115 protein-coding genes and 1 pseudogene (2 of these 116 only partly in view) are annotated in these 111,514 nt (G+C 69.5%); 43 read left to right on the top strand and 73 right to left on the bottom strand.

Annotated features, from left to right (window positions below; genetic code table 11):
* On the bottom strand, positions 1–604 hold the 5' portion of the coding sequence (locus ACFSXZ_RS12655; RefSeq protein WP_378264635.1) for a quinone oxidoreductase family protein. Its footprint begins 332 nt before the window's first position; 604 of the gene's 936 nt are visible here — the first part of the coding sequence; the start codon lies at positions 602–604; its stop codon lies off the left edge, out of view.
* Positions 605–891: 287 nt separating this feature from the next.
* Between ACFSXZ_RS12655 and ACFSXZ_RS12650 the strand changes: the two genes are divergently transcribed.
* The 3 genes from ACFSXZ_RS12650 to ACFSXZ_RS12640 are packed head-to-tail and all read left to right on the top strand — an operon-like array spanning position 892 to position 7,096.
* Positions 892–3,957 (top strand): GH92 family glycosyl hydrolase, encoded by a 3,066-nt coding sequence (locus tag ACFSXZ_RS12650; RefSeq protein ID WP_378264633.1) that lies wholly within the window; start codon positions 892–894, stop codon positions 3,955–3,957.
* Complete coding sequence (locus ACFSXZ_RS12645) at positions 3,954–6,107, top strand: FUSC family protein (RefSeq protein WP_378264631.1); 2,154 nt, start codon at positions 3,954–3,956, stop codon at positions 6,105–6,107. The genes ACFSXZ_RS12650 and ACFSXZ_RS12645 overlap by 4 nt, the downstream gene beginning before the upstream one ends.
* A complete protein-coding gene (locus ACFSXZ_RS12640) occupies positions 6,107–7,096 on the top strand; it encodes a malate dehydrogenase (protein WP_378264629.1) in 990 nt (329 codons plus the stop codon). Before ACFSXZ_RS12645 ends, ACFSXZ_RS12640 begins: the two co-directional genes overlap by 1 nt.
* Before the next feature lie 70 nt (positions 7,097–7,166).
* Here the strand turns inward: ACFSXZ_RS12640 and ACFSXZ_RS12635 are convergent, their stop codons facing one another.
* From ACFSXZ_RS12635 to ACFSXZ_RS12615, 5 genes are all read right to left on the bottom strand, one after another.
* Complete coding sequence (locus ACFSXZ_RS12635) at positions 7,167–7,547, bottom strand: hypothetical protein (RefSeq protein WP_378264627.1); 381 nt, start codon at positions 7,545–7,547, stop codon at positions 7,167–7,169.
* A 152-nt stretch (positions 7,548–7,699) separates the two neighbouring features.
* Positions 7,700–7,993, bottom strand: a complete 294-nt coding sequence (locus ACFSXZ_RS12630) for a hypothetical protein (protein ID WP_378264625.1) — start codon at positions 7,991–7,993, stop codon at positions 7,700–7,702.
* Between the two features lie 190 nt (positions 7,994–8,183).
* A complete protein-coding gene (locus ACFSXZ_RS12625; protein ID WP_378264623.1) occupies positions 8,184–10,226 on the bottom strand; it encodes a M3 family metallopeptidase in 2,043 nt (680 codons plus the stop codon).
* The gene (locus tag ACFSXZ_RS12620) at positions 10,223–10,951 is read right to left on the bottom strand and encodes a histidine phosphatase family protein (RefSeq protein WP_378264621.1); all 729 of its coding nucleotides are present in this window, start codon (positions 10,949–10,951) and stop codon (positions 10,223–10,225) included. The genes ACFSXZ_RS12625 and ACFSXZ_RS12620 overlap by 4 nt, the downstream gene beginning before the upstream one ends.
* A gap of 73 nt (positions 10,952–11,024) precedes the next feature.
* Positions 11,025–11,861, bottom strand: coding sequence for an undecaprenyl-diphosphate phosphatase (locus tag ACFSXZ_RS12615; protein ID WP_378264619.1), 837 nt, complete (start codon positions 11,859–11,861; stop codon positions 11,025–11,027).
* 137 nt (positions 11,862–11,998) lie between these two features.
* Here ACFSXZ_RS12615 and ACFSXZ_RS12610 point away from each other — a divergent pair, with 137 nt between their 5' ends.
* The 3 genes from ACFSXZ_RS12610 to ACFSXZ_RS12600 all read left to right on the top strand — a co-directional run bounded on the left by ACFSXZ_RS12610 (position 11,999) and on the right by ACFSXZ_RS12600 (position 14,583).
* Complete coding sequence (locus ACFSXZ_RS12610; RefSeq protein ID WP_378264617.1) at positions 11,999–12,955, top strand: aldo/keto reductase; 957 nt, start codon at positions 11,999–12,001, stop codon at positions 12,953–12,955.
* 354 nt (positions 12,956–13,309) lie between these two features.
* The gene (locus ACFSXZ_RS12605; protein WP_449224276.1) at positions 13,310–14,368 is read left to right on the top strand and encodes a YncE family protein; all 1,059 of its coding nucleotides are present in this window, start codon (positions 13,310–13,312) and stop codon (positions 14,366–14,368) included.
* Complete coding sequence (locus tag ACFSXZ_RS12600; protein ID WP_378264614.1) at positions 14,365–14,583, top strand: DUF5703 family protein; 219 nt, start codon at positions 14,365–14,367, stop codon at positions 14,581–14,583. The genes ACFSXZ_RS12605 and ACFSXZ_RS12600 overlap by 4 nt, the downstream gene beginning before the upstream one ends.
* 5 nt (positions 14,584–14,588) lie before the next feature.
* Here ACFSXZ_RS12600 and ACFSXZ_RS12595 read toward each other — a convergent pair whose 3' ends face one another.
* Positions 14,589–15,902, bottom strand: coding sequence for a M20/M25/M40 family metallo-hydrolase (locus ACFSXZ_RS12595; protein ID WP_378264612.1), 1,314 nt, complete (start codon positions 15,900–15,902; stop codon positions 14,589–14,591).
* Between the two features lie 72 nt (positions 15,903–15,974).
* A complete protein-coding gene (locus ACFSXZ_RS12590) occupies positions 15,975–17,021 on the bottom strand; it encodes an NAD-dependent epimerase/dehydratase family protein (RefSeq protein WP_378264610.1) in 1,047 nt (348 codons plus the stop codon).
* Between the two features lie 72 nt (positions 17,022–17,093).
* Here ACFSXZ_RS12590 and ACFSXZ_RS12585 point away from each other — a divergent pair, with 72 nt between their 5' ends.
* Positions 17,094–17,939: an SDR family oxidoreductase gene (locus ACFSXZ_RS12585; RefSeq protein ID WP_378264608.1), complete on the top strand. Its 846-nt coding sequence runs from the start codon at positions 17,094–17,096 to the stop codon at positions 17,937–17,939.
* A gap of 15 nt (positions 17,940–17,954) precedes the next feature.
* Here the strand turns inward: ACFSXZ_RS12585 and ACFSXZ_RS12580 are convergent, their stop codons facing one another.
* Positions 17,955–18,635, bottom strand: a complete 681-nt coding sequence (locus tag ACFSXZ_RS12580) for a hypothetical protein (protein WP_378264606.1) — start codon at positions 18,633–18,635, stop codon at positions 17,955–17,957.
* A 218-nt stretch (positions 18,636–18,853) separates the two neighbouring features.
* Between ACFSXZ_RS12580 and ACFSXZ_RS12575 the strand changes: the two genes are divergently transcribed.
* Both ACFSXZ_RS12575 and ACFSXZ_RS12570 read left to right on the top strand, forming a co-directional pair.
* Positions 18,854–19,987, top strand: a complete 1,134-nt coding sequence (locus ACFSXZ_RS12575) for a GAF domain-containing sensor histidine kinase (protein ID WP_378264604.1) — start codon at positions 18,854–18,856, stop codon at positions 19,985–19,987.
* Positions 19,984–20,622, top strand: coding sequence for a response regulator (locus ACFSXZ_RS12570; RefSeq protein ID WP_378264602.1), 639 nt, complete (start codon positions 19,984–19,986; stop codon positions 20,620–20,622). The genes ACFSXZ_RS12575 and ACFSXZ_RS12570 overlap by 4 nt, the downstream gene beginning before the upstream one ends.
* Here ACFSXZ_RS12570 and ACFSXZ_RS12565 read toward each other — a convergent pair.
* Positions 20,609–21,163 (bottom strand): PadR family transcriptional regulator, encoded by a 555-nt coding sequence (locus tag ACFSXZ_RS12565; RefSeq protein WP_378264600.1) that lies wholly within the window; start codon positions 21,161–21,163, stop codon positions 20,609–20,611. The two genes, ACFSXZ_RS12570 and ACFSXZ_RS12565, sit on opposite strands and share 14 nt — an antisense overlap.
* Before the next feature lie 110 nt (positions 21,164–21,273).
* Here ACFSXZ_RS12565 and ACFSXZ_RS12560 point away from each other — a divergent pair, with 110 nt between their 5' ends.
* Genes ACFSXZ_RS12560 through ACFSXZ_RS12550 form a run of 3 tightly spaced genes read left to right on the top strand, consistent with a single transcriptional unit; the run spans position 21,274 to position 24,076 of the window.
* Positions 21,274–21,549 (top strand): ferredoxin, encoded by a 276-nt coding sequence (locus tag ACFSXZ_RS12560; protein ID WP_378264598.1) that lies wholly within the window; start codon positions 21,274–21,276, stop codon positions 21,547–21,549.
* On the top strand, positions 21,542–22,834 hold the full coding sequence (locus ACFSXZ_RS12555; RefSeq protein WP_378264596.1) for an NAD(P)/FAD-dependent oxidoreductase: 1,293 nt from the start codon (positions 21,542–21,544) through the stop codon (positions 22,832–22,834). The genes ACFSXZ_RS12560 and ACFSXZ_RS12555 overlap by 8 nt, the downstream gene beginning before the upstream one ends.
* A gap of 24 nt (positions 22,835–22,858) precedes the next feature.
* Positions 22,859–24,076, top strand: coding sequence for a cytochrome P450 (locus ACFSXZ_RS12550; RefSeq protein WP_378264594.1), 1,218 nt, complete (start codon positions 22,859–22,861; stop codon positions 24,074–24,076).
* An 11-nt stretch (positions 24,077–24,087) separates the two neighbouring features.
* Here ACFSXZ_RS12550 and ACFSXZ_RS12545 read toward each other — a convergent pair whose 3' ends face one another.
* From ACFSXZ_RS12545 to ACFSXZ_RS12475, 15 genes and pseudogenes are all read right to left on the bottom strand, one after another.
* Positions 24,088–25,020 carry an SDR family NAD(P)-dependent oxidoreductase gene (locus ACFSXZ_RS12545; protein WP_378264592.1) on the bottom strand — a complete coding sequence of 311 codons (933 nt, stop codon included), beginning with the start codon at positions 25,018–25,020 and terminating at the stop codon, positions 24,088–24,090.
* Positions 25,004–26,053, bottom strand: a complete 1,050-nt coding sequence (locus tag ACFSXZ_RS12540; protein WP_378264590.1) for a hypothetical protein — start codon at positions 26,051–26,053, stop codon at positions 25,004–25,006. The genes ACFSXZ_RS12545 and ACFSXZ_RS12540 overlap by 17 nt, the downstream gene beginning before the upstream one ends.
* Entirely contained in the window at positions 26,050–26,568 is a 519-nt protein-coding gene (locus ACFSXZ_RS12535) for a UGSC family (seleno)protein (RefSeq protein WP_449224275.1), read from the bottom strand. The genes ACFSXZ_RS12540 and ACFSXZ_RS12535 overlap by 4 nt, the downstream gene beginning before the upstream one ends.
* Positions 26,569–26,809: 241 nt before the next feature.
* Positions 26,810–27,598: pseudogene (locus tag ACFSXZ_RS41275) on the bottom strand (terpene synthase family protein); the annotation flags it as partial.
* 92 nt (positions 27,599–27,690) lie between these two features.
* The gene (locus tag ACFSXZ_RS12525; RefSeq protein WP_378264584.1) at positions 27,691–28,680 is read right to left on the bottom strand and encodes an ABC transporter ATP-binding protein; all 990 of its coding nucleotides are present in this window, start codon (positions 28,678–28,680) and stop codon (positions 27,691–27,693) included.
* Positions 28,681–28,684: 4 nt separating this feature from the next.
* On the bottom strand, positions 28,685–29,773 hold the full coding sequence (locus ACFSXZ_RS12520) for an ABC transporter ATP-binding protein (protein WP_378264582.1): 1,089 nt from the start codon (positions 29,771–29,773) through the stop codon (positions 28,685–28,687).
* A gap of 37 nt (positions 29,774–29,810) precedes the next feature.
* Positions 29,811–30,677, bottom strand: coding sequence for an ABC transporter permease (locus ACFSXZ_RS12515; protein WP_378264580.1), 867 nt, complete (start codon positions 30,675–30,677; stop codon positions 29,811–29,813).
* A complete protein-coding gene (locus tag ACFSXZ_RS12510; protein ID WP_378264578.1) occupies positions 30,664–31,686 on the bottom strand; it encodes an ABC transporter permease in 1,023 nt (340 codons plus the stop codon). The genes ACFSXZ_RS12515 and ACFSXZ_RS12510 overlap by 14 nt, the downstream gene beginning before the upstream one ends.
* Positions 31,671–33,272, bottom strand: a complete 1,602-nt coding sequence (locus ACFSXZ_RS12505) for an ABC transporter substrate-binding protein (RefSeq protein WP_378264576.1) — start codon at positions 33,270–33,272, stop codon at positions 31,671–31,673. Before ACFSXZ_RS12505 ends, ACFSXZ_RS12510 begins: the two co-directional genes overlap by 16 nt.
* 110 nt (positions 33,273–33,382) lie before the next feature.
* The gene (locus tag ACFSXZ_RS12500; protein WP_378264574.1) at positions 33,383–34,501 is read right to left on the bottom strand and encodes an NDMA-dependent alcohol dehydrogenase; all 1,119 of its coding nucleotides are present in this window, start codon (positions 34,499–34,501) and stop codon (positions 33,383–33,385) included.
* A gap of 69 nt (positions 34,502–34,570) precedes the next feature.
* A complete protein-coding gene (locus ACFSXZ_RS12495) occupies positions 34,571–35,680 on the bottom strand; it encodes an NDMA-dependent alcohol dehydrogenase (protein ID WP_378264572.1) in 1,110 nt (369 codons plus the stop codon).
* Between the two features lie 96 nt (positions 35,681–35,776).
* A complete protein-coding gene (locus ACFSXZ_RS12490; protein ID WP_378264570.1) occupies positions 35,777–36,121 on the bottom strand; it encodes a hypothetical protein in 345 nt (114 codons plus the stop codon).
* Positions 36,118–36,522, bottom strand: coding sequence for a hypothetical protein (locus tag ACFSXZ_RS12485; protein WP_378264568.1), 405 nt, complete (start codon positions 36,520–36,522; stop codon positions 36,118–36,120). The genes ACFSXZ_RS12490 and ACFSXZ_RS12485 overlap by 4 nt, the downstream gene beginning before the upstream one ends.
* Before the next feature lies 1 nt (position 36,523).
* Positions 36,524–37,744, bottom strand: a complete 1,221-nt coding sequence (locus ACFSXZ_RS12480) for an NRAMP family divalent metal transporter (RefSeq protein ID WP_378264566.1) — start codon at positions 37,742–37,744, stop codon at positions 36,524–36,526.
* Between the two features lie 5 nt (positions 37,745–37,749).
* Positions 37,750–40,014, bottom strand: coding sequence for an ATP-binding protein (locus ACFSXZ_RS12475; protein ID WP_378264564.1), 2,265 nt, complete (start codon positions 40,012–40,014; stop codon positions 37,750–37,752).
* Between the two features lie 91 nt (positions 40,015–40,105).
* Between ACFSXZ_RS12475 and ACFSXZ_RS12470 the strand changes: the two genes are divergently transcribed.
* The 4 genes from ACFSXZ_RS12470 (at position 40,106) to ACFSXZ_RS12455 (ending at position 43,826) form a co-directional block, all read left to right on the top strand.
* Positions 40,106–40,762, top strand: a complete 657-nt coding sequence (locus ACFSXZ_RS12470) for a helix-turn-helix transcriptional regulator (RefSeq protein ID WP_378264562.1) — start codon at positions 40,106–40,108, stop codon at positions 40,760–40,762.
* Between the two features lie 153 nt (positions 40,763–40,915).
* A complete protein-coding gene (locus tag ACFSXZ_RS12465; protein ID WP_378264560.1) occupies positions 40,916–42,082 on the top strand; it encodes a beta-1,3-glucanase family protein in 1,167 nt (388 codons plus the stop codon).
* A 16-nt stretch (positions 42,083–42,098) separates the two neighbouring features.
* Positions 42,099–42,827 (top strand): haloacid dehalogenase type II, encoded by a 729-nt coding sequence (locus ACFSXZ_RS12460; protein ID WP_378264558.1) that lies wholly within the window; start codon positions 42,099–42,101, stop codon positions 42,825–42,827.
* A 30-nt stretch (positions 42,828–42,857) separates the two neighbouring features.
* Positions 42,858–43,826 carry a pyridoxal-phosphate dependent enzyme gene (locus ACFSXZ_RS12455; RefSeq protein WP_378264556.1) on the top strand — a complete coding sequence of 323 codons (969 nt, stop codon included), beginning with the start codon at positions 42,858–42,860 and terminating at the stop codon, positions 43,824–43,826.
* 4 nt (positions 43,827–43,830) lie between these two features.
* On the opposite strand, the gene ACFSXZ_RS12450 is transcribed toward ACFSXZ_RS12455, so the two are convergent.
* Positions 43,831–45,123 (bottom strand): glutamine synthetase family protein, encoded by a 1,293-nt coding sequence (locus ACFSXZ_RS12450; RefSeq protein ID WP_378264554.1) that lies wholly within the window; start codon positions 45,121–45,123, stop codon positions 43,831–43,833.
* 623 nt (positions 45,124–45,746) lie between these two features.
* On the opposite strand from ACFSXZ_RS12450, the gene ACFSXZ_RS12445 reads away from it, so the two are divergent.
* Positions 45,747–47,015 (top strand): acyl-CoA dehydrogenase family protein, encoded by a 1,269-nt coding sequence (locus ACFSXZ_RS12445; RefSeq protein WP_378264552.1) that lies wholly within the window; start codon positions 45,747–45,749, stop codon positions 47,013–47,015.
* On the opposite strand, the gene ACFSXZ_RS12440 is transcribed toward ACFSXZ_RS12445, so the two are convergent.
* From ACFSXZ_RS12440 to ACFSXZ_RS12420, 5 genes are read right to left on the bottom strand one after another with little or no spacing between them, the layout of a single operon-like run.
* A complete protein-coding gene (locus ACFSXZ_RS12440) occupies positions 46,963–47,532 on the bottom strand; it encodes a GAF domain-containing protein (RefSeq protein WP_378264550.1) in 570 nt (189 codons plus the stop codon). The two genes, ACFSXZ_RS12445 and ACFSXZ_RS12440, sit on opposite strands and share 53 nt — an antisense overlap.
* A 2-nt stretch (positions 47,533–47,534) precedes the next feature.
* Positions 47,535–48,149 carry a GTP-binding protein gene (locus ACFSXZ_RS12435; RefSeq protein ID WP_378264548.1) on the bottom strand — a complete coding sequence of 205 codons (615 nt, stop codon included), beginning with the start codon at positions 48,147–48,149 and terminating at the stop codon, positions 47,535–47,537.
* Positions 48,130–48,498 carry a DUF742 domain-containing protein gene (locus ACFSXZ_RS12430; RefSeq protein WP_378264546.1) on the bottom strand — a complete coding sequence of 123 codons (369 nt, stop codon included), beginning with the start codon at positions 48,496–48,498 and terminating at the stop codon, positions 48,130–48,132. The genes ACFSXZ_RS12435 and ACFSXZ_RS12430 overlap by 20 nt, the downstream gene beginning before the upstream one ends.
* 1 nt (position 48,499) lies before the next feature.
* Positions 48,500–48,901 (bottom strand): roadblock/LC7 domain-containing protein, encoded by a 402-nt coding sequence (locus tag ACFSXZ_RS12425; protein ID WP_378264544.1) that lies wholly within the window; start codon positions 48,899–48,901, stop codon positions 48,500–48,502.
* Positions 48,886–50,481: a sensor histidine kinase gene (locus ACFSXZ_RS12420; RefSeq protein ID WP_378264542.1), complete on the bottom strand. Its 1,596-nt coding sequence runs from the start codon at positions 50,479–50,481 to the stop codon at positions 48,886–48,888. The genes ACFSXZ_RS12425 and ACFSXZ_RS12420 overlap by 16 nt, the downstream gene beginning before the upstream one ends.
* 627 nt (positions 50,482–51,108) lie before the next feature.
* On the opposite strand from ACFSXZ_RS12420, the gene ACFSXZ_RS12415 reads away from it, so the two are divergent.
* From ACFSXZ_RS12415 to ACFSXZ_RS12375, 9 genes are all read left to right on the top strand, one after another.
* On the top strand, positions 51,109–52,110 hold the full coding sequence (locus ACFSXZ_RS12415; protein ID WP_378264540.1) for an Acg family FMN-binding oxidoreductase: 1,002 nt from the start codon (positions 51,109–51,111) through the stop codon (positions 52,108–52,110).
* On the top strand, positions 52,107–52,358 hold the full coding sequence (locus tag ACFSXZ_RS12410; protein ID WP_378264538.1) for a PLD nuclease N-terminal domain-containing protein: 252 nt from the start codon (positions 52,107–52,109) through the stop codon (positions 52,356–52,358). The genes ACFSXZ_RS12415 and ACFSXZ_RS12410 overlap by 4 nt, the downstream gene beginning before the upstream one ends.
* Before the next feature lie 102 nt (positions 52,359–52,460).
* Complete coding sequence (locus ACFSXZ_RS12405; RefSeq protein WP_378264536.1) at positions 52,461–52,739, top strand: dsRBD fold-containing protein; 279 nt, start codon at positions 52,461–52,463, stop codon at positions 52,737–52,739.
* A gap of 2 nt (positions 52,740–52,741) precedes the next feature.
* Entirely contained in the window at positions 52,742–53,791 is a 1,050-nt protein-coding gene (locus ACFSXZ_RS12400; RefSeq protein WP_378264534.1) for an alcohol dehydrogenase catalytic domain-containing protein, read from the top strand.
* 104 nt (positions 53,792–53,895) lie between these two features.
* Positions 53,896–54,546, top strand: coding sequence for a phosphoribosyltransferase (locus tag ACFSXZ_RS12395; protein WP_378264532.1), 651 nt, complete (start codon positions 53,896–53,898; stop codon positions 54,544–54,546).
* A 4-nt stretch (positions 54,547–54,550) separates the two neighbouring features.
* Positions 54,551–54,802 (top strand): HypC/HybG/HupF family hydrogenase formation chaperone, encoded by a 252-nt coding sequence (locus ACFSXZ_RS12390; RefSeq protein ID WP_378264530.1) that lies wholly within the window; start codon positions 54,551–54,553, stop codon positions 54,800–54,802.
* Complete coding sequence (gene hypD, locus ACFSXZ_RS12385) at positions 54,799–55,908, top strand: hydrogenase formation protein HypD (protein WP_378264529.1); 1,110 nt, start codon at positions 54,799–54,801, stop codon at positions 55,906–55,908. Before ACFSXZ_RS12390 ends, hypD begins: the two co-directional genes overlap by 4 nt.
* Complete coding sequence (gene hypE / locus ACFSXZ_RS12380; RefSeq protein ID WP_378264528.1) at positions 55,905–56,957, top strand: hydrogenase expression/formation protein HypE; 1,053 nt, start codon at positions 55,905–55,907, stop codon at positions 56,955–56,957. The genes hypD and hypE overlap by 4 nt, the downstream gene beginning before the upstream one ends.
* Before the next feature lie 102 nt (positions 56,958–57,059).
* Positions 57,060–57,965, top strand: a complete 906-nt coding sequence (locus tag ACFSXZ_RS12375; protein WP_378264526.1) for a universal stress protein — start codon at positions 57,060–57,062, stop codon at positions 57,963–57,965.
* 6 nt (positions 57,966–57,971) lie between these two features.
* On the opposite strand, the gene ACFSXZ_RS12370 is transcribed toward ACFSXZ_RS12375, so the two are convergent.
* The 5 genes from ACFSXZ_RS12370 to ACFSXZ_RS12350 form a co-directional block, all read right to left on the bottom strand.
* Positions 57,972–58,922 carry a DMT family transporter gene (locus ACFSXZ_RS12370; protein ID WP_378264524.1) on the bottom strand — a complete coding sequence of 317 codons (951 nt, stop codon included), beginning with the start codon at positions 58,920–58,922 and terminating at the stop codon, positions 57,972–57,974.
* Positions 58,919–59,704 carry a 2OG-Fe dioxygenase family protein gene (locus tag ACFSXZ_RS12365; RefSeq protein WP_378264522.1) on the bottom strand — a complete coding sequence of 262 codons (786 nt, stop codon included), beginning with the start codon at positions 59,702–59,704 and terminating at the stop codon, positions 58,919–58,921. Before ACFSXZ_RS12365 ends, ACFSXZ_RS12370 begins: the two co-directional genes overlap by 4 nt.
* 157 nt (positions 59,705–59,861) lie before the next feature.
* Positions 59,862–60,239, bottom strand: coding sequence for a V-type ATP synthase subunit D (locus ACFSXZ_RS12360; protein WP_378264520.1), 378 nt, complete (start codon positions 60,237–60,239; stop codon positions 59,862–59,864).
* A 103-nt stretch (positions 60,240–60,342) separates the two neighbouring features.
* Positions 60,343–60,729 carry a hypothetical protein gene (locus ACFSXZ_RS12355; RefSeq protein WP_378264518.1) on the bottom strand — a complete coding sequence of 129 codons (387 nt, stop codon included), beginning with the start codon at positions 60,727–60,729 and terminating at the stop codon, positions 60,343–60,345.
* A 172-nt stretch (positions 60,730–60,901) separates the two neighbouring features.
* Positions 60,902–62,023 (bottom strand): lysylphosphatidylglycerol synthase transmembrane domain-containing protein, encoded by a 1,122-nt coding sequence (locus tag ACFSXZ_RS12350; protein WP_378264516.1) that lies wholly within the window; start codon positions 62,021–62,023, stop codon positions 60,902–60,904.
* Between the two features lie 200 nt (positions 62,024–62,223).
* On the opposite strand from ACFSXZ_RS12350, the gene ACFSXZ_RS12345 reads away from it, so the two are divergent.
* Positions 62,224–63,030, top strand: a complete 807-nt coding sequence (locus ACFSXZ_RS12345) for a sigma 54 modulation/S30EA ribosomal C-terminal domain-containing protein (protein WP_378264514.1) — start codon at positions 62,224–62,226, stop codon at positions 63,028–63,030.
* A 45-nt stretch (positions 63,031–63,075) separates the two neighbouring features.
* On the opposite strand, the gene ACFSXZ_RS12340 is transcribed toward ACFSXZ_RS12345, so the two are convergent.
* From ACFSXZ_RS12340 to ACFSXZ_RS12305, 8 genes are all read right to left on the bottom strand, one after another.
* Entirely contained in the window at positions 63,076–64,806 is a 1,731-nt protein-coding gene (locus tag ACFSXZ_RS12340; RefSeq protein WP_378264512.1) for an AMP-dependent synthetase/ligase, read from the bottom strand.
* A 137-nt stretch (positions 64,807–64,943) separates the two neighbouring features.
* Entirely contained in the window at positions 64,944–65,210 is a 267-nt protein-coding gene (locus ACFSXZ_RS12335; protein WP_378264510.1) for a DUF1876 domain-containing protein, read from the bottom strand.
* A gap of 379 nt (positions 65,211–65,589) precedes the next feature.
* Positions 65,590–66,207: a PspA-associated protein PspAB gene (pspAB, locus tag ACFSXZ_RS12330; protein ID WP_378264508.1), complete on the bottom strand. Its 618-nt coding sequence runs from the start codon at positions 66,205–66,207 to the stop codon at positions 65,590–65,592.
* Positions 66,204–67,106, bottom strand: coding sequence for a zinc metalloprotease HtpX (gene htpX / locus ACFSXZ_RS12325; RefSeq protein WP_378264506.1), 903 nt, complete (start codon positions 67,104–67,106; stop codon positions 66,204–66,206). The genes pspAB and htpX overlap by 4 nt, the downstream gene beginning before the upstream one ends.
* Positions 67,107–67,132: 26 nt before the next feature.
* On the bottom strand, positions 67,133–67,882 hold the full coding sequence (locus ACFSXZ_RS12320) for a PspA/IM30 family protein (RefSeq protein WP_378264504.1): 750 nt from the start codon (positions 67,880–67,882) through the stop codon (positions 67,133–67,135).
* Between the two features lie 230 nt (positions 67,883–68,112).
* Positions 68,113–68,535, bottom strand: a complete 423-nt coding sequence (locus tag ACFSXZ_RS12315; protein WP_378264502.1) for an STAS domain-containing protein — start codon at positions 68,533–68,535, stop codon at positions 68,113–68,115.
* Between the two features lie 9 nt (positions 68,536–68,544).
* Positions 68,545–71,199 carry a bifunctional acetate--CoA ligase family protein/GNAT family N-acetyltransferase gene (locus ACFSXZ_RS12310; RefSeq protein ID WP_378264500.1) on the bottom strand — a complete coding sequence of 885 codons (2,655 nt, stop codon included), beginning with the start codon at positions 71,197–71,199 and terminating at the stop codon, positions 68,545–68,547.
* A gap of 8 nt (positions 71,200–71,207) precedes the next feature.
* On the bottom strand, positions 71,208–71,621 hold the full coding sequence (locus ACFSXZ_RS12305) for an Hsp20/alpha crystallin family protein (protein ID WP_378264498.1): 414 nt from the start codon (positions 71,619–71,621) through the stop codon (positions 71,208–71,210).
* A 160-nt stretch (positions 71,622–71,781) separates the two neighbouring features.
* On the opposite strand from ACFSXZ_RS12305, the gene gap reads away from it, so the two are divergent.
* From gap to ACFSXZ_RS12290, 3 genes are read left to right on the top strand one after another with little or no spacing between them, the layout of a single operon-like run.
* A complete protein-coding gene (gene gap, locus ACFSXZ_RS12300) occupies positions 71,782–72,789 on the top strand; it encodes a type I glyceraldehyde-3-phosphate dehydrogenase (RefSeq protein WP_378264496.1) in 1,008 nt (335 codons plus the stop codon).
* 16 nt (positions 72,790–72,805) lie between these two features.
* Positions 72,806–73,924 carry a fructose-1,6-bisphosphate aldolase/phosphatase gene (fbp, locus tag ACFSXZ_RS12295; RefSeq protein WP_378264494.1) on the top strand — a complete coding sequence of 373 codons (1,119 nt, stop codon included), beginning with the start codon at positions 72,806–72,808 and terminating at the stop codon, positions 73,922–73,924.
* Positions 73,925–73,948: 24 nt separating this feature from the next.
* Positions 73,949–75,139, top strand: a complete 1,191-nt coding sequence (locus ACFSXZ_RS12290) for a site-2 protease family protein (protein ID WP_378264492.1) — start codon at positions 73,949–73,951, stop codon at positions 75,137–75,139.
* On the opposite strand, the gene ACFSXZ_RS12285 is transcribed toward ACFSXZ_RS12290, so the two are convergent.
* A complete protein-coding gene (locus ACFSXZ_RS12285; RefSeq protein ID WP_378264490.1) occupies positions 75,088–75,369 on the bottom strand; it encodes a hypothetical protein in 282 nt (93 codons plus the stop codon). The two genes, ACFSXZ_RS12290 and ACFSXZ_RS12285, sit on opposite strands and share 52 nt — an antisense overlap.
* Before the next feature lie 338 nt (positions 75,370–75,707).
* Between ACFSXZ_RS12285 and ACFSXZ_RS12280 the strand changes: the two genes are divergently transcribed.
* On the top strand, positions 75,708–76,838 hold the full coding sequence (locus ACFSXZ_RS12280) for a S1 family peptidase (protein ID WP_378264488.1): 1,131 nt from the start codon (positions 75,708–75,710) through the stop codon (positions 76,836–76,838).
* A gap of 178 nt (positions 76,839–77,016) precedes the next feature.
* Here the strand turns inward: ACFSXZ_RS12280 and ACFSXZ_RS12275 are convergent, their stop codons facing one another.
* From ACFSXZ_RS12275 to ACFSXZ_RS12240, 8 genes are all read right to left on the bottom strand, one after another.
* Positions 77,017–78,396 carry an HNH endonuclease signature motif containing protein gene (locus ACFSXZ_RS12275; protein ID WP_378264486.1) on the bottom strand — a complete coding sequence of 460 codons (1,380 nt, stop codon included), beginning with the start codon at positions 78,394–78,396 and terminating at the stop codon, positions 77,017–77,019.
* Between the two features lie 388 nt (positions 78,397–78,784).
* A complete protein-coding gene (locus ACFSXZ_RS12270; RefSeq protein WP_378264799.1) occupies positions 78,785–80,965 on the bottom strand; it encodes a heavy metal translocating P-type ATPase in 2,181 nt (726 codons plus the stop codon).
* A 113-nt stretch (positions 80,966–81,078) separates the two neighbouring features.
* Positions 81,079–81,222 (bottom strand): hypothetical protein, encoded by a 144-nt coding sequence (locus ACFSXZ_RS12265; protein WP_378264484.1) that lies wholly within the window; start codon positions 81,220–81,222, stop codon positions 81,079–81,081.
* Positions 81,222–81,836, bottom strand: a complete 615-nt coding sequence (locus ACFSXZ_RS12260) for a flavodoxin domain-containing protein (protein ID WP_378264482.1) — start codon at positions 81,834–81,836, stop codon at positions 81,222–81,224. Before ACFSXZ_RS12260 ends, ACFSXZ_RS12265 begins: the two co-directional genes overlap by 1 nt.
* Positions 81,833–82,024 carry a hypothetical protein gene (locus ACFSXZ_RS12255; RefSeq protein WP_378264480.1) on the bottom strand — a complete coding sequence of 64 codons (192 nt, stop codon included), beginning with the start codon at positions 82,022–82,024 and terminating at the stop codon, positions 81,833–81,835. The genes ACFSXZ_RS12260 and ACFSXZ_RS12255 overlap by 4 nt, the downstream gene beginning before the upstream one ends.
* Positions 82,021–82,626: an Rv1733c family protein gene (locus ACFSXZ_RS12250; RefSeq protein ID WP_378264478.1), complete on the bottom strand. Its 606-nt coding sequence runs from the start codon at positions 82,624–82,626 to the stop codon at positions 82,021–82,023. Before ACFSXZ_RS12250 ends, ACFSXZ_RS12255 begins: the two co-directional genes overlap by 4 nt.
* 69 nt (positions 82,627–82,695) lie before the next feature.
* A complete protein-coding gene (locus tag ACFSXZ_RS12245; protein WP_378264476.1) occupies positions 82,696–83,169 on the bottom strand; it encodes a universal stress protein in 474 nt (157 codons plus the stop codon).
* Positions 83,166–84,311: an acyltransferase family protein gene (locus tag ACFSXZ_RS12240; protein ID WP_378264474.1), complete on the bottom strand. Its 1,146-nt coding sequence runs from the start codon at positions 84,309–84,311 to the stop codon at positions 83,166–83,168. Before ACFSXZ_RS12240 ends, ACFSXZ_RS12245 begins: the two co-directional genes overlap by 4 nt.
* Positions 84,312–84,380: 69 nt before the next feature.
* On the opposite strand from ACFSXZ_RS12240, the gene ACFSXZ_RS12235 reads away from it, so the two are divergent.
* Positions 84,381–85,133 (top strand): CPBP family glutamic-type intramembrane protease, encoded by a 753-nt coding sequence (locus ACFSXZ_RS12235; protein WP_378264472.1) that lies wholly within the window; start codon positions 84,381–84,383, stop codon positions 85,131–85,133.
* A gap of 44 nt (positions 85,134–85,177) precedes the next feature.
* Here the strand turns inward: ACFSXZ_RS12235 and ACFSXZ_RS12230 are convergent, their stop codons facing one another.
* From ACFSXZ_RS12230 to ACFSXZ_RS12215, 4 genes are read right to left on the bottom strand one after another with little or no spacing between them, the layout of a single operon-like run.
* A complete protein-coding gene (locus ACFSXZ_RS12230) occupies positions 85,178–85,687 on the bottom strand; it encodes a flavodoxin family protein (protein WP_378264470.1) in 510 nt (169 codons plus the stop codon).
* Between the two features lie 24 nt (positions 85,688–85,711).
* Positions 85,712–87,127 carry a DUF4389 domain-containing protein gene (locus ACFSXZ_RS12225; protein WP_378264468.1) on the bottom strand — a complete coding sequence of 472 codons (1,416 nt, stop codon included), beginning with the start codon at positions 87,125–87,127 and terminating at the stop codon, positions 85,712–85,714.
* Positions 87,124–87,708 (bottom strand): CBS domain-containing protein, encoded by a 585-nt coding sequence (locus ACFSXZ_RS12220; RefSeq protein ID WP_378264466.1) that lies wholly within the window; start codon positions 87,706–87,708, stop codon positions 87,124–87,126. Before ACFSXZ_RS12220 ends, ACFSXZ_RS12225 begins: the two co-directional genes overlap by 4 nt.
* 14 nt (positions 87,709–87,722) lie before the next feature.
* Positions 87,723–88,373, bottom strand: a complete 651-nt coding sequence (locus tag ACFSXZ_RS12215; RefSeq protein WP_378264464.1) for a CBS domain-containing protein — start codon at positions 88,371–88,373, stop codon at positions 87,723–87,725.
* 229 nt (positions 88,374–88,602) lie between these two features.
* On the opposite strand from ACFSXZ_RS12215, the gene ftsH reads away from it, so the two are divergent.
* Genes ftsH through ACFSXZ_RS12190 form a run of 5 tightly spaced genes read left to right on the top strand, consistent with a single transcriptional unit; the run spans position 88,603 to position 94,498 of the window.
* Positions 88,603–90,513, top strand: a complete 1,911-nt coding sequence (ftsH, locus tag ACFSXZ_RS12210) for an ATP-dependent zinc metalloprotease FtsH (protein ID WP_378264462.1) — start codon at positions 88,603–88,605, stop codon at positions 90,511–90,513.
* Positions 90,514–90,531: 18 nt separating this feature from the next.
* A complete protein-coding gene (locus tag ACFSXZ_RS12205; RefSeq protein WP_378264460.1) occupies positions 90,532–91,908 on the top strand; it encodes a wax ester/triacylglycerol synthase family O-acyltransferase in 1,377 nt (458 codons plus the stop codon).
* A gap of 28 nt (positions 91,909–91,936) precedes the next feature.
* The gene (locus ACFSXZ_RS12200) at positions 91,937–92,755 is read left to right on the top strand and encodes an alpha/beta fold hydrolase (protein WP_378264458.1); all 819 of its coding nucleotides are present in this window, start codon (positions 91,937–91,939) and stop codon (positions 92,753–92,755) included.
* Between the two features lie 37 nt (positions 92,756–92,792).
* Positions 92,793–93,704, top strand: a complete 912-nt coding sequence (locus tag ACFSXZ_RS12195; RefSeq protein ID WP_378264456.1) for a galactose-1-phosphate uridylyltransferase — start codon at positions 92,793–92,795, stop codon at positions 93,702–93,704.
* 56 nt (positions 93,705–93,760) lie between these two features.
* Positions 93,761–94,498 carry a class I SAM-dependent methyltransferase gene (locus tag ACFSXZ_RS12190; RefSeq protein ID WP_378264454.1) on the top strand — a complete coding sequence of 246 codons (738 nt, stop codon included), beginning with the start codon at positions 93,761–93,763 and terminating at the stop codon, positions 94,496–94,498.
* Positions 94,499–94,523: 25 nt separating this feature from the next.
* Here ACFSXZ_RS12190 and ACFSXZ_RS12185 read toward each other — a convergent pair whose 3' ends face one another.
* Genes ACFSXZ_RS12185 through ACFSXZ_RS12160 form a run of 6 tightly spaced genes read right to left on the bottom strand, consistent with a single transcriptional unit; the run spans position 94,524 to position 99,534 of the window.
* Positions 94,524–94,988, bottom strand: a complete 465-nt coding sequence (locus ACFSXZ_RS12185) for a hydrogenase maturation protease (protein ID WP_378264452.1) — start codon at positions 94,986–94,988, stop codon at positions 94,524–94,526.
* Positions 94,985–96,277 (bottom strand): Ni/Fe hydrogenase subunit alpha, encoded by a 1,293-nt coding sequence (locus tag ACFSXZ_RS12180; protein ID WP_378264450.1) that lies wholly within the window; start codon positions 96,275–96,277, stop codon positions 94,985–94,987. Before ACFSXZ_RS12180 ends, ACFSXZ_RS12185 begins: the two co-directional genes overlap by 4 nt.
* Positions 96,274–97,050, bottom strand: a complete 777-nt coding sequence (locus ACFSXZ_RS12175) for an NADH-quinone oxidoreductase subunit B family protein (RefSeq protein WP_378264448.1) — start codon at positions 97,048–97,050, stop codon at positions 96,274–96,276. Before ACFSXZ_RS12175 ends, ACFSXZ_RS12180 begins: the two co-directional genes overlap by 4 nt.
* Complete coding sequence (locus ACFSXZ_RS12170; RefSeq protein ID WP_378264446.1) at positions 97,050–97,883, bottom strand: FAD/NAD(P)-binding protein; 834 nt, start codon at positions 97,881–97,883, stop codon at positions 97,050–97,052. Before ACFSXZ_RS12170 ends, ACFSXZ_RS12175 begins: the two co-directional genes overlap by 1 nt.
* Positions 97,880–98,947 (bottom strand): 4Fe-4S dicluster domain-containing protein, encoded by a 1,068-nt coding sequence (locus tag ACFSXZ_RS12165; protein WP_378264444.1) that lies wholly within the window; start codon positions 98,945–98,947, stop codon positions 97,880–97,882. The genes ACFSXZ_RS12170 and ACFSXZ_RS12165 overlap by 4 nt, the downstream gene beginning before the upstream one ends.
* Entirely contained in the window at positions 98,944–99,534 is a 591-nt protein-coding gene (locus ACFSXZ_RS12160) for an Rv1733c family protein (RefSeq protein ID WP_378264443.1), read from the bottom strand. The genes ACFSXZ_RS12165 and ACFSXZ_RS12160 overlap by 4 nt, the downstream gene beginning before the upstream one ends.
* 244 nt (positions 99,535–99,778) lie before the next feature.
* On the opposite strand from ACFSXZ_RS12160, the gene ACFSXZ_RS12155 reads away from it, so the two are divergent.
* Both ACFSXZ_RS12155 and ACFSXZ_RS12150 read left to right on the top strand, forming a co-directional pair.
* Complete coding sequence (locus tag ACFSXZ_RS12155) at positions 99,779–100,384, top strand: hypothetical protein (RefSeq protein WP_378264441.1); 606 nt, start codon at positions 99,779–99,781, stop codon at positions 100,382–100,384.
* 90 nt (positions 100,385–100,474) lie between these two features.
* Complete coding sequence (locus ACFSXZ_RS12150; protein WP_378264439.1) at positions 100,475–100,954, top strand: universal stress protein; 480 nt, start codon at positions 100,475–100,477, stop codon at positions 100,952–100,954.
* Positions 100,955–100,984: 30 nt separating this feature from the next.
* Here ACFSXZ_RS12150 and paaE read toward each other — a convergent pair whose 3' ends face one another.
* The 6 genes from paaE to paaZ are packed head-to-tail and all read right to left on the bottom strand — an operon-like array spanning position 100,985 to position 106,754.
* On the bottom strand, positions 100,985–102,070 hold the full coding sequence (paaE, locus tag ACFSXZ_RS12145) for a 1,2-phenylacetyl-CoA epoxidase subunit PaaE (protein WP_378264437.1): 1,086 nt from the start codon (positions 102,068–102,070) through the stop codon (positions 100,985–100,987).
* The gene (gene paaD / locus ACFSXZ_RS12140) at positions 102,071–102,586 is read right to left on the bottom strand and encodes a 1,2-phenylacetyl-CoA epoxidase subunit PaaD (RefSeq protein WP_378264435.1); all 516 of its coding nucleotides are present in this window, start codon (positions 102,584–102,586) and stop codon (positions 102,071–102,073) included. It abuts the gene before it with no gap.
* Positions 102,583–103,473: a 1,2-phenylacetyl-CoA epoxidase subunit PaaC gene (gene paaC / locus ACFSXZ_RS12135; RefSeq protein WP_378264433.1), complete on the bottom strand. Its 891-nt coding sequence runs from the start codon at positions 103,471–103,473 to the stop codon at positions 102,583–102,585. The genes paaD and paaC overlap by 4 nt, the downstream gene beginning before the upstream one ends.
* A 7-nt stretch (positions 103,474–103,480) precedes the next feature.
* A complete protein-coding gene (gene paaB / locus ACFSXZ_RS12130) occupies positions 103,481–103,777 on the bottom strand; it encodes a 1,2-phenylacetyl-CoA epoxidase subunit PaaB (RefSeq protein WP_378264431.1) in 297 nt (98 codons plus the stop codon).
* Positions 103,755–104,714 (bottom strand): 1,2-phenylacetyl-CoA epoxidase subunit PaaA, encoded by a 960-nt coding sequence (paaA, locus tag ACFSXZ_RS12125; protein WP_378264429.1) that lies wholly within the window; start codon positions 104,712–104,714, stop codon positions 103,755–103,757. Before paaA ends, paaB begins: the two co-directional genes overlap by 23 nt.
* Positions 104,715–104,717: 3 nt before the next feature.
* Positions 104,718–106,754 (bottom strand): phenylacetic acid degradation bifunctional protein PaaZ, encoded by a 2,037-nt coding sequence (paaZ, locus tag ACFSXZ_RS12120; protein ID WP_378264427.1) that lies wholly within the window; start codon positions 106,752–106,754, stop codon positions 104,718–104,720.
* A 110-nt stretch (positions 106,755–106,864) separates the two neighbouring features.
* On the opposite strand from paaZ, the gene paaI reads away from it, so the two are divergent.
* The 4 genes from paaI (at position 106,865) to ACFSXZ_RS12100 (ending at position 110,265) form a co-directional block, all read left to right on the top strand.
* Entirely contained in the window at positions 106,865–107,275 is a 411-nt protein-coding gene (gene paaI, locus ACFSXZ_RS12115) for a hydroxyphenylacetyl-CoA thioesterase PaaI (RefSeq protein WP_378264797.1), read from the top strand.
* Between the two features lie 266 nt (positions 107,276–107,541).
* The gene (gene paaK / locus ACFSXZ_RS12110) at positions 107,542–108,888 is read left to right on the top strand and encodes a phenylacetate--CoA ligase PaaK (RefSeq protein WP_378264425.1); all 1,347 of its coding nucleotides are present in this window, start codon (positions 107,542–107,544) and stop codon (positions 108,886–108,888) included.
* Between the two features lie 197 nt (positions 108,889–109,085).
* Positions 109,086–109,694 carry a TetR/AcrR family transcriptional regulator gene (locus ACFSXZ_RS12105; RefSeq protein ID WP_378264423.1) on the top strand — a complete coding sequence of 203 codons (609 nt, stop codon included), beginning with the start codon at positions 109,086–109,088 and terminating at the stop codon, positions 109,692–109,694.
* 145 nt (positions 109,695–109,839) lie between these two features.
* Positions 109,840–110,265: a pyridoxamine 5'-phosphate oxidase family protein gene (locus tag ACFSXZ_RS12100; RefSeq protein ID WP_378264421.1), complete on the top strand. Its 426-nt coding sequence runs from the start codon at positions 109,840–109,842 to the stop codon at positions 110,263–110,265.
* Positions 110,266–110,278: 13 nt separating this feature from the next.
* Here ACFSXZ_RS12100 and ACFSXZ_RS12095 read toward each other — a convergent pair whose 3' ends face one another.
* The 4 genes in view from ACFSXZ_RS12095 to ACFSXZ_RS12080 are tightly spaced (at most 47 nt apart) and all read right to left on the bottom strand, a layout consistent with a single transcriptional unit that may run on beyond the window.
* Entirely contained in the window at positions 110,279–110,557 is a 279-nt protein-coding gene (locus ACFSXZ_RS12095; RefSeq protein WP_378264418.1) for a hypothetical protein, read from the bottom strand.
* Between the two features lie 43 nt (positions 110,558–110,600).
* Positions 110,601–111,230, bottom strand: a complete 630-nt coding sequence (locus tag ACFSXZ_RS12090) for a GPP34 family phosphoprotein (protein ID WP_378264416.1) — start codon at positions 111,228–111,230, stop codon at positions 110,601–110,603.
* Positions 111,214–111,465 carry a hypothetical protein gene (locus ACFSXZ_RS12085; protein WP_378264795.1) on the bottom strand — a complete coding sequence of 84 codons (252 nt, stop codon included), beginning with the start codon at positions 111,463–111,465 and terminating at the stop codon, positions 111,214–111,216. Before ACFSXZ_RS12085 ends, ACFSXZ_RS12090 begins: the two co-directional genes overlap by 17 nt.
* Positions 111,466–111,512: 47 nt before the next feature.
* Positions 111,513–111,514, bottom strand: a 2-nt sliver of a protein-coding gene (locus tag ACFSXZ_RS12080) for an SPFH domain-containing protein (RefSeq protein WP_378264414.1). The gene runs 901 nt beyond the window's last position; a 2-nt sliver of its 903-nt coding sequence is all that appears in the window; the start codon falls outside the window, past its right edge; the stop codon is cut by the window's right edge — 2 of its three bases fall inside, at positions 111,513–111,514.

The raw sequence follows: 111,514 nt of genomic DNA, 5'->3' as shown, positions 1-111,514 counted from the left end.
CCCCGTCCAGGACGATGTCGACCGGATCGCCCCAGGACTCGTCCTCATACCGCACGACTTCGTCGGCGCCGAGGGCACGCACCGCCTCCGCCTTGTCCGCACTGCCGACCGCCGCGACCACGCGGGAGGCACCGCCCGCGCGCGCGAGCTGCACGGCGAGGACACCGACCGCGCTCGCCGCCGCCGTGATCAGGACGGTGTCACCACGGCCCGGGCGCCCGGCCTCGTAGGCGCCGCGCGCCACCAAGCCGCTTCGGACCAGCGCGACGGCGTCGACGGCGGTCGCCGATTCCGGGATGAGCGAGGCCATGTCCTGGTGGACCAGCGTCCGTTCGGCATAGGCATGTGAGAAGCACAGACCGGTCACACGGTCGCCCACGGCGAAACCGGTGACGCCCTCTCCTACGGCGACGACGATCCCGGCGACCTCGCCTCCGAGCGGGACCGGCTCGGTGCCCTCGTACACCTTGCGGACGGCGGGCAGCGTCACGCCGACCACCTCGGTGCCGACGAGCACCTCACCCGGACCTGGTTCGGGGTCGGGCACCTCCTCGACGAAGAGGACCTCCGGGCCGCCATTGACCTCGTAGCGGACACGTCTCATGGACACTCCCCCACAAACGCGACAGACAAGAACCCCTCACCAGGAAGGCGGCTACACCTTCCCGGGAACCGAAAGATCTTAGCGACACATCCATCATCAAGCGAAGCTCAATATCGAGGGTGAGCCCCGTCCCATCGACCGCCGTACCGCGCTGACCGCTCGGCCGGGAACACCGTCCGGCGAACTGGTGTCACCGCAGGTCCACGGGCGATGCAGCGGACAGTCCGGGCGCGATGCGGGCTCGCGGGCCGTGGGCACGGGCCAGGTGCGCGGGTTACCGTTGGGGAGTGCTCGCCGTCCGGTTCTTCTCCTCGTTCGAAGAGGGCGATCCGCGACCGCTGGGTGCCGAGATCGGCCCGGGGCCGGGCCGCTCCCCCACCGCCAAGGCGGGCGTGGGCTTCACCGGTCTGAAGGCGCTTCGCTACGCGGGCGCCGGGCAAAGCCGGACCCTGGTGTTCGAAGTGGACATCCCCGTCACCGAGCACACCGAGTTGTCGTACGTGATCTTTCCGGAGTCGGACGAGGGACCGAGCTACCGCAGCACCCTCGCCGCGCTCGGTGTCGAGTTCGACGACGGGACCAGCACACCGGAATGGACCGGCGGCAAGGCCCTCTACCTCGACCAGTGGAACCCGGTGCGGCGGCCGCTGGGCGCCGCGGCCGGCCGGAGGATCACCGCGATCCTGCTGACCGTGCCGGCGACACCAGGACCGGGCGAGGTCACCGGCTGGATCGACGACGTGCGCATCGCCGAACGGACCCCCGAGCGGCGCGACGCGGTGGACTGGGTGCGTACCACGCGCGGCACCCACTCCAGTGGCGAATTCTCGCGTGGCAACACCTTTCCGGCGACCGCGGTGCCGCACGGGTTCAACTTCTGGACCCCGGTGACCGACACGTCCTCCCTGTCCTGGTTGTACGAATACCATCGCCGCAACGACGAACGGAACCGCCCGGTGCTGGAGGCGTTCGCGCTGAGTCACCAGCCGAGCCCGTGGATGGGAGACCGTCACACCTTCCATCTCATGCCCGGCACGGGCAAGCCGACCAGCACCGTGACCGGCGCGACATTCGGGCACGACAACGAAACGGACCGGCCCTACTACTACGCGGTTCGCTTCGACAACGGGATCTCCGCTGAACTCGCACCGGCCGATCACGCCGCGATCTTCCGTTTCACCTTCCCGGAGCGGCGAGGCTGGGTACGTCTCGGCGACGCCGGTGGCTTGCGGTTCGACCGGGCGAGGGGAGCCTTCTCCGCCTACACGACGGTGCGCAGCCGGCTGTCCAAAGGCGCGCGCCGGATGTTCATCGCCGGCACCTTCGACCGTCCGGCAGCGGGCGGTACCCGGCATCTGGCGTTCGAGCTCGACGACGGCCGCACTGTCGAGCTGCGCATCGCGACCTCGCTGATCAGCCTGGAGCAGGCGCGCCACAACCTCGAAGCGGAAATCCCCGCGGGCACGGCCTTCGAGCGGGTGCGGGACCACGCCCGCGAGCGGTGGCAGGAACTCCTCGGACGGATCGAGATCGAAGGCGCGAGCGACGACCAGCTGACCACCTTCTACTCGAACCTGTACCGGTTGTTCCTGTACCCGAACTCCGGCCACGAGGAAACACCCTCAGCAACGGAAACCGTCCGGCACGCCAGTCCGGTGATCCGGAGCCTCCGTCCGAGCACCCGTACCCGGACCGGCGCGAAGGTGGTTTCGGGGCCCATGTCGGTGAACAACGGGTTCTGGGACACCTACCGCACCACCTGGCCCGCGTACGCGCTGCTGACGCCGGGCCGATGCGGCGAACTGATCGAGGGATTCGTGCGGCAGTACCGGGAAGGCGGCTGGATCGCGCGCTGGTCATCCCCCGGCTACGCCGATCTGATGACCGGCACCAGCTCCGATGTCGCCTTCGCCGACGCCTATCTCAAAGGGGTGCGCGGATTCGATGTCGAGGGGGCGTACGAGGCCGCGCTGCGCAACGCCACGGTCCCGCCACCGAACCGGGCCGTCGGCCGGAAAGGCCTGCACGAGTCGATCTTCCTCGGCTACACGCCGACGAGTACGCCCGAGGGACTCTCATGGGCCCTCGAAGGCTGCGTCAACGATTTCGGACTCGCCAACTTCGCCGAGGCGCTGGGACGCCACGACGAAGCGCGGTATTTCCGCGCGCGCGCCGTGACCTACGCCAACCACTTCGACGTGCGGACCGGCTTCTTCCAGGGCCGGCGGCAGGACGGCGGCTGGCGCTGGGAACCCGGCGAATACGACCCGGAACTGTGGGGCTTCGACTACACCGAAACCAATGGCTGGAACATGGCGCTCTCGGTACCCCACGACGGCGGCGGCCTGGCCGCCCTCCTCGGCGGCCGCGCCGCGCTGGAGTCCAAATTGGACACCTTCTTCGCCACGCCGGAGACCGGGGCCAAACCCGGTTCCTACGGCGGGATCATCCACGAGATGACCGAGGCCCGTGACATGCGGATGGGCCAGTACGCGCATTCCAACCAGCCCTCGCACCACATCCCGTTCATGTATCTGCATGCCGGCGCGCCCGCGAAGGCCCAGGCCGTGGTGCGCGAAGTACTGACGCGTTGCTACACCGGCAGCGAGATCGGCCAGGGCTATCCCGGCGACGAGGACAACGGGGAAATGTCCACCTGGTACGTGTTCGCGGCCCTCGGCCTCTATCCGCTGGCGGTCGGCAGCCCGGTCTACGTGCTCGGCGCACCCTTGTTCGCCCGCACGGTCACCCACCTGGAGAACGGCAGGGACATAGTGATACGAGCCTCCGGCGACGGCCCCTACGTCGCAGGCCTGCGCGTCAACGGACGGCCGCACACCCGGGCCTGGATCTCTCACGACGAGCTGACCTCCGGCGCCGTCCTCGAATTCGACCTCTCGGAAACCCCGTCGGACTGGGGAACCCCGCCCCCTTCCCTGACCGAGGGCGACCGGCCGCCCCGGCCGTTGACCGACCTCACCGGCCACGCCACCTCGGACGACGGCACGGACGTGCGAGCGCTGTTCGACGACACGAGCCGGACCCAGGTGGTCTTCCGCGCCCGCGAACCGTCTGTCGAGTACACAGTGGACGGACCGCCCCGGCCTCTGGAGATCTACACGCTCACCTCCGGCACGCGTGGCGCGCCCGCCGCGTGGGTGCTGGAAGGTTCGGCCGACGGCCGGAACTGGACGGTCCTCGACGAGCGTGAGGACCAGTCCTTCCGCTGGCGGCGTCAGACCCGCCCGTTCGCGCTTGCCGAACCCGCGGCCTACCCGCGTTACCGGCTCCGGATCACGGAGTCGGGTGGCGGCCGCCTTTCCTTGTCGCAGTGGGAGCTTCTGTGCCGGTGACCGCATGGCAGGTGTTCCGCGACCGTGTGGTGGCCACCGACCCCGGGCTGATCCGGTTACGGCTCGCGCTGTGGGGGGTACTCGGCATCGCCACGGCCGCGATCGTGCTGGTTCTGCTGCGCCTGCCGACTCCGGCGATCCTGGTCGCCTCGATCGCGGCGATGCAGGCGACCTTCACGATCAACGACCGGGAAGCCCGCTCGCAGGTCATCAGCATGGTGCTCGCCACGTGCGCGGGCGCCGCCTCGCTCACCGTGGCCGCGTTCGGCTCCGCCGTGCAGCACCTGGACAACGTGCTCTTCGTCGTGCTGATCTTCTTCGTGGTCTACGCCCAGCGGTTCGCGCCGCGGGGCACCGCGATGGGCGCGCTGTCGTTCTTCATGTTCTTCTTCGCGATGTTCCTGCAGGTCCAGCCGTCCCAGTTGCCGCAGTTCCTGTTCGCGCTGGCCGTCGGCGTCGCCTCGAACGCCTTCGTCCGGTTCGCGGTGCTGCCGCGCCGCCCGGCCGCGGAACTCTTGCGGGTGCGGCGGGCGTTCCGCGCGAGGCTCGGTGCCGAAGCCAGGGCGGCCGCCGCCTACCTGGCCGGCGAGGGCAGTGACCGGCGGGGGGCGGCGCTGCGGCGTGCGGATTCGCGGCTTCACCAAGCCGTACTGATGATCGAGGACGCGATCTCGGACGTGCTCGACCCACCCGCCTCCGAGCTGCTGCGGCGGCGCGCGATCGAGGTCGAACTGGCGGCGCAACGACTGTCCATCGTCACCCGGCGTGCCGGGGTCACCGAAATGCCCGACGACGTGCGCAGCGAACTGGTGGCCGCCCTGCTGCGCCTTGACTCGCTGATCGAGATCGACCCGCGCGAGCTTCCGGTGATCAGCGAGACCGGCGAGTTCAGCAAGATGCTGGTGGCCGGGAGCAGACTCGGTGACAACGCGCCCGGCAACGAACTCCGCCGCGCGATCGCCGAACTGGCGCTCGCCGACGTGAACGCCCAGAGGGTCGCCGAGAACGACTACTCGGCCGAGGCGGAACTGCCGGAAGCGCCGAAACCCCAGCCGAAACGGTTCTTCGCCTTCGACAACAAGACTCGCAGCGCGATCCAGGCCACGATCGGTGGCGGGCTCGCGGTGCTGTTCGGCGAACTGGTGTCGTCCCAGCGGTGGTACTGGGCCGTGCTGACGGTGTTCGTGGTGTTTCTCAACACCTCCACCGCGGGTGCCACGTTCGTCAAGGGGTTCCGGCGGGTGACCGGCACACTGGCCGGGATCTTCGGCGGGATGCTGCTGGCGCTGCTCGTGGCCGGACACACGCCCGTCACGGTCGTGCTGCTCTTCCTGTGCGTCTTCGGCCTCGTCTACACGCTGCGGGTCTCGCAGCTGGTGGCGTCGTTCTTCATCACCTGCCAACTGGGGCTGCTCTACAGCCTGCTCGGCACGTTCAGCCTGGAGGTCCTCGTGGTGCGGGTCGCGGAGACCTTCATCGGCGCGGCGGCCGGGCTGGTGGCGGCGGTCGTGGTGCTGCCGGTGCGGACGCGCACCGTGCTGCGCACCGATCTGAAGGGGGTACTGCAAGCGCTGCGGACGTTCCTGACCGGGGCCGAGGATCTGCTCTCCGGCGAAGAGAACATCAGCGTGATCGAACTCTCCCGCGAACTGGACCGCGCGGTGGAGAAGGTGCGCACCACGGTGGAGCCCCTGACGCACCCGATCAGTTTGAGCAGCCGCCGAGACTACGGCACCTACGTCGTGACCACTTTGGACAAGATGTCCTATCGGGTCCGCGATCTGGCGGTCCACGCGGAACCGGCGCTGCTGGCGGGCGACGAGAGGCTGACCGTCCTCATCGACCGGTTGACCGGCAATGTCGACGTGCTGCTGGACGCGATCGAGTCCGGCACGACACGGCGCACCCTCGACCACGACACCGGCAGCGCCCAGACGATCGTCGTCCGGGACGCGGACGGTCCCGACACGCGGTCGGTGCTGAGCGGCCTGGACCGTCTCGACGAGTGGATCGTCGCGCTGGGCCGGGCACTCGGAGTGAAAACCACGGAATCGGTTCAGCCGACCGTGAGGCGACGCACCGTATCGACCGGCCCCGGGACGGATAGCATCACGAGCACAAGCGAAAGAACCGTCCGCAGGAGTACGTGATGACCCAAGCCCCCGTCACCGTCACCGTCACCGGCGCCGCCGGCCAGATCGGCTATGCGCTGCTTTTCCGCATCGCCTCCGGCCAGCTGCTCGGCCCGGACACCCCGGTGAGGCTGCGGCTGCTGGAGATCCCGCAGGCGGTCAAGGCTGCCGAAGGCACCGCGATGGAACTGGAGGACGGGGCGTTCCCGCTGCTCGCGGGCACCGACATCTTCGACGACCCGAAGCGCGCGTTCGAGGGCGCCAACGTCGCCCTGCTGGTGGGCGCGCGACCCCGGACGAAGGGCATGGAGCGCGGTGACCTCCTCGAGGCCAACGGCGGCATCTTCAAGCCGCAGGGTGAGGCGATCAACGCCGGTGCGGCCGACGACGTCAAGGTGCTCGTGGTGGGCAACCCGGCCAACACCAACGCGCTGATCGCCCAGTCGAACGCGCCCGACGTGCCGGCCGAGCGGTTCACCGCGATGACCCGCCTCGACCACAACCGCGCGATCGCTCAGCTGTCCAAGAAGCTCGGCGTGCCGGTCGGCGAGATCCGGAAGATGACCATCTGGGGCAACCACTCGGCCACCCAGTACCCCGACCTGTTCCACGCCGAGGTCGGCGGCCGGAACGCCGCCGAGGCCGTGAACGACGAGAAGTGGCTGGCCGACGAGTTCATCCCGACGGTGGCCAAGCGCGGCGCGGCGATCATCGAGGCGCGCGGCGCGTCCTCGGCCGCCTCGGCGGCCTCCGCCGCGATCGACCACATCCACACCTGGGTCAACGGCACCCCCGAGGGCGACTGGACGTCGATGGCGGTGCCCTCCGACGGCTCCTACGGCGTGCCCGAGGGCCTGATCTCTTCGTTCCCGGTCACCACGAAGAACGGGAAGTACGAAATCGTGCAGGGCCTGGAACTCGACGAGTTCTCCCGCACCCGCATCGACGCCTCCGTAGCCGAACTGGCCGAGGAGCGCGAGGCCGTGGCCAAGCTCGGGCTCATCTGAGTTTCACGAGATCATGGGGGACCGCCGGGCATTCCGGCGGTCCCCGATTCACTCCGTGAAGACTCTCTTGTCAGGACCAGAGTGGGAGCTCGCCGAGGTTCCTGCAGCCTTCGGACAGTTGTGAAAACCAGCCTTCATGGCCCGTGCCGACCCAGAGGTCCGCTTGACCGGCCACGTCAGGGCAGGCGAAACAGGCGTTCCACCGCCCGTGATGGTATCCGTCGTTGCAAGCGTTGGACAGCGCGTCCATGTTCGGATAAACGCCTGCGAAAAAGGGGCCGCCGGCGGGTGCCGCGGTGGCATTCGGCGCACCCACTGCGATCGAAGCGCCGATGGCGGCGATGGCGGCCGCACCGACCGAAAGTCTCCTGAACAAAGCTACGCTCCTCCATGAATGGGCGAAATCGGTGCGGATCAGCAGGGCACCGTCACCATCGGGAAGCGTTTTCACGCTTTCCCTTCTACCAGCCTGTCATCTCCCGTCGCCGGTTTTCGGCGCTCATCGGTAACGTGACGTGCCCCTTTGTCCCGGCGCCGCAGGCCACATCCTCAGGCCCGCCATCGGCGAGCCGGGTAAGTTCCCGGCGCGACCCGCTGATCCGGCTACTGGTACCGAATGACGCGACAACCCGAGGGCAGCGGCGAAGTCATCTGACCGCCGCTCACCGCGACCCAGAGGTCGACCTGACCTGCCACCTCAGGGCAGGTCAAACAGATGTCCCACCGCCCTTGCCGGGCCCCGTCCCGGCAGGCGGAGACCAGCGCGTCCTCGCTCGGATAAACGCCTGCGAAAAACGGGCCACCGACGGGTGCCGCGGCGGCATTCGGCGCACCCACCGCGATCGAGGCACCGATGGCGGCGATGGCGGCCGCACCGACCGAAAGTCTCCTGAACAAAGCTACGCTCCTCCGTGAACTTGTCTCTTTCCGATCCGGTCCGCCGGATCGGAAAGAATTCTAGAGTCCTCGGTGACGAGCGAGACAATCAGTTGTGCCAAAATCCGCCAACATGTGGTCGCGTTGTGCCCGAACCGGGAAGACCGTCGGATATTTCGCCGGCCCCCGTTTGTGAAACGCCTTTTCCACCTCAATCCAGCCCACGGCGGGTGAGCAGGGGCTGGATTTCCGGGTCGCGGCCACGGAAGGCCCGGAACGCGGTCATCGCGTCGACGCTCCCGCCGCGGCCGAGCAGTTCCCGGCGGAAATGGTCGCCGTTCTCCCTGGTCAGACCGCCGTTTTCACGGAACCACTCCACGGTGTCCGCGTCCAGCACCTCACTCCAGATATAGGAGTAATAGCCCGCGGAATATCCGTTGCAGAAAATGTGCGCGAAGTAGGTACTGCGATAGCGTGGCGGCACGCCGTGCACCGCGACTCCGGCCTTCTCCAGCGCGGCCGCCTCGAACCGGGCGACGTCGTCGGCACTGTCCTCGGTGGACAGCGAATGCCAGGCCTGGTCGAGCAGGGCGGCGGCCAGGTATTCGGTGGTGGCGAAGCCCTGCCCGTACCGTGCGGCTTCCTCGAGACGTTTGGCCAGCCGCTCCGGCAGCGGCTCACCGGTCTCGTGATGGCGCGCGTAGTGGGTCAGGACCTCAGGCCACAGCATCCACATCTCGTTGACCTGTGACGGGTATTCGACGAAGTCGCGGGGCACGTTCGTCCCGGAGAAGGTCGGAAATTCGACATCGGAGAGCAGGGCGTGCAGCGCGTGCCCGAACTCGTGGAAGGCGGTGGTCACCTCGTCGAAGGTGAGCAGCGTCGGCTCGCCGCTCGGGGGTTTGGTGATGTTGAGGTTGTTGACCACCACCGGACGCTCGCCGAGCAGCCGCGACTGGTCGACGAAGGTGTTCATCCAGGCGCCACCACGCTTGGATTCGCGCGCGTAGTAGTCGCCGAGGAACAGCCCGAGCGGGGCGCCGTCGGCGTCGAAGACCTCGAACACCCGCACGTCCGGGTGATAAGCGGGCAGGTCGTGGCGCTCGGTGAAGGTGAGTCCGTAGAGCCGGTTCGCCGCGTGGAACACGCCGTCGGCCAGAACCCGCTCCAGTTCGAAATACGGCCGCAGACTCGCCTGGTCGACATCGAACCGGGCCTTGCGGACGCGTTCGGCGTAGAAGGCCCAGTCCCACGGCTCGAGCGTGGCACCCGGAACGTCGCGTTCGAGGTAACCCCGCAACTCCTCCGCGTCGCGCCGGGCGTTGGCCACCGCCGCCGGCGCCAGTCGTTCCAGCAGCCCGACGGCCGCCTGCGCGGTGTGTGCCGTCTGGTCGGCGATCACGTACGTGGCGTGGTTCGGGTAACCCAGCAGTGCCGCGCGCGCGGCACGCAGCATCGCGATCCGGGCGAGTACGGCCTTGTTGTCGTTGTCGTTGCCCCGGTTCCCCCGAGAACAGGACGCGGTGAACAACCGCTCGCGCAGCGCCCGGTTCTCCAGCGACGCCAGCAGCGGCTGCGAGGTCGGCAGGCTCAGGGTCACCAGGTACTTGCCGTGCTTGCCGCGGGCGTTCGCGGCCTCGCCCGCCGCCGCGATCGCGTCCGCGGACAGCCCGGCCAGTTCGGCGGGGTCGTCCACCTCGACCGCGAGCTCGTTGGTGTCCCGCAACAGGTTCTCCTGGAACCGGGTGCTCAAAGTGGACAGTTCTTCGTTGAGCGCGCGAAGCTTGGCCTGATCGTCCTCGGGCAGCCCGGCTCCGGCACGCCGGAAATCGGTGTGCACGCGCCTCAGCAACCACGCGGACTCGGAATCCAGTGGGAGTTCCTCTCGCCGCTCGTAGAGATCCCGCACCCGCGCGAAGAGGTCCGGGTCGAGATGGATCGCGTCGGCGTGGGCGGCCAGGCGCGGCGCGATCTCGGCCTGGATCCGCTGACGTTCGGGATTGGTGTCCGACGCGGCCAGGTTGAAGAACACCGACGACACCCGGTTCAGCAGGCGGCCGGACCGTTCCAGCGCGACGATGGTGTTTTCGAAGGTCGCGGGCTCGGGATTCCTCGCGATCGCGTCGATCTCGGCGGTGTGCTCGGCGAACCCGGCGTCGAAGGCGGCCCCGAAGTGCTCGTCGGAGATGCGGTCGAACGGCGGTAGTCCATAGGGCGCGTCGCTGGGAACCGCGAACGGGTTATCCGGCGTCATCGAACGATCTCCCCTTGTTCCGTGGAACCCTGTCCCGTGGAGCCCCCGACCTGCGCGTCGGAGGTTTCCTCCTTCGTACCGTCTTTGGGCTTTTCCGGCACCACCCCGGCGAAGTCGTCCCCGTGGTCGTTCATCCGCATCACGAACGGCCGGGTCTCGGTGTAGCGGACGACCGACACGGAGGCGGGATCAACCACGATCCGCTGGAACGAGTCCAGGTGCTGGCCCAGCGCGTCGGCCAGGATCGCCTTGAGCACGTCACCGTGACTGCACAGCAGCCACACCGCCTCCTCACCGTGCTCGGCGATGATCCGCGCGCTGTGTTCCCGCACCGCGGCCACGGCCCGCGCCTGCACGGCCGCGAGCCCTTCGCCTCCCGGGAACACCGCCGCCGACGGGTGTGCCTGCACCACCCGCCACAGCGGTTCGCCGGTCAGCGTCTTCAGCTCCCGGCCCGTCCACTCCCCATAGTCCACTTCGGACAAACGGTCTTCGATGGTGCCGGTCAGGCCCCGTTCGGCCAGCAGCGGCGCGACGGTCTGCCGGCATCGCTCCAGCGGTGAGCAGACCACCTCGGCCAACGGCACACCGGCCAGCCGCCGGCACAGCGCTTCGGCCTGTTTCCGTCCGGTGTCGTCGAGCCCGACGCCGGGCGTCCGGCCGGCGAGCACGCCCGAGCCGTTGGCCGTCGAACGGCCGTGCCGGAGAAGAATCACGGTAGCCACGACGGCCACCCTACGTGCCGCGCCGCGTGCGCACCCGGAGCCGGTCCCCCGACCGCCGGCGGCCCGGCCGTTCCTAGAACTGCGGGCCCGAGCCCGGCGCGAGGGTCCCGGCCGCCATCAGCGCGAACAGCGCGATGCCGAGCGCGATCCGATAGACCACGAACGGCAGATAGCTCCGGGTCTTGATGAAGGCCATCAGCCACCTGATCACCGCGTAACCGACCGCGAAGGACACCAGGGTGGCCAGCAGCGTCGGCCCCCACGGCGGGCTGGTGCCCTCGCCGATCTTGCTCAGCTCGTACACCCCCGAGCCGAACACCGCGGGGACGGCGAGCAGGAAGGCGTACTCGGTGGCGTCCGCGCGGGTGTAGCCGAGCAGCAGGCCCGCGCTGACCGTCCCGCCGGACCGGGAAACGCCCGGCACCAGCGCCAGCGCCTGGGCGAATCCGTAGGCCAGCCCGTGTGGCACCGTCAACTCGTCGACGACCCGGCGTTTGGCGCCCACGCGGTCCGCCACACCCAGCACGACACCGAACACGATGAGCACGGTCGCGGTGATGCGCAGGTCCCGGAACGCGTGCGCGATGGCCTCCTGGAACAGCAGCCCCAGCACGACGATCGGCACCGAGCCGATGATGACCAGCCACCCCAGGCGCGCGTCCGGATCGGCGCGGTATTCCCGGCGGTACAACGAAAAGAACCAGGCCCGGATGATCGAGCCGATCTTCTTCCCGAAGTAGAGCACCACCGCGAGTTCGGTGCCGATCTGGATCACCGCGGTGAACGCCGCGCCCGGGTCGGACCAGCCGGCGAGCGCGGCCGTGATCCGGAGATGAGCGCTGGAGGAGATCGGGAGGAACTCGGTGAGGCCCTGCACCAGGCCCAGCACGACGGCTTCGAACCAGTTCATGCTCACCGGGCTTTCGCGAAGATTGTTCCGTTTTGCACGGTGCGCAGGGTAGCGGCGGCGCTGTCGCGACCCGCCGCCCGCCCCGCCCTGCGGGACCGCTCCCACCCGCGGCCGATCACCACGGTTACTCTCTGTCCATGCAGAAGCGACACCTGGGCCGATCGGGACTCCGGGTCTCCCGGATGGCTCTCGGCACGATGACCTGGGGCGACGGGACCGACGCCGACGAGGCGGCCGGCCAGCTCGTCGCGTTCGTCGACGCCGGCGGCACGCTGGTGGACACCGCCGACATCTATTCCGCCGGCGAAGCCGAACGGATCCTGGGCTCGCTGCTGTCCGGCCTCGTGTCGCGCGAGGACGTCGTGATCGCCACCAAGGCGGTGGCGCGCCGGGACGACGGTCCCTTCGGTGGCGGTGCTTCCCGGGGCGCGCTGCTGCACACGTTGGACGGCTCCCTCCGCCGGCTGGGCGTGGACCACGTCGACCTCTGGCAACTGCACGCCTGGGACGACAGCGTCCCGCTCGAGGAGACCCTGGCCACCCTCGACTACGCGGTCACCTCCGGGAAGGTCCGCTACACCGGCGTGTCCAACTACGCCGGATGGCAGCTCGCCACCGCGGCCGCCGGCTCCTCCCTGGTTTCCGTCCAGGCGGAATACTCCCTGGTCGAACGCGGGGTCGAACGCGAGGTGGTCCCGGCGGCCGCGTACCACGGACTCGGGCTGCTGCCGTGGGCGCCGCTCGGGCGTGGCGTGCTCACCGGCAAGTACCGCACCGGGACCCCGGCCGATTCACGCGGCGCGTCCCCCGCCTACGCCGGGTATGTCGAGCACCATCGCACCGACCGCGCGGCCCGGATCGTCGAGGCCGTGGTGACCGCTGCCGACGGGCTCGGCACCTCACCACTGGCCGTCGCGCTGGCCTGGATACGCGACCGGCCCGGTGTGGTCGCCCCGGTGGTGGGCGCCCGGGACCCCGGCCAGCTCAACGCGTCACTGGCGGCCGAAGAGATCACGCTCCCGATCGCCATCAGGTCCGCGCTCGACGATGTCAGCGCCCTCACCTTCGGCTACCCGGAACGGGGGCCGCGGTGACAGGCCCGGCGAGGACACTTCTTGTGTCAACCCGCGCTCGTCAGGGTGACCACAGAGCGCGCCCTCTCTTTCCGCTATCGGGGCGGCAGGGCGCCTATCCACTCGACGTGACGCGTGTCGGTAGGAGCGCCCTGTCGACACGATCGCGGGGGCGCGCAGACTCGCGGAGGAATACCGTGGCTATGCCGGGTGACGCGGGGGTGACAGGGTCCTGTGGGGGGGCACGGCCCCGCACACCCCCCGCTGGGGGCAAGCCCCCAGACCACTGTGTTTCGTGGTGGGCACCGCCCCCCACACCCCCCGCTGGGGGCAAGCCCCCAGACCCCCTACGTGACGTGGCGGGCAATGTGGAGCATGCTGAAGAAGTACCTCGGGGCAGGAGGTCAAGTGCGGAGGTCGGCCGGCAGCGGGATCGCGGTCGCACTCGCCTGCGCCCTGCTCGCGATACCGGTGCTGACGAGCTGCTCGACGGGTAAGAACGCCAACGGCCAAGGCGACGAGTTGCAGGTCGTGTCCAATCCCGTGGCCGCCACCGCGCCCGTCTCGCCCGCCCCCACCGCGAAGCCCGCGGGCACCGTCCTCCCCGCCGGTAGCATCGGCGCAATGGCGAGTGACGGCGCCGCCCGCATTCTCGCTGTCGCGGCCGGCAACGTGGTCTCGCTCTACCGGCTCGACGACTTCGGCTCCGCTCCGGCCGTGGTCACACTCGACGGACCGGTGGAACGGCTCACCACCGGCACCGGAGAACTGCTCGCGACCATCCCTTCCCGGGGCGAGATCGCCCGGATCGCGCTGCCGGGCGGCCAACTCACGACGGTCCCCGTCGCGGGCGCGCCCGCCGACGCCGTCCCCGGCCCCTCGGGGACGCTCGTGGCGGTCCGCGACCGCAAGACGGTCGACGTCGTCGACGACGGCAAGACCGTCAAGACCATCACGGGCGGCCTCTACAGCGCGGACCAGATCGTCCGCGCCGGGAACAGCACCGTGGTGCTGGACCGGCTTCGCACCGCGGTGTTCACCGTCGACGTGCCTGGCGGCACGATCGGCCAGGGCCTGCGCGCCGGTGACGGCGCGACCAACGCGGTGGCCGATTCCTACGGCCGCGCACTGGTCACCGACACGCGCGGTGGCGCGTTGCTCGCCTTCTCCACCAGCCCGCTGCTGCTGCGCCAGCTCTATCCGGTCGCGGGCGGCATCTACGCGATCGCCTACGACCCCGCGCGCAGCCTCGCCTGGGTCACGCTCACCGAGCGCAACGAAGTCGTGGGCTTCGATGTCCGCGGCGGCGAACCGACCGAGAAATACCGCTTCCCCACCATCCGCCAGCCCAATTCGATCGCAGTCGACGAAGCGACCGCCCGGGTGTTCGTCGGCTCCGCAACGGGAGAAGGGATCCAGGTGATCCAGCCATGAAGCACCAGGAGGCGGTGGTCGACGAGGACTGGGAGTACCGCCGGCTGCAGCTGCCGCCCGGCCTGTCCCGGCGCGCCGCCGCCACGCAGCTGTCGATCCACGCCGAGTTCGCCGGCTGGGAGCTGTCCACCGTGCGCCTCTACTCCGACGGGACGCGCCGGGTCTGGCTCCGCCGCAAGCGCCAGCCCGCGGTCGGCACCTATCTCGCTTCGTAGCCGAGTTACGACGACCTGAGGAACCGGTCGAGGACGCGCACGCCGAACCGCAGTGCTTCGACCGGCACCCGCTCGTCGACTCCGTGGAACAGCCCGGAAAAGTCCAGATCGGCCGGGAGTTTCAGCGGCGCGAACCCGAAATTGCGGATGCCCAGCGACTGGAACGCCTTCGCGTCGGTCCCGCCGGAGAGCATGTAGGGCAGGCTCGTGCACCCCGGATCCTCCGCGGCCAGCGCGGCCGTCATCGCGTCGACCAGCGCGCCGTCGAAGGTCGTCTCCACCGGCGGCAGTTCCATCCATTCCTTTTCCACGTCCGGGCCGAGGATCTCGTCGAGTTCGCGGTCGAAGGCCTCGATCCGCCCCGGCAGGATCCGGCAGTCCACCGCGGCTTCGGCCACCGACGGGATGACGTTGGACTTGTAGCCCGCGGTCAGCATGGTCGGGTTCGCGGTGTCCCGCAGCGTCGCGCCGATCATCCGCGAGATCGTGCCCAGCTTGGCGACGGCGCCGTCGAGATCGTCCTCGGGAAAGTCCCACCCGGTGAGTTCGGTGACCCCGGCCAGGAACTCCCGCACCGAATCGGTGAGCACCAACGGGAAACGGTGATTTCCCAGCCGCGTCACCGCCTCCGCCAGTTTGGTGACGGCGTTGTCCCGGTGGATCATCGAGCCGTGCCCCGCGGTGCCCCGCACCCGCAGCTTCATCCACCGGATGCCCTTTTCCGCGGTCTCGATCAGATAGGTCCGCACGCCGTCTTTGAAGGTCACCGAAAAGCCACCGACCTCGCTGATCGCCTCGGTCGCGCCCTCGAACAGTTCGGGCCGGTTGTCCACCAGCCACTGCGCGCCGAACTTCCCGCCCGCTTCTTCGTCGGCCAGGAAAGCGAAGATCAGGTCGCGCGGCGGCACGATGCCGTCGCGCCGGTAGTGCCGCGCGATCGCCAGCGTCATGCCGACCATGTCCTTCATGTCGACCGCACCACGCCCCCACACGTAACCGTCCTGGACCGCGCCGGAGAAGGGATGCACCGACCACTCGGACGGATCGGCGGGCACCACGTCGAGATGACCGTGGACGAGCAGCGCGCCGCGGCCCGGATCGGCACCGGGCAGGCGAGCGATGACGTTGTGCCGGTCGCGGGCGCCGGATTCCACATAGGAGATTTCGTAGCCCGCTTCGGTCAGTTTCTCGGCCACGTACTCCGCCGCGACCCGTTCTCCCACAAGGGTTTCCGGGTCACCGGTGTTGGTGGTGTCGATCCTGATCAGCTCGCTGGTCAACGTGACGGCCTCGTCGGCCGCGGTCTCGATCTGGGTCACCTTCGCATTCCTATCACCCCCGGCGCCGGGTGGCCGGGTGATCTCAGCGACGTGACGATGGAGCGGCGCGCGTCACGGGCGGCTGCCTACGCCCGTTTTCACCTCGTGCAGCCGTCCGGAAGCGCTGTCGGGGGCCAGCGGCGCGGTCGACGTCCCGGCTCCGGCACGCAGGCCGCTCAGGAACTCCCCGATCGCGTCGGTCGCGCTGTGCCGCGGTGTCCAGTCCAGTTCGGTGCGTGCCCGGGTGGTGTCCATGATCGGCAACCGCAGCACCGCGTCGAACAGGCCCGGCGAAGCCGGGACCAGATGGGCGCGCCACGCCGCCGAGAGTGGTCCGCGCAGCGCCCACCGTGGCAGCGAAACGCGCCGCGCGCCGAACATCCCGGCCAGCGTCGAAGCGTCGATCACGGGCTCGGCGGCGATGTTGAACGCGCCCCGTACCTCCCGCAAGGCCGCCCGGCGGTAGGCGTCGGCCAGGTCGGCGGAATGCACGGCCTGGAACCGCAGCCCCGGCACGTCCGGTATCACCGGCAGCAACGACGGGCGCACCAGGGCACCCGGCACGAACGGCCCGGCGAACAGGCGACGCTGCTGTGACGCCGATTCCCGTTTGAACACGAACCCCGGCCGCAACCGCACCACACGCACACCCGGATTGCGGGGCTCGTAGGCGTCCAGATACCGCTCCAGATAAGCCTTTTCCCGCGTGTACGCCGCTCCGGGCCAGCCATCGGTCGGCCAGCTTTCGTCCACCCGGCTCTCCTGCGGCCCCGGCGAGTACGCACCCACGGACGACGCGTACACCAGTGCGGGCACCTTCTCCTCCACGACCGCCTCGAACAGCCTGATGCCGCCCAGCACGTTCTCGCGCCAGGTGACCACCGGATCGTGGGTCGGCTGGAAAAGCCAGGCAAGGTGGATCACCACATCCGCGCCCCGCACCAAGGGCCCGAGGTCGTCGGTGGAGACGTCCGCCCGCACCCAGCGCAGGCCCGGCTTCGTCCACCCGGCCTCCCGGCGCGCGAGCGCCACGATCTCGTCCACTTCCGCGGCGTCGGCCAAGGCGTCGAGCACACTCGTGCCGACGTTGCCGCTGCCACCGGTGACCACAACCTTCATGAGAAGGGGACTACCCGGGCGGGGCGGATCGAACCGTGTTTTCGCCACGGCCGGAGGGGGGACACCTGGGCTATGAGCCAACCTCCACAGAACCAGGAACCACCCGGCACCACCGCCGAGATGAGCCCGCAACCACGGGACGAGATGGCCGACTACACCGGCCGTGACCTCCTGCGCGACCAGCGCGCGCTGATCACCGGCGGGGACTCGGGAATCGGCCGGGCGGTCGCGGTGGGCTTCGCCAAGGAAGGTGCCGACATCGCCATCTCCTATCTGGAGGAGCACGAGGACGCCGAGCACACCGCCGAACTCGTACGGAAGACCGGGCGGCAGTGCGTCCTGCTGCCCGGGGACCTCGGCGACGCGGAGCAGTGCCGTCAGGTCGTCGACCGGACGGTCGAGGCACTGGGCGGGCTCGACCTGCTCGTGAACAACGTGGCCACCCAACAGCAGCTCGACTCTTTCGAGGAGCTGACCGAGGAACAGTGGTTGCGCACCTTCGACGTCAACATCCACAGCTACTTCCGGGTCACCCGGCATGCCCTGCCCCATCTCGGCGAAGGCTCCGCGATCATCAACACCGCGTCGGTGAACGGCTTGCGCGGCAACAAGAAGCTCATCGACTACTCGGCCACCAAGGGCGCGGTCATCGCGTGGACCTACGCGATGGCCCAGACACTCGTGTCGCGCGGTATCCGGGTCAACTGCGTCGCGCCCGGGCCGGTGTGGACGCCGCTCATCCCGGCGACCATGTCCGACGACCACGTGGAATCCTTCGGCGAGCAGGTCCCGCTCGGCCGTGCCGCGCACCCTGACGAACTCGCCCCGTCCTACGTTTTCCTCGCCGCCAACCGGATGTCCTCGTACTACACCGGTGAGGTCATCGCGGCGCTGGGCGGCGAGACCATGCCCGGCTGACCGCTGTCCGGGTTCTCAGGGGAGTAGGGGCTTCCCCCGGCGCTCGAGTTCCTCGCGCGCGGTGCGAGGCACACGCCATTCCAGCCGGGTGCCGACGCTGCGCTCCAGCTTGGCGAGCACCTGCCGGGCGGCGCTGAAGGCGGCGTCCTGCTCGGCGGGCGTCGTCCCGCCCTGGGCCAGTTCCAGCAACTTGATGCCCTGAGCGATGAGGCTCCGTTCGGCGGCGGTGAACCGGGACGCGCGCAGCTTCTCGGCCGCGTCCCGGGCCACCGTCCAGGCCTGTACCGCGGTTTCGGTCGCCGAGACGAACTTCCGCGCGATGTCCTCCGGTGGGAAAGTCTCCGTGTTCAGGGCCATCGCCTCATGGAAGGCGTCGATGAACCGGGCCGTGGACGGGACTTCCGGATCGGCCAGCGCGGGCAGGCGGAGCACCTGCAGCGCGTCCGACTCGTACTCGGCGTACTCGCTCGCGATGCGCGCATAACGCTCGCGCGCTTTCGCCCAGCGGGCGCGCAACAGCTTTTCCAGTGACGGACGGCTCGGGGCCTCGTGCGCGACTTGTTCGCGCTGAGCGGCTGGATGCGGGTGTTCTCGCCAGTGCTTGCGCAGCGCCGTGCGCGAGTACGCCGAGACGGCCAGCCACAACAGCACGATGATCGGCCACAACAGCGGCTGTAGGTCCACATAGGGCGGCATGAGGCGGCTCCCTTACCCGCGCGTGGAGCTTTCTCTTCCATCATGCGCCTGTTTCCCCATAGCGGGTGTCTCAGCCGCTTTTTTGATCTCTCAGCCAAAGGGATATTCCCGTCACCGGCGTGACAGCGGTGGAAAATCACCGAAAATCCCTATCGCGCGGGGAACCCCACCGGCGAGGAAACGGCTATCCTGGGCAACCGGTGGACGCGGGAGGGAGCGTGAACCGAATCGACGACCGGTCCTCGCAACGGGAACGCTGGCTGACCGCATCTCGGCAGGTCACCGCGGCGCTGCTGTCCGGCGGGGACTTCGCCGGCACGCTTCAGATGATCGCGGAACAGGCACGGTCCGTTTCGCGGTCGTCGGTCGGCGCGATAGCCCGGCCCGCCGAGCACGATCCGGAAACGCTTGTCTTCGAGGTGATCGCCTCGCCCGATCCCGAGCACACTCAGCTCATCAACGTCACCGTTCCGGTCGAAAACACCGCGACCGGTCTCGCGTTCGCCTCCAGTGAGCCCGTCGTGGTCCGGCAGTACGGCGCGCACGTCGTCGAACAGCAGGGCGGCGCGGTTCCGGACACGGTGAAGGACCTCGACTCGGCGGTCGCGGTCCCGCTGACCGTCGGCTCCGAAACCCTCGGCGTGGTGCTCATGGCGAGGTTCGAAGACCTGCCCCCGTTCACCGACGACGAGATCGAACTGGTGCGGGACTTCGCCGTGCACGCCGCGCTGACCATGGAATTCGCGCGTGCCCAGGACGATCGTCACCGCGTCGCCGTCCTCGAGGACCGCAACCGGATCGGGCGGGACCTGCACGACCTGGTGGTCCAGCGGCTCTACGCGATCGGCCTCGGCCTGAGCGCGCTCGGCCGCCCGGAACTGACCCCGTTCGTCCGCGACGTCGACGAGACGATCCGCGAAATCCGCACGACCATCCTGTCGTTGCAGGAACCGGCCGGGCCGAACGCGTTGCGCTCCGAACTGCTGCGCCTGGCCCGCGACAGCGCGCGGTCACTCGGCTTCCAGCCACGGGTGGGCTTCGACGGCCCACTGGAGGCGGCGATCACCGGGCCGCTGCGGATGGACGTGATCGCGGCGCTCCGCGAATCGCTGGCGAACGTGGTCCGGCACGCGGGCGCCACCTCGGTTTCGGTGGAAGCCAAAGTGGACCGCGCCGGGCGCAGGTTTACCCTGATCGTCACCGACAACGGCATCGGACCGCCGGACGAGCTGCCCCACTACAGTGGTTTGGCGAATCTGACCGGACGTGCCGCCCGCTGGAATGGCACGTGTTCACTCGAGGACGCACCGGTTCGGGGTGCCCGGCTGACCTGGACCGCGGAGGCACGATGACGATCTCGGTGTTCCTGCTCGACGACCACGAGATCGTCCGGCACGGTGTACGGACTTTTCTCGAGGCCCACGACGACATCCGCGTGACCGGTGAAGCCGGTTCCGCGGCCGAGGCGCTGGAGCGGATCCCCCTGGTCCGCCCGGATGTCGCCGTGCTCGACGTCCGGCTTCCCGACGGCGAGGGCGTCACCGTGTGCCGGGACATCCGCACCGCGGTCGACCCGCCGCCCGCGTGCCTGATGCTCACCTCCTACACCGACGACGAGGCGCTGTGCGGCGCGATTCTGGCCGGCGCCGCCGGATACGTGCTCAAGGAAGTCACGGGCACGAGCCTGGTCGGGGCCGTGCGCGTGGCCGCCGCCGGGGGTTCCCTGCTGGATCCGACGCTGGCGGCTTCGGTGCTGAAGCGTTACCGCAGTCCCGACTACGCCGCGTTGAGCCCGCAGGAACAGCGCGTTCTCGACCTCGTGGCGACCGGCCGCACCAACCGGCAGATAGCCGAAGAAATGCGGCTCGCCGAGAAGACCGTGAAGAACTACGTCTCGTCGATCCTGCACAAGCTCGGGTTCACGCGCCGCACCGAGGCCGCGGTCTTCGCGGCGAAGCTTCGTTACGGGACCGTCAAGAAGCCGTAGGCCCTCTCCGGGACGGTCCGGGCTTCAAGTTCTCCAGCACCCAGCGTGCCCATTCTCGCTCCAGCTTTAGATAGCGCAGGGCGAACTCGGCGGAGAAATACGCGTATCCCGGACGAGTCCCGGGATCGTGGTCGTCGGCGACCTGCCGCTGGGACTGCCGGAGCTGTGCCTCCAGCTCGTCACTTTCGGCGGAGACCCGCTCGGCGAGTCGCCGGGCGTCGGCCACGTCGAGGACGGGCAAGGCCAGCAGGCGCAGCACTTTCTCGTTGCGGGCCGGCGCGGCGGCAGAGGGGTTGAAGGCCCAGTCGCGCAGCTCGGCCCGCCCGGCGTCGGTGATGGTGTAGGTGCGGCTGCCCCGCGCGCCCTTCTCGACGACCTCGACCAAGCCCGCCGCCGTCATGCGGCGAAGCTCCGGATAGATCTGGCTGTGACTGGCGTGCCAGGCGTGGCTGGACAGCATGCCGTCGAAGCGTTTGGCCAGGTCGTAGCCGGTGTCCGGGCGGTCTGCCAGCAGGCTCAGTATCGCGTGGCGTAGAGACATCACCACCTCCTGACCTCACCCTACCTGAAATTCTTTACATATCGAGTTCGACATGTAGGGTACGACATGTAAGGATTTATATGTCAGCCCTAGGAAGGAAGGGGCGCACGATGGTGACGTCCTCACCCGCGAACGTCCGGTCGGCCGTGGCAGCCCCGCGGCTCGTGGTGGACCTGAACCGCTGCCAGAGTTATGGGCAGTGTGTTTTCGCCGCACCCACGGTGTTCCGGTTCCACGGAACCGAATCCCTGGAGTACGACTACGCGCCGGATCCCGGCAGATGGGCCGAGGTCCGGCGGGCCGCCGCGGCCTGCCCGGTGCAGGCGATCAGCCTCGGCGTAGTCCCCGGTAGCGACTCCGCTGTCCCGGAGGTGCCCGGTGAATGACGAGAAAATCGTCGTGGTCGGCGCCTCGCTGGCCGGGTTGCGGGCAGCCGAAGCACTGCGTGAGCAAGGATTCGCCGGCAGCGTCACCCTGGTCGGTGACGAACCGCATCGCCCCTACGACCGGCCTCCGCTGTCGAAGGCCGTGCTGGCCGGCCGGCTGGACGCGAAGAACACCCAACTCCCCCAGATCCGTCCGCTCGACGCCCGGTGGCTGCTCGGCGTGGCCGCGAGCGCCCTGGACCGGCAACGCCGGCAAATCGTGCTCGCGGACGGCCGCCGGATCGGCTACGACAAGCTGCTGATCGCCACCGGCACGCATGCTCGCCCCTGGCCCAACGCCGCCGAGGCGTCGCTGAACGGGGTGCATCTGCTTCGTGGGCTCGACGACGCCGGGAGGCTGCGCGCCGCCCTGGTCGCGGGTCCGCGCCGCGTGCTGGTCATCGGCGGCGGCTTCACCGGATCCGAAGTCGCCTCGGTGTGCCGTGACATGGGGATTGAAGTGACCCTCGTGCAGCGCGGAACCGCGCCACTTGCCACGGCGCTGGGCACCGTCGTCGGCCGGTTCGCGGCCCGGGTCCAGCGCGCCGCCGACGTCGATCTGCGAACGAATACCACCGTGGAAGTCCTGGAAGGAGACGCCGCCGGCCGGCTACGGCGGGCGAGATTGTCGGACGGAACGACGATCGAGACCGACCTGGCCGTGGTCGCTCTTGGCGCGGTCGGCAACGTCGGCTGGTTGAGCGGTTCGGGTCTGTCCGCGGACGAACGAGGCGTCCTGTGCGACGCGAGCTGCCGAGTGCTCGACCTCGACGGCCGCATCGCCGAGAACATCTACGCCGCCGGTGACGTGGCGCGCTGGCCCCACCCGCTCTACGACGGACGGCTCGTCCGCCTGGACCACTGGGACAACGCGATTTCGCAGGCTCGGGTGGCCGCCCACACCATGGTCCACGGGCACCGCGCACCCAAGGCGCATGACGAGTTGCCGTCGTTCTGGTCCAACCAGTTCGGGATGAACCTGAAGTCGGTCGGACTCACCGCACCCGCCGACGAGGTCGCCATCACCCAGGGTTCCCCCGACGCGGACAAGTTCGTCGTGACCTACGGGCACCGGGGACGGCTGGTGGCGGCGGTCGCCGTCAACGCGCCCCGCGTCCTGGACGGCTACGCCGCGCTCATCCGGGCGCGATCGCCGTTCCCACCGGAAATCAACGCCACCGACGGTCCCGCCGAACTCACGCCGGTCCCCGCGCACTCACCCTTCGCGGCCGATGGACGCGACTGAGAGGACTGGAAAGGTAGGACGATCATGACCACCATCGAACGACTGTCTGAGACCGAGCTGTTCGAGAACATCTTCAAGCCGGAGAACAGGTCCGACCCCTACCCGTTCTACCGGCAACTGCGGCGACAGCCCGTCTCGCGGATCGAGGACGGGCGCTGGGTGATCACCCGGCATCGCGACATCGCCCAGCTCCTGCGCGACCCCAGGGTCGGCGTGTCCAAGCCCGATCCGTCGGACCCCCGCCGCCAGACCATCCGCAAGCCCGACGGAAGCCCATTCGAAGGGCCGTTCCTGAACCAGGATCCGCCCGGGCACGACGAGTTGCGGGCCGTCGTCACCGACGAGTTCATCCCCCGCGTGATGACCATACGCGGACACCTGGAGGAACTCGTTTCCGCGCACCTCGCGCCCTTCGTCACGGGGCAGGCCGGTGAACTCGATGTGGTGAACGACCTCGCCTACCCGCTTCCGGTCACGGTCATCTGCGAGTTGCTCGGCGTGCCGCGCGAGGACGAGGCGATCTTCGGCGACTTCGCCCGCAGGCTCACCCGCGGCCTGGATCCGGCGGAGACCCAGACCGACGAAGACCTCCGCGAACTGGCGATCGCGCGCGGGGAGATGACGGCCTACTGTGCCGGGTTGTTCGACTTCCGCCGCGAGAACCCGGACGACGGTCTCCTGTGCGCGTTGATGAACAGGCTCGACTTGTTCGATCTCCACGCCACAGTGCAGTTGCTGCTCATCGCCGGGCACGAGACGACGGTCAACCTCATCACGAACGGCACACTCACCCTGATGCGCAACCCGAGTGCGATGGCCAGGCTGCGGGAAGACCCGGACCTGGCGATCCCGTTGGTCGAGGAGGTGCTGCGTTACGAGCCGCCCGTGCAGATGACCACCCGGCGGGCGCTGGCCGACATCGACCTCGGCGGTGTCACGATTACCCAGGGCAGCCGCATGTTCCTGATGCTCGCGGCGGGGAACCGGGACGAAACCGTCTTCGCGGATCCGGACCGGTTCGTGCCCGATCGCGAGAGCAACCCTCACCTCGCCTACGGCGGCGGTGTGCATTACTGCGTAGGTGCCACCCTCGCCCGCGCCGAGGCACAGATCGCCCTGACCGCGCTCGCACGCCGGATGCGGGCTCCCGCGTTGGTGGCCGACCCACCGCCCTATCGGGAGAACGCGATCCTGCGCGGCCCGGAGCACCTTCCGGTCGCCTTCGAGCGCATGAGCGCCTGAGGCCCGGCGGCTTAGGACATCTCCTCGTCCAGTTCGCCCGTGATGTCCAAGGGAATCAAGGGAACCGGGCCGGCGATGTCTTCGCGGGGAGCCGGGAAGTAGGAGAAGTTCTTGGCGCGGGCACCGCCGTCGACGACCAGGTCGGTGCCGGTGATCAGGCGCGCGTAGTCCGAGCACAGCCAGGCGACGCAGTGGCCGATGTCGGTCGGTGTGCCGGTGGTGCCCATCGGCACCATCGGCGCCCGCGAGCCGTCGAAGCGCGCCGGCCGCCGCCACTCCTCGTTCCCGGTGGGGCCGCCGAGCCCCTGGGAACGGATGCGGTCCAGGACGCTGCCCGCTCCGTTCTCGGCGATGAACGCCGGGTTGTCGGGGGTCGGCGCGGTCGGGGTGAAGGTGTTCACGCGGATGCCGTAGGGCGCGAGGTCCATCGCCGCCGCCCGGACGAAGTTGTTCAGACCACCCTTGTGGAAGGCGTAGGCGATCACGCCGGCCGAGCCCGACCATCCGTTGGACGAGGACACGCACACGATCGAGCCCTTGATGCCGTGCTCGGCCATGTACCGTCCGGCGTACTTGGTGTTGAGGAAGCTGCCCAGCCCGGCGACCCGCACGGCCCGGTCGAAGAACTCCGCGCTCTCGTCGAGCACGCCACGGCCGCCGAGGAGGGCGGCGTTGTTGATCAGGATGTCGATGCGCCCGAAGGTCTCGGCCACGGTCTGAAGATAGGCCTTGACCTGCTCCTCGTCGGTCACGTCACCGGGAATCGCGATGGCCGTGCCGCCGTTGCGTTCAATACGCTCGACCGCCGCCTTGGCCGCGTCCGGGTTGATGTCGTTGCAGGCCACCTTGGCTCCGTAGCGCGCCAGCGCGAGCGCTATGCCGCTGCCGATGTTCGGCCCGGCGCCGGTGACGACGGCGACCTTGCCTTCAAGCGATACCTCCACGAGCACCAACCTTCCGTTCAATCCGATGAGTCGTGCGGGACCAGCCCGCGAAACCGAACGGGCGCACCACCATCGAGATCGCCGCGTTGCGCGCCCCCGCCACGACGATGGGTACCTGCTCCGGCGACGGCAGCATGTGCAGACCGTGCTCGTCGATACCCGGTCCCTCCAGGCCGCCCAGTCCCTTGCCGGCGCGTTCGAGATCGGCATGGCTGCGCACGCAATGCTCGTAGAGCCAGCGCTGCACGTCGGCCTTGCCGAAACCGGCGTCGGCGAACTGCTGGGCGTGCTCCACGCTCAGCACCAGACCCGCCGACGAATGCCGGCCGATGGCCGCACCCGTCCGGGAGATCGTGTCCGCCAGATCCCACAGGACCTCTTCGGCGACGCGCGTGTGCCGGTTGTCGACGAACTCACAGGTGCGCAGCAGCAACGCCGACACCGCGTCGGCTCCCGCTTCGACACCCAGTTCTGCCGACAACGGCTCCCACGGGCTTTCTTCCTCGTTCTCACCGATGCAGATCGACCACCGGCCGGGCACGCCCTGCGTCGCCTGTTCGAGTTCGGCCGGGCGCACCCCGAACACGTTGCGGATGGTCAGGCCGATGGCGCGCGGAATCGTGGCGTTGGCGCGGAAACCCGGGCCGAACACGCCGCCTTTGCTGTTGATCCCCAGTTCGTCGCGGATCGGCCCGTTGACCACGATCAGGGGTGCCGGGCCGCTGGTGCTCTGCCACGCGGCGCGGAACGTGCGATCGGCCACCAGCGCCGCCCAGACGGCGAGGACGACCGGAAAGTACTCGGGACGGCAGCCGGCCATGCCGGCGTTCACCGCGGCGCGCTCGACCGTGCAAGCCCGATTGAGGTGCGGCAGCTCGGCGATCACTTCATCGGCCGCGCGATCGGTGGTCGCGAGGAACTCCTCCACCATCGCCGCGGTCACCGGCACGATCGGGAGGCCGTCGGTCCATCCTTGCTCGTAGGCGTGTTCGATCGCCTGGCGCGCATACGCCAGCATCTCTTCGTCGCTCATCGGGCCACGGTGCCGACGATCTCGGTGATCGCCTGTTCCGCGCGCTCGCGCACGCCGTCGCCGTCGAGCACCGCGACCGGATGCGCGGTGGTCACGTACTGGTAGCCGGGGCTGCCCCGCAACGCGGCCATCGCGTCGGCGGTGGTCCGGAACGCCTCGGTGCACACGACCACGGCCGGGATGCCCTCGGCTTCCAGCAACAGGCCGTCCGCGATGGCCGACGCGCTGCACGAGCCACAGTCACCGACACCGACGACGACCACGTCGCACTGGCGGACCAGATCGGCCAGGATCTCCGTCGGCACCGGGTTGGTGATGTCCCGCTTCTTACGCCGCACCAGGCCGCTCGCGCCGTAGTCGCGCGCGAGCAAGTCGCCGACGCTGTCGAGGAACTCTTCCGCGTTCTTCTTGGAATTCGCCAGCAGGCCCACCGTCCGCCCACGCAGGCTCTCCGGCCGGGGTGCCAGGGGAACCGCCTGTTCGGCCCGGGTGGGGGTGCCGGTCGGGTCGATCATGGCTTCGAACATGGGACTCCTTCGTCACGCCTGCTTCGACGGTAGGAGCGCCGGTACCCGGGTCGCCACATTCCTTCCACGCCACGGAACTCCGGCGATAGCGGTCGGACTCGGCATGCCATCGCAGGCTGCCCGCGATCCATCGGGCGAGAATGGCGATCGACTCCTCGATGCACTCGGTCCCGTACAACGGGGCCACTTCGCGGAGATCGTCGCAGGCGGTGAGGAAATCGCGCGTGGCGGCGGCAATCATTTCCGCCGATCGGGCCAACGCGGTAGGCCAGTCGCAGCCGTGCCCGGCGACCAGCAGCGCGGGCAGGAAACCGGCGTCGCCGTTTTCGAGTTCCTTGCGGATCGAATAGATGTCGTTCGCCCAGGAAATCGCGTTGTTGGCGACCGCGCGTAACTCCCGGTACTGCTGACTGGCGACCAGATCCGGGGGCAGTTCCCGGTCGTCGCACGCCTCGGTCAGGTCGAAGCTCATTTCGACGCCGGAATGAATGCGACGGCGGCGGAAATAGGTTTCCAGGTCCACCTCGCCGCGGTGGCGGCGGGCGAGGACGCTGAAGGCGAGCCAGTCCCGGTAGTGCCCGGTGAATCTCCGCCGCCATTCGATCGAACGTCTCGGCGCGGTTCGCCGCCACAGGTCGTCGAGGGCGGCCAGCAGCGGTGACGGCGAAGAGGACGGACTTATATCCTCCTCGACGGGCATGCGCGCGAGCAGTTCCCGGCAGAAGTCGAGGCCCACGCCCTCTTCGTCCAGCCGGTCGTCGACGAACCAGTCGAAAGCGTTCCACTGCGCGGCCAGCGGGAGGTCGGCCGCGTGCGGAAAGGTATAGGCGGTGAAGACGCCGTAGCGGGCCAGGGAAAACCGCCTGGCCGCCGTCTCGTCGGCGACCAGGCCGAATCCGGTGGCCCACGCCAGGAGCACGCCTTCGACGAGAGCGGCGTCGGGATGTACCTCGACGGTGAGTGGGCACCAGATTTCGGGGAGGGTGAGCCCTTCGGGTACCCGGGATGGGGTCGTCATGGTCGATCACCTATTTCGATTGTGTCGATTTTGGGTGTCAACCACGAAATTTAACGCCGGTTAACGATCACCGGGGTCTTCGCCGGGTCAAGTTATGAGAACGTTTCAGCCTCGCCGGTGACTTTTTCCGGAAAATGACAGGCGACGCTGTGCCCGGGAGCCAGTTCCCGCATAACCGGGGCCTGTTCTGCACACAGCGTTTGCACGTGCGGGCAGCGCGTCCGAAAGCGGCACCCGCTCGGCGGCGAAATGGGTGACGGCGGTTCACCACGAATGGTGATCGGACGCCGTGAGGCGTTCGGGTCGAGTTCCGGAATCGACGCGAGCAGCGCGACAGTATAAGGATGCGACGGCGAGCGGTACAGGGATTCGGCCGGGCCTATTTCGCATAGCTGCCCGAGGTGCATCACCGCGACCCGGTCGCTGACCTGCTTGACCAGCGCGAGATCGTGCGAAATGAACAGGTAGGCCAGGTCCAGTTCGCGGCGCAGCCGCTCGAACAGGTTCAGCACCTGTGCCTGGATCAGCACGTCGAGCGACGACACGGCCTCGTCGCACACGATCAACGCCGGATCCAGCGCGATGGCCCGCGCGATGGCCACGCGCTGGCACTGCCCGCCGGAGAGCTCGTGCGGACGGCGCTTGCCGAAGGTGTCCGGGTTCAGCCCCACCAGGTCCAGCAGTCGCCGTACCCGGTTGCCCCGGTCCCCCACGCCGTAGGCGACCATCGGTTCCTCGACGATGTCGGTGATCCGCCAGCGCGGGTTGAGCGAGCCGAACGGGTCCTGGAACACCATCTGCATGTGCCGCCGGGCCTCGGTCAGGCCCCGCCGCTTGAGGCGCATCAGATCGGTGCCCTGAAAGTGCACCTCCCCCGACTTCGGCCGCGGCGCCTGCAGCACCGAACGGGCCAGAGTGGACTTCCCGGATCCGGTTTCGCCGACCACACCGAGTGTCTCGCCCGGCCGGATGTCGAAGGAGACGCCGGAGACCGCGTGCACCACGCCGCCCTTGACGCCCCCACGGCCGCGTGCGGTGAACTCCTGCACGACGTTACGCACGCTCAACAATGGTTGACTCATGGGTCTACTCCGTGCTCAAGGTGTCTTCGCAGGGGTGCCAGCACGCCCACCAGTGGCCGGTTTCCTGCTCTTCGAAGGGCGGCGCTTCGGTACGGCACTGATCGGTGGCGCGAGGGCAACGCGGCGCGAACGCACACCCCGCGGGTGGGGACGAAAGGTCGGGCGGCTGCCCGGGGGTGACCGGAAGTTCGGCGTGGGGCGGACGTTCCAGCCGCGGGATGGCGCCCAGCAAAGCCTGTGTGTAGGGCATGCGGACGTGGGAGAACAGTGTCCTCGCCGGCGCGTACTCCACCGCCTTGCCCGCGTACATCACGATCACGTCGTGCGCGTAGGTCGCGGCGAGGCCGAGGTCGTGGCTGATCATGATGATCGCGGTGCCCAGGCGTTCCTGGAGTTCCAGCAGCAGGTCCATGATCTGCGCCTGGGTGGTCACGTCCAGCGCGGTGGTCGCCTCGTCGGCGATCAGCAGCTTCGGGTCACAGGCCAGCGCGATGGCGATCATCACGCGTTGGCGCATGCCACCGGAAAGCTGGTGCGGATACTCGTGGAACCGCCGCTCCGCGGCCGGCAACCGGACCAGTTTCAGCAGTTCCACGGCCCGTTCCTGGGCCGCGGCCTTTGTGGTGAGGGGGTCTGGGGGCTTGCCCCCAGTGGGGGTGTGGGGGCCGTGCCCCCGCCGGGCACCAGCGTGTGCGCGCACGGCTTCGGTGATCTGGGTGCCGATGCGCATGGTCGGGTTCAGCGACCGGGCCGGATCCTGGAACACCATCGCGATGTCGGCGCCCCGGTGCCGCCGCATCTGCTTCTCGGACAGCCCGAGCAGTTCGCTGCCCTGGAACCGGGCCGATCCGGAGATCCGCGCGGTCGGCGGCAGCAGGCCCATCAGGGCACGGGAGCTCACGCTCTTGCCCGAACCCGATTCGCCGATGATCGCGAGCATCTGCCCGGCTTCGAGCCGGTAGCTCAACCCGTTCACCGCGTACACGCGGCGCCCGCGCGCGTCGAAGCGCACCCGCAGGTCCTGCACCTCGAGCAGGGGCGCCGGCCCGTCGTTGAATGTCACGACGGGATCGGTGACCTCTTCCACACTCATCGCGGTCCCTCCGGAATTTCGCCGCGGCGTCTGCGTGTCATCGGCCGCTCCAACGGCCGCGCAGGGTCTCGCCCAGCAGATTGAACGCCAGCACGGTCAGGAACAGCGCGACACACGGCCAGACCACCAGCAGTGGCGTGGCCGAAAGGCTCTGCTGTCCCTGGGCGATCATGTTTCCCCAGCTCGGCGCGGGCGCCGGGATGCCGAGCCCGAGGAAGCTCAGCGCGCCCTCGATCACGATCGTGATCCCCATGCCCAGCATCGAAAACGTGATCAGCTGCGGGGCGATGTTGGGCGCGATGTGGCGGAACAACGTCCGCCTCGTGCCGGTTCCGCACAGCATCGCCGCCACCATGAACGGCTGTTCCCGCAGGCGCAGTGTCGCGGCACGGGCGATCCGCGCGAACGCCGGCACCGAGAAGAAGGCGAGCGCGAAGATCGTGTTCAGCTGGCTGGGCCCGAGGCTCTGCGCCACGGCGAGCACCAGCACCAGGGAAGGGAACGCGATGAGCACATCGAGCAGGCGCATGATCAGCGTGTCCGCGATCCCGCCCGCGAACGCGCTCACGGCGCCGAGCGTGCCACCGATCGACAGGCCGATCACGTTCACCGCGACGCCGACGATCAGCGAGTTCCGTCCCCCGTAGAGGATCCGCGCCCACACGTCGTTGCCGTTGGGGTCGGTGCCCAGCAGATGTCCCGGCGAGAACGGCGGAAGGTCCGAACTCAGCACGTCACCGCCGACCGGTGAGGGCACCGAACCGATCAGCGGCCACAGGAAACAGCCGCCGACGGTCAGCACCAGCAACACGATCGGCACGGCCAGTTCGACGTGACGCAACCAGCCGCGGCTGCTCGGGGCCTCCTCGGTCAGCAGCACCGAGGAGGCATCAACCATTGCCATAACGAATCCTTGGGTCGAGCACGGCGTAGAGCAGATCGGTCAACAGGTTGGCCAGCACCGCGATGATCGCGAAGACCATGACGCAGTCCTGGACGACGATGTAGTCGCGGGTGTTGATGGCCTGCAACATCAGCTGTCCGATGCCGGGCAGGGCGAAGATCTGCTCGATGATCACGGTCGCGCCGATCAGCGTGCCGAGGTTCAGCCCGACCACGGTGATCAACCCGAAGGAGGAGTTGCGGAAGGCGTGCCGCAGCAGCACCTGCCACGGGCCGATGCCCTTCGCGCGCGCGGTGACGATGTAGTCCTCGCTCTGCAACTGGTCGACCAGGTCCCCGCGCAGGAACCGGGTGTAGAGGCAGAACAGCGGGAAAGCCATGCCCGCCGCGGGCAGCACCATCGACTGCAGGTTCGCCCCGAGCCCCTTGCTGATCGGGACGAACCCGATCGCCGGGAAGAGGGTCAACTGCACCGCGAACAACAGCACCAGCAGCAGCGCCACCACGTAGTTCGCCACCGACAACCCGGTGATGCTGACCACCATGCTGATGCGGTCCAGCAGCTTGTTCGGCCACCGCGCCGCGAGCAGCGCGACGGGGATGGCGGCGCCGAGCGAGAAGATGAAGGCCAGCGCCACCGCCTCACCGCTGACGCCCAGCCGCGAGATGATCTCCGACACCACCGGCTGGTGGCTCACCAGCGACCGGCCGAGGTCGCCGTGGAGCGCGCCGAAGAGCCAGTTCAGGTACCGGGTCACCGGCGGCTGGTCGAAGCCCATCTCGTGGTTGAGCGCGGCGACCTGGTCGGGCGTGGCCTCCGGGCCGAGCAGCAGCTGGGCGGCGTTACCCGGGATCAGGCTCAGCACCAGGAAGGTCAGGATGCTGACCCCGAGCACGATGGGTATCGCCATGAGCAGCCGCCTGCCGATCAGCCGCAGGCTGGGCGAGCTGGAGAGAATACCGAGCGCGCTCCGCTTCCCGGCCTGGCCGATCGTTACTGTGTCATCCATACCTGATCCCAGAGAATTCCCGAGTTGACCAGCAGCGGCGGGATCTTCGTGGTCAGACCCGGGCCGTGCACGCCGGAAACCGCGAGGTTCGCCGGTGCGAAGGCCAGGATGAAAGGCGCGTAAGCCTTGTCACTGATCAGCTTCCCCGCCTGGTTGTAGAGCCGTTGCCGGGTCGCCGGATCCAGCGCGGCCGCGGCCTGGTTGAGCAGATCGTCCAGCGCCGGGTCCTTCACGCCGCTGAACGGCACGTTGGACGCGAACCGGAACGACACGCCGACCCCGGCGGCCGGATCCCAGGCGCCCGCGGTCTGCAGCATCGCCTGCCACTTGTTCGAGTTGAAATTCCCGATCAGCGCGTTGAGCTGGTCGGAGTGCATGTTGACGGTGATGCCCGCCGCCTGCCACTGACTCTGGAGCGCGGTGTCGACCTGGTCGGCGACGTAGTTCGACAGCGTGCCGAGGTCCACCGTGAGCCCACCGAGCTGCTGCACCAGGTCCTTGGCCTTCTGCAGGTCGTAGGTGCGGTAGCCGTCGATCTTGTCGGTGTGGAACAGCCCGCCCGGCCCGGTGAAGGTCTGCGCGGCGGGGTAGACGTCCTTGAACAGGCCCTTGCGGATCGCGTCGACGTTGGTCGCGTAGTAGATCGCCTCACGCGCCCGCTGGTCGTTGAACGGCGCGGTCTTCGTGTTGAGCTGCACCACGTACGGCGACGTGGGCGGCTGGACGGTGACCGTGAGGTTCTTGTTCGTCTTGGCCTGCTCGAGCAGCGGGACGGTCACCAGGCCCTCGTAGGCCTGGGCCTGGCCGGCCAGCATCGCCTGGTAGGCGGGCTGGTCACCGCCTGCCGACTTGAACACCAGCTTGTCCAGGTAGGGCAGGCCGGGCTTGTGGTAGTTCGGGTTGCGGGTCAGGCGCAGCTCCGAGCTGAGCTGGTCGCTTTCCACCGTGAACGGCCCCGCCCCGACCGGCGTGAGCTTGAACTGGTCCGGGCCCATCTTCTGCAACGCGGTGGGCGAGGCGATCCAGTTTGCGTTGGACACGACCATCGAGTTGATCACCGCGCCGTAGGGGCGGGTGAACTTCAGGATCACGGAATTGCCGTCGGTGGTGATCGGGTCGGTGTCCACCAGCGGCCAGACGGGCTTGCAGGTGCACGTCGAAGTCTGGGCCCGTTTCCAGTTGAACGCGACCGCCTCGGCGTTGAACGGGGTGCCGTCGCTGAACTTGATCCCGTCGCGGATGGTGATCCGCACGGTCTTCCCGCCGTCGGCGAGTTCGTAGCCGCTGGCCAGTTCCGGCTCGACCCGTGCGTTGCTGCCGTCGTCGTTGGCGACCAGCTCGAACAGACCGCTGAAGATCGCGTTCATCTGGGTCAGGTTGGCCCCGCCGGTGGTGTCGGTGGCCGGGTCGAGGCCGCTCGGCCAGGCGCCGGAGAAGCTTCCCGCTTCGAGCACGGTGAGCGTGCCACCGTGCTGCGGAGGGCCCGCGGGGGCGCTTCCGTTCCCGCCGCCGCCACCACCGCCGCACGCGGCGGCCAGGAGTGCCGTCGCCGTCAACGCGATTGCCTGCTGAATCTTTTTCCTCACGTGCTTTCTCCCGCTTCGTTGCGGAGTGATCGTGATTCGGTTGGCCTCAAGGGTCGTCATCGGCCGCCGGGGAGGAGAGAACGCTTTCGCCCGGTGGAAGACAAACTCGCCTACTGCTCGTGGATGATGACCCCCCGGATGTTCTTGCCGTCGAGCATGTCCTGATAGCCCTGGTTGACCTCGTCCAGCGAATAGCGACGGGTGATCAACTCGTCCAGCTTGAGATCCCCGGAGCGGTAGAGACCGAGCAGCCGGGGAACGTCGTAAAGCGGGTTGCAGCCCCCGAACAGCGCGCCCCGGATCTGTCGCTGGTAGCCGATCAGCGACCCAGCGCGCACGTGGACGGCCTTCTCCCCCAGCTTGCCGACCGCGGTGATGGTCACCTTTCCGGTCTTGCCGACGACGGCCACCGCGGCGTCCACGATGTCCTGGGTCAGCACACCCGGGGTGCAGATGGCGTGGTCGGCGAGCTGTCCCCAGGTGGTCTCGACCACGAAGTCGTGCGCGGCCTTCGCGTCGGCGAAGGTATGCGTGGCACCGAAAACCTTGGCCATGTCCCGCTTGAACTCCACGGGATCCACCACGACCACGTTCTTCGCGCCGGCGTATCGCGCCCCCTGCACGGCATTGCTGCCCACGCCACCCGCGCCGTAGATCACCACGGTCTCGCCCGCGCGCACACCGGCCGCGTGCACCGCCGAACCCCAGCCCGTCGGGACACCGCACCCGACCAGCGCGGCGATCTCGAACGGGATGTCGTCCGGAAGGGGAATGCACGCCCATTCCGATACCACGGCGTATTGCGAAAACGTGCCCAGCGTGCAGAATCCGCCGAGATCGGTTTCCCCTTCGTGGAAGCGGAACGTGCCGTCCAGGAACATTCCCGTGCCCGCGTTGAGCCCCGCTTCGCACATGTTCTGGTTGCCGGTGGAGCAGGGACGGCATTTCCCGCACGCGGGGATGTAGGAGCAGACGATCCGGTCTCCCGGCTTCACCCTCCGCACGTCCGGGCCGACCGACTCGACCACCCCTGAGCCTTCGTGGCCGCCGACCACCGGCAGCCGGACCGGCGCGTCACCGCGGGTGATGTGGTCGTCGGAATGGCACAGGCCCGCCGCGTGGAACTTCACGCGGACCTCGTGTGCCTTCGGCTCGTCCAGGGTCAGCTCGGTGATCTCCCACGGCGTGTGAGCGCGACGGGTGATCGCGGCGCGTGTCGTGATCGGCATCTCCTCGGCTCCTTCAGTGCCCGTTCTTCGGCGCTCGTTCTCCGGCGCTCGTTCTTCAGTGCGCGTTCTTCAGTGCTCGTGAACGATCACGCCACGAATGTTCTTGCCGTCGAGCATGTCCTGATAGCCCTGGTTGATCTCGTCCAGCGAATAGCGACGGGTGATCAGCTCGTCGAGCTTGAGATCTCCCGAGCGGTAAAGGCCGAGGAGCCGGGGAACGTCGTAGAGTGGGTTGCACGCCCCGAAAATCGCGCCCTGTGCCCGGCGCTGGTAGCCGATGAACTGCCCGGCCGGGGCGTCCACGTAGCCGTCACCCACCGCGGTGATGGTCACCTTCCCGTTCTTGCCGACGATGTCGAGCGCGTTCGCGATGACCTCGTCGTGCAGCACGCCGACGGTGATCAGCGCGTGGTCGGCCAGCTGTCCCCAGGTGGTCTCGACCACGAACTCCTTCGCCGCCTCCGGGTCGGCGAAGGTATGCGTGGCACCGAAAACCTTGGCCATGTCCCGCTTGAACTCCACCGGATCCACCACGACCACGTTCTTCGCGCCCGCGTATCGCGCCCCCTGCACGGCATTGCTGCCCACACCGCCCGCGCCGTAGACGACCACGGTTTCCCCGGCACGCACTCCCGCCGCGTGCACCGCGGTCCCCCACCCGGTCGGCACGCCGCAGCCGACCAGCGACGCCACGTCGAACGGGATGTCCTCGGGAATCGTGATGCACGACCATTCGGACACCACGCCGTACTGCGAAAAGGTGCCCAGCACGCACAGTCCGCCGAAATCTTCGCCGCCGGAATGGAAGCGGAAGGTGCCGTCCGGGAATTCGCCGGTCGAGGCGTTCTTCCCCTCGTCACACAGGTTCTGATGCCCGGTCGAGCAGTAGCGGCACTGCCCGCAGGCCGGGATGAACGAGCAGACCACGTGATCGCCCACCGCGACCCGGGTCACCCCCTCGCCCACCGCGTCCACGACCCCGGCGCCCTCGTGGCCGCCGACCACCGGGAAACGCATCGGCGCGTCGCCCTTCTGGATGTGATCGTCGGAATGACACAACCCGGCCGCGTGGAATTTGATCCGCACCTCGTTGGCCTTGGGCTCGTCGAGCTCCAGGTCGGCGATCTCCCAGGGGCGCCCGGGTTCCCGGCAGATCGCGGCGCGCGTGGTGATGGTCATAGAAGGCACCATGGCCTGGCGCGGCCGGCGCAGCCATAGCGATTCCGTGACGCGAAACACGGGAACCGCCGACCTGGCCGCTCCGGGTGGTTCCTGCTAGGCGGGCAGCACGTCGATCGAGCGGTGCACGAGCTCCCGCGGTTTTCCGATCTCGATCCGCCGTGGGCCCACGCGGGTCACCTCGGACCACTCGACCACCCGGGCGTGACGGCTCAGCCACCGGAACAGCACGGTCAAGGGCCACGGCCCGGCCATCGCCTCGCGCATGAAGCCGAGCCGGTCACCGACACCGGCCTTGCCGCACTCCAGTGCCATCAGTTCGAACCTCGGCAGCACCCCGTCCCCCTCGTCCGTCCGCCGGAAGACCAGGTCGTGCACGCGCCCGACGGTCCTGCCGTGCGGGTCGACCACCTGGCAGCCGATCAGGTCGACCGCGTTCATCGCCCGCTCCCCGGAATCCTGGAGACGATCCGGTCCCACAACCGGTTTCCCCGGCGCGGGTCCGGCAGTTCGCGGGCGGGCACGCGCAGCCGCACCTCATGCCGGTCGAGCCGCTCGACCAGCTCCATCGGGATCCGCAGGGGCCGGTGACCGGCCGCGGCCCACCACCGGCCGACGGGACGGCCGAGCCTGGGGCCCAGGGCGGCGGGACCGCAGAGCAGAGCACTGACGAACGGCGAACCGCCGTCGCCGGGCATGGTCAGTTCGAGGTCGTCGACCTTGCCCACCTCCTCACCGTCGGCGTCATAGATCTGACGATCCCAGAGCATGTCGTTCGCCGTGACGGTCTCGGCGAAGATCCGGTGCGGGCTCTCGTCCGGGCCGGCCTGGTCACCGGTCATGTCACTGCCCCGCCCGCGTCACGATCATCAACGGGATCGCGGCCACCGACACCATCAGCATCACCACCAGCACGAGCATGGCCAAGCCGTTCTGCCACCTCTTGTTCACGTACTTCCCCAGGTATTCCCGGTCGTTGGCGACCACAAGCAGCGGGAAGTAGGTCAGCGGGATCGCGGCCGCGCCCAGCACCACGGAAAACAGCGTCACCGTCACCGGATCGATCCCGGTCAGCATCGCCACGGTCGCCACCAGCAGGGTCGCCAGGCACACCAGGTGGAATCGCGGTGCCTCCTCCCGTCGTCGCCACTTGCCCCAGGACCAGCCGAAGAACTGCGCCACGCCGTAGCCCGCCGACAACGCCGACTCGGCGGCCGCCGCGAAGATGCACGCGAAGAAGCCGATCAGGCTCAAGATCACGCCGACGGCCCCGAACGCCCGCGCCACCGGCAACGTCACCTGCCCGAGCTGGGTCACCTGCACCGTGCCTGGCCGCAGGAGCGGGATCACCGCGGCCATGATGATCAGGGTGAGCAGGCCGCCCAGGGGGAACCCGACCAGCGTGTTCAGCCTGGCCACCCGCAACTGCCCGACGCCCCATCCTTCCTCGCGCGCTCCGGAGGAGAAGAAGATCACCTGGTAGGGCACGATGCAGGCGCCGATCAGCGAGATCGCGTAGAACAACCAGTCCGGCAGCGTCTGTCCCGCCGGCACCGACGGGGCGACGATCTCGTGCCATACCGACGACCAGTCCATCGGCAGCACGGCGAGCGCGGCGGCGAACACCAGCAGGGCCAGGCCGAGGAGCCCGAAGACGGACTCGAGGAGATGGAACGGCAGCCGCCAGATCGACAGCCAGACAGCCAGTCCCACCACCGGAACCCAGACCAGGTAAGGCACCCCGGTGAACAGCTCCAGCACCAACGCGACGCCTCCGATCTCGGCGGTCGCGGTGAGCACCGCGAGCAGGCTGGTGGCCACCAGGTTCCCCAGCGCGACCCGCACCCCCAGGCGTTCCCTGATCACGTCGAAGACCGTCCGCCTGCCCACCGCCGCCACCCGGCCCGCCATCTCCCCATAGATGATCATGGCCGCGGTACCGAACACCACGGCCCAGGCCAGCGTCATGCCGAACCGTGCCCCGGTGATCCCGCTGGTGACGATGTTGCCGATGTCGACGAAACCGCCGATCGCGGTCATCACCCCGAGGGCGAGCTTGAGCACGCCCTTCACCCTGGCGCCCCAGGGGTTTGGTGATCTTCGGGCGTCCTGGCCAGCTCGGCGAGCGCTCTCTCCCGCTGCCGCACCACTCGCATACCGGACATGCCGGTGAGGATGGCGAGCGCGAAACGCAGGCACTTCCGCGCCTCGGCTGGCGCCCCCGCTTCACGCAACGCGATCCCTTCGGACAGCGCCGACTCGGCTTCGTCGACGTGAAATCCGTTGTCACGGAACAACATCCGCGCTTCCCGGTAGGTCTTCGCCGCCTGCCGCCACTGCCCCAGGCCGGCCAGCGCGTGCCCGCTCCCGAGCAGGGCCTCGCAGACGGGGTACGCCTGCAGGTCCGTCTTCGCCTCGTGACGGTAGTCGCCGACGGCGGCGAGCACTTCCCGGTGCACGGAAAGCGCCTCTTCGTAACGGCCCAGCGTGGTCAGGATCGAGCCCATCACGTTGCGGATCATGCACTGCCCCTCCCACAGACCGATCCGGGGCGCGATCTCCATCGCCCGTCCGGCATGCCGGAGCGCCTCTTCCGGACGGCCGAGCCGCAACAACGTCCGGGCCAGATGACTGCGGGTGCGTCCCTCCTCCACCTCTTCCGGGATCTCCAGCGCGATCTTCAGGGCCTCGCGATGCACGACGAGCCCTTCCTCGTTGTCCCCCAGCGAAAAGCTCAGCGCGGTTCCGGTGAAGTTGAGCAGCCTCACCTGTTCCTCCGGACTGCCCAACCGGCGCGCGGCTTCGACACCCAGGGTGAACATCTCCACCCACGGACGACCCTGGCTCCGTCCCCACGAATAGGGAAACAGGGCCTCGGCGAGAGCCATCACTTCGCGATCCCAGCCGAGCCTGGCCGCCTCGCGGTGCGCGGCCAGCCAGCTCGAGACCTCGCGGTCCAGCCATTCGACCGCCTCCCGCCGGGACGAGAACCGGCCGCCCTCGCGCAGGCCGTCCCGAGAGACCATGCCCGCCTCCGTCGCGGTGCCGATCAGGTACTCCAGCACGGCGGTGGAAAGCGCTTTCCGATCGCCCGGCTTGTCCTCCGCTTCCCAGCGTTCCCGCGCGAAGAGCCGGATGAGATCGTGGAACCGGAAGCGGCCCGGCGTCGAAGAGGACTGGACCAGGCTGGCGTCGATCAGTTCATCGAGGTAGGCATGGACGTCCGGCTCGGTGATGGAGGTGGCCACCGCCGCCGAGGAGATCCCGAAATCGCTGCCGGGCAGCGCCGCCAGCCGCCGGAACACCAGCCGCGCGGCCGGTGACAGGCGCCGGTAGGACATCTCGAACGCCAGCCGTACCTGCAGGTCGCCTGCCGACAACGAGCTGAGCCGGGTCCGCTCGTTCTGGAGCTGGGTGACCAGGTAGGCGATCGACCAGTGCGGCCGCGTGGCCAGCCGGTTGCCGGCTATCCGGACCGCCAGGGGCAGGCTGCCGCACAACCGGATCAGCTCCGCCGCCGCGTCGGGTTCGGCGCGGACCCGGTCCTGGCCGACGATCGAAGCCAGCAGGTCCGCCGCGTCGGGAACGTGCAGCGGGTCCAGCCACACCCAGCGGGCCGACTCCAGCCCGGCCAGCGCCTGACGGCAGGTGATCAGGATCAGGCTGCCCGGACCGGCCGCCAGCAGCGGGCGCACCTGCGCCTCGTCCGCGGCGTTGTCCAGCAACACCAGCACCCTGCGGCCGGCCACCACGGACCGGAGCAGCGCGCTTTGCTCGGCTTCCGGCGACGGGATCCGCTGCGGGGCCACCCCGAGCGCGCGCAGCAACTGATCGAGTGCCTCGCGTGAGGTGACCGGCCGTTCGTCCATACCCCGCAGGTCGACAGCGAAGCAGCCGTCCGGGAATTCGTCCCGCAACCGGTGCGCGGCCCACACCGCGAGGGCGGTCTTGCCCACTCCCGGATAGCCGATGATGGCGATCACGCCGGCGCCGGAGGCGATCTCCGAGCGCAGCCGTGCCAGGTCGTCCTCGCGTCCGAGCAGGTCCGGCACTGCCGGAGGCAGTTCCGAGGGCCGGGGAAGGTCCGGGGTCCGCGCGCGGCGTCTGCCTTCCCTGGCCACGGCCAGGAACAGCTCCCGGTCGTCACCGTCCAGGCCCAGCGCGTCCGCCAGCGCCTGCGCCGAGCGCCGCTGGGCCGCGTGCGAATGTCCGCGTTCCAGGTCACGCAACGCGCGGACGCTCATGCCCGACGCCTCGGCCAGGTCCACCTGCGTCAAACCCGCCGCGCGGCGATGGCCGAGCAGGAGTTTTCCGAACGTCAATGACTCATCCACCGTGGTCCATTCAACCGGCAGGATCGCCCCGGCGGAAAACTGCCTGTCCTTCCGCCTCGTTTTTCCTGCCGGAATCCGGTTTTCTGGCAGCATGCCGCAGAAGATCGACTTCCTGGACAGGCCCATGCGCACCCCACAGCCCCGTCCGGTCGTCCGCGTCGCGGTCCGTGCCGCCGATCCCCTGCTGCGCGCCGGGCTGATCGTCGAGTTGCGCGACAAGCCGGGTATCGAACTGGTCCCCGCGGAGGCGACCGAGAGCGACCACGCCGACGTGGTGGTCGCCATCGCCGGAGCGGACCTGACCGACCTGCCTCCGTCGCGGATACGGCTTGTGCTGATCGCCGACCACGCCCAGCCCGCCGACCTGTGGGCCGCCGTGGAGCGCGGGCTCGTGGTGCTGGTGCCGCGCGCGGAAGCGACCACGCCGCGTCTGCTCCGCGCGATCACCGATGCCCACAACGGCCGTGGCGACCTGCCCGCCGAGCAACTCGGCATGCTGCTGCGCAGCCTGTCGCGCCTGCACGAGGACACCCTGGCGCCGCGCGACCTCACCCTGACCGGCCTGTCCAAGCGCGAGACCGACGTGCTCCGCCTGCTCGCCGACGGGATGGACACCGGGGAGATCGCCACCGCGCTCGCCTATTCCGAACGCACGGTCAAGAACATCCTGCACGCCCTGCTCGCCCGGCTCGGTCTGCGCAACCGGACACACGCCGTCGCCCATGCCCTTCGTCATGGCCTGATCTGAGATTTCCGGCTCCTGGACGGCGCGGCGGCGAAGCCGCCCGGGCAGTGCCGTATAGGACGTTATACATCGATCGTCTGAAATCGGCGTTTTGGTCTAGACCATGCGCCGATATCGTCGTTAACTGGAAGGCTCCCCAACGACGAGGAGTTTCCCGTGTTATCTCGACGTTCTTTCCTGGTCCTGTCCGCGGCATCGGTTACGGTGGCCGGCCTCTCGCGCTTCCCCGCGGCCTCCGCCGCCCCGTCGGCCTTCACCCTGCGCCTGACGGACAACTCCGGCTCCGGTGGGTCATTCGCCTACGTCACCGGCACTTCCGCGGACAACCGCCTCGTCCTCCTGCGATCCGACGGGTCGCCGTACTACCCCTCGTCGCCGTCCTCACCGCAGACGCCACTGCCGGTGGACTGCGCCATCCCCCTGCCGAACCAGATCACGGTGCCCCGGATGTCGGCGGCACGGCTCTACGTCGTCACCGGGGGCGCCCGCCTGGACTTCTACCTCAACCCCGGCCCCGCGCTGGTCCACCCCAGCTTCCTGAACACCTCGGACACCAACTACGGCAAGGACTTCAGCTTCGCGGAGTTCACCTTCAACGACGCCGGCCTGTACGCGAACATCAGTTACGTGGACCTCGTGGGCCCGCCGATCGGGCTGGACCTGACCGCCGCGTCGGTCCCGGAACAGTCGGTGGCGGGGCTGCCCGCCGGTTCGGTCGACGGGATCGCCGCCGACCTGGCCGCCGTGGGTGGTCCGTGGGGCGGGCTCGTCCAGAAACGTTCCGACGGGCGGAACCTGCGGGTGATCGCCGCGCACCACAAGGCCGGCGACTTCGCCGGTTACCTCGACGGTTACATCGACGCCGTGTGGCAGCGTTACAGCGGGACCACGCTCACCGTCGACTCACAGAACCCCGGGCTCGGCTCCTTCACCGGCCGGGTTTCGGGGGGCGTGCTGACCTTCGACAACGGCGAAAGCTTCGGCAAGCCCGTCACCGCCGACGTGCTGAGCTGCGACACCGGCCCGTTCGCCATCCCCCAGGGCTCGAGCGCCGCGAGGATCGCCATCGTTCCCCGGCTGGCCGCCGCGTTCAACCGGACCACCTTGCTCGACAACCCCGTCCAGCCGACCGCCGAAGACCCCGCGAAGTTCTACCGGAACTCCGTCACCAACCACTACGCCCGTGTCGTGCACGCGCGGCTTCCCGGCAACCGCGGCTACGCTTTTCCTTACGACGACGTCACCCCTGGCCCGGATTTCAGCGGAGCGGTCTACGCTCAAGATCCGCAAGTGCTCACGGTGACCGTGTCGGCCACCCGCTGAAACCAGGGAGGCGCCCATGCCCGAGGTCGATCCGGCGTCGATACGGGCGGTGGCCTGTGACGTCTTCGGCACCACGGTCGACTGGTACAGCGGGGTCGCGCGGCAGGCGGGTGAGATCTTCCGCGAGCTGGGCGTCGGCATCGACGGCGGGCAGTTCGCCACCGAGTGGCGTGGCCGGTACCTCCCGTCGATGGCCCGCGTGCGTGACGGCGAACGGGACTGGGCCTACCTCGACACGCTGCACCGTGAGTCCCTCGACGACCTGCTGACCGAACACGGGGTCGCCGCCGCGGTGGACGAGGCGGCCCGCGCCCGCCTCGTCCGGGCGTGGCACCGCCTGCCCGCCTGGGACGATTCGGTGACGGGACTGGGCAGGCTGGCCGCGACTTACCTCACCGCCACGTTGTCCAACGGCGGATTCGCCCTGCTCACCAACCTGGTCAAGGCGGCGGCCCTGCCCTTCGACTGCATCCTTTCGGCCGAACTGGCCCGGGCGTACAAGCCGGACGCGACGGTTTACCGGACGGCGGCGAACCTGCTCGACGTGCGGCCGGAGGAAATTCTGCTGGTCGCCGCGCACAAGTGGGATCTCGACGGCGCCGCCGCGGCCGGACTGCGCACGGCTTTCCTCGAACGCCCACGGGAAAAGGGACCCGACGGCCAGGCCGACCGTGCCGCGGACGTCACCGCGGACCTCAAGGTGACCAGCTTCGGAGAGCTCGCCGACGTCCTCGGCGTGCCGTAGCAAGTGGCACCTGAACAGAGAAGGGCAGGCATGACTGACACACCGCCGGTCACCTTCGACGACGTCCGCGACGCGGCCACCCGCCTGGCCGGCGCCGCTCACCGGACCCCCGTCCTGCGCTCGCGCACGCTGGACGAACTCGCCGGCACCGAGGTCCTGCTCAAATGCGAGAACTTCCAGCGCGCGGGCGCGTTCAAGTTCCGCGGCGCCTACAACACGATCTCCCGGCTGCCGGCGGGACAGCTGGCCCAAGGGGTCGCGGCCTATTCGTCGGGCAACCATGCCCAGGCGGTTGCCCTGGCGGCGCGGGAACTGGGCAGCCGCGCGGTGATCCTCATGCCCGACGACGCTCCGCGGGGCAAGGTCGAAGCGACCGCCGGCTACGGCGCGGAGGTCGTCACCTACGACCGCTACACCGGGGACCGGGAGGCGATCGCGGCCACGCTCGCCGCGGAGCGCGGCCTGGCGCTCATTCCGCCCTACGAACATCCGCACGTCATCGCCGGGCAGGGCACCGCGGCGCTGGAACTGGTCGAGGACGCCGGCGAACTCGGCGCCCTGGTCGTTCCGGTCGGCGGCGGCGGGCTCATCGCCGGCAGCGCCACGGCCGCGAAGGGCATGCTGGGCGCGATCCGGGTGGTCGGGGTGGAGCCTCAAGCAGGGGACGACACCCGGCGTTCGCTCGCCGAAGGCAGGCGGGTGTCGATCCCGGTGCCGCGCACCATCGCCGACGGGCAGGCCGTGAGCACTCCGGGCGAACTGGCCTTTTCGGTCAACCGGAAGCTGGTCGACGAGATCGTCCTGGTCACCGACGACGAGATCCGCGAAGCGATGCGGTTCACCTTCGAACGCCTCAAGATCGTCGTCGAACCGAGCGGCGCGACCGGCCTGGCCGCGCTGGTGCACGGACGGCTCGACGACGTACCGGAGCGTGTCGGCGTGATCATCTCCGGAGGCAACGTGGACGCGGCCCGTTTCGCCGCGCTCTGTGCTTCCTGACCGATCACGACCAGGCGAACCGGAAGAGTTCGGTGATCGTGGCCAGGTCCCGCTCGCCGTAGCTGTCGAGTTCGTGACGGCGGACGGCGAGGAGTGCTTCCAGAATCTCCTCCCCCAGCAGACGCCGGGCCAGCGCGGACTCTTCCAGCGCCCGCAGCGCGGAGGCCTGGCTGACGGGCAGGCGGAGCGCTCCCGCGACCGTGGCGGGATCGGCCGTGATTTCCGGCGGCAGCGCGGCCTCGCGGGTCAGGCCGTCGTGGGCCAGCCCCAGCAGAACCGCCACCGCGAGGTAGGGATTCGCCGAGGGGTCCCCACACTTGACTTCGAGGCTGGCACCGTGCGCCGCGCCGGGAGTGGCCGCGCACAGCCGCACCGCGGCCTCGCGATTTTCCAGTCCCCAGCAGGCGAACGCGCCCGCCCACTGTCCCGGGCGCAACCGCTGCGCGGACAGGACCGACCCGGCGAGCACTCCGGTCACCTCGGGCAGGCCGGCCACGAGCCCCCCGATCATCGCCCCGCCGTCGTGGGTGAGCCCGTGGGGGCCATCACCACCCGAGAGCAGGGGCCTGCCCTGCCACGCGAGTGAAAGATGCAGGTGCGCGCCGTTGCCGCTCCCACCGGCGAACGGCAACGGCGAGAAGGACGCGGCCAAGCCGTGCCGGCGTGCCACGCGGCCGATGAGGATCCGCGCGAGGACGACATTGTCCGCGGCCGTCACCGGATCGGTAGGGCTCAGCGACAATTCGAACTGCCCGTCACCGTATTCGGCGTGGACCTGTTCGACCGGCAGTCCCACCGCCTCCGCGGTCCCGGCGAGGTCTGTCAGGAATGCCTCGGCGTCGAGCACCGCGCTGAGGCCATAAGGGTTCCATTTCGGTGTGTGGCGCGGTGTGCCGTCGCCCTCGGTGAGCACGAACTCCACCTCGCCGCCGGCTCTCGCGGTGAACCCGTCCGCGGCGAGCGCGGACACGCGGCGCCCCAGCAGCGTTCTCGTGCAGACCGCCGTGGGCTCGCCGTCCTGCGTGACCATCTCCGCCGGTGCCCACGCCAGCCCGTCACCGAGCGAGCGCGCGGTGGCGAGGTCCACCCGCAGCCGCAGGTCGCCCACCACACCGAAGCGCGGGGTGAACGCCACGGCGTTGTCGATACAGAACACGTTCCAGCTCGGTGACGCACCCATGCCGTGTTCTTCGAACGCGGCGGCACGGGCGATCGGCACCTGCTTGGCCCTGATCACACCGGCCGGGTCGACGATCGTCCCGGCGAGCAACCGGGCGCCGGTCAGCTCGGGATCCACCGGTCCCATTATGGTCGGCCGCCGCAACGATCGAGGGTCCAGGGCCGGGTGCGGATCCCCGGCCGTCCACATCACACCAGTGTCCATAATGGACAAGTACGTCCGCGACTGTCCTCATGAGACTGATTCATGGAATGGAACGGACGAATCACGTGGTGAATCAGTCCACACGCGCCGGAAATCCCCGGGGACCGGGGTAAGTTACCCCAGGTCCCACCGGATACCGCGGTCGAGTGCGCCCGATATCCCCGGGGCATACCAAATCGCGGCGACGTACGCCACATGACGATCTTCATAGGGGTCCGAGATGACCCAAAGCACGCGGGATCTCGTTCATCCTTGCCTTGAACATTGTTCTACAGTGGTTCTACCTCACCAAACGGGACAAGATCCCGTCGTCACTGTTCGCACATGAACGTGTTTGCTCGGTGAGGTCGCGGCCCGAAACGGGCACCGTGCTAACTTTTCGTAGCTGACAAGCGGAAGACGAGAGGAAAAGCCCTGTTCGGATCACCAAGTAGGCGGTACCCACCTTCAGGCGTTGCTGTCAAGGTGGATCTTTGTCAACACCAGAAAGTACTGAGTCCGCGATGGGGCGGCGGTACGTCATTGGGGAGTGCGCGTTGGACCTGGGAACCCAGGCAAGTGGCTATTTCGTGACCAAAGCGCACGATCGTCTTCGCGACAAGGTCCGGGATTTCGCCGAAACGCAGGTGCGCCCGCGCATCAGCGAGATGGAGACCTCCCGTACTGTCCATCATGGACTGTCGCGGTTGATCGCCGAACAGGGATGGATCGGCGTGACGATCGGGCCCGAGTATGGCGGGATGGGCTTGGGGCATTTGGCCAAGACCATCATCATCGAGGAGTTGTCGAGGGTCAGCGGCGCCATGGGCGCCATGGTCCAGGCTTCACAGCTCGGCGTGGCGAAGATCCTGCACTTCGGCAACGACGACCAGAAGAACCAGTGGCTGCCCGCGATCGCCTCGGGCGCCTGCCTGCCCACGATCGCGGTCACCGAACCCGACTCGGGCGGTCACGTGCTCGGCATGACGGCGACCGCCGAGCGCGACGGTGACGACTACGTGCTCAACGGCCGCAAGGTCTTCGTCGGCAACAGCCACGTCGGTGACCTGCACGGGGTCGTGGTCCGGACCGGGCACGGTTCCGGCGGGCTGTCGGCGTTCCTGGTGGAATCGACCCGTCCTGGCCTGTCCCTCGGGAAGCAACAGTCCACAATGGGCCTGCACGGCTTCAGCTTCGGCGAGCTCGTCTTCGACAACTGCCGGGTACCACGCGAAAACCTGCTCGGCGAGGAGGGCAGCGGGCTGGCCGTCGCCTACTCGTCCAGTGTCCTTTACGGACGTCCGAACCTGACCGCGGTGTCCCTGGGCATCCACCAGGCCATCGTCGAACAGACCGTCACCTTCGCCGTGACCCACCTCAGATACGGCCAGGCGCTGAGCGAACTTCCCACCGTCAAACAGAAACTGGGACAGATGCAGTCCCAGCTCATGACCGCGCGGCTGGTCGCCTACCACGCGGCGCACCTGCTCGACCAGGGCGTGCCCTGCGACACCGAACTGATGAACGCCAAACTCGTCAACGTGGAGTCCTCACTGGACTCCGCGCGCCTGGCGATGGAGATCCACGCCGCGTACGGCCTGTCCACCGATCGCCCCATCGAGCGGTACGTACGCGACGCCTACCACATCTACGCGCCGGCCGGCACGTCCGACGTCCAGCGGCTCAGGCTGGCCGAAGCGGCGCTGGGCCGGACCAGGGGTCAATGGTCCCAGCGCCTGTCGGCCGAACTGCGGACGCCGTACGGCCCGGCCGTCACGACTCGCGCCGCTGAATCAGTTCCATCAGCTCGGCGGCCAGCGTCTTGATGGTCCCGAGCCCCGGGCGTCCCCACGGCCGGGGCTCGGTGTCCACCACACAGATCGTGCCCAGCGCCGTGCCCGTGCGGTCGATCAACGGCGCGCCCAGATACGAACGGATCCCGATCTTGTCCACGACCGGGTTGCCCGCGAACCGCGGATAGTCACACACGTCGTCGAGCACCAGTGCCTTGCGGCGGGTGACGACGTGCGGGCAGTAACCGTGGTCGAGCCCCATTTCCCGGCCCACCTCGGCGTGCCCGGACGCCTGCGCGGCCTGCAACGCCGCGGTCGTCTGCGTGCTGGACGGGGTGTAGAGACCGGCGAAGTACTGCACCCGGTCGCCGACGAAGTTCACCATCGCGTACGGCGCGCCGGTGATGCGCGCCAGCTTGGCGGCGAACTGGTCGAACTCCTGGTCCGGCTGGTTGGCGAGGCCGAGTTGGCGCAGGCGCGCCATCCGCTGGGGAAGCTCGGGGTCGTTCGGCGCCGTCAGGTAGCGGTCGTCGAGAGAGTCCAGGTTCATGGCTACCTCCGTATTTCGGCATGGGCTGCCGACTGGTTGGGGCTGTCGGGAACGGACAGTGCGAGCACGTGTTCGACGAGGTCGATCAGCACGTTGCTGGCCGACCGGGCCACTCGCGCGTCACACCGCACGAGGGGCACGTGGGGCTTGAGCGCGAGCGCGGCCCGGAGGTCCTCGTCACGGTAGCGATAGGCACCGTCGAACTCGTTGATCGCGACGATGAACCTGATTTCGCGCCGCTCGAAGAACTCGACCGCCGCGAAACAGTCCTCGAGCCTGCGCGTGTCGGCGAGCACGACCGCGCCCAGGGCACCGCGGGACAGCTCGTCCCACATGAACCAGAAGCGGTTCTGGCCCGGGGTCCCGAACAGGTACAGGATCATGTTCTGTTCGTGGAAGGTGATGCGGCCGAAGTCCATGGCCACCGTGGTCGTGGTCTTGCTCTCGACCCCGGCGAGGTTGTCCGCGCCGATACTCGCGGTGGTCAGGGTTTCCTCCGTGGTGAGCGGCTCGATTTCACTCACCGCACCGACGAAGGTCGTCTTCCCCACCCCGAAACCGCCGGCGATGAGGATCTTGAACTGGGTGGGGAACATCTCAAAGACGTCGGAGACCATCAAGCAATGCCTTCAGTCGGACCGGATCGGATGTGTCGAGGGCGTGCGGGTCCTTGGCGGTGACCGCGCCCGACTCGATGAGGTCGGACAGCACCACCTTGGTCACCATGACGGGCTGGCGCAGGTGGGCCGCGACCTCCGCGACCGACAACGGCGCCTGGCACAGCTGGAGCGCCTGAGCGTGCTCGCGCCCCAGCCGTGCCGGCGAGATCTTCCCTCTGCCCGTGGCGAGAACCAAGGACATCAGATCCAGCGGAGCGGTGGGATGCGTCCTGCCACCTGTCACGGTGTAGGGACGCTCCCACAGCTCGGTGCCGAAATCGAACTCGTCGTCGTGAGGTTCGGTCACGTCACCAGTTCCCGTTGCCCGAACCGTGCCTGCTCGGCGTCGCCAGGTAGCTGGGGACCTGGGTGCTCAGCCTGCCCATCTCGTAGCTCAGGATTCCCGCGTCGACCTCCCGGCCCGCCAGCACCGCCAGGACCGTCCCTTCGCTGGCCGCGGTGACGAACAGGATGACCTCGCCCAGTTCGGCGACCACCTGCCGGACCCCGTCGCCGCCGCCGAACCGGGTGCCCACCTGCTGGGCGAGCGAACACAGACCGCTCGCCATGGCCGCCAGCTGGTCCGCGCCGTCGTTGTCCACACCGTGCCAGGACTTGGCTATCCCGTCCGCAGACAGCAGCACCGCGCTGCGTGTGTGCGGAACCGCCTGCGCGAGGCGGGTCAGCAGCCAGGTCAGGTCGTCGGCCATTGCGTGGAATCTCCTTGTGTCATCGGATATTGCTGGTGCGCCGGCGGCGTGGACTCGTCCAGCGCCTCACGGCCTCGTTCGAAGCCCTTCTGAACGGTCGCCATCAGGTTCGTGTTGTGACCCGGAAGCGGCCTGGTGGGTTGTGGCGGTTCGCGCAACTCGGGCCGGAGATGGGTGCCCCGGCGCTGCGGGAGGGGTGGGGGCTCCTCCTGCCCCTGCCCGGAGCCGGCCGGCTGCGGTGACGGCGGCTTCGGGCTGCCACCCGGATTACGGGAAGGCAGGGGCGGCAGCTGGTCGTTCGTCCTGCTCGCCCGCTCGTGCGGACTCGGGGACTGCTGGAGAGACTGGGCGTAGCCGCCTTGCGAAGAAGGCTGCTGGAGCGGCTTGGCCTGCATCGCCTGCTCCGGGACGGGCATCTCCCGGGACGTCTGCGGCTGGTACTGCTGCACCGGCTGGTGCTGCGGGAGTTGCTGCTGCTGGAGTTGTTGCTGCGCCTGCTGTTGCTGCGCCTGCTGTGGCTGCAGCTGGCCTTCCTGCGTGCTGAGCAGCGTGTGGGGAATGACCACCGCGGCGTCGATGCCGCCGAAGATGTTGCTCTGCAACTGAACGCGGATATTGTGCCGCCGGGCCAGTTCCTTGACCACGGCCATCCCGATGCGCCCGTCGGAAAGCAGCTCGCCGAGGTCGATCGTGGCCGAACCGTCGAGCAGGCGGTTGATCCGGTGCAGGTCCTCGGCCGTCATGCCGAGGCCACGGTCCTGGATCTCGACGGCGAGCCCGGCGGTGACCCGCTGGGCGCGCAGCACCACCTTCGGCGCGTCGGGTGCGGTGAAGGTCGTCGCGTTCTCCAGGAGTTCCGCGAGGAGGTGGATGATCTCCGCCACCGCGTGCCCGTGCAGGCTCACCCCTTCGACGGGGACGATGGAAACCTGTTTGTAGTGCTCGATTTCCGCCACCGCGGACCGCAGCACGGCGTAGACGCTCACCGCGGTGTTCGACCGGCGCTGCGCGACGCCGCCGCCCAGCACGGCGAGGTTCTCCGACTGGCGGCGCACGCGGGTCGCGAGGTGGTCGATTTCGTACAGGCCGCGGAGCAGCTCGGGGTCCTCGATCTCGCGCTCGAGGCCGTCGACCCGCTGGATCGCCCGGTTCACCAGCGACTGCAGGCGGCGGGCGAGCTTGCCGAAGACCTCGCGGCGCTGGTTCGGGTCGTCGCCGAACATCGACTGGCCGAAATCTTGGTGCCCTTCGTCGGGGCGCGGCTCGTAGCGGGGCCGGCTCGGCACCTGCGTCAGCATGCCGTGGTCGGACACCGCGGCACCGGCGCGGGACACCGCGACCAGCGCCACGACGACGCAGCCGAGGGCGACCACCACACAGATCAGGGGTGTCCACCCGCTGGCCTGCGCCGCGATCACGACCCCGACGGCGCCCAGTACCGCCGCGATGGCCACCGCGACCACGAGAATCCGGAGCACGTGCGAGCGCAACGGCCGCACCGAGTCCGCGTCGGTCGGCACCGGCTCCTCGCTGTGTTCCCACAGCTGGCCGGGCCGGTCGGGTATCTGGAGATCGGACATCCGGTCCTTCCCATAAGGACAGCAACATCGGGCCGCCGCCACGCGCCGTCACGGGGCAGCAGGGCTCGGCCTGACTTTGACGATCTTGGTGCGGGGATGCTACCGCAGAGTCGGCGGCGAAAACCGACCGCCATACGACGTATGGCTTACCGATCACCGCCCCTGGCCGCAATCACCCGTACGGCCTAACAACAGCGTGCAACAATCCGCCGCGATTTCACATCGAGTGATCATCGTGATCGCGGAGTGCAACATACGAGGGAGACTGAGACCCGGCCTGGGGGCTCGCACGGCGACTCCCCGTCGCACCGGGTCGCGGTAGGAATTGACCTGGGACAACGGCGGAAATACCGCCACGCCGCCTCGCCGCACCGATGCACATCCACCCGGCGATGTCACATTTGTCCATTGTGGACTTTCGGACGTATCGTCCACTGTGTCCGGTCGCGGCGAGGTCACGCCCACGGTTCGCGGCGCGTGGTGCTCGTCACGGACGGCCCGGGAGCGGGGCCGGTGACCCGCGAGGACACAGGTCCCCGGTGCGTGTGCCTTCCGGCCCTCTCGCCGTCCTCACCCGCTTGGCAGATTCGAGGTGTCACCCGACGAGCGAGAAAAGAGCCGATTCCGATGGACCGTGGACTCCCCGACGACTACACCGTCCGTGCCGCGCTGGCACTGGCCGTGCGCGCGCCTTCGGTGCACAACTCGCAACCGTGGCGCTGGCGGGTCGGCAATCGCACCGTGCACCTCTACGCCGACCGCGAGCGGCAGCTTCCCGGCACCGACCCGGACGGCCGCGACCTGCTGATCAGCTGTGGCGCGGCCCTGCACCACCTGCGCGTGGGCTTCGCCGCGCTGGGCTGGCGGGCCGAGGTGCATCACCTGCCCAACGCCGACGAGCCGGACCACCTGGCTTCGATCGAACTGCACCGGCACGAACCGGGCACCGCCGAAATCGTGCTGGCCGCGGCGATTCCGCGGCGGCGCACCGACCGGCGGCGGCACAGCTCGTGGACGGTGCCTTCGGGCTACCTCGACGAGATGGCGGCGCGCGCCGCGGACGAGGGAACCGTGTTCCGCACCGCGACCGATCCCGCCCGGTATCACCTGGCCGAAGCGATTCGCGAAGCCGCCAACGCGCATGCGCACGATCCCGCCTACCGCACCGAACTCGCGGCGTGGAGCGGCCGTTACGAATCCCTCGACGGCGTGCCCGCGGCCAACGTGCCGGCGCCGGACCAGTCACCGGGGGCGTTGCCCGGACGGCACTTCGCGGAACCGCACCTGGCCCAGTCGGTCACCGCGGCCGGCGAAAGTGACGACACCGTGCTGGCCGTGCTGTCCACCGCGTCCGACGACCCGATGTCGCGGTTGCGCGCCGGTGAGGCGACGAGTGCGGTGCTGCTCACCGCCACCACGTTCGGACTGGCGACCTGCCCGCTCACCGAGGCGCTGGAGGTGGCCGGCACCCGGGAGCGGGTCCGCACCCAGGTCACCGGCGAAAGCTTCCCGCAGATGGTGTTCCGCCTTGGCTGGGCCCCGGTCAACGCCGACCCGCTGCCCGCGACGCCGCGGCGGCCGCTGGACGAGGTGGTCGAAGATCTCGCCGACTCCGGGAGCAGGCCGTGACGCACCGCAGGTGGCAGGACCTGAGCACGGCGCGACGGAGGACGATCGTGGCCGCCTCCGTCGTGCAGATCACGCTCGCGGGTGGTGCCTGGTGGGACCTCTCCCGGCGGCCCGCGGCCGCGGTGCGCGGCCCGAAACCGGCGTGGGCGCTGATCATCGCGATCAATTTCGTCGGCCCGCTCCTCTACCTGCGTTTCGGCCGGAAGCCGGTCCTCATGGACCCGGAAGAGTTCTGGAGGGGAAACTGATGCGCGACCTCGCCCTGCTCGGCCGGTTCGTCGAACGATTCGCCGACCACACGGTTTCCCTGGCGCGGCGCGTCAGCTTCATCACCGGCGGAGGATGAACCCATGACCGAGCCCACGATCACGCACCCGTGGACGATGGACGTCACCATCAAGGACGAAACCGGTACGGACGCCCGGGAGGGAAAACGGGCCGAGGTCCGGCTGGAGGACGGCTCAGGGAACTCCTTCACCGGCATCGGGATCGCCTCCGGCGATCTGTACGGGCTGGCCGTTCCGCAGATCAAGGAAGAGCTGGCGATCGCCCGCGCGTTGTCGGACCTCACCGAAGAGCTGCTGGCGGCCGTCGCCGCGGACGTGCACGCCGCGCTCAACACGGTGTGACCATGCGGGCCTGGCGAGTGGACCGGCCGGGGCCGCCGGAGATCCGCGAGTTCGGCCTGCGCACCGAAGGCGTGCCCCATCCCGCGCCGGGCGAGTTGCTGGTGCGGGTCCGCGCCTGTGGGGTGTGCCGGACCGATCTGCATGTGGTGGAAGGAGATCTGCCCGTGCACCGGCCCGGCGTGGTGCCGGGACACGAGGTGGTCGGCGAGGTCGCCGGGACCGGCGGCGGCGGGTTCGCCGCCGGAGACCGGGTGGGCATCGCCTGGCTTCGCGGCACCTGCGGGGTGTGCCGGTACTGCCGGCGTGGGGCGGAGAACCTTTGTCCCGCTTCGACTTACACCGGCTGGGACGCCGACGGCGGTTACGCCGAGTTCGCCACGGTGCCCGCCGCGTTCGCGCACCGGCTGCCGGCCGGATACTCCGACACCGAGCTGGCGCCGTTGCTGTGCGCGGGAATCATCGGGTACCGCGCGCTGTGCCTTTCCGAACTCCCCACCCGTCTCCCACCATCGCCCTCAACGGACGCACTTCGCGCGACTGACAGATTCCGGGGCGGTCGCCTGGGGATCTACGGGTTCGGCGCGAGCGCGCACCTGGCCGCGCAGGTAGCCATCGCCCAAGGCGCCACCGTGCACGTGATGACCCGCGATGCCGAGGCGCGCGAACTCGCGCTGGAACTCGGGGCCGCTTCCGCCTCCGGGGCCGCCGAACCGCCGCCGGAGCCGCTCGATTCGGCGATCCTGTTCGCCCCGGCCGGAGAGCTCGTCCCGCCTGCCCTGGCCGCGCTGGACCGGGGTGGAACCCTTGCCGTGGCGGGAATCCACCTCACCGACATCCCCAGCCTGAACTATCAGGAACACCTGTTCTTCGAGCGGCGGCTTCGCAGCGTGACCGCGAACACACGCCAGGACGCCCGTGACTTCCTCGCCTTCGCGGCGGAGCACCCGCTGCGGGTGGTCACCACGCCGTACCGGCTCGAGGATGCCGCGCGGGCGCTCGCCGACCTCGCCGGCGACCGGGTGCACGGCGCCGCGGTACTGGTCAGCGGATGACTTTCGGCCTTGCGCCCCGGTTACCTCCAGCCCTGACGCCGACAGGCGCCGTGACGGCACGGTGGAACGCGAAGGCCGCGAGATCGATGTCGCGTGGAGGTGCGATGCAGTTCTGGGATCGCAGGCAAGCGGGTCAAGCCCTGGCCGAAAAGCTGCTGAGCCTGCGCGGTCACCACCCCGTCGTGGTGGGTGTCGCGCGTGGCGGCGTGGTGGTGGCCGCGGAAATCGCCAGGGTGCTCGGCGCACCGCTGGACGTCCTGCCCGTCGGGAAGGTCGAAGCGGAAGAATGGCCGGGAACCACGCTCGCCGCGGTGGGTGAGGGCGGCGTTCTCGTCACCGACTACGACGCGGCCAATCGCCTCGGCATGAGCCCGGCTCAGCTCCGGTCGGCGGCCAAGAGGAAGCGCATCGAACTCACGCGCCGGATTGTCGCCTCCCCCCGGTTGTTCCATCGCACCGCGGTTTCCGGCCGTACCGTGATCCTCGTCGACGACGGCATCACCTCCGGTGCCACCGTCCGCGCGGCCATCCGCGTGCTGCGCGCCCGCGGCGCGGCGCGGATCGTGCTCGCCGTGCCCGTCGCGCCGGTGGACGCGCTGGCGCGGATTTCCGCCGGGGTGGACATGACGGTGTGCCTCCGCCGCCAGCCGTGGCGTCAGGCCACCCGGAACCTCTACAGCGAACTTTCGCCGTTGTCCGACGAAGCCGTGGCCGACGCGCTGGAAAACCGCTCCCCCGAACCCGTTCCGGCCTGACGTCATGTGCCTGGGGATCCCCGGCCGGATCACGGCCATCACCGGCGACGGACTGCCCATGGGCACCGTCGACTTCGGCGGGGTGCGGCGGGAAGTGTGCCTGGCCTACACCCCGGAAGCGGGTGTCGGCGACTACGTCATCGTGCATGTCGGTTTCGCGATCAGCCTCCTCGACGAGGAAGAGGCCGTGCGCACGCTCGAAGTGATCAAGGCGATTCCGGACGCGCTCACCACGGAACTCGGGGCGGAACCGTGAAATACCTCGACGAGTACCGTGATCCCGAGCTGGCGCGGTGCCTGCTGGCCGAGTTGCGGGCCACCGCCACCCGCCCGTGGGCGATCATGGAGGTCTGCGGCGGCCAGACGCACACCTTGGTGCGTCAGGGAATCGACGAGCTGCTGCCCGCCGGGATCCGGATGATCCACGGCCCCGGCTGCCCGGTCTGCGTGACCCCGCTGGCGATGATCGACAAGGCGGTCGCCATCGCGGCCAGGCCCGGCGTGATCTTCACCAGCTACGGCGACATGCTGCGCGTGCCCGGGACCACCGGTGACCTGCTGGGGGTGAAGGCCCGTGGCGGGGACGTCCGGGTGGTCTATACCCCGCTCGACGCGGTGCGGATCGCCCAGCGGAACCCGGACCACGAAGTGGTGTTCTTCGCGGTGGGGTTCGAAACCACCGCGCCCGCCAACGCGATGGCGGTGCTGGACGCGGCGAAGCGCGGTGTCACGAACTTCAGTGTGCTCGTCAGTCATGTCCTGGTGCCGCCGGCGATCACCGCGATCCTCGACTCCCCCGCCAACCAGGTCCAGGGTTTCCTGGCCGCCGGCCACGTCTGCGCGGTGATGGGCTGGACCGAGTACGAGCCGATCGCCGCCCGCTACCACGTGCCCATCGTGGTCACCGGATTCGAGCCGCTCGACCTGCTGGAAGGCATCCTGATGACGGTCCGGCAGCTGGAGAGCGGCCGGGCCGAGGTGGAGAACCAGTACGCGCGGGCGGTCCGGCGGTCCGGGAACACCACGGCCCAGGACGTGCTGCGCCGCGTCTTCCGGGTGGCCGCGCGAACCTGGCGGGGCATCGGCGAAATCCCCGCCAGCGGACTGGTGCTCGCGCCCGAGTTCGCCGCGCAGGACGCCGGACGCCGGTTCGCCGGGGACGACGTCGCGACCGAGGAACACCCGGAATGCATCGCGGGCGAAATCCTTCAGGGGACCCGGTTGCCGACCGACTGCGCGGCCTACGGCGTGCGCTGCACACCGCGTACCCCGCTGGGGGCGCCGATGGTTTCGGCCGAGGGCACGTGCGCCGCGTTCTACCACGCCGGGCGACGGCCCGAACTCACGGAGGAAAAGGTATGACGACGCTGGACCCGGTGGGCGCGACCTGCCCGTTGCCCCGCACCGAAACCGAACGGGTCCTGCTCGGCCACGGCTCGGGCGGTCAGCTGATGGCCGAACTGCTCGACGACGTGATCACCCCGGGGCTCGGCGAACACGAACCACTCGAAGACGCCGCGGTGGTCACCGCCGATGGCGTGGACATCGTGTTCAGCACGGACGGTTTCGTGGTGACACCCCGGTTCTTTCCCGGTGGGGACATCGGCTCGCTGGCCGTGTTCGGCACGGTCAACGACCTGGCCATGCGCGGCGCGCGGCCGGTCGCGCTGTCCTTGGCCTACCTGCTGGAGGAGGGCTTCCCGGTCGACGAACTGCGCCGGATCACCGTTTCGGCCGGCCAGGCGGCCGAAGCGTGCGGGGTCCGTGTCGTCACCGGCGACACGAAGGTCGTCGGGCGGGGTGCCGCCGACGGTGTCTACCTGACCACCACGGGAATCGGCCTGCGGAGACCGGGCGCGGCGCCGACCGCCACCGGTGGCGTGCCCGGTGACGTCGTCGTGTTGTCCGGGCCGATAGGCGCGCACGGCATGGCGATCATGTCCGCGCGGGAAGGGCTCGGCTTCGAAACCGCGATCCGGTCGGACAGCCGCCCGCTGCACGAACTGGTGGCCGCCATGATCGACGCGGGGGGTGCCGGGGTGCACACCTTGCGCGACCCCACACGCGGCGGGCTGGCCAGCGCGCTCAACGAACTGGCCGCCGCGTCCGGCGTGGGGGTCGAGGTCGAGGAGTCCGCGATCGGTGTGCCGGAAGCGGTGGCTTCCGCGTGCGAACTGCTGGGCCTGGATCCGTTGCACGTGGCCAACGAGGGTTGCCTCGTCGCGTTCCTCGCACCGCAGGTCGCCGACGCGGTCCTCGCCGCGATGCGCGCCAACCCGGCCGGCCGCGAGGCCCGCGTCATCGGAACCGTCACCGCGGGACCGGTGGGGCGCGTGGCCGCGCGCACCCTGGTGGGTTCGCGGCGGGTGGTCGACATGCTGGTCGGCGAGCAGTTGCCCCGGATCTGCTGATCTGGTGCGCTCAAACGGTTTTGGGGACATGGGTTTTGGTGACCTAGTTTTGGTGACCTAGTGCCCTTCGCGGGAGGCCGTCGCCTGCGCGAAGGTGGTGTCATGCACGTCAGCGCGGGCGGCCCGCCGATCGTGGTGGGCGTGGACGGATCCCGGCAGGCACTGGACGCCGTGACGTGGGGCGCACGCGAAGCGGTGCGCTGGAACGCGCCGCTGGTTCTGCTGCACGCCTACGAAGTGCCCGAGAGCGGGCCACGGCCCGGACCGTCCGCTTCGGACTGGATCGCCGCACGAAAGCAGGCGGCGGACCAGCTCCTGCGGGAGTCCATGGCGGTCGCCGAGCGGGTGCGGCCCCGGGCGGACATCACCGTGGAGTCCGTTGTGGACTCGTCGATCCCGTTGCTGCTGCGGCGTTCCCACACCGCGAAAATGGTCGTGCTCGGCTCACGGGGCCACAGCGCCTTCGCCGACCTGCTGGCCGGATCGACCGCGACTGCGCTCGCCGCACACGGGCACTGTCCGGTCACCGTGATCAGAGGCAGTGACCCCAACGGTCGCGCGGACGCCCCCGTCGTCGCCGGAGTGGACGGCAGCGCACTGTCGGAACCGGCCCTCGAACTGGCCTTCCAGGAGGCGTCGGTCCGCGGTGTCCACCTGATCGCGTCGCACAGCTGGCACGACCTCGACCTGGCCGAAACGTTCGGGGCCGCCAGGGGCACCCTGGAAGTCGAAAGTCCCGGTGGCGCGGCGGAACGGCTGCTCGCCGAATGCCTTGCCGGATGGCAGGAAAAGTATCCGGAGGTCACCGTCGAGCGCGTGCTTGCCGAAGACCGGCCGCGCGACCACCTGCTGGACCGGAGCAGGACCGCCCAACTCGTGGTGGCGGGCAGCCGCGGACGCGGCGGGTTCCAGGGGTTGCTGCTCGGCTCCACCAGCCACGCGCTGATCCACCACGCCGACTGCCCGGTCCTCATCGCGCGCTCTCCCCTGCCCGCGCCGCGTGCCTGAAGCCCGCTACCCGAGGCTTCCCGGGGCGTCCTTCGAACTCGGTGCGGTGGAACGGAACTCAGTCAGAACCATGGCCCCGACCACCAGTGCCCCGCCGAGGAGGATGCGGGCCGTCAACTCGTCGTGGTCCACCAGCACACCGAAAACGCCCGCGAAGACCGGCTCCAGAGTCAGTGCCACGGCCACCACGACGGCAGGCAACCGGGACTGTGCCCAGGTTTGAGCGAAGTAGGCGCCCGCCGTCGCCACCACGGCCAGTCCGATGACCGAGATCCAGAAGCCCGGGTCGGCGGGGAGGACGATGCCGTCCCGGCCGCCCAGGATCAGGCAGAGCACCCCGACGACACCCAGTTGCACCACGGTCAGCGCGTAGGCGTCGCGCGGTGTGGACCATTCGCTCAGCGCGACGATGTGCAGGGCGAAGAAGAGCGCGCACAGCAAGGTGAGAACCTCACCCGGCCCTATCGCGAAGCCCCGCAGCGACATGGCTCCCAGGCCTACCGTGGCGATCGCCACCGCACCCCAGGTCCACCGGCCGATCCGGTGCCGCAGCAGCAAACCGGCGATCACGGGGGTGAAGACGACCGACATTCCCGTGATGAACCCGGACATGGAGGCCGACGTGTATTGCTGTCCGTAAGTCTGCGCGAGGTACGCGGCGCCCAGCGTCAGGCCCAGCAGGAGGCCATGCCCCCACTGCTTCCGGCTCAGCTCCAGCACCCGGCGTGGGCGCCATGCCCCCAGCACGACGGCCGCGATGAGGAACCGCACGGCCAGGAAGTCCATCGGGGACGCCTGTCGCGTCGCGTCCTTCACCACGACGAACGCGCCACCCCAGACAGCGGTGACCAGGACCAGGGAGGCCAACGCGAGCGGCTTCGCCCTGCCACGGGCGACCGTCGGAGGAGCAACCGCCGCCGGCCACCCGCGCTCGTATTCCGTGGCGTTCACGCTCACGTTCGCGGCACCATCGGAGTGAAGTCGATCAGCAGGATGGCTCGCTCGGCGGGCCCGGATCCGGAATCGGCGGTGATCGGCGCGACATAGTGGCTGACCATGTCGTCCTTGACCGCGTAGGAGTCCAGCGGGTTCGAAATCGTGAACCGGTCCAGCAGGTTTTCCGGCGCGACGTCCTCGGGGACGCTTCCGGCACAATGCGGGGTGGCGATGACGTTCTCGCCCCCTGCCACGTTACGGCGGTAGATCAGGTGCGCGAACGTGTAGGGTTCGCCGTCCTGGTGCAGCATGTTGGGGCTGGCGACCGCACGGCCACCGGGGCCGGTCACCGCCAGCTTGATGAGGTGGACACCGACCACGATCGGCGAGCAGAGCTCGGCGTTGTTCCAGGTGGTCTGTGAAAAGTCGAAGCTGACCATTTCGGCCAGCAGGGAATTCCGCCGGACACCCTCGGTCAGTCCCGGAATCCGCCGCACCAGACCGAGGTATTCCGGGTTGTAGGCCCCTTGCTGATACAGCGTGACACCATCGTCCTGGCTGCCGTCGGCCGCCGCGGTGTCCGGCATCCAGTGGAATGCGCCGTTCCACGGCAGGAGGACGCCCCGGCCGAAACGCCGGAAACGTCCGTCCTCCGGCGCGTACGGGTCTGGTGGCAGTTCTTCGAACTCCGTGGTCAAACCGCGAAGTCCCGCGTCCGTCGCGGAGACACCCAGCGCCGACGCCAGGTCGTATCGCTCATAACCGAGTTGTTGGAGCCCCGAGATAATCGCAGTCGCAGTCATGGTCATCCTGATCGAGAGTCGGCCGGTCCCGGCCTGTCGTCCGTATCCGAAGTCTTCGGCTTCATGGTTCCGAAGAGACATCCGGTGACGGTAGGGACGCTCACGAAAGCTGCCCCTATTGTCCATCGAAACGGTCCGGAAAGCCGATAACCAATGGTCAAGCCCCTGGCATGACAACGGCGAACCTCAAGAAAAGCTCAACCACTTGATAATCACTTGATACTCGGAAAGAGAACAGGTTCCCCAGGATAACTCGAGTATTTTGCCGAATCAGGAAAGTGTGCCCGGCGCGGCCTTCCGGCGCACCGCTTCCGCGCGTTCCAGCTCTTCGAGTTCCCGTTGCGAGCGCCGCCAGCGCCTCGCCCAGGACCGGGATCCAGTGGTGCCGGAGGGCGCGGACGCGCCGCCGGGTGGCGTTCGCCTCCGCGGTCACCGCGCATAGTGCCGCTCCGGCGGCCGCATGCCGTGCTGCCGCGCGTGCCGCCTCCTCGTAGGCCTGGCGGGCGAGCACGAGCGCGGAAGGGCCTGGGGCCATGGCGGGCCGGGGCAGGGCCGGTCCTGGACCCTACAGGTCCATAGGTCTCGTCACCGGGGACTTTGGCCACGCGCCGGAGCGGACGCGCGACTGTCCACAAAGGTCAGTCGAGGTCCCGGCGGCCGGTCAGGCGGGCGACGTCGACGACGATGCCGTTGGCGAACGGGGAGGTCATCGCACTGGTGACGGTGGTGCGGGGTAAGGGATGCGGCCGATCGGCGTAACCCATCGGGCGCGCCAGCCCCATTCCCGAGATCCACCAGCCGCGGCCGCCGTGGTCGTGGTGGATGAACTCGACCGACACCGGACGGCCCGCCGCGGCGCGCACGAGCGTGCGGTCGGTTCCGGTCGGGATCAGCAACTGGCCGCTGTCGAGCACCACGCACGCGAGCGCGACCGGAGGTCTCCCGTCGATCGACACCAGACCGCGGCGCCCGCGCTCGGGTGATCCGACCAACTGGAAACATTCGGCGTGCGTCAACGCGCTCACGGTTCACTCCCCAGGCGGCACAGGGAATTCCATCGGTGTCATTCGGAAGTCTAGTACCACCGGTTCCCGTGATCGTTAACGGAAAGTATTGACCCTGCACCAATCCGGACACACTTGGCCCCTGAGCCGGAGGAACCCGCCTGACCAGGCAACGACGCGTTCGAAGAGGGTCTCAGGACTGCCGCGACCGTTTCCATCCCGTGACCAGGAAGACCACCCAGCCCGCCGCGGCGAGTAAAGGCCACGTTATGGCGCGGAAAAGCACCACCGCGACCGCGGCCGACGCGGGAACCAGTCCCCCGCCGGACAACGCGGCCAGCAACGCGGCCTCGGCGGCACCGGCGCCGGCCGGGGTCAGTTGCAGCCCGATACTCGCCTGCACGGCGAGATAGCCGGCGGCGGCCGCCGCCCACGGCACCGTGTCCGCGGCCGCCGCCACGCACGCGACGAGGGTGACATAGTCGAACGCCCAGCTCACCAGCGCGATACCGAAGAAGCCGCACCACCGCCCGGTGGACGGGTGCAGCAGGGCGATCCGCTCGGACACCGCGTCGGCGCGACCGGGGTCGTGCCTGAGCCACTTCGCGTTCCGCACCACGGGAAGATGCCGGGCCACGGAAGTGGTGCCGCGGGCGAGCCAGTGCAGCGAGGCGGGCCGCCGCAACAACCACCACGCCACCCACATCACCACCGCGATCAGGCCCGACAGCACCGCCGCGACCGGCACCGGAAGGATCCCGTCGTAGGCCAGCACCAGCGGGCCCGCCAGGACGAGCACTCCCCCGGACAGCAACGCGGCCAGCACCGACGTCCACAGGGAAAGCCCGGTGTCCACGCCCCGGATCCGGAACGCGGCCACGGAGTAGGCGACGCCCGCGGTCGCCCCGGCCGAGGGGACGGTCTGCGCCACGGCGTTGCCGATCCAGTTCACCGTCTGCACGGTGCGGAAATCCAGCTTGGCGCCGCCGGCCCAGAGCATGCTGCGGTGCAACTCCCCGTAGGTCGCGAGCGAAATCACCGAGGCCACCACGGCCAGCGCGATCCAGCCCCAGTTCAGGCCGGCCAGCCGGACCCCCAGGTCGTTGACCGCGGTCAGGGTCGGCGCGAGGCGCCACACCGCGATGCCGATACCGGCCGCGGTGAGGATCCAGTCCACCACCAGCCGCCAGGTCGGGCGGCGGGCGGCTCGCAGGACGTCACGCAGCAGCGGAGCGGCACGCGCCCTGCGCTCGCTTCCCTGTTCGGACACCTCCCGCATCACCGCCCAGATCCCGCGCTCGCCGGTCCTCGTCATTTTCCCAGGCAAGCGCGCCGGTGGCACGCGAGTTGCGAGAGTGTGACGGTGACCAGGCCCACCGCCGTGTCCGCAGAGGTCAGCGAGGGTCCACAGTGGACCTTTCCAGCGGAATGTTCAGATCCGCAGGGCCACCGGTCGCCTCCTTGGGGGTCTTCGGTCCCTATCCGCTCGCCAGGCCCCGGCGTAGCAACGATGTCATGAAGCACGAAACCCCGATGATGGCCGATGTCGAAGTCACGACGCACGGAGCCATGCCCGGAGCCGAGGACTACGCCCGCGACAAGATCGGCAGACTGGCCCACGTCTCGCACCGGCCGGTGCTGTCCGCGAAGGTCAGGCTGACCAAGCACGGCGACCCGGCCGTGCCCAGGCCCGTGGTCGCGCAGGCCAACCTCGACGTCAGCGGACGGCTCGTGCGCGCACAGGCCGAAGCGGTCAGTGCCCGGGAGGCGATCGACCGCCTCACCGAACGGCTACGGCGGCGGCTCGAGCGCGTCGCGCGGCACTGGGAGGCCCGCCGTGGGGCGGCGCCGTCGGCCGAGCCGGACGAATGGCGGCACACCGCCGAGCCCACCCACCGCAAGCCCTACTTCCCCCGTCCCGAGGAAGAGCGGCAGATCATGCGGCGCAAGGCGTTCACCCTGCACCGGATCACGGTCGACGACGCGGCCTTCGAGATGGACCTGCTCGACTACGACTTCCACCTGTTCACCGAACTCGGCAGCGGCCAGGACGCGATCATCTACCGTGCGGGACCGACCGGTTACCGGCTGGCACTGCCGGTGCCACCCCGGCCCCGTGAACTCGCCGTGTTCGACCTCCCGGTGACGATCAGCGCCCAGCCGGCCCCCCTGCTGACCACCAGCGAAGCCGCCGACCGGCTCGCGCTGATGGACCTGCCGTTCCTGTTCTTCGTCGACGCCGAACGCGGCCGCGGTGCCGTCCTTTATCACCGCTACGACGGCCATTACGGCCTCATCGCCCCTGCCGACGACGAACGGTGAGCGCGAGTCCAGGCCGAAAGGTGGGATGACGGCCCAGGAGGGCCCTCAGGCCGGTCGCCGCTCCCCTCGCCAGTACAGCTCCTCGATGTCGTCGGCGTATTTCGTCAGGACGTACTCGCGGCGCACCTTCTGTGTCGGGGTCAGTTCGTCGTTGACGGTGAACCGGGCGGGCAGCACCCGGAAATCCTTGATCGCCTCGGCACGCGACACGGCCTGGTTCACCTCGTCGATCACCGATCTCAGCGTCACCGACAGGTCCGGGTCGTGGCGGAGTTCGGCGACGCTCGCGCCGGACGGCTTGTCGTGTGCGCGCTTCCAGTCGTCGAAGCCTTCCGGGTCGAGAGTGAGCAGCGCGCCGACGAAGGGCCGGCGGTCGCCGACGACGACGCAGTTGTCGATGAGCCAGTGCGCGTGCAGCCGGTCCTCCAGGAACGCTGGTGCGACGTTCTTGCCGCCCGCGGTGACGATGAGTTCCTTCTTGCGCGCGGTGATCGTCAGGTACCCGTCGTGCAGTTCGCCGATGTCACCGGTGCGCAGCCACCCGCCTTCGAGCGCCGTAGCCGTGGCCTCGTCGTTGTGCCAGTAACCGCGGAAGACACCCGGACCGCGGAGGAGCACCTCGCCGTCCGAAGCGATTCTCACGTCCCAGCCGGGCAGCGGCATGCCCACCGTGCCGACCCGCTCCGCGCCGGGCGGGTTCAGGGTGGTCGCGGCGGTCGTTTCGGTCAGTCCGTAGCCTTCGAGCACCGGAATTCCCGCGCCGCGCAGGAAATGCGCCAGCTCCGGGGCCAGTGGCGCGCCGCCGGAGACCGTGTACTCCACCCGGCCGCCCAGGGCGTCCCGCAGTTTGCGGTAGACCAACCGGTCGAACACCCGATGCGCCAGGCGCGACCGGCCCTTGTCGCTGTAGCGCACGGCGACCCGCTGCGCCATACCGAAGACCCGGCCTCGCCCGGAGGCCGCGGCCTCCCTGGCGGCCGCGTTGACCAGTTTTTCGTAGACCCGGGGCACGGCCAGGATCAGCGTGGGCCGGAACGTCCTGAACGCGGAAGCGACGGCGCCCACGTCGCCGAAGTGGCCGGTCAGCGTCCCCCTGCGGATCACGGCCAGTTGGACTACCCGGGCCAGGATGTGCGCCAGCGGCAGGAAGAGCAGCAGCGAGGCCTCCGGGGCCAGCACGCGCTCGGCCAGATCGTCGAAGCGCACGATGCTGTCCACGACGTCGACGAGGTTGCCGTGGGTGAGCACACAGCCCTTGGGCCGTCCCGTGGTGCCGGAGGTGTAGACGATGGTCGCGACGGCATCCGGGTCGGTGGTGCGAATCCTGCGCACATCACCGTTCCGCAGCGTTTCTCCCTGCGCCACAAGGGACTCCAGCCCCCCGTCGTCGAAGGACCACACGGGCCCGCCCACGGGTTCGACCAGTGCGGCCAGCCGGGAGTTCCCGGCGAAGGCCGCCAGCGCGCCGGAGTCGGCGAGGATCCAGGCGGCCTGCTCGGCGGAATTGGTCTCATAGATGGGCACCGTGACCGCGCCGACGGTCCAGATCGCGTAGTCGGCGAGCACCCACTCGAACCGCGTCGGCGACATGACGGCGATCCGGTCGCCCGGCCTGATCCCGGCCGCCACCAGGCCCCTGGCCACCGCGACGACCTGACCGGCGAACTCTTCCGCGGTCACCGTCCACCATTCGCCTTCGCCGGACTCGCGGGCGAACAGCGGGTGCCCGGGATCGGTTTTCGCCTGCGCGAAGACGTCATCGGCCGCGTTCGACATGGCTTCGAGTCTCCACCGGCGCCCGCCGGTCCCGCAGGGGGCGAAAGTCCGTGATCACCGAGCCTTTCGGCACCCCCTCGCGTACCAAGTGGACGGTTCGAGTGGACAGTGCAAGTGGACGGTGACGGTACGCGGGCTCAGCGGTACAGGTGCGTCTTCTCGTGGGTGATGCTCTCGATGTCCCCGGCGGCGGCGTCGAGCAGCCGGTGCGCCAGTTCGGCCAGCGCGCGGGAGACGGCGAGTTCGTCACCGATCTCGGGCACGTTGGTGTCGGCCGGGTTCAACCGCGCGGTGCCCACGCCGACCAGGCCGGTTTCGTCCGGGTTGTGCAGGCGGGCGTGCGCCCGCGTCTTTTCGTCGTACTCGTCGATGTAGATGTCGACGGTCCAGTTCTTCTCTCGCATAGCCGAAAGTTAAGCGCCGGCGGCGCCTGGCACAGGTGCTTCCCGGCCCGGATGCCAAGGACTTTCGGACACCCCCCGCGGTTACCTCCAGCCCTCGCCCGATACGGACGAGATTGCGCATGGTCATCCCATGGTGCTCGACGATTCCGGCGCGTGGCAACCGATCCGCGAGCCGTCCGCCATCCGTGCGGCGGCGAATCTCACCGACTACCACCGTGTTCGTGCCGGGTTCAGCTGGGAGGCCGCGGCCACGGCCCTGACCGGCCTGCCCGGCGGCGGGCTCAACATCGCCTACAGGTATCCACGTCGGTGTCGCGGTTTCCCCGCGCGGAGGTGGGCTCATCGCCCCCGCCATCCATCGCCTCCGGCGTGGAATTTCTCACCCGGAAGGCGTGAGCGGCGGCGCCGCCCACAGCGGGAACCAGCGGCCGAGATCGGACTCGACGGGCAGTTCCCCGCTGAGCCGGGCGCGGATTTCCAGTTCCAGCGCGGTATCCCGGCGCTCGTCGCCGACCGGCACGAACGGGTAGACCGTGCCCCGCTTGAACAGATAGACCAGACCCACCTGAGCGCCGTCCGTGCTTTCGGTGCTTTCCGTGCTTTCGGTGCTTTCGGTGCCCGCGAATCCGATGACGGTACACAGCAGGCCGCTGCCGAAACCCGCGTCGACCAGGGTGGTGTTGACCGCGTGCAGGTCGGTGACGAGCCCGGAAAGGTCGGCGTCCGGCCTGCGGAAGGTCACCCAGGTGTAGCCATAGGAGTCGCGGCCGACCGTCACGTCGGCCGGACTGTCCACACGCGACAATGCCAGCGCGTCCGCTTCGGCCCGGCCCGCCGCCTCGCCCTCGCCGGTACGGAAGCAGACCGCGCCCGCGCCCGTGGGTTTCAGGCCCAGCGCGGCCTCCAGTTCGACCGCGGCCGCCGGGATCGCGAACAGCACGTCGAGATCGGGCCGTGCCGGTTTGGTCCGGCCCAGCAGGACGTCGAGGAACTTCATGCCGAGGGCTCCCCCATGCCGGCCGACAACTCGGCGAGCCGGGTCAGCCGGACTTCCAGCGACGGGTGGGTGGACAGCAGGGCCGAAAGCCGCGAACCGACCGCCGGGGCGAAGAAGAAGGCGTTGAACGCCTCGGCCGCGCGCAGGTCCCGGGTCGGGATCCGGGCCATGTCGCCGGTCACCTTGGTTAGCGCGGCCGCGAGCGCGGACGGCCGTCCGGTCAGCATCGCGCCCGAGCGGTCCGCGGCCAGTTCCCGGTACCGGGACAGCGCCCGCACCAGCAGGAAGCTGATCGCGTAGACGACCACCGAGACGACGGTGATCAACAGCACCATGATCGCCACCTGGTCCCCGTTCCGGCGCCCGCCCCCGAACATCTGAGTATAGAAGGCGAACCGGGCGACCAGCCCGGCCAGCACCCCGAGGAACGAGGCCACCGTCATCACCGCCACGTCACGGTGGGCGATGTGGGACAGTTCGTGCGCCAGTACGCCTTCCAGCTCGGCGTTGTCCAGGCGGCGCAACAGCCCGGTGGTCACGCACACCACGGCGCGTTTGGTGTTGCGACCCGTGGCGAAGGCGTTGGGCAGATCCGTTTCCGCCAGCGCGACACGCGGTTTCGGCATGTTCGCACTCGCGCAGAGCCGGTCGATGACCCCGTGCAGCCGGGGCTGCTCCTCCGGCGAAACGATCCGGGCACGCATGCCGGTCAGCGCGATGCGGTCGGAGAAGAAGTACTGCGCGCCCAGCAGGATCGCGGCGACCACGACGATCACCACAATGGACTTCAGGAGCGCGAACAAGGCCGCCGCGAAGGCCACGTACACCAGCCCGAGCAGGAACGTGGTGAGCAGCATCCGGCCGGTCAGCTTCCGGTCCGGCGGAAATCTGGTGCGCATTCTCTTCATCCCCGCGGGCCGGCGCGTCAGGAACTCCCGCTCGACGACGGGGGCAGCTCGCGCTTCACCGCCGACGCGGGTAGCTGGGCCTTCATCCGGGCCAGTTCGGCTTCCACTTCGCCGCCCCGGGTCAGCTCGTCCAACTGCGCCTGGATGTCGTCGCGTTCGGTGGCGCGGGTGGCGTCGTCGAGCGCACCGGAAGCCAGGAGTTCGTCGAGCGCGCCCGCACGGGCCTCCAACTGGGCGGTGCGGTCCTCGGCGCGGCGCATCGCCACGCCCACGTCCCCCATCTCCTCGGAGATCCCGGAGACCGCCTCGCCGATGCGCGTCTGCGCCTCGGCGGCGGTGTAGCTCGCCTTGATGGTTTCCTTGCGGGTGCGGAAATCTTCGATCTTCGCCTTCAGCCGTTGCGCGGCTTCCTTCAGCTTTTCCTCGTCGGCGCCGACCGCCTGCCTGCGGTCTTCGAGGTCGCCGACCTGCGTGGTGATCGCGGCCCGCCGGGTCAGTGCCTCGCGGGCGAGGTCCTCCTGCCCGGCCGCCAGTGCCTTGGTCGCCTGCGTGGTCAGCAGGTCCGCCGACTTGTTCAGCTGACCGATCTGGAGTTCGATCCGCCTGCGGCTGGTGGCCACGTCGGCGAGCCCCCGGTTGACCTTGGTCAGCATTTCCAGCTGTTTTTCGTAGGAGTAGTCGAGCACCTCCCGCGGATCCTCGGCACGATCGAGTGCCTTGCTCACCTTCATCTTGAACAAGGCGGCGATCCGGCTGAAAAGACCCATCTCCTGCTCACGACCTTCCTGTGCCCGTTGATGACCATGGCTTCGAAACAGGCTCACCGCCACGCGGCGTACCGGGCGCGCTCACGTTCCGATGGCGCGGCTCTTGACCACGATCCAGTCCCCGGCATGCGCACGCATCGTGTGTTCCTCTCGTCCGGTCTCGAAGTCCAGCGTGCACCGGGGAGCGCAGGGCAAGGAGGGCCTTGGGACTCCGGTCCCCCGGCCTAAAGTCACTCTGCCAAGTCACTCTCCGAGGTCCGGGTCATCGGGCTCGGCGGCACCACGGGCGGCGTCATACCGGCGGGAAGGTGGCCGTGACGCCGCACGTACCACCGGGCGTAGGCGGCCACGGCCGCCGGCAGCGTGGCGAAGATGCGGTCCTCGCCGATCCTCGCGACCAGGCCCGCCGCGTCGAGTTCCTCGCGCAGTTCCTGTTTCACATGGGCGAGGGCGAACTCCACTCCCCGCTCGCCGAGCTGGTCACGCAGGCCGCCGAGCGCGTCGGCCCCGGTGATGTCGAGTTCCACGATCGCCTCCGCGTTGAGCAGGAACCACTCGGCCGAGGCGTCCATCGTTTCCGCGGCCTCGAGCGCGCGGCGGTGGAAATCGTCGGCGTTGGCGAAGCACAGGGGCAGGCCGGGAGCGATCCCCATCTCCGCGGGTCAGGTGCGTAACCGGCGCAGGAACGGATCGTTCGGCGTGCGCGGCTCGACCCGGATCCGCGCGTCCAGCGCGACGCACCCGTCGGACCAGGCGACCAGCGGGTTGAGATCCAGCTCCGCGACCTCCGGCAGCAGTTCGGCGAGCCTGCTGACGCGCAGCAGGACGTCACCGATCGCCGCCGTGTCCAGCCTGCCGGAACCGGCGTCGTCACCGAACAACCCGGGCGAACTGCGCAGACCGTGCACCAGCAGCTCCGCGTCTCTTTCGGTGAGCGGAGCGAGCCGGGCCGCGCGGTCGGCCACCAGGTCGGTGTCGACACCACCGAGCCCGAACACGACCAGCGGGCCGAACACCTCGTCACCGGCTATCCCGGCCAGCAGCTCACGTCCCGGCGGGGACATCGGCTGGACGACCGCGCCCTTCCAGGCCGCGCCGAACCGGTTCCGCCACCGCCGGACGACGTCACGCACCGCGTTTTCGTCGCTCACGCCGAGCGCCACACCGCCGTGCGCGCTCTTGTGCACCATGCCCTCGACCGTCGCCTTGACCGCGACCGGACCGCCGAGTTCGGCGAACGCCTTGGCCGCGGCGTCTTCGTCGGCCGCGAACCGCGTCGGCACGGAAGGAATCCCGAAGCAGTCCAGCAACTCCGTGACGGTCAGGGGATCCAGCCAGCCCGCCGGGCGCTCACGAAGCAACGCGATCGCCCGTTGCGGGTCGATTCCCGGGAGATCCGGCGCGACGACCGGCCCGCGGTGCCTGCGCCATTCCGCGTAGGAGGCCAGGTGCCCGAGCACGGCCGCCGCGCCCGCCGGGTCGGCGTAGGCGGCGGTCGCCGGGCGGCCCGCCGGAGACATCAGAGGCTCGACGTGGGCGAGTTGACCGAAGCGGACCGCCAGCACCGGCTTTGTCCCCGCCGGGAGTTCCCTGACGGCGTCGACGGGGTCGCCGAGGGCCGTGGGCACCGCGGCGGCGATCACCGCGTCCACCGCGTCGTCGGCGAGGAGGACGTCCAGGCAGGCTCCGAAGACCTCGGCGCTGACCGCGGCGGTCGTGTCGACGGGATTGCTCACGGACGCCTGGCCGGACAACAGCGCCCGCAGCCGGGCCGTGGTGTCCGCACCGAGTTCGGGCAGGGCCAGGCCGGACCGGGCGCAGGCGTCGGCGGCGAGGACCCCGGCGCCGCCCGCGTTGCTGACCACCGCGACCCGGTTTCCGCCCGGCAGCGGCTGCCAGGACAGGGCCGCGATCGCGTCGACGAGTTCGGTGACGGTGTCCACCGCGATCACGCCGGCCTGTTCGTAGAGCGCGTCGCGGGTCACCGCGGGCGTGGCCGCGGCCGCCGTGTGCGAGGCCGCCGCGCGGCGCGCGACTTCGGTGCTCCCGGTGCGGATCGCCAGCACCGGCTTGGTCGCCGCGAGCGCGCGGGCGAGGCGGCCGAACTTCCGGGGATTCCCGAACGACTCCAGGTAGAGCACCGCGATCTCGGTGCCCGGGTCACGCTGCCACCACATCAGCAGGTCGTTGCCGCTGACGTCGTACTTGTCGCCGGTGGACACCATGCTCGACACCCCGACCCCGAGCTGCCGCAACGACTCCAGCAGCGCGATGCCGAACCCACCGGACTGGCTGACCACCCCGACCGCGCCCGCGGGCACCACGCCCGGCACGAAGGTGGCATTGAGCCGCGTCGCGCCGTCGGTGTTCGCCACCCCCACGCAGTTGGGCCCGACCAGCCGCATCCCGTATTTGCGCGCCGCCTCGATCACCCGCTCCCCGGCGTCGGTTCCGGTCAGCCCGGCCGAAATGACGACCGCCGCCCGGACTCCGCACTCTCCACTGTGGATGATCGCGTCGGGCACCGCCGCGGCGGGCACGCAGACCACCACCAGTTCGGGGCAGGACGGAAGTTCCGCCACCGACGGCGCGCACGGCACCCCGAGAATTTCCGTCGCGGCGGGATTCACCGCGAAAAGATCTCCGCTGTAGCCACCGTCGAGGACGTTCTTCAGCACCGCGTGCCCGACCGCGCCGGGGCGCCGGCTCGCCCCGATGACCGCGACCGACGCGGGTCTCAGCACCGCGCGGAGGCTCGCGATGTCGGCCTCGCGCTCACGCTCGTTCAGCGCGTCCCAATAGGGTTCGCCGGGTTCGAGCGAAAGCACGAATTCCCGTTCGGGCCCGCCGGGGGTGGCCCGGAACGGCAGGCCGAGGTCGGTGAACACACCGAACATCCGGGTGTTCTCGGCCAGCACCTGCCCGGTCAGGCGCCGGATCCCGTAGGACCGTGCGACCGACACGAGATATTCCAGCATCAACGTGCCTACCCCGTGGGCCTGCGCGCTGGAGTCCACCGCCAGCGCCACCTCGGCCTCGGTCGGGTCCGTGGTGGCCTCGTAGTGCGCGACTCCGATCAGCCGATCGCGCCGGAACGCCCCCACCGCGGCGTGCCGGACGCCCGTCTCCGCCGCCATCTTCCTGGCCAGGCCCTCCAGCCCCGACGGGGCCGCGCCGAAGAAGCGGAGGTAACGGTCGTGGTCGTCGAGACCCCGGTGGAGGGCCACCACGTCGTCGGCGTCGGCGGGCCGCAGGGTGCGGATCCGCACCACCTCCCCGTCGGCGAGGACGACGCTCACGGCGCGATCGGTGATCATCTCCCGGCTCAGCTCTTCTTGGTCGTCTCGATGCGGACGGACTTGCCTTTCTCGGCTTCCTTCACCGGGACGGTGATTTCGAGGATGCCGTCGGTGTACTTGGCGGCGATCTTCGACGCGTCCGCGCCTTCCGGCAGGGCGACCGTGCGGGTGAACGAGCCGTAACGGAACTCGCTGTGCCCCTTCTCCTTGGTCTTCTCCTCACGCTCCGCGGAGATGGTCAGCAGGCCGGCGTTCGTGGTGACGTGGATCTGCTTCTCCGGGTCGAACCCCGGCAACTCCGCGCGCACGACGTACTTGCCGTCGGTCATCGTGTCCTCGATGCGGACCAGGTTGTGCTCACCGAAGGGCCATGGTCCCTCGAAGAGGTCCTGGATGCCCGGGAACAACGCCCTGGGGCGTGGCAACAGTGACGAGGACATCTGACGCTCCTTCCTCCTGGATTGTCCTTACCGGACAAGGTTTGCCGCGCTGTGACCCCGCCGGACACGGGCATACGTCCCCGGTCGCGGGGACCTTCGCCTTCCGACTGGGGAAGTTCGGCCCTGGGGGTCGTTCCGGGAGAGTGGGGACGATGCGGTTATGACGATAAGGCTTGGTATCAACGGATTCGGCCGGATCGGCCGGGATGTTCTCCGCTGTCTCGTCGACCAGCCCGGCAGGCCCGTCGAGGTCGTGGCGGTCAACGATGTCGCACCCGCGGAGACACTCGCCCATCTCCTCGAGCACGACTCGACCTACGGCAGGCTGCCCGAGCGGGTCACCGCGCACGACTCGGCGATCGAGGTCGGCGACCGCCACATTCACGTGTTCGGCGAGCACGACCCGGCGCGGTTGCCGTGGGGCTCGCTCGACGTGGACGTGGTCATCGAGTCCACCGGCCGGTTCCGCACCCGTGACGCCGCCGCGGCGCACCTGAGCGCGGGGGCGCGCAAGGTCGTGATCTCCGCGCCCGGCAAGAACGTCGACGCGACGATCGTGATGGGCATCAACGAAGGCGTCTACGACCCGGCGGCCCACCACGTCGTCTCCAACGCCTCGTGCACCACCAACTGCGTGGCGCCGATGGTGCGGGTGCTGCACGAGGCATTCGGGGTGCGGCGCGGGCTGATGACCACGATCCACAGCTACACCAACGACCAGTCCCTGCTCGACGGGCCGCACAAGGACCTCCGCCGCGCACGTTCGGCGGCGGTGAACCTCATTCCCACCAGCACCGGCGCGGCCCGCGCGATCGGGGAGGTCATCCCCGCGCTCGCCGGCCGCCTCGACGGGGTGGCGGTACGCGTGCCGGTCGAGGACGGCTCGCTGACCGACCTGTCCGTCGAACTCGGCATGCCGGTCACCGCGGGTCAGGTCAACCGGGCCTTCGCCGAGGCCGCGGACGGCGTCCTCAAAGGGATCCTGCGCTACACCGAGGCCCCGATCGTCTCCCGCGACATCATCGGCGACCCGGCTTCGTGCGTGTTCGACGCCAGTCTGACCAAGGCCGACGACCATCTCGCGAAGGTTTTCGGCTGGTACGACAACGAATGGGCCTACGCACTCCGCACGCTCGACCTGGTCGAGCTGATCGGCGCGGAGAGGTAAGGCAAGGAGGCCGCCAATGACCACGTTGAGCATCATCAAGGCCGACACCGGCGGTTTCGTCGGGCATTCGGCCGTGCACCCGGAACTGCTGCGCGCCGCCGAAGACGGGTTGCGTGCCGCCGCCGGTGACGGCCTCCTGCTCGACGGCAAGGCGGCGAGCTGCGGCGACGACATCTCGCTGATCATGACCCATGAGCGGGGTCCCGACGACGACGGCATCCACACCTTCGCCTGGAACCTCTTCCAGGAGACCACCGCGGTCGCCAAACGGCTGGGACTCTACGGGGCCGGCCAGGACCTGCTGTCGGACGCCTTCAGCGGGAACCTGCGTGGCATGGGCCCCGGCTACGCGGAGCTGGAATACACCGAGCGCCCGAGCGAACCGGTCATCTGCTTCCTGGCCGACAAGACCGAGCCCGGCGCGTGGAACCTGCCGCTGTACAAGATGTTCGCCGACCCGTTCAACACCGCGGGCCTGGTGATCGACTCGAAGATGCACGGCGGGTTCTCGTTCGAGGTCTACGACCTCCACGAAGAGAAGATGATCGTCTTCGACTGCCCGGAGCGGAGTTACGACCTGCTGATGTACATCGGCGCGCCCGCGCGTTACGTCGTCCACAGTGTACGGTCGCGGACCCTGGACGTGCCGTGCGCGGCGACCTCCACCCAGCGCCTGTCGCTGATCGCGGGGAAGTACGTGGGCAAGGACGACCCGGTGATGATCGTGCGATGCCAGTCCGGCCTGCCCGCGGTCGGCGAGGTGCTGGAGCCCTTCGCCTTCCCGTATTCGGTGGCCGGCTGCATGCGCGGCTCGCACCACGCGCCGATCATGCCGGTGGCGCTCGGCCAAGCGCATCCGGCGCGCTTCGACGGCCCGCCCCGGGTGGTCGCGCTCGGCTTCCAGATCCGCGAGGGGAACCTGCTCGGCCCACGGGACATGTTCGACGACCCGTCCTTCGACCGCGCACGCGAACAGGCCAACGTGGTGATGGACTACCTGCGCCGGCACGGGCCGTTCGAGCCGCACCGGCTGCCGCTCGAGGATCTCGAATACACCACGATGCACACCCTGGAAGAGCGACTTGCTCCACAGTGGACTTCAATGGCGCGGCCCGCGGTGCCCACACCGCGGTAAGCCCGGAAGACTTGGTGACCAGCGATGTTCCGGACCTCCATCCCGCTCGGCCGCTTCGCCGGCATCCCGGTGGGCGCGCACTGGTCGGTGCTCATCGTGCTCGCGCTGATCGCGGATCTGCTCGCGACGTCCGTGCTTCCCTCCGCCACGCACGGCCACCCGAACGCGTGGTACTGGGTCACCGGTGTCGTCACCGCGCTGGCCTTCCTGGCGTCGCTGCTGGCGCACGAACTCGCGCACGCGATCGTCGCCCGCCGTTACAGGGTCAGGGTCAAACGCATCACCCTGTGGATGCTCGGCGGCGCGGCCGAACTCGAGGGTGAGCCGCCGAGCCCGAAGGCCGACCTGAACATCGCCGTCGTCGGCCCGCTGACCAGCCTCGTGCTCGGCGGCGTGTTCTGGGGCGCGGCCGTGCTGACCGGACAGTGGCTGCCCGTCCTGTTGGCCTTGGGACTGGCCTGGATCGGCATCACCAACGTGCTGCTCGCGGTGTTCAACCTCCTGCCCGGCGCGCCGCTGGACGGCGGGCGGGTGCTGCGCGCGGCCATGTGGAAGCGCACCGGGAACCGGGCGCGGGCCAACGCCGTCGCCGCGCGGACCGGACAGGTGCTCGGCTTCGCGCTCGCCCTCTTGGGTCTGGGTGAGATGCTGTTCTCCGGCTCCTTCAACGGACTGTGGCTCGCGCTCATCGGCTGGTTCCTGATCTTCGCCGCCCAGGCGGAACTCGCGAGCGGGACGGCGCGGGAACGACTCGCCGGGGTCCGGGTCGCCGACGTCATGGATCCCCATCCGGTCGTGGCGCCCGGGTGGTGGACGGTGGAAGCGTTCCTGGCGGAGGTCGCGGTGTCCACGCGCCGCCGCGCTTTCCCCGTCGTCTCCTTCGACGGCCAGGCGATCGGCGTGACCAGTCTCGGCGAGTTGACGCGGTTGCCGGAACAGGCGCGGTTCACCTCCCGTGTCGCCGACGTCGCCCGCAAGCCGCCCGCGGTGCCCACCGCCGGCCCGGACGACAAGGTCGTCGACGTGCTCTCGAAGGTGGTGTTGCGGCCGGGCCGCGACCTCCTTCTGGTGCTCGACCACGGCCGGCTCGCCGGCGTCATCGGCCCGGACGACCTCTCCCGAACTCTCGAACTGGCCTCCTCCGGCCACACCCTCCGTCCTGATCAGACAGTCATGCCGGGGGCGTCCGGTGGCGGCTGGAGCCCGTCTTCGTAGGAAACCCACAGTTCCGTGAATCCGGTGTCCTCCTGCTGCCGGTACTGGCACGAGGACCAGACCTGTCCATGGAGCCCGTCGAAACAGGCCGCACGCGCATCCTGGTAGCTCGGATAGACACCGGCGCGGACCAAAGGATAGTCCGCGGCCGAAGCGGCCGGGACGGCCGGCGCACCGAGGGCGACCACGGCTGCCGCCAAAGCGGTGGCAGCGACGACTTTATTGATCAAGACAGCCCTTTCTCCGGGAATTCTCCCTGACGGTTCTTCCGGCCAGTTCTGCCTGACACTGCCGTTTCGCCAGGGAAGACGGTGCCGACGATAGCTCACCGCCTCTGCCGTCCGGTGCGTTCGCGGGCCCGGCAGGCAATTCTGTCCCCGATCGGCACAAAACCCGTGCGCCTTTACTCCATGATCGATATCTGCCTGCCCCTCGTTCGTCGCGGGCCGATCGGAGTAGGTGAGGGACAGGAATCGGACAGAGATGCGTCATAGGTCTATACCACCTTCCGGGAAGTTCACACACTCGAGGTGCGATGAGTTTTTGCCTTTCCCTGGAGGTGTAAACCATGCGTCGAGTGATCGTCCGCGTTTTCGGTGGGGCGGCCTGCCTCGCCCTGAGTCTCGCCCCGGCTGTCGCGCCCCCTGCTGCGCAAGCGGCGTCACCCGGGCTCCTCACGGCCATGCAGAACGATTTCGGACTGACCGCCGATCAGGTCCAGACCAGACTCGCTCAGGAAAAGACCGCCACCGAGGTGCTCCCGGAGGCCCAGCGCGCGGCAGGATCCGCCTTCGGCGGCGCCTGGTTCGACCCGGCGCGGGGCAAGCTCGTGGTCGGCGTGACCAATCCGGCGGCCGCGGCGGCCGTCGAACGAACCGGTGCCACCACGGTGCCTGCCCGGGTGAGCGCAGCTGACTTGGACAACGCGAAGAAGGCACTGGACGACTCCAGCAAGCAGCAGGCGGCCCCGGCCTCGGTGAGCGGGTGGCACACCGACCCCCGAAGCGGCAACCTCGTCGTGACACTCCAGCCGGGCACGCACGGTGCCGACGTCGACGCGTTTCTCGCCCGGGCAAGGAAAACCGGCGCCGCGGTGGCCGTGGAAACCGCGCCCCGGCCCACGACGACCTCGGCAGGCACCGTCGGCGGCGACCCGTACTACATCAACGGCAACGTGCGCTGTTCCATCGGATTCTCGGTGCAGGGCGGCTTCGTCAGCGCCGGCCACTGCGGGAGTCCCGGCAGCTCGGTCGCGGGCTGGGACGGCTCGGCGATGGGAACCTTCGTCGGCTCTTCCTTCCCCGGCAACGACTATTCCTACATCACGATCGGCAACGGCTGGTGGACCACACCCGTCGTGCTCGGCTGGGGCACCGTGAGCGACCAGCTCGTGCGCGGTTCGGCGGTCGCCGCACCGGGCACCTCGATCTGCCGCTCGGGTTCGACGACCCATTGGCACTGCGGCGTGGTGGAGGCTTTGAATGCCACGGTCAACTACGCGCAGGGTACGGTGTACGAGCTGACTCAGACGTCGGTGTGCGCGGAACCGGGTGACTCCGGGGGTTCGTTCATCTCCGGTGACCAGGCGCAGGGCGTTACCTCGGGCACCACCGGCAACTGCAGCGTTGGTGGGCATACCTGGTTCCAGCCGGTCAACGAAATCCTCCGCACGTACGGGCTGTCCCTCGTCACCGCCTGAGTGCGGGAACTACTGTGGTCCACAGTTGTCCACAGTGGTTCATGGTGGACCTGCGATTTCGGTTGGGGGCCACGTGAAGACCGCGTGGCCCCCGAGTACTCCCAGCGCGGCGGCGGTGCCGGTGGTTCGGGATCAGCCGCCGCCCGCGGCACCCTGCCCGGCGACAGTATCGAGCCCATCACGACGCCGAGGAGACGGTGCCGCCGACGTGCGGTTGTCGTGAGCCATCCGTTCGCACCGTCCTTTGAAGACAGGCAGCATTGAGTCCCGGGCAGGCGCGGTGCGCTGCTTGTCCGGGATGGTCTTGTACTGTTATGGGCGGGTCCTTAAGGGGCGTGGTTATGTGCGCAGGGTGTGGAGGGTGTTGCGCCGTGGGTCTCTGCTCTGGGTCCACATAGGACGGTGGTATGTACACCGGGAAGCCTTGTACCATGCGGACTTGCCAGTCGCTGTGGTGCAGGATCTGGTGGTGGTAGTGGCAGACGAGGGTCAAGTTCTCCAGCGCTGTCGGCCCGCCGAAATACCATTCTAAAATGTGGTGAGCCTGACACCACTTGGCTTTCTTCGCGCAATTCGGAAATGAGCAGCCTTTGTCTCGTCGGATGAGTGCGCGGCGGATGGCGCGGGGCACGATTCGGGTGGCGCGTCCGATATCCAAGATCTCACTCTTCGAGCCCAGGACCACGGGTACGACGGCTGCGTCGCAGGCGATTCGGCGGATCTGGGCGGCGGAGAGGTTCCAGTAGCCGTCCACGAGTCCGTGCCCGATCCCTGACTTCAACTCCTCCAACGTGATACTGACCATCAAGGTGGCCGGTTCTCCGGCTTCGTTCGGGGTGCTTTCGCATTGGGCGGCGAGGGTGAGGATGTCGCGGAAGGCGTCGCCGTAGCGTTCGCTGCGGGACCGCCGGTCGGAGCCCTCGTCGGTGGCGCGGGGTGCGGTGTGGGGTGAGAGCAGGGTGGTGAGCAGGGCTCCGGTTTCGGTGTCCAGGTCGAATCGGCCCAGCACGCGGCCGTCCCGGGTCTCCTGCACATCCAGCCGCCGCTGGGGGCGGAGCAGGTCCTTGTCCTTCGGCTCGTCGCCGTCGGGATCCAGACGCAGCGCGATCTCCTCGCCGAGCCGCTTGACGTGGGACGGTTCACTGGTGATGGCGGCCTCGCACAGGATCTTCTCCGCGATCACCCGATCCTCGATCGAAGCGGCATCCGGCAGGCCGGTGACGGCCTTGCGGATCGCCTCCACATGACCAGGCGAGATCACACCGTCGCCCAAGGCGTCGGCCACCACCGGAAGCTGCGGGTCGACGCGGGAGCCAGTGGGGGTCACCGTGCCACATAGCGCCTCGGCGTGGGCGACCATCCGCTGCGCCTCGGGGGAACTGAGGTTGAACATATCCCGCAGCAGCGCGGACGTCTCGATATGGATTCCCCGGCTCGTCGCGATACCCCGCGACTCGATTTCGGCCACCAGGACAAGCTCGTCCCGATACAGCTGCCGGCGCCGGATCTCGGTATCCCGCAACGCATCCAGCACCGCCGTGTCGCTCAGCGAGGACACGTGCCCGGGAGTCAGTGCGGCCATGTCCCCGAGTATACCGGCGTATCGAACATCTGTTTATACACGTTCGGGTGAGCTTAAACGGAACGAATGGACCGTTCGCTCGCCGAACCAGGCACGCGACGTCTTGCCCAGCACGAGACAGGAGGTGATCACAGGCAAGGCGGAGTCGCCGGGTGAACCGGGGCGCAAGACTCCTGACCACGCTGTCTGAACCAACAGGCCTTCGCTGACCACCGCCGACAGCGATTTCATCGCCCCGGCCAGCCACCTCACCACCGACTCCAGTCCCACCGTCTTCCTGACCCCACCAACCGCCACGCCCGCCCCCGGGCACCCCGGACAGCCCGGCAACGAAAAATCGGCGCGCCGAATTCCGCGAACGGACTCACGAACTCCGGGGAAGGGTGAAGTAGGCCTCTTCCTCCTGCGCGAAATGGAGATTGAGCACGGCGTCGAGACCGTAGAGCGTCGCGCGGAGGTCGTCGATCTGGTCGGGTTTGAGCGGGGTTTCGGCGAGGTGACGGCCGAGGCGGCGGATCAGGCGTTCGATTTCGGCGTGTCCGCGGCTCATCGTCACCGTGCCCTCCGGGCCGCCGAGTACCTCGGTCAGTGCCGGGTACAGCTCGTGTTCCTCGGCCATTTCGTGTGGCAGCAACCGGTCGACGAGTTCCCGGTACGCGCGGCGCACGGCGGCCTCCGCCTCGGGGCCGGGTCCGGCGGCGAGCGCGTCGGCCGCCTGGCGCACCGCGGCGCGGGCCGGGAGCAGCAGTTCGTGTTCCCGCGCGAACCGGCGCAGTAGCACATCCGGGCGGCGGCGATGGACCAGTATGCCGCGCAACGGGCGGTGCAGGGAGCGCAAGGCGTTGAGGATGACGGCGACGTCGATGCCTTCCTGAACCACCGCGCCCACCACGGGAACCAGCCATCCCGCGGCCGCCGCCGCCATCGCGAGCAACGACAGCGCCGTGCCGATGCCCGCGCTTTGCACGGCCAGAGCGCGAGCCCGCCGCGCGATTTCGACCGCGTCGGCCAGCCGGTCGATCCGGTCGTCGACGATGACGGCGTCGGCCGCCTGCACGGCGGCGGTCGACCCGCGTGAGCCGAGTGCGATTCCGACGTCGGCGACGGCGAGGGCGGGCGCGTCGTTCACCCCGTCGCCGACCATGACGGTGACCCCCTCTTCGGCGTTCTCACGGCGTTTCCGCACCCGCTCGATCTTGTCGGCCGGCGAAGCTTCGGCCTGGACCTCGTCGAGGCCGAGCAACCCGGCCACCTCGGCGGCGTTGTCCACACGGTCTCCGGTGAGCAGCACGATGTGCCGCAGTCCGGCCGCCCGCAACCGCCGGAGCGTGCGCGCCGCGTCGGGCCGGATACGGTCGCGGACCAGCAGGGCCGCCGTCGGCAGACCGTCGATCTCCACCCAGACGACACTGGCGAGATCGAGCCTTCCCCGCCGGGCCGCGCCGCGCGCCCACCCGGGCAGGGGATGCCCGGACCGCAGCCGCCCGACGACCACTTCGTGTCCGTCGACGCGCCCACGGGCGCCGACGCCTGGCTCTTCGCTCACCTCCGACGCGTGGGCGGGCTCGACACCGGCCCGGTTCGCGGCCCGCAGCACCGCCCCCGCCAGGACGTGCGGCGAGTACTGCTCGACCCCGGCCGCTTCGGCGAGCACACGCCCGGGGGCCACTTCGGGCGCGGAAACGATGTCGGTCACCTCAGGCTGTCCGATCGTGACGGTGCCCGTCTTGTCCATCGCGAGCGTGTGCGCGCGGCCGAGGAGTTCCAGCGCGGCACCGCCCTTGACGACCACCCCGGCCCGCGACATCCGGGACATCCCGCCGGTCACGGCCACCGGCACGGCGAGCAGCAGCGGGCACGGCGTCGCGGTCACCAGCACCGCCACCGCGCGCACCGGATCCCCCGTCGCCAGCCATGCCGCCCCGGCGATCACCAGCGCGGCGGGCAGGAACCAGACCGCGACCCGGTCGGCCAGGCGCGCCACCGGGGCGCTTTCCGCGGCGGCCTGCTCGGCCAGGCGGATCACGCCCGCGTAGGTGCTGGCTTCCGCGGTCGCGGTCGCCCGGAGGTCGGTGGCGGACCCCGCGTTCACCACCCCGCTGCGCACCGCTTCGCCCGCCGCCCGCTCGACCGGCGCCGCCTCTCCGGTAAGCGCGGATTCGTCGAACAGGCCGCCGTCGCTCGCGATGCCGTCGACGGGCACGATCTCGCCGGGCCGCACCACGAGCAGTTCACCGGCCCGGACCTGGTCGATGGGCACGAGGTCGAGCCGCCCGTCACGCCGGACGTGGGCGTTTTTCGGGGCGCGGGCGAGCAACGCGGACAGGTCGCGACCGGCCCGGCGTTGCGCCGCCGACTCCAGTACCCGGCCGGTGGCCACCATCAGCGCGATGATCGCGCCCGCGAGGTACTCCCCCACCGCCACCGTGCCGCCGAGCGCGAGCACGGCGAGCAGGTCCGCGCCGTAGCGTCCGCGCCGCAGATCGGCGACCACCCAGGCAAGGGCGGGTACCAGCGCCACGACCACCGCGCCCGCCCACAGCATGTCGGCGGGAAACGGGCCGGCGAGCCACCACGTCAGCCCCCCGGCGGCGGCAAGCACCGCTACGCAAACAAGAAGCGCCACCTCGCCGTGTTCGCGGACGCGCAGTCGTGTACTCAACGCTGGTGCTCCAGATCCTCGGGGACCGGCGTGCCGTCCTCACGGACTTCGTCAAGCGGTTCGTCGTCGTCTTGTGCGAAAGCCCGGATCAGATCCACTCGGCTGACGATGCTCACGTCCCGGACGGTCATGGCGCGCATCACGGCCTCCTCGTCCCGGTGTCCGCATACCACTGTCCACATCGGACCAGATCGGGACTCGCGGGCGCCGGGGCACGGCTCGCGTGCAGCGTGCTCGCGATGACCCGCGCCCAGGCCCGCACGGCTTGCCAGTCGCGATAGTCACCATCGCGCAGTCCGAGCGCACCGGCCACGGCGCGCTCGGCGAAGCACAGCCGACGGCGATCGAGCTTGCCGGGGAACAGGCGATGCTGGTAGGCGGCGGACAGGCGCGCCTGCCGTGCCACATCGACGGCACCGTCCGCGCCACCGGCGGAACCGACGGCCGCGTCACCGTCGAGTGCCCCACTCCGGGCCGGGCCACTGGAAAACAGCCACACCGGCCGCGACCGGAGAATCCGGTCGTGCCGCTCGACGAGGTCACGGGCGGCTTCCACCCAGTGTCCATTGTAGACCGCACTGCCGAGCACGAACGCGTCGTAGTCCGAGAGGTCATAGGCGTTCTCGGCGAACAACACGTCGACAGCGGCGTCCTCGTCCAGACTGGCCAGCGCCGAGCCGAGGGTCTCTCCGATCACGTCGGCGATCTCCCGGGTGGCGCCGTGCCGGCTGGCGACCGCCACCAGCACCGTCATCGCTCACCCTCACCCGGCTTCTCGTGCTCCTCGCCCTCGGTCGCCCGGCGCTTGCGGCTTACTTCCTCGGCCAGGACGTAATGCCGGATCGCTCGCTCCGCCAGCGTCTCGGCGGGATACGCCTTCGCCCGTGAAACAGCGCCCTGGCGCGCCTCATGCTGCGCTCTCGCGTTCTCCCGCTCGCTCATTTCGGATCTCCCTTGCTCCGTGGTTTCCAGTCCAGTGCGTCCCATTCCCGGGCCCAGCCGGCCCAGCGGCGGGTGTCCAGGGCGAACCGGACGGCCGTGTAGGCGATCAGCAACACCGCGTTCACCGCCGCCCAGACCAGCGCGCCGAGGCCCACGGCGAGGCCGATCACGCTGATCTCCGATTGCGGCGGGCTTACCGGGTTCCCGGCGCCGTCGAGCCAGATGCCCACACTCGCCCCGGCGGGCAGTCCCGACCGGGCCTGGATCGTGCCGGTCCGTTCGGCACCCCCGGCCTCCCATCGGGCGGTGACGCCTTCGGTGTCGGGCACCGAGCCCCCCTCGGTGGCCGCGGCGGGTGACGTGGGCACGAGGAGCACAGCCTTGGCCGGTTGCCGCTCGGCGCGCTGCGCGGCCGCTACGACCTCCTGCCGGGCGTGGTAATCCACCCCCGCGGCCACGGCCGCGGGCACCGCGAGTACCGCCAGCACCAGAAGCGAGAGCACCACTGCCGCTTCGATGCGATCCCAGCGGCGGGCCAGGGACCCATGCCGGGGCATCAGCCAGTGGTACTGGCGCTTCAGCCAGTTCGTCGAAACGGCCATCGTGCTCAACCTCCTTCGCCTTCTCTTTCGAGCTTGGCCGGAAGGCCTTGATCACCTAAGGGCCGTAGGTCACCGGGTCGGCGCCCCAAAGACCTGAGCCGCGTCGCCTTCCCCGGCCGTGCGGGCGGGGATGATCACCACCGGGCAGTCGGCCTGCCGTACGCAGCGGGCGCTCACCGACCCGAGCAGCACGGTCATCAGCCTGCCGTGGCCGTGGCTGCCCAGCACCAGCATCGACGCGCCCTTCGCGGCCTCCAGCAGCACGTCCACGGGTTCGCCTTCGACCAGGTCCGGACGCACGACCGCCCCCGGATCCGGGCCGGTGACCTTGCCGATCAGCGTCTCGAGGGTGCGCTGGTGCGCCGCGGCCATCTCGTCGACGGGCATCACGACACCGCCGGGTTCGAGCGCGGGCGTGTAGGTCCAGGCGGCCACGGCACGCACTTCGCGTCCGCTCACCGCGGCTTCCTCCACTGCCCAGCTCAGCGCCGCGAGGCTGACGGGTGAGCCGTCCACGCCGACGACGATCGGTGCGCCGTTCATCTGGTCTTCCCTTCTGTATTCCTGGGGACATTCCGGGGGATATTCCGGTGGATGAGGCGCCGTCCGAACAGCAGGATGAGCGGCACCGTGAACAGCAGCGGGCCGGCGATCGCGAGCGGGCGCTCGGCCCACCAGATCAGGTCCGGGGGCCGGTCGTCGCTCAGGTGGTGCGTGTACAGCCCGTAGACGCACATCAGCCAAAGCGCCATGCCCGTGCTGTGGAACAGATACAGCGGGAGCGCATAGGTGTTGATCACTTCGTTGAGGCGGCGCCAGTGCGGCCGGGCGAGGCCGCGTTCCACGGCCGGGCGCAGCACCTGGGCGAGTCCGATCTGGAAGGCCAGCAGAGCCACGATCACCACCGTCGGCGGGGACATGTTGGACAACCGGTCCCCCGGAACACCGACCATCGACCCGGGGTACAGACCCGAGAACACCAGGCCCACCAAGGCGAAGAGGCCGCCCCACAGCACCACGAAGCCGTAGCGACGGGGTGCGTCGGCGAGCCGCCGGTAATGGAAACCGGCCTCGTAGGCCAGCCCCCACACGGCGACCATGTTGATCCAGCCCGCCCACCACACGCCCCAGGACAACCGCAGCACGTCGGCGCAGACGGCGATCCCCGCCAGCCACACCAGCACCAGCACGCCGAAACGGCGGTGGAGCCAGATCGCGGCCGGCAGCAACGCCAGCAACGCGACGTACATGCCGAGGAACCACAGTGGACTGATGATCAGCAGCACCGTGTTGAAGATCCAGCCCACCTTGAACACCGCGCCCACGACGGCGCCCACCGCGACCCAGACCGCGACCACGGACAGACCGGGCACGAGCAATTGCTTCAGATGCGTCCACAGATACCGGCCGGTGTGCTCACCCCGTTCCCGCGCGTGCTCCCAGGACAGCAGGTGCACGTAACCGCCGACGTAGAAGAACAACGGCACGACCTGCAACACCCAGGTGAGGATCCAGACGGCGTGGTAGTAGGCCAGCGGCGTCGTCGGCAGCGGGCCGTTCGGCGTCCAGTGGATGATCGTGAACACCCAGTGCCACAGCACGACCACGATCAGGCTGAACGCCCGCAGCCAATCCACGTAGGGCTCCCGCTGCCCGGTGCCCGAATGCGGGGCCGGATGGGCCACGGCGGGTGACTGTCCGCTTCCGGCCGGTTGGTGGCGAGAATTACGATTCGCGAGCACACTGGAGGAAGCATGAGTGTCACGTCTGTTTCCCCCGTCATCACCCGGCGACCGTCCATTCCTGCGACGCTGCGCCGGGTCCTCTCCGTCACCGCCTCGATCCTCTTGCTCGCGGCTTCGACGTTCCTCGCCAACCGTGTGCTGCCCGGCTGGGCCTACCCGGTCACCGGGGTGGTCACCGCGGCGGGCCTGGTCGGCCTCGCCCGCTACGCCGGGGTGAGCTGGGCCGCGATGGGCCTGGATCGCCGCTACCTCGGCCGCGCCGCGCTGGTCGGCCTGATCGGTGTCGCGCTGGTCGGCCTGGTCTTCGGGCTCGCCGTGGCCATTCCCGCGCTGCGCACGGTGTTCCATGACGGCCGGATCGGCAGTCCCGGGATCGGCCAGTTGATGTGGCTCGCACTGGTGCGGATCCCGCTCGGCACGGTGCTGCTCGAAGAGGTCGCCTTCCGTGGTGTCCTGCCGGCCCTGCTCGGGGGCGGACAACGCTGGCGCTGGGGCCCGGTGCTGGGCGCGGCGGGACTGTTCGGCCTCTGGCACCTGCTGCCTTCGCTCGCACTCGACCACAACGCCGCGGTGCACGCCACGTTCGGCGGCCTGCCGACCGCGGTGATCTCCCTGCTCGCGATGCTCGCCGCCGCCGGAGCCGGGGTGGTGCTGTACTGGTGGCGCCACACCGGTCGTGGCGTGCTCTCGTCCGCGCTCGTTCACTTCGCCACCAACTCCGGCGGTCTCGTTCTGGCCTGGTTGTTGATCGCCGGCCGGTGACCGCACGGCGAAAAGCCCTGGTCTGGAGGGAAAACGCCGCTCGCTCAAGGGCTCGTGCGGACCGCCAGCGCACCGGCCCACTCCCGTGCCCGGGCCAGTTCCCCCTCGCGGAGCTTGCCCGGCGCGGTGCCCTCGACGATGAAGCTCTCCGGCGGGGCGACCAGCTGATAACCGCGCTGCCGCAGGCGCTTGGCCACGCCCTTGGCCGCCGAACCGGTGAGCCAGCGCGGTTTCCCCAGCCGGGTGTCGAACACCGCGGCCGCCGCGCCCGCGGGCGCGGTGCCGAGCGTCTCCAGCCACTCCCGGATCCCGGTCGTGGACCGGACGCCGTCCGTGGCCTGCCGCTGGGCCTCCTGCCGGGTGCCCGGGCGGGTCATGCCGTAGGCGTGCGTCGGCCCGCCGACGATCAGCAGGTCCGCCTCGTCCACCCGGCCGGCATCGTCCACATTGATCACTTCGACCGCACCGCGCACCGACGCCAGGCTGTCCGCGACGGCCCGCGCGACCAGCTCGGTGTTGCCGAACATCGACTCGTACACCACCACGGTTCGCATGATCCTGCCTTCTTTCCTGCTCCGTCACACTTTCTGCTCGGGTCGCTGATGTGCCGCGCGATAGGCGGGCACGGCGATCAGGACGGCACCCGCGGCGAGCAGGACGATGCCGCCGACGAGCACCCAGAGACCGATCCAGCCGAGTTGCGGAGCGGTCGCCCCGGGTTGGACCAGCACGTTCAGCCCGCGTGAACCATCGGCGTTCATCACCACGACGGTCCAGTCGCCCTGCGCCGGACGCGGGCTGAGCGTCTGCGTCCCGGGACCGCTGGCCTCCTGGGTCCAGATGTCCACGCCCAGCGGCGGCGCGGGTTGCTGGGTTCCGTTGTGGACGACCACATCACGGGAGCCGAACGAGGTGACCGTGTCGTAGTCCACTTTGGACAGACATTGCCGGACCGCGCCGGTGGGCGCGATACCGACGAACACCGGCACGCCGGGATCGGTACTGCTCGCCCGGATCCGGATGTCCCCGACGACGCCCGAGGCCGGGCCCCAGTTCGCGGCGCCTTCGCCCAGCGAGATATCGCCGCTGGTCACCGCGTAGCCGCCGGAGGAAAAGGTCTGCGTGGCGGTCACATAGCCATCCGCGTCACGGGCTCCGCGGTCGGCCCACAGCGCCGTGGCGCCACCGGTGATCAGTCCCATCGAGACCAGGGCCAGCACCGAACCGACGATCACCGAGGCGATCCGGCCGCCGGTCCAGTGATGCTCGACCGCGGCTTCCGTCTCGGCCTCCGGGCCCCGTGCGGGGGCGCCCGGGTCGTGCCCGCCCATGTCGAGCCGGAACGGCGGATAGCGGTCGGTCATCAGCGCGGCGTAGACCCCGACGCGGACGACCCAGCGATCCATGCCGACCACGAAGTCGAAGATCGTCTTCGGGTACTTCCCGGTGCACAGCAGCACGATCGCCGCGATCAGCACCAGGATGCCGATCAGCCCACCGGCTCCCCAGTTGAACTGGTAGTTCTGGTTGTTCACGAGCCAGAGACCACCGCCGGCGAACACGCCGACGATGATGTACTGCGGGATGGCCAGCAGCCACCACTTCACCAGGACGAGCCCGCGGGAAAGCCGCTCGGGGTAGTCGATCTCGAGCCGCGCGGGGTAGTCCGGCACGTCGGCCGGCGTGAACGGCGGATACCGGTCGGTGCCGAGCGCGGCGTAGCCGTAGTAGTACACCCGCCACGACCACCGGATCACGCCGACGTTGTAGGCGAAGATGCCGCGCGGATAGTGCGCCGTGATGAGAATGGCGAAGAACGCCACCACGGTGAGCACCACGAAACCCAGCCACAGGAACGCCAGCACGAAATAGTGCGGAATGAGCAGCAACCATTTGACCAGCCACAGCCAGCGGGAAACGTGATCCAGCTCGGCGTCCACGCGCACCGGATAACCGGTGTGGCGAACCTGTTCCGGGTCCTCGGGGGTACTCACCGCGAACTCCTCACCACTTGGACGAGTTCGGCGCGGGTCACGCCGGGAACGGTCTTGGTCAGCGCGTCGACGACGCGACGCTCGGCCTCGTCACTGAACTCGCCGCTGATCGTGGCGATCCCGCCCACGACCTCCACGGTCCAGCGGTCCCGTTGCCCCGAGTAATCCCTGAGCAGGGCCCGGAGTTCGGCCGCGATGGCGTCGTCGTGACGGACGAGGGGGCGCAGCAGGTCACGGCGGCTGATCACGCCGACCAGCGCCCCCTCCTGGACGACCGGCACACAGCGCAGGCGGTCCGAGAGCATGTGCCGCGCGATCTGCGCGATCTCGGTGTTCAACGTCACCACCTCGACCGGGCTCGTCATCACCTCCTCGACCGGGCGGTCGAGCTCCGCCGAGTCGGCGGCCACCCCGCCCCGCAGGGCATCGGCCTCGGTGAAGATGCCGACGACCTGCTCGTCGGAATTGACCACGGGCAGAGCGGCGAAGCCGTGCTGGAGCAGCAGGGCCGTCGCCTCCCGCACCGTCGAGTTCGGGCCGACCCGGACCGCGGGCCGCGACATGATCTCCCGTGCGTACATCGGTCTACTCCACTTCAGACCTCGTCGTTCCAGACGTAGTCGAGCCGGTTGCGGACCCCGACCACGCCCGGCACGAGCGCGATGAGGCGCTCGGCCGAAGACACCGCGCTGCGGCGTTCCAGCCGCCCCAGGACCGTCACCACGCCGTGTTCCACCGTCACCGTGAACGAGGCGGGCTCGGCACGCAGAACCTGGGTGAAGACCTCCTCCTCGACCTCGCGCCGGACGTCAGGGTCCGGTCGAAGGAAGACATCGAGCAGGTCCCGGCGTGACACCACGCCGACGAGCTTTCCCTGGTCCACCACGAAAAGCCGGCGCGATCCGGCCGTCGTGAGCTGGTGCGCCGCGGCGGCGACACCGGTGCCCACCTCCACCGTGCGGACGGGCGCGGTCATCAGGTCGCGCGCTCGCACCGCCTGGGCTTTCCGCCAGTGATGCCGGGCCCGCCTGCCGGAGAACATCGTCGGCGCGGTGGCCGGGATGTCCTCCTTGCACAGCAGGTCGGCCTCGGACACCACGCCGATCGGCCTACCGTCCTCGACCACGGGAACCGCGCTGATCTCCTCGGCCGTCAGCAGCGCCGCGATGTCCTTGAACTCGGTGTCCGGGGTCACCGTGATCGGGTCCTTCGTCATCACCGCGTCGACGGTCAGCGGTGTGTCCATGCGTGCCTCACCTGTTCGCAGTCGTTTGTCGTCGGATCGACGCTATGAGCGGGCCCGCGTCCCGGCGCAGGGCCTTCGGCCACCAGGGATGAGGACTTTCGCCGCTCACCCCGGCCGGGTCCAAGAGCGTTTCCTGAGGACACGGCGGCACGTCCGGTGTGGAGGGCCGCGCGTTTCGGCGACCGGCCGGTGCCCGACCCAGGACCCCGGCGGAGGAAAGGACCAGGGAATGTCGCGTACGGCCAAGTCCGGCCCCCCACCGGATCCCGCGCCCCGGCAGGAGCCGCCCGAGCCGGGCTGGCGGCGGTGGCTGTTGCCGTTCGCCCTGCTGGCGGTGCTCACGCTGTTGTTCCTGCCCAGCCTGCTTTCCCCCAGTCAGCCGACCCCCGCGTTGTCCTACACCGACCTGGTTACCAAGGTGGACAGCGGCCAGGTGAAGTCGGTGGAGATCACCGATCAGGGTGGCGTCAACGGCAAGCTGGCCGACGGCACCTCGTTCACCAGCCAGCTCCCCACCGCGCTGGGAAGCCAGCAGCTCAGCCAGAAGCTCCAGGAGAAGAGCGTTCAGATCACCGCGACGCGCGCGCAGAACACCGCTTGGCTGACCACGCTGCTGGCGTTCGCGCCGTTGCTGCTGCTCGTCGGGTTCTTCGTGTGGGCGGGACGCCGGGCCCAGGGACAGCTCGCCGGTGGCCTCGGCGGATTCGGCCGGTCCAAGGCCAAGATCATCGAAGCGGAACGGCCCACCACGCGGTTCGCCGACATCGCCGGTTACGAGGGGGTCAAGCAGGAGGTCAGCGAGATCGTCGACTTCCTGCGCAACCCGGGCCGCTACGCCGCCGCGGGCGCCAAGGGACCGCGCGGCGTGATCATGGTGGGCCCGCCGGGGACCGGGAAGACCCTGCTCGCCCGCGCCGTCGCGGGCGAAGCCAGCGTGCCGTTCCTGTCCGTCACCGGCTCCGCCTTCGTGGAGATGTTCGTGGGCGTCGGCGCGTCGCGCGTGCGCGACCTGTTCACCGAGGCCCGCGACCGCGCCCCGTCGATCATCTTCATCGACGAGATCGACGCCGTCGGCAGCCGCCGTGGCATCGGCGGTTTCGGCGGGCACGACGAACGCGAGCAGACACTCAACCAGCTCTTGGCCGAAATGGACGGTTTCGACCAGAGCAGCGGCATCGTCGTCCTGGCGGCGACGAACCGCCCGGAGGCACTGGACGCCGCGCTGCTGCGGCCCGGCCGGTTCGACCGGCAGGTCGCCATCCCACTGCCCAACCAGGCCGAACGCGCGGCGATCCTGGCCGTGCACACCGCCGACAAACACCTGGCGCCCGACGTCGATCTCGACCGGCTCGCGCGCGGCACTCCAGGGTTCTCCGGCGCCGACCTGGCCAATGTGGTCAACGAGGGCGCGATCAACGCGGTGCGCGCCAACCGCACCACCATCACCGCCGCGGACCTCGGCGCGGCCCGAGACCGGGTGCTGCTCGGCCGCCGCGAGACGTCGAACGCGCTGCTGCCCGAGGAACGGCAGTCGGTGGCGGTGCACGAGTCCGGTCACGCGATCGTCGCGGCGGTGTGCGAACACGCCGACCCGGTCGCCAAGGTCACCATCCTGCCGGCGGGAATGGCACTCGGCGCGACCGAGCAGTTACCGGAGGCCGAGCGGCACCTCTACAGCGAGGCCTACCTGTCCGATCTGCTGGCCGTCCGGCTCGGTGGGCGCGCCGCCGAACTGGTGGTGTTCGGGGAAGGCTCCACGGGCGCGTCCAACGACCTGGCCGGCGCCACCGAGATCGCCACCAAGATGGTCACCGAATTCGGTCTTTCCCCCGAGCTCGGACCGGTCGGCTATCCCTCGGGTGAGCAGAAATACCTGCCAGGCCAAGGAAGTGAGCTCCTCGGGCACCGGTTCTCCGAACAGACCCAGCGCGTGGTGGACCGCGAGGTCGCCCGGCTGCTCCGCGACGCCGAGGCGACCGCTGTGCGCATTCTGCGTGAGCGCCGTGACGCACTCGACCGGCTCGCCGCGGAACTCATGGAACACGAGACCGTCGACGGCTCCACCGTGCTGGAAGTCCTCGACCGCGAAGTGAACCCCCAGGGCGGGGCACTGGTACCGACCGGAGTGGCGGAACGGTAGCCGCCGGGAGAAGGCGTCATGGAATGGTTGTCCCCGCTCGACGCGGCTTTCCTCGACCTCGAGGACGGTGACGAGAGCGCCGTGCTGTCGATCGCCTCGGTGGCGGTGATGGAAGGCCCGGTGCCGGGTCACGAGGAACTGATCGCGGCGGTGGCTTCCCGGCTGGACCGGATTCCCCGTTACCGGCAACGGATCCGCCGCCTCCCGTTCGACCTGCTTCCCCCGTTCTGGGCCGACGACTCGCATTTCGCCCCGGAGCACCATTTCGTGCGCGCCGCGCTCCCCGCGCCGGGCGGCGAAGCGGAGCTGTGCGAACTCGTCGGCATGGTCATGGCGGAGCGGCTCGATCGCGATCATCCGCTGTGGCAGACCTGGATCATCGAGGGTCTCGCCGGCGGGCGGTGGGCGGTGCTGATCAAGATCCATCACAGCATGGCCGACGGCATCGCCGGGATGAACATCCAGCGGCTCCTCCTCGACGAACCGGTGGAACAGACCGACCGCGACGGGGCAGGAGCCGGGAATTCCCTGGTCACCATGCTGTTGTCGCCGCTGCATCCCCGGCATGTCCTGCGCAGTGCCACCGGAATGGCCCGCGGGATGGTGACGATGCTGACCGGGTTGCTTCCGGTCAAATCGTCCAGCCTGTCCGGCCCTATCGGCAGGCAACGGCGTTACGAACTGGCCCACGCCAGACTTTCCGAACTCCGCGAAATCGGCCGCGCGTTCGGTGCCACGGTCAACGACGTGGCCTTGACCGCCGTCACCGGAGCGCTGCGGCAGTTGCTGCTCGATCGCGGTGAGCGGCCGGCGGCGCATTCGGTGCGCGCGCTGGTTCCGGTGTCGATGCGGCACGGCGGGGCCGAAGGCGACCGCGCGCGCAACCAGATTTCCCTGATGCTGCCGATGTTGCCGGTCGACCTGGCCCGGCCGGTGGACCGGCTGACGGCCGTGCACGACCGCCTTTCCGCGCTCAAGTCCAGTGACGAGGCCTCCGCGGGGGCCGCCGTCACCACGGCCGCGCGGTTCGGTCCCTTCGGCCCGTTGTCGTGGGTGATCCGGATCGCGGCCCGGCTCCCCCAGCGCAGTATCGTCACCGTGGCCACGAACGTGCCCGGTCCGCGGCGGCGCCTTTCCCTGCTGGGCAGGCGGATTCTGGAGATCCATCCGTACGTGCCGCTCGCCATCCGGCTGCGCACCGGGGTCGCGGTCCTGACCTACCGTGACCACGTCTCCTTCGGCATCACGTCCGATGTGGACAGTGCACCGAAACCGGGGCTGCTGAGTGAGGCGATCGAGGGGGAACTGGCCGAACTGCTCGCCATGGCACGGACTTCGGTCACCGATCCGAGGTCTGGGAGTCCCGGCCGATTCGGGCCCGTCGGCCCTGGGTGAGCCGCTCCGGCACGCGGATGGTGGAAGTATGGACGTGAAGCTCACCTGGCACACCACGAAGGTGGCGGGGCGTGCCGCGCACTACGGAAGTGGGGGCGAAGGTCCCGCGCTGCTGTTCCTGCACGGCTGGGGACTGGCCGACCGCGCTTTCGCGGCGGCACTCTCGCGGTTGATCGCGGCCGGGCTGAAGGTGTACGCGCCGGCGCTGCCCGGCTTCGGCGGCACCGAGGACCTGCCCGCCGACGAGCGCACACTCGCCGGTTACGCGAGCTGGGTTTCGGCGTTCGTGAAGGAAGCCGGCCTCACCGAACCGGTGACGGTGGTCGGGTATTCCTTCGGCGGCGGGGTGGCCATCCGCACCGCGCACGACTTCCCCGAGGTGGTGGGCAGGCTCATCCTGGTCAACTCCATCGGCGGATCGTCGTGGTCCGACGGCCGGGGCGTGCTCAAGGCCATCAGCGAACGCCCGCTGTGGGACTGGGGCCTGCATCTGCGGGCGGACCTGCGCCCCAACCGTCAGCTCGCGCGGGTACTGCCGGTGATTCTTCGTGACGCGGTGCCGAACCTGATCCGCTGCCCTGGCGCGATCTGGCGGGTGGCGAATCTGGCCCGCACCGCCGATCTCACCGGCGAACTGGCCGAACTCAAGCGCCGCAGGCTGCCGGTGGTCATCGTGTGGAGCAGTCAGGACAACGTGATCGGAGAGGTCGCGCTCATGTCGTTACGGGCGGGACTCGGTGAGGCACGCGTGATCACGGTGCCGGGAGGACACGGCTGGCTGCTGGCCGACCCGGGCCGGTTCGGCGAAGTCATCACCAACGTCCTCACCGTCGCGGAGGAGACGTAACGGGAGTCGTCCAATGCGTTATGCCGGAAGCACTCGCGTGACCACGAAGCCGTGGCACGGCGGCGAGTTGCGGTGGGACCACCTGGGTGGCGAATGGAGCGTGCTCGCCCCCGGCCGTGAGGTCGCCCCCACGGGCGCACCGTGCCCGTTCTGTCCCGGTGACGGCGAGGACACCCCACCCGAAACCTGGCGCCTGCCCGGGGAAACCGACGCCACCTGGCGGGTGCGCGCGGTGCCCAACCGGTACGCGCTTTCCGACCGGCACGAGGTGATCATCGAATCGCCGGACCACGACTGGGATCTGGCCACCGGCACCGACGACGAGGCAGGCGCCGTGCTGTTCGCCTGGCAGGAGCGGCATCGCGCGCTCCGGCACGGCGCGGCGCAGGTGGTGGTGTTCCGCGGCCACGGGCCCGGCGCCGGGATCTCGGTGTCCCATCCGCATTCCCAGGTCGTCGGGCTCCCGGTGCTGTCCGCGGCCACCCGCCGCGAACTCGTGGCCATGCGCGAACACTACGACCGTTCCGGGCGTCCGTTCGCCGCGGAACTGCTCGCCGGGGAGCTCTCCTCCGGAGAACGCATCGTGCTCGCCGAAGGCCGCACCGTGGCCTTCGTCCCGTTCGCGCCCGCGTCCGGCTTCGAGATCCGCATCGTCTCCGCCCGGCACCGGGCCGATTTCGCCGCCATACCGCGAGACGAACTCGGGGCGATCGCCCGCGCCCTGCGGCTGGTGTTGTCCGCCCTGCGCGAGGAACTGGACGATCCGTCCTACCACCTGATCCTGCACACCGCTCCGGTCGGGCTGGAACACGTGCCGTATCTGACCTGGTCGTTGCACGTACTGCCCCGGCAGTACGTCCCGGCAGGGCTCGAACTCGCCAGCGGCATCCCGGTCATCACCAGCACTCCGGAAGAATCGGCCAAGCGCCTTCGCAACCGCCTTCCCTGAGGTGAGATGACACGTCAACTTGCGATTCCCTGACGTTGTCAAGAAAATCAGCCCTCATGGGGACCGAACACCCGCTCTTCCGCGCCGACCTCGCCGCCGCGCACGACCACGCCTTCGGTTTCCACGCCGACAACTGCGCACCCGGCGTGCTCGCCCTCCTGGAACCGGTCCGCGCCCGCGACGGGCTGGTCCTGGAAATCGGCTGCGGCTCCGGCCTGCTCACCCGGCATCTGCTCGACGCCGGCCACCGCGTGATCGCGACCGACGCCTCCCCCGCCATGCTGGCCATCGCCCGCGCCAAAGTTCCCGAGGCACAGGACATCCGGCGGCTCACCCTGCCCGGCGACCCGCTGCCGCCCGCCGACGCCATCGTCGGCGTCGGCCACCCGCTGAGCTACCTGCCCGGCCACACCGAGGTGCGCACCGCGCTCACCGCCTTGGTGCGCGCACTGCGTCCCGGCGGCATCCTCGCCATCGACCTGTGCGACCTCGGCTGGCATGCGGCCAAACACGGCCGTCCCGCCCAGGCCCGGCTGGCCGGCGACTGGGCCTTGATCACGACTTTCCATACCCCTGCCGAAGACCGATCCGCGTTCGAACTCACGGTCTTCACCCGGAACCCCGACGGCACCTGGCGCCGCGACGACGAACGACACGACCTCGTGCTCACCGACACCGCCCGGATCCCGTCCTGGTTCGCCGATACCGGCCTCGAAGTGACCATCGGAGAATCCTTCGGCAGCGAGACACTGCCCGCCGGTTTGGCCACGGTCGTCGCCCGGCGCGGAGTCTGATCACCGTCCAGCACGTCGGCAGCGATCACGACGTCCCGATATAGTCCAGGACAGCCGCGACCACCTCAGGGAATACCGCGGTGACCGGTTCCGACAGACCGGTGCCCAGGTCGAGATCGGCGGCTTCCACGGCCAGCACGACCAGACGGCGGGGCACCCGGCCGAGTGCCTGCCCGAGCAGGAGGGCCTCCGGGATGCCGAGCGCGTGGGAACTGGCCGCCCCACCACCACCTCCCCGCAGGGCGTCCGCTCGTCCATCCACAATAGACGGCCAAATCCGCCCGGGGGTGGCGGGTTCACACATCACGGCATCGACCACGACCGCGAGATCGGCGCCGGACCACGCTTCCAGCAGCGCCGAGGGCTCACCGTCGGCCACGACCGCCCGTACGCCAGGCAGATCGCGGCCGGCGATCTCCGTCGCGACGGCGGGCCCGATCCCGTCGTCGCGACGGTACTCGTTGCCCACCCCGATCACGACCACGTTCACCGGTAGTCCCATTTCAGTTCGAGGAAATGCGCCGAGCACGAGATGCACGGGTCGTAGTTGCGGATCGTCCGCTCGCACAACGCGGTCAGTTCCTCGTCGCCGAGGGCGAGATTGTCCTGCACGATCCGGCGCAGATCGTCCTCGATCGCCGCCTGGTTCTGCGAGGTCGGCGGAACGATCGTCGCCGAGGAGATCAGCCCGTCGGCGTCCAGCTCATACCGGTGGTACAACAGGCCTCGCGGCGCTTCGCTCACCCCGTGCCCGGTCCCGGACCTCGGTTCGACGGGTACCGCCGGACGTTCCGGCCGCTGGTAATCACTGATCAGCCGCAAGGCTTCTTCGACCGCGTAGGCGATTTCCACCGCCCGCACGATGATGCCGCGGAACGGGTTGCGGCACTCGCGCCCGAGTCCCGCTTCGGCGGCTAGCCCGCGCACGGCGGGGGACAACTGCTCCGAATTCAGGGTGTACCGGGCGAGCGGGCCGGTGAGAAAACGGCGGCCGTCGAGCCGGGCGTGCAACGCCGTCGAGTGCGGCACCTGCTCTTCCACCACGTGCGCACCGAATTCGGCGGCTTCGAACGGCTCACCCGTGGTGCGGCGGATGATGCCGCGCTCGATCGCGTACCGGTCCGGTTCCGAAGCGGCGAGCAGTTCATACCCGAGTTCCCCGTCCGGGAAGTCGAACCCGGCCACCCAGCGCACGGTGTCGACCGCCTGGTCCCAGGCACGGCGCAGACGTTCGGCGACCGGTGCGAGATCCGCCGCGGTGGGCACCGAGTAGAACCCGCCCACCCGCACGTTGATCGGATGGATCGCGCGCCCGCCGATCAGTTCCAGGAGTGCGTTGCCGGTCTTCTTCAGGTCGAGACCGCGTTCGACGATCTCGCGACGATCCTTGGCGAGCGCGATCGCGTCCGGATAACCGAGGAAATCCGGCACGTGCAACAGATAGATGTGCAACGCGTGACTGGAGATCCACTCACCGCAGTACAGCAGCCGCCGCAGCGCGGCGAGCCCTTCGTCGAGTTCGGCGCCGCAGGCCTGTTCCAGTGCGGCGCACGCGCTGGTCTGGTAGGCGACCGGGCAGATCCCGCAGATCCGCGCGGTGATGTCCGGCGGCTCGGTGTAGGAACGGCCACGCAGGAACGCTTCGAAGAACCGGGGTGGCTCGTAGATGCGCAACTCGGCGCGCTCCACCTGTCCATCGTGGACCGAAACGTCGAGCGCGCCCTCGCCTTCCACCCTGGCCAGCGAACTGACCTTCAGCTGTCTGCTCCGGTGACTCACCGCTCCCCCTCACGGTCTTGACCGGCACCGTCTCGAGCGAACGCCGCCACGTTGAAGGTCTTGAACACCCGGTCCACCTCGCCTTCGGACATGCCGCGCGCCCGCAGCAACGGGATGAGGGCCGCCGTGTTCGGGCTCTCCATCGGCCCGAAACAGCCGAAGCAACCACGGTGATAGGCCGGGCACAGCGCCCCGCATCCCGCCTGGGTGACCGGGCCGAGGCACGGCGTGCCCTCCGCGACCATCACGCAAGTCAGGCCACGGCGCTTGCATTCGGTGCACACGCTGGTCTTCGGCGTCGCCGGGGTCCGGCCCACGAGCAGCGCGTTGAGCGTCTCCAGCAACTGGCCCCGGTCGATCGGGCAGCCGCGCAGTTCGAAGTCCACCTTGACGTGCGCCGAAGGCGGTGTCGACGTGGCCAGCGTGTCGATGTACTGCGGGCTGGCGTAGACCACCGACGCGAACTCCTCGACATCGGCGAAGTTGCGCAGTGCCTGGATCCCTCCGGCCGTCGCGCACGCTCCGATCACCACCAGGATGCGCGACGATTCCCGGATCCGGTGGATGCGGCGCACGTCGTCCGGCGTCGTGATCGAGCCTTCGACCAGGGATACGTCGTAGGGCCCCGGCAGCACCTCGCTGGAGGCCTCCAGGAAGTGCGCGATCTTCACCCGGCCCGCGATGGTGAGCAGTTCGTCCTCGCAGTCGAGCAGGGTCAGCTGACAGCCGTCGCACGAGGCGAACTTCCAGACCGCCAGAGTCGGTGTCCCCATCACAGCTCCCGCACGTTCAGCAGTGGCCCGGCGATGTCGTAGCCGACCACCGGTCCGTCCCGGCACAGCAGCAACGGTCCGAGCTGGCAGTGCCCGCACGTCCCGATCCCGCACTGCATGTTCCGTTCCAGCGAGACCCGGATGCCGGTGGCCGGAACTCCCTTGTCCAGCAACGTCTTCGCGCAGAACCGCATCATCGGTTCCGGCCCGCAGACGAAGGCCGTGGTGCGTCCCGGGTCCACCTCCAGCGCGGCGAGCGGCGCGGTGACGAACCCCACCGGCCCGTCCCAGCCCGCCGCGGGACGATCAATGGTCCGGACCACTTCGATGCCGTCGGCCCAGGCCCGGAACTCGGTGCGGAACAGGAAGTCCTCGGGAGTACGGGCACCGGCGATCAGCACGACCCGGCGATAGTCGTCCCGTCGCGCCAAGGCGCTCAGCACCACCGGGCGCAGCGGGGCGAGTCCCACCCCGCCGGCGACGACCACCAGGTCTCGCCCGGCCGCGGAGCCGATGTCCCAATCCGTTCCGAACGGTCCACGCGCGCCGAGCACCGTGCCCGGCCCCGCGTCGTGCAGCGCCTGGCTCACCGGCCCCACGGCGCGGATCGTGTGCGTCAGGCACAGGTGCTGGACCGACGGATCGCCGCTGATCGAAATGGCGACCTCACCCCGGCCGTGCGCGTAGAGCATGATGAACTGCCCTGCCCGGAACGGCGGCAGTTCCGCACGCACGGGTTTCAGGCACAACGTCACCGAGTCGGCGGTCTCCCGGACTCGCGAGCTGACCCGGTACGGCGTGGGAACCATGTCCGGCAACGCTTCGGCGTTCATGATTCCGCCAGCTTCGCCGCCTCGGCGGTGATGTCGATACCGACCGGGCACCAGGCGATGCACCGTCCACATCCGACACAGCCCGAGCTCCCGAACTGGTCGTGCCACGTGCTCAGCTTGTGGGTCATCCACTGCCGGTACCGGCTCGCCGCCGAGGTCCGCACACTTCCGCCGTGCAGGTAGGAAAAGTCGATCTCGAAGCAGGAGGCCCAGTGCTGCCAGCGTTCCGCGTGCTCGCCGGAGAGGTCGGTGACGTCCTCGGTGCTGGTGCAGAAGCAGGTCGGGCACACCATCGTGCAGTTGCCGCAGGTCAGGCACCTGCTCGCGACATCTTCCCAGTGCGGTGACTCGCGCGCGTCCGCGACGATCGCCTTCAGGTCGCCCTCCGGCATCGCGCGGCCCATGTGGTGCGCCGCCTCCTCGACGGCCTCGCGCGCCTCGGCGACCTCATCGTCGCTCGCCTCACGAGAGGTCACGCGAGCGAGCATCTCGGCGCCCGCCTCGCTGCCGACCTCCACGACGAAGACGTGGCCACGCTCGTCGTCCCGCTCGGTCAGCGCCAGGTCATATCCGGAGCCTGCCGCGGGACCCGTGCCCATCGACACGCAGAAGCAGACCCCGCCCGGCTCGGTGCAGTTCACCGCGATCACGAACAGCTCCCGGCGACGGCGGCCATACGCCGGCCCGCCCAGCACCCGGTCCAGTTTCGCGATGGCCGCGAGGTCACAGCCGCGCACGCCGAGGAAGGCGTAGTTCACTTCCTCGGCGGGTTCGGGTTCGAAGTCTCCGGACCAAAGCCTTCGGCGCGGTGGATGCAGAAAGCGCTTCCAGGACTGTGGGCCCGCGGAGTTCGCGAACATCGCCCGGTCGTTCCGCCGCCGCAGTTCGTAGCGTCCGGGCTCGGTGTCCACCGCCCACCCCGCCGGCAGCCGCCGCACCGAATCGACCTCGTCCAGTACGATCGCGTTGTCGCGCACGGTCGGGCCGATCACCAGGTAGCCGCAGTCGGCCAGTATCGAGATGAGGTGGTCCAGACCGCCTTCGTCGATAGTGGTGGCCATCATCGGCTGCCCCTCGGCTCACGGTCCCACTCGCGTTCCCATTCCGCGTAGCGGGCACGGTTGAAGTTCAGGTGCGCGAACCAGCACCCGGCTCCGCACAACGCCATGAAGCCCAGCCACGAGAACACCCCCGTGCCGATGGCGTTCCACATCGCGATGTCCTCCCGCAGCGGTGCCGGAACCGGGTTGTCCGCGGTGTCCATCCACACGCTCACCCGGTCACCGGCGAGCCCACCTCGCACGGTCAGCACGTTCCCGGTGGCCTGTGTGCCGTCCGAACGGGTCCAGGCGCCCTTCACCAGCGCCGTCTCGCCGAGCGTCGTGCTGCGCCCGCCCGCGTTCACCGGCGGAGCGTCCACCAGCAGTGTGGCCGTGACCTGGTGGCGGGTGGCGGTTTCGAATCGTGCCCGTTCGCTTTCGGCCGCATAAGTGTTCGAGCCCAGCATTCCGGCGAACGGCACCGCCACCAGCACCAGCAGGACCGCCACCACGAGCACGGTGCGTTCCAGCCGGTCCCAGCGCCGCACGAGGGGGTTGCGCCCTGGGAATAGCAGGTTCCACCACCGCGCCACGAGCGTCGTCCCGGTCATCGTCGCCGTCCTCTGGTTCGCATCCGATTGGCTTGTCACCTTGATGTCTCAAGCCTGGTCCCGGCGCCCCTTCCGGCGAAGAGTCGTTCGTCATCTCCCTGGGAGTCCCGGGTAAAGGACTCTGGCCTGCCGGGTGGGGCCCTTGTGCTCCAGCGCGGTGCACGGCAGGGACGGGACGCTTCTCTCGACTCGAAGAGTCCCGATGCGCGGGGCGCGCAAGGTCGTGAAGGAAGAGGAGGACACGATGACCATCAAGGATCAGCCGTCGCTCACCAGTGCCATGCAGGTTCCGGCGCAGCGCGCGGCGGAGACCGCCCCGGTCCACGGCGCGGTCATGACCCCGACCGCCGCGCGCGTGCTGGCGGTGCTGCGGATCGCCACCGGGCTGATGTTCCTGTGGGCGTTCCTGGACAAGACGTTCGGGTTCGGCTACGCGACCCCGTCGGCGCGGGCGTGGATCCACGGGGGTTCGCCCACGAAGGGCTTTCTGAGCTCGGTGGACGTCGGCCCGCTCGCCGGCACCCTGCGGTCGTGGGCGGGCGCGCCCTGGGCCGACTGGCTGTTCATGATCGGCCTCGCCGCGATCGGGGTCGCCCTGATCGTCGGGGCCGGGCTGCGGATCGCGGCCGTCACCGGCGCCCTCATGATGCTGCTGATGTGGCTCGCCGAGTGGCCGCTCGCCACGACCACCGCGGCCGGCAAGGCGACGGGGTCGACCAACCCGATCATCGACTACCACTTGATGTACGCGATCGTGCTCATCGCGCTCGCCGCGGTGTACGCGGGCAACACCTGGGGCATCGGCCGCCGGTGGGCGGAATTCGTCCGCCACAACCGCTGGCTTCTCTGAAGGGTTTCTCGCGCGGGGAGGACACCTCCCCGCGCGGCCTGCCTCGCCGCCGGAAGACCAAACCGGACAACAGAAAAAGGAGAATTCCCGATGACCACTCAATCGGAACCCGTCCGCACCATCGCCGTGGGCGTCGACGGATCGCCCCAGAGCGAAGCGGCGTTACGGTGGGCGCTGCGGGAGGCCGAGGGCAAGGCGCACGTGCGGGCCATCGTCGTCCGGCCGCACGAGGACCTGCTCCCCGGGACCTCGTTCGCGATCCTGCCCCATGGCCGCCGTCCGATCGCCGAGGAACCCGACTACGCCGACCGCCTGCACGCGGTCGTGGAGGCCACCCGCTCGGAGTTCCTGAACCCGGCGCCGCTCGTCGAGGTCGTGGTCAGTGGCGACCCCGCCACCGAACTGGTCAAGGCGTCGATGTCCGCCGACCTGCTGGTCGTCGGCTCGCACGGCGCCCGTCCGCTGGCCGAACTGCTGCTCGGCAGCGTGGCCACCCAGTGCGTGCGTTACGCGCACTGCCCGGTCGTGGTGATCACCGCCGAGGCTGCCCACCACGCGGCGCTGGGGTGAAGGCGGCACCGCGCCGAATGGCGCGGCGCGTCACGACTGGTCGTAGTCGACGGTGAGGACGCCGGAGACCGGAACCGACTGACAGGTCAGCACGAATCCGGCGTCCACTTCGGACGGTTCGAGGGCGAAGTTCCGGCGCATCTCCACCTCGCCGACGGTGACCTTCGCCCGGCAGGTACCGCACACCCCGCCCTTGCAGGCGAACGGCAGGTCCGGACGGAACCGCTGGGCGGAGTCGAGCACGGGGGCGTCACGGGGCAGGACGAGCGTGGTGGACCGGCCGTCGAGCACGATGGTGACCTCGCTGGTCAGCCCGCCGGCCGGCACGTCCTCATGACGGACCGGCGGCGGTGGCGCTTCCTCGACGTAGAACAGTTCCTGATGGATCCGTCGCGGCGGAACACCGGTGCGCCGGAGAAGATCCGCGGCCGTGCGGACCATCGCGAACGGGCCGCACAGCCACCAGTCGCCGACCTCGTCGAGATCGGGAACCAGCGCGAGCAGGCTTTCGAGCTTGGTCTCGTCGAGGCGCCCGGTGAACAGTTCCGCCTCGCGGGGTTCACGGGAGAGCACGTGGACGAGTTCGAACCGGTCCGGGTAGCGGTCCTTGAGGTCGGCGAGTTCGTCGGCGAACATCACCGTGGACGTGCGCCGGTTGTTGTAGAACATCACCACACTCGCATCCGGTTCGCGCAACACCGTGGCCGCGATGGACAGCACCGGGGTGATCCCGGACCCGGCCGCGATCAGCACATGCCGCCCGGAGGCACCGGTCCCGGGCGTGAAACTGCCGGACGGGGCGGCGACTTCGACGGTGTCGCCGGGCCGCACCTGGCGCACGAGCCACGTGGAGAACAGCCCGTCGGGCACCTCACGGACGCCGATCCGGAGCCGCTCGCCTTCCGCGGCACAGATCGAATAGGAGCGTCGTTCCTCACGCCCGTCGATCACGCGCCGCAGGGTCAGGGACTGCCCGGCCCGGAAGGCGTAAACGTCGGCGAGACCGGGCGGGACGTCGAAGGTGACGGCGACCGCGTCGTCACAAAGCCCGCTGACCGCGGCCACGGCGAGCCGATGGAACTCCGTGCGCGACCGGGGTTTCACGCTGGCGGTCACTCAGATCTCCTTGACCTGTTCGAAGGGTTCGCCGCAGGCGCGGCAGCGGCGCAGCGCCCGGCACGCGGTGGCCCCGAACTCCGAGACCGTCTCGGTATCGGTGGAACCACAGTGCGGGCACGCCCCTCGCGGCGCCGGGGGCACCAGCGTGAGCGGTACCGGCCCGGGCGTGCGCCGGGGCGCCGGGCCGGGCGGCGCGATGCCGGCCTCGGTGAGCTTGCCACGGCCGTCCTCGCTGATCCAGTCGCTGGACCACGCCGGGTGGAGTACCGTCCGCACCTCGACACCGCGATACCCCGCCGTTTCCAGGGCGTGCACGAGGTCGTCACGCATGGTGTCCATCGCCGGGCAACCGGTGTAGGTCGGCGTGATCGACACCACCACACGTCCGTCCACTTCGGACACTTCGCGGAGCACGCCGAGATCGGCGAGGGTGAGCATCGGCAACTCGGGATCCGTCACGGTCTCCGCGACCGCCCGCGCCCGGTCCGTCGTCGCACTGTCCGTCCGCGTCACCAGGTCGCCTCCGGATGCGTCCTGGCCACGCTCTGCAGTTCGGCGAGCAGGTAGCCCATCGCCTCGGTGTGCACGCCGTCCCGCCCGGTCCGTCCGGACACTCCGGCGCGTGGCGCCACCTCCGGCCGGGTCAGCGTCGCGGCCGCGAGCACCCGGCCCACCACGTCGTCGAATTCGGCTCGCGCGGCCGCGGGATCGGCCCCGACCCTCGCCTCGGCCATCCGCGCCTCGACCTCGTGCGGCACGAACAACTCCGGCACGTACGGCCAGATCTCCGCCAGGCCCGCGCTCAGCCTGTCCCGTGAGGAGGAGGTGCCGTCACCGAGCCGGACGGCCCACCGCGCGGCGTGGTCGCGGTGGTAGGTCAGCTCCTTGACTCCCTTGGCGGCCACCGCGGCCAGCACCGGGTCCCGTGACGCGGTCAGCGCCTGGAACAGCGCCAGCCGCCAGGTCGAGAACACCAGAAGCCGGGCGATCAGCTCCCCGAAGTCCCCGCGTTCGAGTTCGGCCAGCCGGACGTTGCGGAACTCGTGCTCGTCCCGGAAGAAGGCGTAGGAGTCTTCGCCGCGGCCCGGCGAGACCGGGTCGGCCCGGCCGGCCCGCGCCAGCAGCAACCGGGCCTGGCCCAGCAGGTCCAGGCCGATGTTGGCGAGCGCGACCTCCTCCTCCAGTTCGGGGGCGTTGGTGCACCACTGCTGCAGCCGGTGCGAGAACACCAGTGCGTCGTCACCCAGCATCAGGCAGTAGGCGGCCAGATCCGCACCGTCCACATCGGACGGCACGGTCGTGTCCACTCCGGACAACGGGTCCTCGAAACCGGTGCCGAACGCCCACCGCGCGTCCTCGCCCGCCTCGACCAGGCCCTCGAAAGCGTTGTCGAACGACATGACCACCTCAAATGTGCGGGACATCGGCCGGGATGTCGTAGAACGTCGGGTGCCGGTACACCTTGTCCCCGCTCGGCGCGAAGAACGGGTCCTTCTCATCGGGGCTCGACGCGGTGATGTCGGTCGCCCGGACCACCCAGATGCTCACGCCCTCGTTGCGCCGGGTGTAGAGATCACGGGCGTTGCGCAGCGCCATCTCGGCGTCCGCCGCCCGCAGCGAGCCCACATGCACGTGGTTGAGGCCCCGCTTGCCCCGCACGAACACCTCGTACAACGGCCAGTCAGTCACGGACGGCCCCCTCATGTTTGGCGGCGTACGCGGCCGCGGCTTCCCGCACCCAGGCGCCGTCCTCGTGAGCCCGGCGGCGGTGCGCCACGCGCTGCGCGTTGCACGGACCCTCGCCCGAGATCACCCGCTTGAGCTCCGTCCAGTCGATGGCCCCGAAGTCGTAATGCCCTCGCGCGGCGTTCCACTTCAGGTCCGGGTCGGGCAGCGTCACGCCCAGCGCCTCGGCCTGCGGCACGGTCATGTCGACGAAGCGCTGCCGCAGTTCGTCGTTGGTGTGCCGCTTGATCCGCCAGGCCATCGAACGGGCCGTGTTCGGCGAATCCGCGTCCGGCGGCCCGAACATCATCAGCGACGGCCACCAGAACCGGTTCACCGCGTCCCGCACCATCTCCCGCTGGGCGGTGGTGCCCTTCATCATCGTCATCAGCAGTTCGAAGCCCTGGCGCTGATGGAACGACTCCTCCTTGCAGATCCGGATCATCGCCCGCGCATACGGCCCGTAAGAGCTGCGGCACAACGGAACCTGGTTGCAGATGGCCGCACCGTCCACCAGCCACCCGATCACGCCCACGTCGGCGAAGCTCAGCGTCGGGTAGTTGAAGATCGACGAGTACTTCTGCCTGCCGCTGATCAATCGTTCGGTCAGGTCCGGACGGTCCGCGCCGAGGGTTTCGGCGGCCGAGTAGAGATAGAGCCCGTGCCCGGCCTCGTCCTGCACCTTCGCCAGCAGGATCGCCTTACGCCGCAACGACGGCGCGCGGGTGATCCAGTTGCCCTCCGGCTGCATTCCGATGATCTCCGAATGCGCGTGCTGGGCGATCTGGCGGATCATCGTCGCGCGGTAGCCCTCGGGCATCCAGTCCCGGGGCTCGATCCGCTGATCCTTCGCGACCGTGCGCTCGAAATGGCCCTCGAGGTCCACTTCGGACACTTCAGGCTGAGTGAGGGTCATTGGTTACTCCTTCGCCACCAGCGTGAGCACGTCGTACTTGGCGACCGATTCGCCGGCGGAGTTCGTCACGTCGGCGTCCCAGCGGACTTCGCCGTAGTCCGCGTTCTCCCGCGGCGTGATCTGCTTGCAGGTCAACGTGACCGTCACCTCGTCGCCGGGTTTGACCGGGGTGAGGAAGCGGAGGTTTTCCAGCCCGTAGTTGGCCAGTACCGGACCGGGATCGGGGTCCACGAACAACCCCGCCGCGAACGAGACCACCAGGTAGCCGTGCGCCACGATCCCGCCGAACAGCGGGTTCTCCGCGGCCGCCCGCTCGTCGGTGTGCGCGTAGAACCGGTCGCCGGTGAACTCCGCGAAGCGGTCGACGTCCTCCCGGGTCACGGCACGCGGCCCGGCCACCACGCAGTCGCCGATCTTGAGCTCGGCCAGCGTTTTCCGGAACGGGTGCACGCCCTCCTGGCGGGGCGCGCCCGCTATCCACCGCCCGGTCACCGCGGAAAGCACCTTCGGGCTCGCCTGCACGGCGGTGCGCCGCAGGTGGTGCAGCACCCCGCGGATGCCGCCCAGCTCTTCCCCGCCGCCTGCCCGGCCGGGACCACCGTGCACCAGCGGCGGCAACGGCGAGCCGTGACCGGTGGACTCCCCCGCGTCTTCGGAGTCGAGCACCAGCAGCCGGCCGTGCCACGGCGCCACCCCGAGCACGACCTCACGAGCGAACCCGGTGTCCGCGGTCACCACCGATCCGGCGAGGCTTCCACGCCCGCGCGCCGCCAGTTCGACGACGTGGTCGGTGGAGGTGTACGGCATCAGCGTGGCCACCGGGCCGAAGGCCTCGACCTCGTGCGGCTCGGCGCGCTCCGGGTCGTCGGCGCGCAACAGGACAGGAGAGACGAAAGCGCCCCGCTCGGGGTCGGCGTCGATCACCTCGACCCGGCCGGGATCGCCGGACACCACGGTCGCCACGTCGAGCAGTGCCTTCAGCGAGCGGCGGACCTCCTCGCGCTGTTCCAGACTTGCCAGCGCACCCATGCGCACCTCCGGGTTCGCCGGGTTGCCCACGGTGACCTTCGCCAGCCGTGCGGCGGCGGCCTCGGCCACCGCGTCGGCGAGCCCGGCCGGCACGAACGCGCGCCGGATCGCGGTGCACTTCTGCCCCGCCTTCACCGTCATCTCGGTGACGAGCTGCTTGACGTACAGGTCGAACTCGGGTGTGCCCGGCGCGGCATCAGGGCCGAGGATCGAGCAGTTCAGCGAATCCGCCTCGGCCGTGAAGCGCACCGCATTCCGGACGATGGCCGGATGGGTGCGCAGCTTGGCGGCCGTGGCCGCCGACCCGGTGAAGGACACCAGGTCCTGTTCGGTCAGATGATCGAGCAGATCCCCCGCGCCACCGCAGACCAGCTGGACGGACCCCTCGGGAAGAAGCCCGGAACCGGCCATCAGCTCGATCAGCTTCGCGGTCAGGTAGGCGGTCTGGCTCGCGGGTTTGACCAGGCTGGGCACGCCGGCCAGGAAGGCGGGCGCGAACTTCTCCAGCGGCCCCCACACCGGGAAGTTGAACGCGTTGATCTGCACGGCCACACCGCGCGAGGAGGTCATCACGTGCTGCCCGGCGAAGGTGCCGCCCTTGCCCAGCGGCTCCACGGCGCCGTCGACATACACCGTGTCGTTGGGCAGTTCGCGCTTTCCCTTGCCGGAGTAGGCGAACAGCACACCGATGCCACCGTCCACATCGAACATCGAGTCGCCGGGGGTCGCGCCCGTCCTAGCGGAGGAGGCATGGAGCTCGTCGCGGTGTTCCCGGAGATGGGAGGCCAGCGCCTTGAGCAACGCCGCGCGCTGGTGGAAGGTCAGCTCGCGCAGCGCGGGACCGCCGACCCGGCGCCCGTAGTCCAGCGCCGCGGCCATGTCGATGCCCGCCGACGAGACGCGTGCGATCTCCTCGCCGGTCACGGCGTCCCGTAGCGGTGCGCCCTCTCCCTCGCCGGCACGCCAGCCGCCGCCGACGTAGCTGCGCAGCACCTCACCCGACACCACCATCGACCGCCTCCCGAATTACCAACCGATCGTTCAGGAATTCATGATAGCCTCTCGGCATGCCGGAGGAAAGCCGATCACCACAGGGCGCCGTCAGTGCGCCCGCTCGGGTGATGTTCGACGACGACGCCGCCTCGCGCTCACTCGGTATCGAGCTCCTCGAAGCGGACACGGGCCGCGCCGTGGCCCGCATGAAGGTCACCGAACAGATGGTCAACGGCCATGCCCTCGCCCACGGCGGTTACCTGTTCCTGCTGGCCGACACCGCGTTCGCCTGCGCCTGCAACAGCTACGGCCCGGTCACCGTGGCCGCCGGCGCGGAGATCTCGTTCGTCGCCGCCGCCCGCCTCGGCGACCTCCTCGTCGCCACCGCGACCGAGCGCACCCGCTACGGGCGCAACGGAATCTATGACGTCACGGTGCGCCGGGAGAACGGCGGCGAGCCGGAGGTCATCGCCGAGTTCCGCGGCCGCAGCCGGGTTCTCGCCCCCCGGGAAACCAACGAGGACAATGACACTCTTTAATCAAATCGCGGCTGTCAAGGTGACCAGAGACGCGCCCTTTCTTTCCGGTCCTTTGCGGGGGCACGGCCCCCACACCCCCGCTGGGGGCAAGCCCCCAGACCCCGGTGTTTTGTGGGGGGCACGGCCCCCCACACCCCCCGCTGGGGGCAAGCCCCCAAACCCCCTCATCGGGGCGGCAGGGCGCCCATCCACTCGACGTTACGCGTGCCGGTAACGAGCGCCCTGTCGACACGATCGCGGGGGCGCGCAAACTCGCGGAGGAAGTAATGAGCGTCATGCACAATGAAGTGCCCGCCTCGAAACGGCTCGGCCCCGCCCCGGCCGAGGCCGAGCTGACTCCGGCCGAACGCATGAGCGCGGACGAACTGCGCGCCGTGCAACTCGACCGTCTCAAATGGACACTGCGGCACGCCTACGCCAACGTGCCGTGCTACCGCGAGAAGTTCGACGAGGCCGGGGTCCACCCCGACGACTGCCGGGATCTGGCGGATCTCGCGAAGTTCCCGTTCACCACCAAGGAAGACCTCCGGCGGAACTACCCCTTCGGCATGTTCGCGGTCCCCCAGGAAGAGCTCCGCCGCGTGCACGCCTCCAGTGGCACCACCGGCAAGCCCACGGTCGTCGGGTACACCGGAGAGGACATCGACACCTGGGCCACCGTGATGGCCCGCTCGATCCACGCAGCGGGCGGGCGCCCGGGCCACAAGGTCCACGTCGCCTACGGATACGGGCTGTTCACCGGCGGCCTCGGCGCGCACTACGGAGCCGAAAAGCTCGGTTGCACCGTGATTCCCGCGTCCGGCGGGATGACCGCGCGCCAGGTGCAGCTCATCACCGACTTCCGGCCCGAGATCATCATGGTCACGCCGTCCTACATGCTGACGCTGCTCGACGAGTTCGAACGCCAGGGCGTCGACCCGCGGCGCAGTTCCCTGCGGACCGGGATCTTCGGCGCCGAGCCGTGGACCGAGCACATGCGCGCGGAGATCGAAGCACGGTTCGACCTCGACGCGGTCGACATCTACGGCCTCTCGGAGGTGATCGGCCCCGGCGTGGCCCAGGAGTGCGTGGAGACCAAGGACGGCCTGCACATCTGGGAGGACCACTTCTACCCCGAGATCATCGACCCGGTCGAGGAAACCGTCCTCGGCGAGGGTGAAACCGGTGAGGTGGTGTTCACTTCGCTGACCAAGCAGGCGATGCCGGTCATCCGCTACCGCACCCGCGACCTGACCGCGTTGCGGCCGGGGACCGCGCGCCCCGCGTTCCGCCGGATGGACAAGGTCACCGGACGTGGTGACGACATGATCATTCTGCGCGGGGTCAACATCTTCCCCACCCAGATCGAGGAAATCGTGCTCGCCACCGCGGGGCTCTCCCCGCACTTCCAGATCCACCTGACCCGCTCGGGCCACGCCGACCAGCTCACCGTGCTGGTCGAGGCCCGTACGGACACCCCGTCCGGCCGCCGCGCGACCGCGGCCGCCGAAATCGTCCAGCGGGTCAAGGACGGAGCGGGGCTGACGGTGGGCGCCGAAATCGTCGATCCCGGCAGCCTGGAGCGGTCGGTGGGCAAACTCCGGCGCGTCCTCGACCACCGCCCGCCCCGGTAAGCAGCGCCCTGTCGACACGATCGCGGGGGCGCGACGCCGCGGCAGTCAAGGTGACCACAGAGCGCGCCCCTCTCTTTCCGCTATCGGGGCGGCAGGGCGTCCTCCCGCTCGGCGTGACGTGCCCTCGGTAAGCAGCGCCCTGTCGACACGATCGCGGGGGCGCGCAAGGCCGCGAAGAGATTAGGCATACTCGGACCGTGACGAACACGCCTGCCACCCGGCCGGCCAGGCGCGGGCGGCCCGGCCACGACCTCGAGACGGTCCTGACGATCGCCGTCGACGAGTTCAACCGGCGCGGCTACGACGGCACCAGCATGGAGGATCTCGCGCGCCGGCTCGGTGTCACGAAATCCGCCATCTACCACCATGTTCCGAGCAAGGAGGAGCTGCTCCGGCTGGCCGTGGACCGCGCGCTCGACGCGCTGTTCGCAGAACTCGGCGCCACCGGGGCGCTCACCGGCCGTGCCGTGGAGCGGCTCGAACATCTCGTTCGCGGAAGCGTCCGGGTCCTGGCGGAGCAGCTGCCTTTCGTCACGTTGCTGCTTCGCGTGCGGGGAAACACGGCGGTGGAGCGTGCCGCGCTCCTCCGCCGCCGCGAATTCGACCACCGGGTCAGCGAACTGGTCGCCCTGGCCGTCGCCGAAGGCGATCTCCGTCCCGACATCGACCCCGCCGTCACCGCGCGCCTGCTGTTCGGCCTGGTCAACTCCCTCATCGAGTGGTACCGGCCGCGCGGCGGGATGAGCGCGGACGAACTGGCCGACACCGTCACCGCGGTGGCCTTCGACGGCCTGCGCGTGCGGTGAGCGGTCGGCGCGACCGCCATCGGGAGTCACCGTCACGGGTGATTCCGAGGGCCGACAAGCACGAAAAGTGACTAAATCCTCTGGTCACCGAGGTGGAACGACCGGATCGTCGGCCGGGTCAGCCCAACCGCACAATGGACCGCTTATGAACACGCCCCTGAACGCCAGCGAGATCGAGCGCCTCGACCTCAGGCAGTGCCTGACCTTGCTGCGGAGCCAGGCCGTCGGCCGCCTCGTCTTCACCGAACAGGCACTGCCTGCCATCCGGCTGGTCAACTACAGCATGCCCACCGGGCGGATCGTGCTGCGGCTCGGCCACGCGAAGTGGGTCGCCCGGCTCGACCGGACCGTGGTGGCCTTCGAGGTCGACGACTTCGACGCCGGCGCCCGCACCGGGTGGAGCGTGGTCATCGTGGGCAAGGCCCGCCTGATCCTGGACATCGACGAACTGGTCAGCCTGAACGATCCCGCCGCTCGCTCGTGGGCACCGGGCCCCCGCGACCAGGTGGTCTCCATCGACATGGAACGGGTGACGGGGCGCCGGATCCGGGTGACGGCGTCGGCGTCCTGACCGGCTCCCCGCGCTACCCCAGACGGTCGCGGATCTGCTCCGGGTAGTCGGCGTAGGTGGCGATGAGGTCTTCCAGGTGCACCAGGGCCGGGAAATCCGCCACCGACTGCCGCTCCGCCATGAAATCCACGGTCCGCGCCACGACCTTCGCCTCGTCCGCCTCGCCGACCCCCAGTTCTCGCAGCACTTCCGGCTCGAGGTGGAACCAGGTCTCCACGGTTTCGGCTCCCGCCACGGCATGGAGCACGTACTCGTGATCGGTCACGACTTCGATCCGGAAATCCCCGCCCATGGCCGAGGGCTACCCCGCTTCGCCCGCCTCCAACCCCCACTCCTCAGCCGCTGGCGACCGCGCGCGCGTTGGCGATCACCCGGCGCAGGGCGTCCGGGATCGGCTCGATCGGCTCGCCCAGAGCGGCCCGGCGTTTCTTGAACCGGCGGCGCTCGCCGACGCTGATCACCGTCCGGAGGGGAATGGCCGAGGCCAGTACCGCGAGCGCCGCCACATCGGGGTCGATCCGCGCCACCGGCCCTCCCCCGCGTATCGCGCGCCCCACCTCGTCGGCGAGCCGGTGCACCGATCCGCGCAGGGTGATCTTGGTGGCCGGAAACAGCCCGAGAACGCGGCGCTTTCCGACCCTGATCACCCCTGCCCCGGCAAGGGCGTCCCGTGTCGCGCGGATGGCCTGGCCCCGTCCCCTGTTGATCAAGCGTCGCCACGAGCAGCGCCCTGCCCGCTCGACCTCCTCCCAGACGCCCTGGAGCAGGGGATCCAGCCCCGAAGCGGGTTTCGCCACGCAGGCCTTGCCCGACTCGTCGCGAAGGTGCCCGCGCAGCAGGAGATCCGCCAGCGCGGCCGCGCGGAGCGCGTAACCGAGTTCAAGGCCCCCTCTCAACCGCTCCTGACGCGCGTCGACCGCGAGCAGGAACAACTTCTCGGGCAGGGACTCAGGATCCCGCGTCATCGTCTTCTCCGTCCATTTTGGACTCCTCGGAGGGTTTCGCCGCGGACTTCCGCGGCCTGCCGGGCCCGCGCATCCGGCCGACATCGCTGGGCAGGCGCCCGGCCTCGGCGAGCGCCTTCCGGAGCAGGAACTCGATCTCCGCGTTCGTACTGCGCAACTCGTCGGCCGCCCAGCGGGCGAGCGCGTCGTGCACGACCGGGTCGAGGCGCAGCAAGATCTTCTTGCGCTCGCCCACCGCGCGCGCCCGCCTGGCGCCGCTGGAGGAATCCGGCGTCGGAGCCACT

Source organism: Amycolatopsis pigmentata (assembly GCF_042684065.1).
In the GTDB taxonomy this organism is placed as follows: Bacteria; Actinomycetota; Actinomycetes; order Mycobacteriales; family Pseudonocardiaceae; genus Amycolatopsis_E; species Amycolatopsis_E pigmentata.
This window is presented reverse-complemented; position numbering and strand designations above follow the sequence as displayed.

Coding starts and splice junctions, on each gene's coding strand:
- ACFSXZ_RS12640 (WP_378264629.1), top strand. CDS start 6,107: ATGACCCAAGCCCCCGTCACCGTCACCGTCACCGGCGCCGCCGGCCAG.
- ACFSXZ_RS12625 (WP_378264623.1), bottom strand. CDS start 10,226: ATGACGCCGGATAACCCGTTCGCGGTTCCCAGCGACGCGCCCTATGGA.
- ACFSXZ_RS12615 (WP_378264619.1), bottom strand. CDS start 11,861: ATGAACTGGTTCGAAGCCGTCGTGCTGGGCCTGGTGCAGGGCCTCACC.
- ACFSXZ_RS12610 (WP_378264617.1), top strand. CDS start 11,999: ATGCAGAAGCGACACCTGGGCCGATCGGGACTCCGGGTCTCCCGGATG.
- ACFSXZ_RS12605 (WP_449224276.1), top strand. CDS start 13,310: ATGCTGAAGAAGTACCTCGGGGCAGGAGGTCAAGTGCGGAGGTCGGCC.
- ACFSXZ_RS12600 (WP_378264614.1), top strand. CDS start 14,365: ATGAAGCACCAGGAGGCGGTGGTCGACGAGGACTGGGAGTACCGCCGG.
- ACFSXZ_RS12590 (WP_378264610.1), bottom strand. CDS start 17,021: ATGAAGGTTGTGGTCACCGGTGGCAGCGGCAACGTCGGCACGAGTGTG.
- ACFSXZ_RS12585 (WP_378264608.1), top strand. CDS start 17,094: ATGAGCCAACCTCCACAGAACCAGGAACCACCCGGCACCACCGCCGAG.
- ACFSXZ_RS12580 (WP_378264606.1), bottom strand. CDS start 18,635: ATGCCGCCCTATGTGGACCTACAGCCGCTGTTGTGGCCGATCATCGTG.
- ACFSXZ_RS12570 (WP_378264602.1), top strand. CDS start 19,984: ATGACGATCTCGGTGTTCCTGCTCGACGACCACGAGATCGTCCGGCAC.
- ACFSXZ_RS12565 (WP_378264600.1), bottom strand. CDS start 21,163: ATGTCTCTACGCCACGCGATACTGAGCCTGCTGGCAGACCGCCCGGAC.
- ACFSXZ_RS12560 (WP_378264598.1), top strand. CDS start 21,274: ATGGTGACGTCCTCACCCGCGAACGTCCGGTCGGCCGTGGCAGCCCCG.
- ACFSXZ_RS12550 (WP_378264594.1), top strand. CDS start 22,859: ATGACCACCATCGAACGACTGTCTGAGACCGAGCTGTTCGAGAACATC.
- ACFSXZ_RS12540 (WP_378264590.1), bottom strand. CDS start 26,053: ATGAGCGACGAAGAGATGCTGGCGTATGCGCGCCAGGCGATCGAACAC.
- ACFSXZ_RS12535 (WP_449224275.1), bottom strand. CDS start 26,568: ATGATCGACCCGACCGGCACCCCCACCCGGGCCGAACAGGCGGTTCCC.
- ACFSXZ_RS12525 (WP_378264584.1), bottom strand. CDS start 28,680: ATGAGTCAACCATTGTTGAGCGTGCGTAACGTCGTGCAGGAGTTCACC.
- ACFSXZ_RS12520 (WP_378264582.1), bottom strand. CDS start 29,773: ATGAGTGTGGAAGAGGTCACCGATCCCGTCGTGACATTCAACGACGGG.
- ACFSXZ_RS12515 (WP_378264580.1), bottom strand. CDS start 30,677: ATGGCAATGGTTGATGCCTCCTCGGTGCTGCTGACCGAGGAGGCCCCG.
- ACFSXZ_RS12510 (WP_378264578.1), bottom strand. CDS start 31,686: ATGGATGACACAGTAACGATCGGCCAGGCCGGGAAGCGGAGCGCGCTC.
- ACFSXZ_RS12500 (WP_378264574.1), bottom strand. CDS start 34,501: ATGCCGATCACGACACGCGCCGCGATCACCCGTCGCGCTCACACGCCG.
- ACFSXZ_RS12495 (WP_378264572.1), bottom strand. CDS start 35,680: ATGACCATCACCACGCGCGCCGCGATCTGCCGGGAACCCGGGCGCCCC.
- ACFSXZ_RS12490 (WP_378264570.1), bottom strand. CDS start 36,121: ATGAACGCGGTCGACCTGATCGGCTGCCAGGTGGTCGACCCGCACGGC.
- ACFSXZ_RS12485 (WP_378264568.1), bottom strand. CDS start 36,522: ATGACCGGTGACCAGGCCGGCCCGGACGAGAGCCCGCACCGGATCTTC.
- ACFSXZ_RS12470 (WP_378264562.1), top strand. CDS start 40,106: ATGCCGCAGAAGATCGACTTCCTGGACAGGCCCATGCGCACCCCACAG.
- ACFSXZ_RS12460 (WP_378264558.1), top strand. CDS start 42,099: ATGCCCGAGGTCGATCCGGCGTCGATACGGGCGGTGGCCTGTGACGTC.
- ACFSXZ_RS12455 (WP_378264556.1), top strand. CDS start 42,858: ATGACTGACACACCGCCGGTCACCTTCGACGACGTCCGCGACGCGGCC.
- ACFSXZ_RS12440 (WP_378264550.1), bottom strand. CDS start 47,532: ATGAACCTGGACTCTCTCGACGACCGCTACCTGACGGCGCCGAACGAC.
- ACFSXZ_RS12435 (WP_378264548.1), bottom strand. CDS start 48,149: ATGGTCTCCGACGTCTTTGAGATGTTCCCCACCCAGTTCAAGATCCTC.
- ACFSXZ_RS12425 (WP_378264544.1), bottom strand. CDS start 48,901: ATGGCCGACGACCTGACCTGGCTGCTGACCCGCCTCGCGCAGGCGGTT.
- ACFSXZ_RS12420 (WP_378264542.1), bottom strand. CDS start 50,481: ATGTCCGATCTCCAGATACCCGACCGGCCCGGCCAGCTGTGGGAACAC.
- ACFSXZ_RS12415 (WP_378264540.1), top strand. CDS start 51,109: ATGGACCGTGGACTCCCCGACGACTACACCGTCCGTGCCGCGCTGGCA.
- ACFSXZ_RS12405 (WP_378264536.1), top strand. CDS start 52,461: ATGACCGAGCCCACGATCACGCACCCGTGGACGATGGACGTCACCATC.
- ACFSXZ_RS12400 (WP_378264534.1), top strand. CDS start 52,742: ATGCGGGCCTGGCGAGTGGACCGGCCGGGGCCGCCGGAGATCCGCGAG.
- ACFSXZ_RS12395 (WP_378264532.1), top strand. CDS start 53,896: ATGCAGTTCTGGGATCGCAGGCAAGCGGGTCAAGCCCTGGCCGAAAAG.
- ACFSXZ_RS12390 (WP_378264530.1), top strand. CDS start 54,551: ATGTGCCTGGGGATCCCCGGCCGGATCACGGCCATCACCGGCGACGGA.
- hypE (WP_378264528.1), top strand. CDS start 55,905: ATGACGACGCTGGACCCGGTGGGCGCGACCTGCCCGTTGCCCCGCACC.
- ACFSXZ_RS12375 (WP_378264526.1), top strand. CDS start 57,060: ATGCACGTCAGCGCGGGCGGCCCGCCGATCGTGGTGGGCGTGGACGGA.
- ACFSXZ_RS12365 (WP_378264522.1), bottom strand. CDS start 59,704: ATGACTGCGACTGCGATTATCTCGGGGCTCCAACAACTCGGTTATGAG.
- ACFSXZ_RS12360 (WP_378264520.1), bottom strand. CDS start 60,239: ATGGCCCCAGGCCCTTCCGCGCTCGTGCTCGCCCGCCAGGCCTACGAG.
- ACFSXZ_RS12350 (WP_378264516.1), bottom strand. CDS start 62,023: ATGACGAGGACCGGCGAGCGCGGGATCTGGGCGGTGATGCGGGAGGTG.
- ACFSXZ_RS12345 (WP_378264514.1), top strand. CDS start 62,224: ATGAAGCACGAAACCCCGATGATGGCCGATGTCGAAGTCACGACGCAC.
- ACFSXZ_RS12340 (WP_378264512.1), bottom strand. CDS start 64,806: ATGTCGAACGCGGCCGATGACGTCTTCGCGCAGGCGAAAACCGATCCC.
- ACFSXZ_RS12335 (WP_378264510.1), bottom strand. CDS start 65,210: ATGCGAGAGAAGAACTGGACCGTCGACATCTACATCGACGAGTACGAC.
- pspAB (WP_378264508.1), bottom strand. CDS start 66,207: ATGAAGTTCCTCGACGTCCTGCTGGGCCGGACCAAACCGGCACGGCCC.
- htpX (WP_378264506.1), bottom strand. CDS start 67,106: ATGCGCACCAGATTTCCGCCGGACCGGAAGCTGACCGGCCGGATGCTG.
- ACFSXZ_RS12320 (WP_378264504.1), bottom strand. CDS start 67,882: ATGGGTCTTTTCAGCCGGATCGCCGCCTTGTTCAAGATGAAGGTGAGC.
- ACFSXZ_RS12315 (WP_378264502.1), bottom strand. CDS start 68,535: ATGGGGATCGCTCCCGGCCTGCCCCTGTGCTTCGCCAACGCCGACGAT.
- ACFSXZ_RS12310 (WP_378264500.1), bottom strand. CDS start 71,199: ATGATCACCGATCGCGCCGTGAGCGTCGTCCTCGCCGACGGGGAGGTG.
- ACFSXZ_RS12305 (WP_378264498.1), bottom strand. CDS start 71,621: ATGTCCTCGTCACTGTTGCCACGCCCCAGGGCGTTGTTCCCGGGCATC.
- gap (WP_378264496.1), top strand. CDS start 71,782: ATGACGATAAGGCTTGGTATCAACGGATTCGGCCGGATCGGCCGGGAT.
- fbp (WP_378264494.1), top strand. CDS start 72,806: ATGACCACGTTGAGCATCATCAAGGCCGACACCGGCGGTTTCGTCGGG.
- ACFSXZ_RS12290 (WP_378264492.1), top strand. CDS start 73,949: ATGTTCCGGACCTCCATCCCGCTCGGCCGCTTCGCCGGCATCCCGGTG.
- ACFSXZ_RS12280 (WP_378264488.1), top strand. CDS start 75,708: ATGCGTCGAGTGATCGTCCGCGTTTTCGGTGGGGCGGCCTGCCTCGCC.
- ACFSXZ_RS12270 (WP_378264799.1), bottom strand. CDS start 80,965: ATGCTGTGGGCGGGCGCGGTGGTCGTGGCGCTGGTACCCGCCCTTGCC.
- ACFSXZ_RS12265 (WP_378264484.1), bottom strand. CDS start 81,222: ATGCGCGCCATGACCGTCCGGGACGTGAGCATCGTCAGCCGAGTGGAT.
- ACFSXZ_RS12260 (WP_378264482.1), bottom strand. CDS start 81,836: ATGACGGTGCTGGTGGCGGTCGCCAGCCGGCACGGCGCCACCCGGGAG.
- ACFSXZ_RS12255 (WP_378264480.1), bottom strand. CDS start 82,024: ATGAGCGAGCGGGAGAACGCGAGAGCGCAGCATGAGGCGCGCCAGGGC.
- ACFSXZ_RS12250 (WP_378264478.1), bottom strand. CDS start 82,626: ATGGCCGTTTCGACGAACTGGCTGAAGCGCCAGTACCACTGGCTGATG.
- ACFSXZ_RS12245 (WP_378264476.1), bottom strand. CDS start 83,169: ATGAACGGCGCACCGATCGTCGTCGGCGTGGACGGCTCACCCGTCAGC.
- ACFSXZ_RS12235 (WP_378264472.1), top strand. CDS start 84,381: ATGAGTGTCACGTCTGTTTCCCCCGTCATCACCCGGCGACCGTCCATT.
- ACFSXZ_RS12230 (WP_378264470.1), bottom strand. CDS start 85,687: ATGCGAACCGTGGTGGTGTACGAGTCGATGTTCGGCAACACCGAGCTG.
- ACFSXZ_RS12220 (WP_378264466.1), bottom strand. CDS start 87,708: ATGTACGCACGGGAGATCATGTCGCGGCCCGCGGTCCGGGTCGGCCCG.
- ACFSXZ_RS12215 (WP_378264464.1), bottom strand. CDS start 88,373: ATGGACACACCGCTGACCGTCGACGCGGTGATGACGAAGGACCCGATC.
- ftsH (WP_378264462.1), top strand. CDS start 88,603: ATGTCGCGTACGGCCAAGTCCGGCCCCCCACCGGATCCCGCGCCCCGG.
- ACFSXZ_RS12205 (WP_378264460.1), top strand. CDS start 90,532: ATGGAATGGTTGTCCCCGCTCGACGCGGCTTTCCTCGACCTCGAGGAC.
- ACFSXZ_RS12200 (WP_378264458.1), top strand. CDS start 91,937: ATGGACGTGAAGCTCACCTGGCACACCACGAAGGTGGCGGGGCGTGCC.
- ACFSXZ_RS12190 (WP_378264454.1), top strand. CDS start 93,761: ATGGGGACCGAACACCCGCTCTTCCGCGCCGACCTCGCCGCCGCGCAC.
- ACFSXZ_RS12175 (WP_378264448.1), bottom strand. CDS start 97,050: ATGGGGACACCGACTCTGGCGGTCTGGAAGTTCGCCTCGTGCGACGGC.
- ACFSXZ_RS12170 (WP_378264446.1), bottom strand. CDS start 97,883: ATGAACGCCGAAGCGTTGCCGGACATGGTTCCCACGCCGTACCGGGTC.
- ACFSXZ_RS12165 (WP_378264444.1), bottom strand. CDS start 98,947: ATGATGGCCACCACTATCGACGAAGGCGGTCTGGACCACCTCATCTCG.
- ACFSXZ_RS12160 (WP_378264443.1), bottom strand. CDS start 99,534: ATGACCGGGACGACGCTCGTGGCGCGGTGGTGGAACCTGCTATTCCCA.
- ACFSXZ_RS12155 (WP_378264441.1), top strand. CDS start 99,779: ATGACCATCAAGGATCAGCCGTCGCTCACCAGTGCCATGCAGGTTCCG.
- ACFSXZ_RS12150 (WP_378264439.1), top strand. CDS start 100,475: ATGACCACTCAATCGGAACCCGTCCGCACCATCGCCGTGGGCGTCGAC.
- paaC (WP_378264433.1), bottom strand. CDS start 103,473: ATGTCGTTCGACAACGCTTTCGAGGGCCTGGTCGAGGCGGGCGAGGAC.
- paaB (WP_378264431.1), bottom strand. CDS start 103,777: ATGAGGGGGCCGTCCGTGACTGACTGGCCGTTGTACGAGGTGTTCGTG.
- paaA (WP_378264429.1), bottom strand. CDS start 104,714: ATGACCCTCACTCAGCCTGAAGTGTCCGAAGTGGACCTCGAGGGCCAT.
- paaZ (WP_378264427.1), bottom strand. CDS start 106,754: ATGGTGGTGTCGGGTGAGGTGCTGCGCAGCTACGTCGGCGGCGGCTGG.
- paaI (WP_378264797.1), top strand. CDS start 106,865: ATGTTCGACGACGACGCCGCCTCGCGCTCACTCGGTATCGAGCTCCTC.
- paaK (WP_378264425.1), top strand. CDS start 107,542: ATGAGCGTCATGCACAATGAAGTGCCCGCCTCGAAACGGCTCGGCCCC.
- ACFSXZ_RS12100 (WP_378264421.1), top strand. CDS start 109,840: ATGAACACGCCCCTGAACGCCAGCGAGATCGAGCGCCTCGACCTCAGG.
- ACFSXZ_RS12095 (WP_378264418.1), bottom strand. CDS start 110,557: ATGGGCGGGGATTTCCGGATCGAAGTCGTGACCGATCACGAGTACGTG.
- ACFSXZ_RS12090 (WP_378264416.1), bottom strand. CDS start 111,230: ATGACGCGGGATCCTGAGTCCCTGCCCGAGAAGTTGTTCCTGCTCGCG.